Annotated in this window: 104 protein-coding genes, 3 tRNA genes and 1 other annotated feature (1 of these 108 running past the window's edge); of the genes, 73 read left to right on the forward strand and 34 right to left on the reverse strand. The window is 66.4% G+C overall.

Annotation, left to right across the window (positions count from 1 at the left end):
* The first annotated feature begins 205 nt into the window (after positions 1–205).
* The 4 genes from EJO69_RS11245 to EJO69_RS11260 all read left to right on the forward strand — a co-directional run bounded on the left by EJO69_RS11245 (position 206) and on the right by EJO69_RS11260 (position 6,657).
* A complete protein-coding gene (locus EJO69_RS11245) occupies positions 206–2,032 on the forward strand; it encodes an ABC transporter substrate-binding protein (protein ID WP_245993650.1) in 1,827 nt (608 codons plus the stop codon).
* Between the two features lie 305 nt (positions 2,033–2,337).
* Positions 2,338–3,825: an ABC transporter permease gene (locus EJO69_RS11250; protein ID WP_245993652.1), complete on the forward strand. Its 1,488-nt coding sequence runs from the start codon at positions 2,338–2,340 to the stop codon at positions 3,823–3,825.
* A gap of 37 nt (positions 3,826–3,862) precedes the next feature.
* Positions 3,863–4,882 carry an ABC transporter permease gene (locus EJO69_RS11255; RefSeq protein WP_126041882.1) on the forward strand — a complete coding sequence of 340 codons (1,020 nt, stop codon included), beginning with the start codon at positions 3,863–3,865 and terminating at the stop codon, positions 4,880–4,882.
* Positions 4,879–6,657 (forward strand): ABC transporter ATP-binding protein, encoded by a 1,779-nt coding sequence (locus tag EJO69_RS11260; protein ID WP_126041884.1) that lies wholly within the window; start codon positions 4,879–4,881, stop codon positions 6,655–6,657. Before EJO69_RS11255 ends, EJO69_RS11260 begins: the two co-directional genes overlap by 4 nt.
* A gap of 134 nt (positions 6,658–6,791) precedes the next feature.
* Here the strand turns inward: EJO69_RS11260 and EJO69_RS11265 are convergent, their stop codons facing one another.
* Positions 6,792–7,403, reverse strand: coding sequence for a hypothetical protein (locus EJO69_RS11265; RefSeq protein ID WP_126041886.1), 612 nt, complete (start codon positions 7,401–7,403; stop codon positions 6,792–6,794).
* 174 nt (positions 7,404–7,577) lie between these two features.
* Here EJO69_RS11265 and typA point away from each other — a divergent pair, with 174 nt between their 5' ends.
* The 5 genes from typA to dapC are packed head-to-tail and all read left to right on the forward strand — an operon-like array spanning position 7,578 to position 13,154.
* A complete protein-coding gene (typA, locus tag EJO69_RS11270; RefSeq protein ID WP_126041888.1) occupies positions 7,578–9,506 on the forward strand; it encodes a translational GTPase TypA in 1,929 nt (642 codons plus the stop codon).
* Positions 9,506–9,943, forward strand: a complete 438-nt coding sequence (locus EJO69_RS11275) for a hypothetical protein (RefSeq protein WP_126041890.1) — start codon at positions 9,506–9,508, stop codon at positions 9,941–9,943. Before typA ends, EJO69_RS11275 begins: the two co-directional genes overlap by 1 nt.
* A complete protein-coding gene (locus EJO69_RS11280) occupies positions 9,930–11,648 on the forward strand; it encodes a VanW family protein (RefSeq protein ID WP_126041892.1) in 1,719 nt (572 codons plus the stop codon). The genes EJO69_RS11275 and EJO69_RS11280 overlap by 14 nt, the downstream gene beginning before the upstream one ends.
* A gap of 52 nt (positions 11,649–11,700) precedes the next feature.
* The gene (fdxA, locus tag EJO69_RS11285) at positions 11,701–12,024 is read left to right on the forward strand and encodes a ferredoxin (protein ID WP_126041894.1); all 324 of its coding nucleotides are present in this window, start codon (positions 11,701–11,703) and stop codon (positions 12,022–12,024) included.
* Positions 12,024–13,154 (forward strand): succinyldiaminopimelate transaminase, encoded by a 1,131-nt coding sequence (gene dapC, locus EJO69_RS11290; RefSeq protein ID WP_126041896.1) that lies wholly within the window; start codon positions 12,024–12,026, stop codon positions 13,152–13,154. The genes fdxA and dapC overlap by 1 nt, the downstream gene beginning before the upstream one ends.
* A gap of 115 nt (positions 13,155–13,269) precedes the next feature.
* Here dapC and EJO69_RS11295 read toward each other — a convergent pair whose 3' ends face one another.
* From EJO69_RS11295 to EJO69_RS11305, 3 genes are read right to left on the reverse strand one after another with little or no spacing between them, the layout of a single operon-like run.
* Positions 13,270–14,109, reverse strand: coding sequence for an NUDIX domain-containing protein (locus EJO69_RS11295; protein ID WP_126041898.1), 840 nt, complete (start codon positions 14,107–14,109; stop codon positions 13,270–13,272).
* Positions 14,099–14,695: a Maf family protein gene (locus tag EJO69_RS11300; protein WP_126041900.1), complete on the reverse strand. Its 597-nt coding sequence runs from the start codon at positions 14,693–14,695 to the stop codon at positions 14,099–14,101. The genes EJO69_RS11295 and EJO69_RS11300 overlap by 11 nt, the downstream gene beginning before the upstream one ends.
* Positions 14,676–16,229: a DUF885 domain-containing protein gene (locus tag EJO69_RS11305; protein ID WP_126041902.1), complete on the reverse strand. Its 1,554-nt coding sequence runs from the start codon at positions 16,227–16,229 to the stop codon at positions 14,676–14,678. Before EJO69_RS11305 ends, EJO69_RS11300 begins: the two co-directional genes overlap by 20 nt.
* Positions 16,230–16,298: 69 nt before the next feature.
* On the opposite strand from EJO69_RS11305, the gene EJO69_RS11310 reads away from it, so the two are divergent.
* The 3 genes from EJO69_RS11310 to EJO69_RS11320 all read left to right on the forward strand — a co-directional run bounded on the left by EJO69_RS11310 (position 16,299) and on the right by EJO69_RS11320 (position 19,409).
* Entirely contained in the window at positions 16,299–17,330 is a 1,032-nt protein-coding gene (locus EJO69_RS11310) for an adenylate/guanylate cyclase domain-containing protein (protein ID WP_126041904.1), read from the forward strand.
* An 81-nt stretch (positions 17,331–17,411) separates the two neighbouring features.
* Positions 17,412–18,089: a response regulator transcription factor gene (locus tag EJO69_RS11315; protein WP_126041906.1), complete on the forward strand. Its 678-nt coding sequence runs from the start codon at positions 17,412–17,414 to the stop codon at positions 18,087–18,089.
* Positions 18,090–18,092: 3 nt separating this feature from the next.
* Positions 18,093–19,409: an ATP-binding protein gene (locus EJO69_RS11320; protein ID WP_126041908.1), complete on the forward strand. Its 1,317-nt coding sequence runs from the start codon at positions 18,093–18,095 to the stop codon at positions 19,407–19,409.
* Here EJO69_RS11320 and EJO69_RS11325 read toward each other — a convergent pair.
* Complete coding sequence (locus EJO69_RS11325) at positions 19,380–19,871, reverse strand: GtrA family protein (protein ID WP_126041910.1); 492 nt, start codon at positions 19,869–19,871, stop codon at positions 19,380–19,382. The two genes, EJO69_RS11320 and EJO69_RS11325, sit on opposite strands and share 30 nt — an antisense overlap.
* Positions 19,872–19,889: 18 nt before the next feature.
* On the opposite strand from EJO69_RS11325, the gene EJO69_RS11330 reads away from it, so the two are divergent.
* Together EJO69_RS11330 and purE are read left to right on the forward strand one after the other, a co-directional pair.
* The gene (locus EJO69_RS11330) at positions 19,890–21,017 is read left to right on the forward strand and encodes a 5-(carboxyamino)imidazole ribonucleotide synthase (protein WP_126041912.1); all 1,128 of its coding nucleotides are present in this window, start codon (positions 19,890–19,892) and stop codon (positions 21,015–21,017) included.
* 1 nt (position 21,018) lies between these two features.
* Positions 21,019–21,507: a 5-(carboxyamino)imidazole ribonucleotide mutase gene (gene purE, locus EJO69_RS11335; RefSeq protein ID WP_211331445.1), complete on the forward strand. Its 489-nt coding sequence runs from the start codon at positions 21,019–21,021 to the stop codon at positions 21,505–21,507.
* On the opposite strand, the gene EJO69_RS11340 is transcribed toward purE, so the two are convergent.
* Positions 21,473–22,720, reverse strand: coding sequence for an LCP family protein (locus EJO69_RS11340; protein ID WP_245993654.1), 1,248 nt, complete (start codon positions 22,718–22,720; stop codon positions 21,473–21,475). The genes purE and EJO69_RS11340 overlap by 35 nt on opposite strands.
* Positions 22,717–23,871, reverse strand: coding sequence for an LCP family protein (locus tag EJO69_RS11345; protein ID WP_126041916.1), 1,155 nt, complete (start codon positions 23,869–23,871; stop codon positions 22,717–22,719). Before EJO69_RS11345 ends, EJO69_RS11340 begins: the two co-directional genes overlap by 4 nt.
* 80 nt (positions 23,872–23,951) lie before the next feature.
* Here EJO69_RS11345 and EJO69_RS11350 point away from each other — a divergent pair, with 80 nt between their 5' ends.
* On the forward strand, positions 23,952–24,785 hold the full coding sequence (locus EJO69_RS11350; protein WP_126041918.1) for a glycosyltransferase family 2 protein: 834 nt from the start codon (positions 23,952–23,954) through the stop codon (positions 24,783–24,785).
* Position 24,786: 1 nt separating this feature from the next.
* Here the strand turns inward: EJO69_RS11350 and rfbB are convergent, their stop codons facing one another.
* Complete coding sequence (gene rfbB, locus EJO69_RS11355) at positions 24,787–25,776, reverse strand: dTDP-glucose 4,6-dehydratase (protein ID WP_126041920.1); 990 nt, start codon at positions 25,774–25,776, stop codon at positions 24,787–24,789.
* An 11-nt stretch (positions 25,777–25,787) separates the two neighbouring features.
* Positions 25,788–27,089 (reverse strand): UDP-glucose dehydrogenase family protein, encoded by a 1,302-nt coding sequence (locus EJO69_RS11360; RefSeq protein WP_126041922.1) that lies wholly within the window; start codon positions 27,087–27,089, stop codon positions 25,788–25,790.
* A 223-nt stretch (positions 27,090–27,312) separates the two neighbouring features.
* On the opposite strand from EJO69_RS11360, the gene EJO69_RS11365 reads away from it, so the two are divergent.
* Positions 27,313–29,262 carry a DUF6541 family protein gene (locus EJO69_RS11365; protein ID WP_126041924.1) on the forward strand — a complete coding sequence of 650 codons (1,950 nt, stop codon included), beginning with the start codon at positions 27,313–27,315 and terminating at the stop codon, positions 29,260–29,262.
* A gap of 133 nt (positions 29,263–29,395) precedes the next feature.
* The gene (locus EJO69_RS11370; protein ID WP_126041926.1) at positions 29,396–30,319 is read left to right on the forward strand and encodes an ATP-grasp fold amidoligase family protein; all 924 of its coding nucleotides are present in this window, start codon (positions 29,396–29,398) and stop codon (positions 30,317–30,319) included.
* Between the two features lie 15 nt (positions 30,320–30,334).
* Here EJO69_RS11370 and EJO69_RS11375 read toward each other — a convergent pair whose 3' ends face one another.
* Positions 30,335–30,769, reverse strand: a complete 435-nt coding sequence (locus EJO69_RS11375) for a DUF2304 domain-containing protein (RefSeq protein ID WP_126041927.1) — start codon at positions 30,767–30,769, stop codon at positions 30,335–30,337.
* Between the two features lie 26 nt (positions 30,770–30,795).
* The gene (locus tag EJO69_RS11380; RefSeq protein ID WP_126041929.1) at positions 30,796–31,488 is read right to left on the reverse strand and encodes a glycosyltransferase family 2 protein; all 693 of its coding nucleotides are present in this window, start codon (positions 31,486–31,488) and stop codon (positions 30,796–30,798) included.
* A gap of 132 nt (positions 31,489–31,620) precedes the next feature.
* Between EJO69_RS11380 and EJO69_RS11385 the strand changes: the two genes are divergently transcribed.
* From EJO69_RS11385 to EJO69_RS11395, 3 genes are read left to right on the forward strand one after another with little or no spacing between them, the layout of a single operon-like run.
* Entirely contained in the window at positions 31,621–32,217 is a 597-nt protein-coding gene (locus EJO69_RS11385; RefSeq protein ID WP_126041931.1) for an acyltransferase, read from the forward strand.
* Positions 32,217–33,329: a DegT/DnrJ/EryC1/StrS family aminotransferase gene (locus EJO69_RS11390; RefSeq protein WP_126041933.1), complete on the forward strand. Its 1,113-nt coding sequence runs from the start codon at positions 32,217–32,219 to the stop codon at positions 33,327–33,329. The genes EJO69_RS11385 and EJO69_RS11390 overlap by 1 nt, the downstream gene beginning before the upstream one ends.
* Positions 33,326–34,315 carry a Gfo/Idh/MocA family protein gene (locus EJO69_RS11395; protein WP_126041935.1) on the forward strand — a complete coding sequence of 330 codons (990 nt, stop codon included), beginning with the start codon at positions 33,326–33,328 and terminating at the stop codon, positions 34,313–34,315. Before EJO69_RS11390 ends, EJO69_RS11395 begins: the two co-directional genes overlap by 4 nt.
* Here the strand turns inward: EJO69_RS11395 and EJO69_RS12635 are convergent.
* Entirely contained in the window at positions 34,305–34,553 is a 249-nt protein-coding gene (locus EJO69_RS12635; RefSeq protein WP_245993878.1) for a hypothetical protein, read from the reverse strand. The genes EJO69_RS11395 and EJO69_RS12635 overlap by 11 nt on opposite strands.
* Here EJO69_RS12635 and EJO69_RS11400 point away from each other — a divergent pair.
* The 4 genes from EJO69_RS11400 to EJO69_RS11415 all read left to right on the forward strand — a co-directional run bounded on the left by EJO69_RS11400 (position 34,447) and on the right by EJO69_RS11415 (position 39,854).
* On the forward strand, positions 34,447–35,508 hold the full coding sequence (locus EJO69_RS11400) for a glycosyltransferase family 4 protein (protein ID WP_245993869.1): 1,062 nt from the start codon (positions 34,447–34,449) through the stop codon (positions 35,506–35,508). The genes EJO69_RS12635 and EJO69_RS11400 overlap by 107 nt on opposite strands.
* Positions 35,505–37,322 carry an ABC transporter ATP-binding protein gene (locus tag EJO69_RS11405; RefSeq protein WP_126041939.1) on the forward strand — a complete coding sequence of 606 codons (1,818 nt, stop codon included), beginning with the start codon at positions 35,505–35,507 and terminating at the stop codon, positions 37,320–37,322. The genes EJO69_RS11400 and EJO69_RS11405 overlap by 4 nt, the downstream gene beginning before the upstream one ends.
* A gap of 292 nt (positions 37,323–37,614) precedes the next feature.
* Positions 37,615–38,712 carry a glycosyltransferase family 4 protein gene (locus EJO69_RS11410; protein WP_342769210.1) on the forward strand — a complete coding sequence of 366 codons (1,098 nt, stop codon included), beginning with the start codon at positions 37,615–37,617 and terminating at the stop codon, positions 38,710–38,712.
* A gap of 68 nt (positions 38,713–38,780) precedes the next feature.
* Positions 38,781–39,854, forward strand: a complete 1,074-nt coding sequence (locus tag EJO69_RS11415; protein ID WP_126041943.1) for a glycosyltransferase family protein — start codon at positions 38,781–38,783, stop codon at positions 39,852–39,854.
* Here the strand turns inward: EJO69_RS11415 and wecB are convergent.
* A complete protein-coding gene (gene wecB / locus EJO69_RS11420; RefSeq protein WP_126041945.1) occupies positions 39,765–40,892 on the reverse strand; it encodes a non-hydrolyzing UDP-N-acetylglucosamine 2-epimerase in 1,128 nt (375 codons plus the stop codon). The genes EJO69_RS11415 and wecB overlap by 90 nt on opposite strands.
* Before the next feature lie 118 nt (positions 40,893–41,010).
* On the opposite strand from wecB, the gene EJO69_RS11425 reads away from it, so the two are divergent.
* The 6 genes from EJO69_RS11425 to EJO69_RS11450 all read left to right on the forward strand — a co-directional run bounded on the left by EJO69_RS11425 (position 41,011) and on the right by EJO69_RS11450 (position 49,401).
* Positions 41,011–42,048, forward strand: coding sequence for a glycosyltransferase family 4 protein (locus EJO69_RS11425; protein WP_245993657.1), 1,038 nt, complete (start codon positions 41,011–41,013; stop codon positions 42,046–42,048).
* A complete protein-coding gene (locus EJO69_RS11430; protein WP_126041949.1) occupies positions 42,045–43,109 on the forward strand; it encodes a glycosyltransferase family A protein in 1,065 nt (354 codons plus the stop codon). The genes EJO69_RS11425 and EJO69_RS11430 overlap by 4 nt, the downstream gene beginning before the upstream one ends.
* Positions 43,110–43,215: 106 nt before the next feature.
* Positions 43,216–44,517 carry a nucleotide sugar dehydrogenase gene (locus EJO69_RS11435; RefSeq protein ID WP_126041951.1) on the forward strand — a complete coding sequence of 434 codons (1,302 nt, stop codon included), beginning with the start codon at positions 43,216–43,218 and terminating at the stop codon, positions 44,515–44,517.
* A gap of 2 nt (positions 44,518–44,519) precedes the next feature.
* Entirely contained in the window at positions 44,520–46,472 is a 1,953-nt protein-coding gene (locus tag EJO69_RS11440) for a DUF6541 family protein (RefSeq protein ID WP_126041953.1), read from the forward strand.
* A gap of 17 nt (positions 46,473–46,489) precedes the next feature.
* Positions 46,490–47,509: a UDP-glucose 4-epimerase GalE gene (gene galE / locus EJO69_RS11445; RefSeq protein ID WP_126041955.1), complete on the forward strand. Its 1,020-nt coding sequence runs from the start codon at positions 46,490–46,492 to the stop codon at positions 47,507–47,509.
* Between the two features lie 245 nt (positions 47,510–47,754).
* The gene (locus EJO69_RS11450; protein WP_126041957.1) at positions 47,755–49,401 is read left to right on the forward strand and encodes an N-acetylmuramoyl-L-alanine amidase; all 1,647 of its coding nucleotides are present in this window, start codon (positions 47,755–47,757) and stop codon (positions 49,399–49,401) included.
* Between the two features lie 28 nt (positions 49,402–49,429).
* Here EJO69_RS11450 and EJO69_RS11455 read toward each other — a convergent pair.
* Positions 49,430–50,694, reverse strand: a protein-coding gene (locus EJO69_RS11455; RefSeq protein ID WP_126042319.1) for an IS3 family transposase whose coding sequence is annotated in 2 segments (ribosomal slippage) — positions 49,430–50,391 and positions 50,391–50,694 — 1,266 coding nt in all. Because the reading frame shifts where the segments join, the coding sequence is not laid out codon by codon here.
* Positions 50,261–50,395: a sequence feature (AL1L pseudoknot), on the reverse strand. Its footprint overlaps the gene before it by 135 nt.
* 213 nt (positions 50,695–50,907) lie before the next feature.
* Between EJO69_RS11455 and EJO69_RS12695 the strand changes: the two genes are divergently transcribed.
* The 4 genes from EJO69_RS12695 to EJO69_RS11470 all read left to right on the forward strand — a co-directional run bounded on the left by EJO69_RS12695 (position 50,908) and on the right by EJO69_RS11470 (position 54,630).
* A complete protein-coding gene (locus EJO69_RS12695) occupies positions 50,908–51,042 on the forward strand; it encodes a hypothetical protein (protein WP_281272843.1) in 135 nt (44 codons plus the stop codon).
* Between the two features lie 213 nt (positions 51,043–51,255).
* The gene (locus EJO69_RS11460; protein WP_245993659.1) at positions 51,256–52,089 is read left to right on the forward strand and encodes an ABC transporter permease; all 834 of its coding nucleotides are present in this window, start codon (positions 51,256–51,258) and stop codon (positions 52,087–52,089) included.
* Positions 52,089–53,291 carry an ABC transporter ATP-binding protein gene (locus tag EJO69_RS11465; protein WP_126041959.1) on the forward strand — a complete coding sequence of 401 codons (1,203 nt, stop codon included), beginning with the start codon at positions 52,089–52,091 and terminating at the stop codon, positions 53,289–53,291. The genes EJO69_RS11460 and EJO69_RS11465 overlap by 1 nt, the downstream gene beginning before the upstream one ends.
* 1 nt (position 53,292) lies before the next feature.
* On the forward strand, positions 53,293–54,630 hold the full coding sequence (locus EJO69_RS11470) for a glycosyltransferase family 4 protein (RefSeq protein WP_126041960.1): 1,338 nt from the start codon (positions 53,293–53,295) through the stop codon (positions 54,628–54,630).
* A 52-nt stretch (positions 54,631–54,682) separates the two neighbouring features.
* On the opposite strand, the gene EJO69_RS11475 is transcribed toward EJO69_RS11470, so the two are convergent.
* Positions 54,683–56,122, reverse strand: a complete 1,440-nt coding sequence (locus EJO69_RS11475) for a glycosyltransferase (RefSeq protein WP_126041962.1) — start codon at positions 56,120–56,122, stop codon at positions 54,683–54,685.
* A complete protein-coding gene (locus EJO69_RS11480) occupies positions 56,122–56,496 on the reverse strand; it encodes a hypothetical protein (protein ID WP_126041964.1) in 375 nt (124 codons plus the stop codon). Before EJO69_RS11480 ends, EJO69_RS11475 begins: the two co-directional genes overlap by 1 nt.
* 104 nt (positions 56,497–56,600) lie before the next feature.
* On the opposite strand from EJO69_RS11480, the gene EJO69_RS11485 reads away from it, so the two are divergent.
* Positions 56,601–59,039, forward strand: coding sequence for a glycosyltransferase (locus EJO69_RS11485; RefSeq protein ID WP_164519958.1), 2,439 nt, complete (start codon positions 56,601–56,603; stop codon positions 59,037–59,039).
* A gap of 41 nt (positions 59,040–59,080) precedes the next feature.
* On the opposite strand, the gene EJO69_RS11490 is transcribed toward EJO69_RS11485, so the two are convergent.
* Together EJO69_RS11490 and EJO69_RS11495 are read right to left on the reverse strand one after the other, a co-directional pair.
* On the reverse strand, positions 59,081–60,430 hold the full coding sequence (locus EJO69_RS11490) for a hypothetical protein (protein ID WP_126041968.1): 1,350 nt from the start codon (positions 60,428–60,430) through the stop codon (positions 59,081–59,083).
* Positions 60,427–61,806, reverse strand: coding sequence for a hypothetical protein (locus tag EJO69_RS11495; RefSeq protein WP_126041970.1), 1,380 nt, complete (start codon positions 61,804–61,806; stop codon positions 60,427–60,429). Before EJO69_RS11495 ends, EJO69_RS11490 begins: the two co-directional genes overlap by 4 nt.
* A gap of 107 nt (positions 61,807–61,913) precedes the next feature.
* Here EJO69_RS11495 and EJO69_RS11500 point away from each other — a divergent pair, with 107 nt between their 5' ends.
* From EJO69_RS11500 to EJO69_RS11555, 12 genes are all read left to right on the forward strand, one after another.
* Entirely contained in the window at positions 61,914–63,896 is a 1,983-nt protein-coding gene (locus tag EJO69_RS11500; protein WP_126041972.1) for a S9 family peptidase, read from the forward strand.
* A 38-nt stretch (positions 63,897–63,934) separates the two neighbouring features.
* Positions 63,935–65,674: a DUF2142 domain-containing protein gene (locus EJO69_RS11505; protein ID WP_126041974.1), complete on the forward strand. Its 1,740-nt coding sequence runs from the start codon at positions 63,935–63,937 to the stop codon at positions 65,672–65,674.
* A 191-nt stretch (positions 65,675–65,865) separates the two neighbouring features.
* Positions 65,866–66,939 carry a glycosyltransferase family 2 protein gene (locus EJO69_RS11510; protein ID WP_126041976.1) on the forward strand — a complete coding sequence of 358 codons (1,074 nt, stop codon included), beginning with the start codon at positions 65,866–65,868 and terminating at the stop codon, positions 66,937–66,939.
* Positions 66,936–68,102, forward strand: coding sequence for a glycosyltransferase family 4 protein (locus tag EJO69_RS11515; RefSeq protein ID WP_126041978.1), 1,167 nt, complete (start codon positions 66,936–66,938; stop codon positions 68,100–68,102). The genes EJO69_RS11510 and EJO69_RS11515 overlap by 4 nt, the downstream gene beginning before the upstream one ends.
* Positions 68,099–68,950, forward strand: coding sequence for an NAD-dependent epimerase/dehydratase family protein (locus EJO69_RS11520; RefSeq protein WP_126041980.1), 852 nt, complete (start codon positions 68,099–68,101; stop codon positions 68,948–68,950). Before EJO69_RS11515 ends, EJO69_RS11520 begins: the two co-directional genes overlap by 4 nt.
* Positions 68,947–70,029 (forward strand): glycosyltransferase, encoded by a 1,083-nt coding sequence (locus tag EJO69_RS11525; RefSeq protein ID WP_211331446.1) that lies wholly within the window; start codon positions 68,947–68,949, stop codon positions 70,027–70,029. The genes EJO69_RS11520 and EJO69_RS11525 overlap by 4 nt, the downstream gene beginning before the upstream one ends.
* The gene (locus EJO69_RS11530) at positions 70,026–70,955 is read left to right on the forward strand and encodes a lysylphosphatidylglycerol synthase domain-containing protein (RefSeq protein ID WP_126041982.1); all 930 of its coding nucleotides are present in this window, start codon (positions 70,026–70,028) and stop codon (positions 70,953–70,955) included. Before EJO69_RS11525 ends, EJO69_RS11530 begins: the two co-directional genes overlap by 4 nt.
* A complete protein-coding gene (locus tag EJO69_RS11535; protein ID WP_126041984.1) occupies positions 70,952–72,598 on the forward strand; it encodes a DUF2142 domain-containing protein in 1,647 nt (548 codons plus the stop codon). Before EJO69_RS11530 ends, EJO69_RS11535 begins: the two co-directional genes overlap by 4 nt.
* Positions 72,595–73,461: a glycosyltransferase family 2 protein gene (locus EJO69_RS11540; RefSeq protein ID WP_126041986.1), complete on the forward strand. Its 867-nt coding sequence runs from the start codon at positions 72,595–72,597 to the stop codon at positions 73,459–73,461. The genes EJO69_RS11535 and EJO69_RS11540 overlap by 4 nt, the downstream gene beginning before the upstream one ends.
* 2 nt (positions 73,462–73,463) lie before the next feature.
* Positions 73,464–75,131, forward strand: a complete 1,668-nt coding sequence (locus EJO69_RS11545; protein WP_126041988.1) for a DUF2142 domain-containing protein — start codon at positions 73,464–73,466, stop codon at positions 75,129–75,131.
* 299 nt (positions 75,132–75,430) lie between these two features.
* Positions 75,431–75,757: a helix-turn-helix domain containing protein gene (locus EJO69_RS11550; protein ID WP_164519830.1), complete on the forward strand. Its 327-nt coding sequence runs from the start codon at positions 75,431–75,433 to the stop codon at positions 75,755–75,757.
* A complete protein-coding gene (locus EJO69_RS11555) occupies positions 75,754–76,608 on the forward strand; it encodes an IS3 family transposase (protein WP_164519959.1) in 855 nt (284 codons plus the stop codon). The genes EJO69_RS11550 and EJO69_RS11555 overlap by 4 nt, the downstream gene beginning before the upstream one ends.
* A gap of 131 nt (positions 76,609–76,739) precedes the next feature.
* On the opposite strand, the gene EJO69_RS11560 is transcribed toward EJO69_RS11555, so the two are convergent.
* Positions 76,740–77,354: a dTDP-4-dehydrorhamnose 3,5-epimerase family protein gene (locus EJO69_RS11560; RefSeq protein ID WP_126041992.1), complete on the reverse strand. Its 615-nt coding sequence runs from the start codon at positions 77,352–77,354 to the stop codon at positions 76,740–76,742.
* Between the two features lie 113 nt (positions 77,355–77,467).
* Here EJO69_RS11560 and rfbD point away from each other — a divergent pair, with 113 nt between their 5' ends.
* Positions 77,468–78,319, forward strand: coding sequence for a dTDP-4-dehydrorhamnose reductase (gene rfbD / locus EJO69_RS11565; RefSeq protein ID WP_126041994.1), 852 nt, complete (start codon positions 77,468–77,470; stop codon positions 78,317–78,319).
* A gap of 114 nt (positions 78,320–78,433) precedes the next feature.
* Here the strand turns inward: rfbD and rfbA are convergent, their stop codons facing one another.
* The 3 genes from rfbA to EJO69_RS11580 all read right to left on the reverse strand — a co-directional run bounded on the left by rfbA (position 78,434) and on the right by EJO69_RS11580 (position 80,864).
* Entirely contained in the window at positions 78,434–79,303 is an 870-nt protein-coding gene (gene rfbA, locus EJO69_RS11570) for a glucose-1-phosphate thymidylyltransferase RfbA (RefSeq protein WP_126041996.1), read from the reverse strand.
* A 104-nt stretch (positions 79,304–79,407) separates the two neighbouring features.
* Complete coding sequence (locus tag EJO69_RS11575; protein WP_126041998.1) at positions 79,408–80,031, reverse strand: TIGR03089 family protein; 624 nt, start codon at positions 80,029–80,031, stop codon at positions 79,408–79,410.
* Positions 80,028–80,864, reverse strand: coding sequence for an inositol monophosphatase family protein (locus EJO69_RS11580; protein ID WP_126042000.1), 837 nt, complete (start codon positions 80,862–80,864; stop codon positions 80,028–80,030). The genes EJO69_RS11575 and EJO69_RS11580 overlap by 4 nt, the downstream gene beginning before the upstream one ends.
* A gap of 197 nt (positions 80,865–81,061) precedes the next feature.
* Here EJO69_RS11580 and EJO69_RS11585 point away from each other — a divergent pair, with 197 nt between their 5' ends.
* Genes EJO69_RS11585 through EJO69_RS11595 form a run of 3 tightly spaced genes read left to right on the forward strand, consistent with a single transcriptional unit; the run spans position 81,062 to position 85,700 of the window.
* Entirely contained in the window at positions 81,062–81,427 is a 366-nt protein-coding gene (locus tag EJO69_RS11585) for a WhiB family transcriptional regulator (protein WP_126042002.1), read from the forward strand.
* A gap of 5 nt (positions 81,428–81,432) precedes the next feature.
* A complete protein-coding gene (locus tag EJO69_RS11590) occupies positions 81,433–84,324 on the forward strand; it encodes a glycosyltransferase (protein ID WP_126042004.1) in 2,892 nt (963 codons plus the stop codon).
* Positions 84,321–85,700 (forward strand): DUF5719 family protein, encoded by a 1,380-nt coding sequence (locus EJO69_RS11595; RefSeq protein ID WP_126042006.1) that lies wholly within the window; start codon positions 84,321–84,323, stop codon positions 85,698–85,700. The genes EJO69_RS11590 and EJO69_RS11595 overlap by 4 nt, the downstream gene beginning before the upstream one ends.
* A 9-nt stretch (positions 85,701–85,709) precedes the next feature.
* Here the strand turns inward: EJO69_RS11595 and EJO69_RS11600 are convergent, their stop codons facing one another.
* Entirely contained in the window at positions 85,710–86,159 is a 450-nt protein-coding gene (locus EJO69_RS11600; protein ID WP_245993661.1) for a metallopeptidase family protein, read from the reverse strand.
* Here EJO69_RS11600 and EJO69_RS11605 point away from each other — a divergent pair.
* Both EJO69_RS11605 and EJO69_RS12395 read left to right on the forward strand, forming a co-directional pair.
* Complete coding sequence (locus tag EJO69_RS11605) at positions 86,142–86,573, forward strand: DUF3499 domain-containing protein (RefSeq protein ID WP_126042008.1); 432 nt, start codon at positions 86,142–86,144, stop codon at positions 86,571–86,573. The genes EJO69_RS11600 and EJO69_RS11605 overlap by 18 nt on opposite strands.
* Positions 86,566–86,733, forward strand: a complete 168-nt coding sequence (locus EJO69_RS12395; protein WP_164519960.1) for a hypothetical protein — start codon at positions 86,566–86,568, stop codon at positions 86,731–86,733. The genes EJO69_RS11605 and EJO69_RS12395 overlap by 8 nt, the downstream gene beginning before the upstream one ends.
* A gap of 139 nt (positions 86,734–86,872) precedes the next feature.
* Here EJO69_RS12395 and EJO69_RS11610 read toward each other — a convergent pair whose 3' ends face one another.
* Positions 86,873–87,769: an RDD family protein gene (locus EJO69_RS11610; RefSeq protein WP_164519961.1), complete on the reverse strand. Its 897-nt coding sequence runs from the start codon at positions 87,767–87,769 to the stop codon at positions 86,873–86,875.
* Positions 87,770–87,825: 56 nt separating this feature from the next.
* On the opposite strand from EJO69_RS11610, the gene EJO69_RS11615 reads away from it, so the two are divergent.
* Positions 87,826–88,818: a stage II sporulation protein M gene (locus EJO69_RS11615; protein ID WP_126042012.1), complete on the forward strand. Its 993-nt coding sequence runs from the start codon at positions 87,826–87,828 to the stop codon at positions 88,816–88,818.
* Positions 88,819–88,858: 40 nt separating this feature from the next.
* On the opposite strand, the gene EJO69_RS11620 is transcribed toward EJO69_RS11615, so the two are convergent.
* The 5 genes from EJO69_RS11620 to EJO69_RS11640 are packed head-to-tail and all read right to left on the reverse strand — an operon-like array spanning position 88,859 to position 93,992.
* A complete protein-coding gene (locus tag EJO69_RS11620; protein ID WP_126042014.1) occupies positions 88,859–90,142 on the reverse strand; it encodes a DUF58 domain-containing protein in 1,284 nt (427 codons plus the stop codon).
* Complete coding sequence (locus EJO69_RS11625; protein ID WP_126042016.1) at positions 90,142–91,125, reverse strand: AAA family ATPase; 984 nt, start codon at positions 91,123–91,125, stop codon at positions 90,142–90,144. The genes EJO69_RS11620 and EJO69_RS11625 overlap by 1 nt, the downstream gene beginning before the upstream one ends.
* Positions 91,118–92,218, reverse strand: coding sequence for a DUF4350 domain-containing protein (locus EJO69_RS11630; RefSeq protein WP_126042018.1), 1,101 nt, complete (start codon positions 92,216–92,218; stop codon positions 91,118–91,120). Before EJO69_RS11630 ends, EJO69_RS11625 begins: the two co-directional genes overlap by 8 nt.
* Entirely contained in the window at positions 92,215–92,829 is a 615-nt protein-coding gene (locus EJO69_RS11635) for a DUF4129 domain-containing protein (RefSeq protein WP_126042020.1), read from the reverse strand. The genes EJO69_RS11630 and EJO69_RS11635 overlap by 4 nt, the downstream gene beginning before the upstream one ends.
* Positions 92,829–93,992, reverse strand: coding sequence for a DUF7544 domain-containing protein (locus tag EJO69_RS11640; protein WP_126042022.1), 1,164 nt, complete (start codon positions 93,990–93,992; stop codon positions 92,829–92,831). The genes EJO69_RS11635 and EJO69_RS11640 overlap by 1 nt, the downstream gene beginning before the upstream one ends.
* 226 nt (positions 93,993–94,218) lie before the next feature.
* Here EJO69_RS11640 and mtrA point away from each other — a divergent pair, with 226 nt between their 5' ends.
* The 8 genes from mtrA (at position 94,219) to htpX (ending at position 103,182) form a co-directional block, all read left to right on the forward strand.
* Positions 94,219–94,899, forward strand: coding sequence for an MtrAB system response regulator MtrA (mtrA, locus tag EJO69_RS11645; protein WP_126042024.1), 681 nt, complete (start codon positions 94,219–94,221; stop codon positions 94,897–94,899).
* Positions 94,896–96,527 (forward strand): MtrAB system histidine kinase MtrB, encoded by a 1,632-nt coding sequence (gene mtrB, locus EJO69_RS11650; protein WP_126042026.1) that lies wholly within the window; start codon positions 94,896–94,898, stop codon positions 96,525–96,527. Before mtrA ends, mtrB begins: the two co-directional genes overlap by 4 nt.
* A complete protein-coding gene (locus EJO69_RS11655; protein WP_126042028.1) occupies positions 96,524–98,185 on the forward strand; it encodes an LpqB family beta-propeller domain-containing protein in 1,662 nt (553 codons plus the stop codon). Before mtrB ends, EJO69_RS11655 begins: the two co-directional genes overlap by 4 nt.
* A gap of 54 nt (positions 98,186–98,239) precedes the next feature.
* Positions 98,240–98,962 (forward strand): ComF family protein, encoded by a 723-nt coding sequence (locus EJO69_RS11660; protein ID WP_126042030.1) that lies wholly within the window; start codon positions 98,240–98,242, stop codon positions 98,960–98,962.
* A 118-nt stretch (positions 98,963–99,080) separates the two neighbouring features.
* On the forward strand, positions 99,081–99,722 hold the full coding sequence (gene hpf, locus EJO69_RS11665) for a ribosome hibernation-promoting factor, HPF/YfiA family (RefSeq protein WP_126042032.1): 642 nt from the start codon (positions 99,081–99,083) through the stop codon (positions 99,720–99,722).
* Between the two features lie 100 nt (positions 99,723–99,822).
* Positions 99,823–101,208: an FAD-dependent oxidoreductase gene (locus tag EJO69_RS11670; RefSeq protein WP_126042034.1), complete on the forward strand. Its 1,386-nt coding sequence runs from the start codon at positions 99,823–99,825 to the stop codon at positions 101,206–101,208.
* Positions 101,208–102,257: a lipoate-protein ligase LplAB gene (gene lplAB, locus EJO69_RS11675; protein ID WP_126042036.1), complete on the forward strand. Its 1,050-nt coding sequence runs from the start codon at positions 101,208–101,210 to the stop codon at positions 102,255–102,257. The genes EJO69_RS11670 and lplAB overlap by 1 nt, the downstream gene beginning before the upstream one ends.
* Positions 102,258–102,309: 52 nt before the next feature.
* Positions 102,310–103,182, forward strand: coding sequence for a zinc metalloprotease HtpX (gene htpX, locus EJO69_RS11680; RefSeq protein ID WP_126042038.1), 873 nt, complete (start codon positions 102,310–102,312; stop codon positions 103,180–103,182).
* A gap of 61 nt (positions 103,183–103,243) precedes the next feature.
* On the opposite strand, the gene EJO69_RS11685 is transcribed toward htpX, so the two are convergent.
* Entirely contained in the window at positions 103,244–103,738 is a 495-nt protein-coding gene (locus EJO69_RS11685) for a YajQ family cyclic di-GMP-binding protein (RefSeq protein ID WP_126042040.1), read from the reverse strand.
* A gap of 140 nt (positions 103,739–103,878) precedes the next feature.
* Between EJO69_RS11685 and EJO69_RS11690 the strand changes: the two genes are divergently transcribed.
* The 8 genes from EJO69_RS11690 to EJO69_RS11725 all read left to right on the forward strand — a co-directional run bounded on the left by EJO69_RS11690 (position 103,879) and on the right by EJO69_RS11725 (position 108,137).
* Positions 103,879–103,959: transfer RNA gene (locus EJO69_RS11690), tRNA-Tyr, on the forward strand.
* A 98-nt stretch (positions 103,960–104,057) separates the two neighbouring features.
* A tRNA-Thr gene (locus EJO69_RS11695) sits at positions 104,058–104,130 on the forward strand.
* Positions 104,131–104,162: 32 nt separating this feature from the next.
* Positions 104,163–104,236: transfer RNA gene (locus EJO69_RS11700), tRNA-Met, on the forward strand.
* A gap of 54 nt (positions 104,237–104,290) precedes the next feature.
* The gene (gene rpmG / locus EJO69_RS11705) at positions 104,291–104,461 is read left to right on the forward strand and encodes a 50S ribosomal protein L33 (RefSeq protein ID WP_054953237.1); all 171 of its coding nucleotides are present in this window, start codon (positions 104,291–104,293) and stop codon (positions 104,459–104,461) included.
* Positions 104,462–104,547: 86 nt separating this feature from the next.
* A complete protein-coding gene (locus tag EJO69_RS11710) occupies positions 104,548–105,396 on the forward strand; it encodes an aminoglycoside phosphotransferase/kinase family protein (RefSeq protein WP_126042042.1) in 849 nt (282 codons plus the stop codon).
* Between the two features lie 228 nt (positions 105,397–105,624).
* Positions 105,625–105,831 carry a cold-shock protein gene (locus EJO69_RS11715; protein ID WP_126042044.1) on the forward strand — a complete coding sequence of 69 codons (207 nt, stop codon included), beginning with the start codon at positions 105,625–105,627 and terminating at the stop codon, positions 105,829–105,831.
* 175 nt (positions 105,832–106,006) lie between these two features.
* Complete coding sequence (locus EJO69_RS11720; protein ID WP_126042046.1) at positions 106,007–107,026, forward strand: hypothetical protein; 1,020 nt, start codon at positions 106,007–106,009, stop codon at positions 107,024–107,026.
* A 124-nt stretch (positions 107,027–107,150) separates the two neighbouring features.
* Positions 107,151–108,137 (forward strand): IS481 family transposase, encoded by a 987-nt coding sequence (locus EJO69_RS11725; RefSeq protein WP_126037620.1) that lies wholly within the window; start codon positions 107,151–107,153, stop codon positions 108,135–108,137.
* Here EJO69_RS11725 and EJO69_RS11730 read toward each other — a convergent pair.
* Entirely contained in the window at positions 108,134–108,877 is a 744-nt protein-coding gene (locus tag EJO69_RS11730) for an META domain-containing protein (RefSeq protein WP_126042048.1), read from the reverse strand. The genes EJO69_RS11725 and EJO69_RS11730 overlap by 4 nt on opposite strands.
* 80 nt (positions 108,878–108,957) lie before the next feature.
* Between EJO69_RS11730 and EJO69_RS11735 the strand changes: the two genes are divergently transcribed.
* Positions 108,958–109,440 carry a SixA phosphatase family protein gene (locus tag EJO69_RS11735; protein WP_126042050.1) on the forward strand — a complete coding sequence of 161 codons (483 nt, stop codon included), beginning with the start codon at positions 108,958–108,960 and terminating at the stop codon, positions 109,438–109,440.
* Between the two features lie 34 nt (positions 109,441–109,474).
* Here EJO69_RS11735 and EJO69_RS11740 read toward each other — a convergent pair whose 3' ends face one another.
* A complete protein-coding gene (locus tag EJO69_RS11740) occupies positions 109,475–110,338 on the reverse strand; it encodes a macrolide 2'-phosphotransferase (protein ID WP_245993665.1) in 864 nt (287 codons plus the stop codon).
* On the opposite strand from EJO69_RS11740, the gene EJO69_RS11745 reads away from it, so the two are divergent.
* On the forward strand, positions 110,309–111,553 hold the full coding sequence (locus EJO69_RS11745; protein ID WP_245993666.1) for a UDP-N-acetylmuramate dehydrogenase: 1,245 nt from the start codon (positions 110,309–110,311) through the stop codon (positions 111,551–111,553). The genes EJO69_RS11740 and EJO69_RS11745 overlap by 30 nt on opposite strands.
* Positions 111,554–111,661: 108 nt before the next feature.
* On the opposite strand, the gene EJO69_RS11750 is transcribed toward EJO69_RS11745, so the two are convergent.
* Entirely contained in the window at positions 111,662–113,581 is a 1,920-nt protein-coding gene (locus EJO69_RS11750) for an oxidoreductase (protein ID WP_126042052.1), read from the reverse strand.
* A gap of 306 nt (positions 113,582–113,887) precedes the next feature.
* Here EJO69_RS11750 and EJO69_RS11755 point away from each other — a divergent pair, with 306 nt between their 5' ends.
* Positions 113,888–114,850 carry an IS481 family transposase gene (locus EJO69_RS11755; protein WP_126042053.1) on the forward strand — a complete coding sequence of 321 codons (963 nt, stop codon included), beginning with the start codon at positions 113,888–113,890 and terminating at the stop codon, positions 114,848–114,850.
* Here the strand turns inward: EJO69_RS11755 and EJO69_RS11760 are convergent.
* Positions 114,847–115,343: the 3' portion of an adenosine deaminase gene (locus EJO69_RS11760; protein WP_126042055.1), read on the reverse strand. Its footprint extends 523 nt past the window's final position; the window shows 497 of its 1,020 coding nt (coding positions 524–1,020); its start codon lies off the right edge, out of view — the gene reads right to left on this strand; it ends in the stop codon at positions 114,847–114,849. The genes EJO69_RS11755 and EJO69_RS11760 overlap by 4 nt on opposite strands.

The following is a 115,343-nucleotide window of genomic DNA, read 5'->3' on the forward strand; positions in this document are numbered from 1 at the left end:
CCGCCCAACAGGCCGTCGAGTATAACAACTTGATAAAACGGCCCGGTACGTGGGCGATGTGTTCGACAGCACCATGCGGTTATGTATACTGCAGTGACTTAAGACAACTGGGTCTCGACCCTGTTGGACAAGCCAACTCCGCGGCTTTCATCCCCCGGGATGGATGCCGCGAAGCAATTTCATTACACAGATCAAAGGTGACACAGTGAAGCGTAGAAAGACATATTCGCTTATCGCTGCGACGGCCGCTGCAGCATTGGTGCTCAGCGCATGTACCGCGGATAGCGATGACGCAGAAGAGACAACAGGTGGGACCGACACGGAGACCACCGACGGCGGCGACAACGGCGACGCCGCTGGCCCCGACGGCGTCGTGTCGTTCACGACGGGCGCCGATGAGTACAACGGCTACAACGGTTTCCTGTCGAGCACGTACTCGACCCACAACTCGGTCATCAACGAGCGCATGTCGACGGGCTTCGGCTTCTTCAATGCGAACGGCGAATGGCAGAACGGCACCGACCTCGGCTCGTACGAGATGATCTCGGATGACCCGCTGACCGTGGAATACACGATCAACGAGGAGGCCGTCTACCAGGGTGGCACCCCGATCACGTGCGAGGATTACTACATGGACTGGGTCTCCCAGAACCCGCAGTGGATCCTCGACGGCCAAGCAGAAGCCGGCAACACGAACGAGGACGGCAGCGGCGCCCCCCTGTTCGACCACGTCTCTGACTCCGGCACCTACGCGCTCCCCGTTGAGAACGGCCCCGAGTGCGAGACCGGCGACAAGTCGTTCACCGTCACCTACAACGCACCGAACCCCGACTGGGAGCTCGTGATCTCCTCGGCGCTTCCGTCACACGTCATGGCCGAGAAGGTCGGACTGTCGAAGGAAGAGCTGTTCGAGGCCTTCAAGAACGAGGACTTCGAGGTGGCCCAGCAGGTCGCCGACGCGTGGAACAACTGGTACTCCCCGAACCCGGGCGAGATCCAGCCCATCGAAGAGGTTCCCTCCTTCGGTCCCTTCACCTACATGGAGGGTGGCTGGCAGCCCGGCGAGTACATCACGCTCGTCCCGAACCCGGACTGGTGGGGCGAGGCCCCCGGCGTTGAAGAGCTCGTCTTCCGCTTCATCGCTCCCGAGGGTCAGCTCCAGGCACTCGAGAACCAGGACGTCAACGTCATCGAGCCGCAGGGCACCCAGGTCGCACTCGACTCGCTCGAGGCGATGGACGGCATCGAGATCCTCACGGGTCCGACCATGATCTGGGAGCACCTCGACTACAACTGGGCCGAAGGCTCCGTCTTCTCTGATGCGAACGGCGGCTTCGAGCTCCGTGAGGCATTCGCCTACTGTGCACCGCGCGAAGACATCGTCGAGCGTCTCGTCCGTCCCCTCGATGAGGAGACTGAGGTCATGAACCTCCGCGAGTACTTCCCGAGCGATGCCGACTACGACGAGGTCCTCGACGCAGCCTACGACGGCCGCTACGACACCGTTGACATCGAACGTGCGACCGAGCTCGTCGAGGCCTCCGGCGTCGAGAACCCGACCGTCCGCATCGGCTACTCCGCACCGAACCAGCGTCGCTCCGACACTGTCGCTCTGATCCAGTCCTCCTGTGCAGAGGCCGGCATCACCGTTGAGGACATCGGCTCCGCCGACTTCTTCGCACCGGGTGGCGCCCTCGACACCGGCAACTACGACATTGCGCTCTTCGCATGGTCCGGCTCCGGCCAGATCGTCTCGGGCCGCAACATCTACCACACCAATGGTCAGCAGAACTACCACGCGTGGTCGAACGAGACCGTCGACGCCGAGTGGGACAAGATCAATGGCAGCCTCGACGAGAACGTCTGGCTCGAGTCGAAGAAGATCATCGAGACTGAGCTCTGGAACGATCTCTTCAACCTGCCCATCTACGCCCATCCGGGCATCGTCGCCCACACCGAAGGCCTGCAGAACGTTGAGCGCAACCTCACGCAGACCGGCGTTGTGTGGAACGCTGAAGAGTGGACCTGGTAGGGTCTCCGAACTCTGAAAGTCCCAACTGAAAGCCGCGCAGCGGCGGGAACGGTATACAGCCTGCTTCCTGCCGCTGCGCGGCTTCACTTTGACTATGCGTCCACTCGCACGCAGGTCACGGGCGGAAATTAGATTTCGCACAGGGGGGAGCGTCCCCCTACAATGCGTACAGTGTGTTCCGAGGCCACCCTCACTCAACGTACTTGTCGCGGGCGGATCAGCTTCCGAAGAGCTTGGGACACAACTTCCAGAAAGAAGTACGAGACGTGTTCAAATTTGTATTGAAGAGAATCGGGATATCCCTGATGATTCTCTTTTTCGCATCGTTCCTGGTCTATGGCCTGACGGTCCACTCGGGCGACCCTCTTGCGGATCTTCGCGAACAGAACGATGCCAATCGACAGAACCGCATCGATCAGCGCGTCGCTCAGATGCGGCTGAACGACCCCTGGATAGTCCGCTACGGGGACTGGCTCCGAGGAATCCTCGGCTGCGTCCGCCTCCAGTGTGACTTCGGTGAGAACCGCTCCGGACAGGACGTCAACGCGCTGCTCGCCAATGCTGCCGAGTCGACGATTCGCCTCGTCCTGCTCGCGACGATCCTCGGCATCCTCGTCGGTGTCTTCTTCGGCGTCATGGCAGCGATCCGCCAGTACTCCGGCTTCGACTACAGCGTCACCTTCATCGCCTTTGTCTTCTACTCGCTGCCGGCATTCGTCTTCGCGGTGCTCCTCAAGGAGTTCGGCGCGATCCGATTCAACAACTGGTTGGCGGAACCAGCGTTCAACACAGTCTTCATTGTGTTGGTGGCGGGCATCTTCGCTGTCTTCGTCCAGGCGATCATCGCCGGACCGATGAAGAACCGGATCATCAGCGGGGCCGTCGCCTTCGCAGCCGCCGCCGCGGTCTTCGTCATTCTCGACGTGACCGACTGGGTCGACAACCCCATCGCAGGCCTGTGGATGCCGATCACGACGGGCATCGCAGCAGCTGTCATGTTCACAGCTCTGCTGTCCAGCATCACCAACCGACGCGCGATCTTCAGCGCGCTCGGCTCGGCCGGCGCGATGGTCCTGCTCGTCGTCATCTTCGCCGAGCGTCTCGAGCAGCCGACGTGGACGTTCCTCATCGTTCTCCTGCTCGCCGGCGTTGCCCTCGCAGTCGTCATCAGCCAGGTCTTCGGCGGATACGCGAAGCGCTCAATCACATGGGCGAGCATCTGGACTGTCGTCTCGGTCGGCTTCGCCGTCCTCGTCGACTACCTTGCGCGCAACTGGTCCGACTATGTCGAGCTGGTTCGGGGTCGCCCGATCTCAACGATCGGCTCGATGTCACCGAACTTCCGGGGTGCCGACGACTTCTGGCTGTCCCTTCTCGACACCTCGACGCACCTCATTCTCCCGACGCTGTCGCTCACCCTCATGTCGGTGGCCTCGTACACGCGATACACGCGGTCGTCGATGCTCGAGGTGCTCGGACAGGACTACGTCCGTACGGCCCGCGCCAAGGGACTCCCCGAGCACACGGTCATGACGCGCCATGCCTTCCGCAACGCTCTTCTTCCCATCACCACCATCGTCGCCTTCGACTTCGCCTCCCTCATCGGCGGCGCCGTCATCACAGAGAAGGTGTTCGGCTGGAAGGGCATGGGTGAGCTGTTCGAGACGGGCCTGAGGAATGTCGACCCGGACCCGGTCATGGCCTTCTTCATCGTGACGGGCGGTATCGCCGTGCTCATGAACATGCTGGCCGACATCATGTACGCGTACATCGACCCGAGGATCAGACGGTGAGTCGCATGGTCAATGGAATTCTGAGGAGTGACTCGTAATGGACAACACCGATCCGAAGGCCCACATGGCGGCTGTGGGAAATTTCAACGTCGCCGAACTCGATGACGAGGTTTTGGATTCGACGACGAATAAGTCGTACTCGCAGGGCCAGCTCGTCCTGCGGCGCTTCCTCCGCCACCGCGCGGCGATGATCTCGCTCGTGGTCTTCCTCTTCATCATCGTCCTCGCCTTCTCCTCGATCGGCTTCGGCCCCGTGCCGGGCTGGTGGAAGTACGGCTACGAGTCGACGCACCCGATCGTCAATGATCGTGCGCCCACCCTCGGCTGGTTCACGCTCGGTGAGCACCCGATGGGTCAGGACACGGCGGGCAAGGACTACTTCGCGCTCATCATGCGCGGTACGCAGCGCTCGATCATCATCGCCTTCATCGTCGGCATCGTCTCAACTCTTATCGGCACGATCATCGGCGCCCTGTCGGGTTACCTGCGCGGCTGGGTCGAGACGATCCTCATGCGCATGACCGATCTCTTCATCGTCATCCCGCTGCTCCTCCTCGCGGCCGTCGTCGGCCAGCTCGCCAGCGAGCGCCTCGGAGGCGGCATCATCATGCTCGCCCTCCTGCTCGGCTTCCTCTCGTGGACGTCCCTGGCCCGCCTCGTGCGCGGCGAGGTGCTGTCACTCCGTGAGCGCGAGTTCGTCTATGCGGCGCAGGCGCTGGGTGCTTCGACGCCCCGCATCATCATCAAGCACATCCTCCCGAACGCCCTCGGCACGATCATCGTCTCGGCGACGCTCGCCATCGCGGCCGCGATCCTCCTGGAGACGTCGCTGTCGTTCCTCGGCTTCGGCGTCAAGTCCCCCGACACGTCACTCGGCCTGCTGATCTCGCAGTACCAGCAGAAGTTCTCGAGCCAGCCGTGGCTGTTCTATTGGCCCGCGGGCTTCATCCTCGCGATCGCCCTGTCCGTCAACTTCATCGGCGACGGCCTGCGCGATGCGTTCGATCCCCGCCAGAAGGGCAAAGCCAAGCGATTCAAGAAGGTGGCCAAGGCATGATCTTCGGCAGCAGCAAAGCGAAGAAGGACCGCGAGGCCCACCGCCAGGCGGGCCGCAAGGACATCGTCAAGGTCCACGAGAAGACGGACCACCCGGTTCTGTCGTTCAGTGACCTCGACGTTCAGTTCGGCACGGAGTTCGGTCGTGTCCACGCCGTCCGCGGCGTCGACATCGACATCCATCCCGGTGAAGTGGTCGCCCTCGTGGGCGAGTCCGGCTCCGGCAAGTCCGTGACCTCGATGTCGGCCCTCGGCCTGCTTCCCGGCAACGCGGCCGTCGACGGTGAGATCACCGTGGCCGGACACGCGGTGCGGTCGATGTCGGCGAGGGGATGGCGTCGCCTGCGCGGCGTGGATATCGCCATGGTGTTCCAGGAGCCGATGACGGCCCTCAACCCGGTTCTCACGATCGGTACGCAGATCACCGAGGCTCTTGAGCTTCACGAGATCGCGTACGGCAGTGCGGCAGAGGCTCGCGCAGTCGAGCTGCTCCGCATGGTCGGCATCGACAACCCCGAGGGCCGCATCAAGCAGTACCCGCACGAGCTCTCGGGCGGTCAGCGCCAGCGCGTCGTCATCGCGATCGCGATCTCCTGCAATCCCGCAGTCATCGTTGCCGATGAGCCGACCACGGCTCTCGATGTGACGGTTCAGGCCGATATCCTCGACCTGCTGCGCTCCCTCAAGGACAAGCTCAACACCGGCATCCTCCTCATCACCCACTCGATGGGCGTCGTGGCGGATATGGCGGACCGTGTTCACGTCATGTTCCGCGGCAACATCGTCGAGTCCGGCAGCGTGACCGAGGTCCTCAACCATCCGAAGCACCCGTACACGCAGCGCCTCCTGCGGGCTGTCCCGCACCTCGGCCAGGGCCGCGCCCAGTTCGGTCTCAAGGAGCTGACGAAGGACTCGCTCGACCTGTCGAAGACCGTCCTTCAGGCGAAGGACCTCATCGTCGAGTACGACGTGTGGGGCAAAGAGCCGTTCCGGGCCGTCGACGAGGTGTCGTTCGATGTCGCCGAACGTGAGATCGTCGGTCTCGTCGGCGAGTCCGGCTCCGGCAAGTCGACCATCGGCAAGTGCATCCTCGGCCTCCAGCCCGCAGCCGGCGGCGAGGTCAAGCTGTTCGGCCAGAACATGATCGGCCGGAACAAGGAGGAGCAGAAGGCAGTCCGTAAGGATGTCGGCGTCATCTTCCAGGACCCGGCCGCCTCCCTCAACCCGCGCTTCCCCGTGGGTGACACGATCGCTGAGCCGCTCGTCGTCCACAGGGTCGGCACCAAGCAGGAGCAGCAGGACCGAGTCTACGAGCTGCTCGATGCCGTCCAGCTGCCGCGGTCGACCTTCAACAGGTTCCCGCACGAGCTGTCCGGCGGTCAGCGCCAGCGTGTGTCGATCGCCCGTGCGCTCGCCCTCAACCCGGCCCTCCTCATCGCTGATGAGCCGACCTCGGCTCTCGACGTGTCGGTCCAGGCCACGGTGCTCAAGATGCTGGCTGAACTGCAGGATGAGTTCGGCTTCGCCTGCCTCTTCATCTCCCACGATCTCGCAGTCGTCGACCTCATGGCCAACCGTGTCGTCGTCCTGCAGAACGGCAAGGTCGTCGAGCAGGGTCTGTGTGCGGACGTCCTCCACGATCCCAAGCAGGAGTACACCAAGCGTCTCATCGCCGCCGCTCCGGTTCCGGAGCCGCTCGAGCAGAAGCGCCGCCGCGAGGAGCGCCACAGGCTCCTGCGGGAGTTCGGCGAGGACATCTCCGAGCTCAAGATCTGACAGATCATCAGCAGTGGGGGTGCGGACCGTCCGGTCCGCACCCCCACTGTCATCTTCTCAGCGACGTCATCGCGCCGCGGCGTATTCGACGGTGCCGAGCGCTGGCGGCAGCCGGCACCCGATCCTGCGACCGTTCAGGCGACGATCTCCTGGACGCCGAGAACGATGAGGGCGAGGCCGATGATGACGGTGCCGATTCGCATCGGATTGACCGAGGTCGTCCTCGGCCGGTGGGGTGCCGTGCGACTGAACTCGCGGGCCATGCGGGAGATGAGGGAGCTCGCCTCCCTTATCGACGGCACGAGGGTGTGCTGGCCGGCGTCGTGGACCGGGATGTAGGTGTGCTTCGGCTCGCTCTTCGCGAGTGGGTTGCCGGGCCGAAGCTGTTCCCGGCCCCGGGTGAGCCCGCCCGATCCGGGGAAGGAGCTCACCGGGTCTGAGTTACCGGGCGAGAGGATCTGCATGCCGAATCGAGTATCGAGCGTGTCATAGTCCCGCCAGGAGACCCACCGGTCGACGAACCAGTTTTGGATGTGGAGGCCATCCCGGTCGAGGTGAAGGGCCGGCTGGTAGAAGAAGATGAAGACGATGAGGACCGCTCCGAGCGCGATGATGAGGGGCGGGAAGAAGCCCTCCGTTGCGGGATCGATGTAGAGCGAGGCGACGAACAGGGCGATGAAGACGAGGGAGACTCCGAAGCGGACATACTGGCCCGTCGATCGCAGCCGATAGATCGGTTCTGTCATGCCTCCATTGTCGCAGGTGGACGCCGGCGAACTGAGAAGGCGCCGAACGTGCACGTGTGGTGATCTGGCTCGCTCTGCATCGTCAGGGGACCCTGCGACGGCTACGATTTACCGGGGCCTTGTCTAAGGCCATCCGCATGCGCTTCGCGCCCAGAAAGGAACCGAGCTACGCCGGTGAAATCAACTCGCTCAGATATTCGTAACGTCGCCATCATCGCCCACGTCGATCATGGCAAGACAACCCTGGTCGATGCCATGCTGTGGCAGTCGGACGTCTTCGACTCCCACGCCTCCGTCGAATCCACGGGTGAGCGTGTCATGGACTCCGGTGACCTCGAGCGCGAGAAGGGCATCACGATCCTCGCGAAGAACACGGCGATCACGTACCGCGGCCCCGCGGCCGCGAAGCACGGTGCCCCCGACGGCGTGACGATCAACGTTGTCGACACCCCGGGTCACGCCGACTTCGGTGGTGAGGTCGAGCGTGCACTGTCCATGGTCGACGGTGTCGTCCTCCTCGTCGACGCGTCCGAGGGTCCGCTGCCCCAGACGCGCTTCGTCCTCCGCAAGGCTCTCGCCGGGCGCCTGCCCGTCATCGTCGTCGTCAACAAGGTTGACAGGCCCGACTCCCGGATCGATGAGGTCGTCTCCGAGACGACGGACCTCCTCCTCAACCTCGCCTCCGATCTTGAGGGCGACGTCGATGAGACGGTCGACGTCGATGCGATCCTCGACGTGCCGGTCATCTACGCCTCCGGCAAGGCCGGCCGGGCCTCGACCGTTCAGCCCGAGGATGGCACGCTGCCGGACTCGACGGACCTCGAGCCCCTCTTCGACGCGATTCTCGCGAACATCCCTGCGCCCACGTTCGACGATGAGGCGCCGGTCGCCGCACAGGTGACGAACCTCGACGCCTCGCCGTTCCTCGGCAGGCTCGCCCTCATCCGCGTCCACTCGGGCACGATCCGCAAGGGTCAGACGCTCGGCTGGCGCCAGCAGGACGGGACCATGAAGTCGGCGAGGATCTCCGAGCTGCTCCGCACCGTCGGACTCGACCGCGTCCCGGACACGGAGGCGGGCCCGGGCGACATCGTCGCCATCGCCGGCATCCCCGACATCACGATCGGCGACTCTCTTGTCGATGCGGACAACCCCGTCGACCTTCCCAAGATCCATGTCGATGAGCCGGCGATCTCGCTCACGATCGGGACGAACACGTCCCCGCTGGCCGGCAAGGTCAAGGGCCATAAGCTGACGGCGCGTCAGGTCAAGGACCGTCTCGACCGCGAGCTCGTCGGCAACGTCTCCCTGCGGGTGCTGCCCACCGAGCGTCCCGACGCGTGGGAGGTGCAGGGCAGGGGCGAGCTCGCGCTCGCCATCCTCGTCGAGCAGATGAGGAGAGAGGGCTTCGAGCTGACCGTCGGCAAGCCGCAGGTCGTGACGAAGCTCGACGAGAACGGCAAGGTCTTGGAGCCGTACGAGCACATGACGATCGACGTGCCCGAGGAGCATCTCGGTGCCGTCACGCAGCTGATGGCGGGCCGCAAGGGCCGGATGACGACGATGACGAACCACGGCACCGGCTGGGTCCGCATGGAGTACACCGTCCCGTCGCGCGGCCTCATCGGCTTCCGCACCTACTTCCTCACCGAGACCCGCGGCACCGGCATCGCCTCCTCGCTCTTCGCCGGCTACGACGAGTGGGCGGGCCAGATCGAATCCCGCATCACCGGCTCCCTCATCGCCGACCGTCAGGGCGCGGTCACCCCGTTCTCCCTCCTGCGCCTCGAGGACCGCGGCACCTTCTTCGTCGAACCCACCCAGGAGGTCTACGAGGGTATGGTCGTCGGCGAGAACCCGCGCGCCGAGGACATGGAGGTCAACGTGGTGAGGGAGAAGGAGCTGACGAACATGCGTGCCGCCTCGGCCGACGTGTTCGAATCGCTCGTCCCGCCGCGCAGGCTCACCCTCGAGGAGTCGCTCGAGTTCATCGAGGACGACGAGTGCGTCGAGGTCACGCCTGAGACGATCCGCATCCGCAAGCTCATCCTCGACTCGCACGAGCGGGCCCGCGCCAACCGCAAGCGGGCCCAGGGCCGGTAGTGGGCACGTTCCGGGGGCTCATGCGCGGCCCCGAGCAGTCGAGGCGCTCCCGGCGCCTCATCGCCCTCGCCGGGCTCGTGCTCGGCGGGTTCGCGGCCCTGCTCGGGACCGTCACGCACTCGGGCGGCATCGACGGTGGCATCACCGGTCTCGTCGTCGCACTCCTCAGTGTCACCCTCGGATCCGCCGTCTTCACCCTCTTCGCCGGCGCCCCCGGCTGGTTGGGCTTCGGTGCGGGTTTCCTTGCCACGCTCGCCTTGACGGCTATGCGCCCTGCGGGCGACGCGATCGGGGCGCTCTCGCCCGAGCTCAGCGCCTGGTGGTTCTACGGCGGCCCTGTCGCCATTCCCGCAGGTGGCCTGCTCGCGTGGCTCGGCTTTGCGGCCGTGAGCCGCGTTAGACTTGCCCCGGAAGGGGAGCCATATGACGTGGAATGACGAGTGGATCGTCGACGACGAGGGACCGGCAGAACGGGAGAGGCGGCTGTGGCCGTGGATCCTCGCAGGAGCAGCAGCCCTCCTCGCAGTTATCTATATCGTCGCCGCCTTCTGGTTCGCCGGTCGCATCCCGGGCAACACCACCGTCGCCGGCGTTGAGGTCGGCGGCATGTCAGAGGCTGATGCGGCCAGGACGATCGAGGCCGAGCTCGACGACGTCGTCCAGGAGCCTGTCCCCGTTACGATCGTGGGCACCGACATCACCGGCGAGATCGACCCAACCGGGACGGGCGTTGCCATCGACGGTGACGCGACCGTCGACGGCATCACCGGGCTGTCCTTCAACCCGGCGCACCTGTGCCGCCACCTGAGCGGATCGGCTGAGCTCGAACCCGTCGTCACCATCGACGAGAAGGCGCTCGCCGCCGAGATCGACCGACTCAACGAGCAGCTCGGCGCAGAGCCGTCGAACGCGACGATCTCTTTCGCAGGCTCGACGATCCAGACAGAGCCCCAGGTCGACGGCACCGGTATCGATGTCGACAGCGCCGTCGCGGTGCTCAGCAGCGGTTGGCTGTCGGCGACTCGGCCGATCGAGCTTGAGGCCGTCGACCTTGAGCCGACCATTACTGACGAGGATGTCGAGCGGGTCCGAGACGAGCAGGCGGAGCCGCTCGTCGCCGCGCCGCTCACGGTCACCGTCGGCGAGCGCGAGGTCGTCCTCAGGCCGATCGATCTTGCCGCAGCCGCGTCATTCGAGGAGGTCGAGGGCGAGCTGGCGATGATGCTCGACGAGCAGGAGCTGGTCGACCTCGTCGTCGAGGGTGCGGGTGACGACCTCAACGCACCGAGAGACGCTGAGATCCTCATCGAGGACCATGCCGTCGGCCCCGTTATCAAGCCCAGCGAGAAGGGCATGGTCATCGACCGGGAGGCGACCGGCGAGGCCATCGCCCAGGTCGCGACGACTGAGACCCGCACGGTCGCCGCGGTCGTGAGCGAGGAGGATCCTGAGTTCACGACGGCGGATGCTGAGGCACTCGGCATCAAAGAGGTTGTCTCGGAGATCTCGACACCGCTGACGAACGACCCTGTGCGCACGGAGAACCTCATCGTCGGCACCGCGAAGACGAATAACACACTCATCCGCCCCGGCGAGACCTTCTCGCTCCTCGAGCGGCTCGGACCGATCACGGAGGAGAACGGCTTCGTCTCCTCCGGGGTGGTCATGGACGGATTCAACTCGACCGCGCTCGGCGGCGGGCTCTCGCAGCTGTCGACCAATACGTTCAACATCGGTTACAGGGCCGGCATGGAGGACATCGCTCACCAGCCGCACTCGAAGTACTTCGACCGGTACCCGATGGGGGTGGAGGCCACCGTCTGGCAGCCCACAGTTGACATGAAGTGGCGCAATACCAGCCCGTACGGTGTGCTCGTCGAGACGTGGGTTGAGGGCGGCGAGGTTCGCTCCCGGCTCTGGTCGACGTCGTACTACAGCGTCGACATCACCGTCTCGGAGCCCTATAACTTCCGCCAGCCCACGACCGAGGTCAACACCTCACCGGACTGCGAGCCCTATGGGGCGGGCGGGCCCGGCTTCACGGTGGACGTGCGTCGCACCGTCACCCGGGAGGGTGAGATGATCTTCAACAACGCGTACTCGTGGACATATCAGCCGGTCCACGCCGCGGTCTGTGGTTAGACCCGGAAAAATGGGATACTTTCTGGACAGCTGGATGAGAGGACTGTGAATCGTGACTTACGTTATTGCGCTTCCCTGCGTCGATATCAAAGACCGGGCCTGCGTGGACGAGTGCCCCGTGGACTGCATCTACGAGGGCGAGCGAATGCTCTACATCCACCCCGATGAGTGCGTGGACTGCGGCGCCTGCGAGCCCGTCTGCCCTGTCGAGGCCATCTACTACGAGGACGACACTCCCGAGGAGTGGTCGGAGTACTACAAGGCGAACGTCGAATTCTTCGACAAGATCGGCTCGCCCGGTGGAGCCGCGAAGATGGGCGTCATCAACTACGACCATCCGATCGTCGCGGCCCTGCCCAAGGGAATCAACGACTGATGCCGCTCCTGGGGGAGGGCCTGCCCGACTTCCCGTGGGATACCCTTACACCCTTCAAGAAGGCCGCCTACGACTACCCGGGGATCACCGCTGACCTGTCGATCGGCACCCCGGTTGACCCCACCCCGCAGATCGCCATCGATGCCCTGCGGGCCTCCGAGCAGTCGCCGGGATATCCGCCGGCTCTCGGCACGCCCGAGCTTCGGGCTGCCATGGTCAACTGGTGGTCGCGCACCCGCGGTGCGAGTGTCCCCCTCGAGGGGGTCCTGCCGACGATCGGCAGCAAGGAGATGGTCGCGCTCCTGCCGTCGCTCCTCGGCATCATCGGGCACGTCCTCATCCCCGAGATCGCCTACCCGACCTACGACGTCGGGACGCGGCTGAGCGGGGCGACGCCCATCCCGATCGACACGGCGTCCGATCCGGCCACGTGGCCCGACGCCGAGCTCGTCTGGCTCAACTCCCCGAGCAACCCCCACGGGCACGTGCTCGACCGCGAGCAGCTGCGGAGGATCGTCGACTGGGGCCGGGCGACCGAGACGATCATCGCCTCCGACGAGTGCTACGCGGCGCTGCCGTGGGCGGAGCCGTATGTGACCGATGGCGTCCCCTCAATCCTCGCCGACGACATCGCGGGAGAGGATAAGACCGGCCTGCTCGCGCTCTACTCCTCCTCGAAGCAGTCGAACCTCGCCGGATACCGGGCCGCCATGATCGCCGGTGATCCGCGCATCCTCGCTCCCATCATCGAGGTCCGCAAGCACATGGGCTTCCTTATGCCCGGCCCCGTCCAGGCGGCCATGACGGCGATCCTCAGCGACGACACACACGTGGCGGAACAGCGTGAGATCTACCGCAGGCGGCGGGATGTGCTCCTTCGGGCCACCGCGGCAGCCGGTCTCACGGCGGATCCTGAGACGAAGGCCGGCCTCTACCTGTGGCTCGAGGACGAGAGCGGAACGCTCGACGCCTGGGGGATCGTCAAGGCCCTCTCCGAGCGCGGCATCCTCGTCGCGCCGGGAACGTTCTACGGCCAGATGAGCCGCATGAAGGTGCGAATGTCTCTCACGGCCACCGACGAGGCAGTCGATGCTGCCGCGGAGCGGCTCGCGTCCCAACCGCTCGTCTGACTTCCAGAACTCCACCACAACCGTGCTGGACTGACGGCTGTGGTGGAGTGTGCGAGCGTGGCCTCTGGGCCTCTGGGCCTCTGGGCCTCTGGGCCTCTGGGCCTCTGGGTATATGTCAGCGCAGCGTGCGCCGCATCTCCTCCAGCAGCGCCTCGAAGGCGAGCGGGTCGAGCGGGTGGCCGCCTGTGATGTCGAGCCCGAGTGTGAACACCGCTCTGTACTCAGTGACGTCGACGGCGTCCGTGCCGCTCCCGAGAAGTGACGGCGGGATGGCCCCGGTCGGGGATGTGGGTTGGATGGTCGGCTCTGCACCCTCGATGAGGATGTCGGGAAAGAGGGCGACCGTCCGTTCGAAGTTCTCATCCCTCGCGGCGGCCATGCCCGCGAGGATGGGGTCCTGGACCTCGGTCGGCAGGATCGTCGAGGGGATCCCCGAGGCGGCGAGATCGGCCACCGGTCGCTCCCAGTCCGCCGGTAGGCGGTCGGAGTCGACGACGAGCAGTGTGCGGCCCAGCAGGGCCTCAAGCAGGGGCATGCTCTCCTTGAAGGCCGGCATGAGGAGCCGCTCCTCGAGGTTCTTCCAGGGCACCCACTCCATCGCATCCGATTCGTGGTCGGTGGCGATGGCGCGCTGGCCGGCGGATGCTTCGGCGATGCCGCTGGTGTACGACCAGTCGGGGTGATGGAGGGTGGTCGCCGCCCACACGCGGGCTGGACCCAGGCCGGCCTCCTCGTGTGCCTCGCGGAGGCCGCCCTCGATCGGGCTCTCGCCGTAGCCGATCGCGCCTCCGGGGATTCCCCACGTGCCGCCTGACATCGACCACCCGGCGCGCAGCTGCATGATGACCTCGGGGTCGTGGGCGTCGCGCCACGCGAGGATCCCCGCGGCGCCCGCGTGGCCCCAATGGCGGTGCCCGCAGGCGCAGTAGACGATGCCGTCGGCGCTAGATCCCATCCCACAGCTCCGTCACGGAGAGGCCGGCCTGTGTGAGCAGTCGGCGCAGGAGGGGCAGGGAGAGCCCCGTGACGCCGTGAGGATCGCCCTCGAGGCGCTCGATGAAGGGACCGCCGTAGCCGTCGATCGTGAAGGAGCCCGCGACGTGGAGGGGTTCGCCCGTCGCGATGTAGGCCTCGATCTCCGCGTCCGTCATCGGGGCGACGTGAACGGTCGCGTCCGAGACCCCGCCGAATGCTCCCGAAGGGGCGATGAGCCAGTGCCCAGTGAAGAGTACTCCGGCGCGGCCCGCCATCGCCCTCAGGCGCGTCCGTGCCACGTCAGGCGTGTACGGCTTGCCGAGGATCTGGCCGTCCATGACGAACATCGAATCACATCCGATGACGAGGCTCCTGCCGTGGGAGGCGGCAACCGCCTCGGCCTTCGCCCGTGCGAGAGCGAGGACGATATCGGGGGCAGGCGCCTCGGGCATGCGGTCGAGGATCGCGTCCTCGTCCACATCGGAGACGATCACCTCGGGAGTGATCCCCGCCCCGGTGAGGACCGTGAACCGGCCGGGCGAGGCGCTAGCGAGACAGAGCTTCATGCAGCACGTCCAGGCCGAGCGTGCCGAGCGCCAGGGCTCGGGAGTGGAAGTCGCGGCGCGACTCGCCCCTGGCGAGCGCGGCATCGCGCTCCGCCTCCCACAGCCGCTGTCCGATCTTGTAGGACGGAGCCTGCCCGGGCCAACCCAGGTAGCGGTCGAGTTCGAAGGCGAGGAAGGAGCGGTCCATGGCGACGTTCTCGGTGAGGAAATCCCAGGCCTGCTCGGCCGTCCACCCCTTGACGTGGACGCCGATGTCGACGCGCACGCGGGCGGCACGCAGCCGCTGCGAGTCGAGCATGCCGAAGTAATCGGCCGGGTCATCGAGGAAGCCGAGATCCGCCATGAGGCGCTCCGCGTAGAGGGCCCAGCCCTCGCCGTGGCCCGACACCCACGCCGCAGCCCGGCGCCACATGTTGAGGTGCTCGGAGGCGACGGCCGTGCCGATCTGGAGGTGATGGCCGGGGACGCCCTCGTGGTAGACGGTCGTCTTCTCCAGCCACGTGTTGAACGTATCGACGCCCTCGGGGACGGACCACCACATCTGGCCCGGACGGGTCAGATCATCCGACGGCTGGGTGTAGTAGATGCCGCCGGTGCCCGGGTGGAGGACGCGGGCGTCGATCCGGCGGAGCGGCTGCGGGATGTCGAACTCGGAGAGCACGCCCTCGACCGCCTCATCGGCCGTCTTCTGCATCCATGCCCGCAGGTTCTCGCGCCCGTGGATCTGGCGCTCCGGATCGCTGTTGAGCCGGTCGATCGCCTCGGTGATCGTCGTTCCGGGTCCGAACAGGGTCGCGGCGGTCTCCTCCTGCTCGGAGATGATCGAGGCAAGCTCCTCCTCCGCCCAGTCGAACGTCTCGTCGATGTCGACCTTCGAGCCGAGGAAGTAGGCGAGATGGCCCTCGTAGCGCTCCCGGCCGACGGCATCGACGTCGGTGGTCGGCAGGGTCCCGAGGAATTCGGCGAGGCTGGCGAAGGCCGCGCGGGCGGGATGGGTATCGATGTCGTGGTCCTCCAGCTCGGCGAGGACACCGCCCGTCGCGATCTGCTGCGCCTGCGCGATGCAGGCGCGCACCTGGCGTGCGGGGAAGGGCGCGCCCTTGTCGTGGCGCCACGAGAGGCCCTCGCGGTACTGGCGGAGCGCCGTGGGGATCGCGGCCGCCCGCTCACGGATGAGCTCCCAGTCCTCCTCGGTCTCGCGCTCCATGAGATCGAAGGAATCGCGGATGTCCTGGATGGGGGAGGCGATGACGTTGAGGCTGCCGATGTCGTCCTTCGAGATCGCGAGCCACGACTCGAGGCGCTCTGTCATCGCCGCCTTCGTCACCCACTCATCGTCCGTCTGCGGCTCCATCGACGCCAGCTCGGCCAGCGTCGAGGTGTCGAGATCGATCGCCTCCTGGATGCCGTCTGGGGAGAAATCATCGAGCGCTCCGGTCTTCGCCAGGCCCGCGGACGAGGCGAAGAGCGGCGAGATGGCGCAGAAGGAGTCGACATAGGAGTCGGCGAAGGAATCGATGCTCTGTTCACTCATGGGTCCAGCCTACGGCACAGCAAACTCAGCGAGTTGGGGTGGGGGTGAACAGCTGATAAACTATAGCATGTGACCCGCGACACAGATCTTGAGAGAACTCGCCTGACCGTTGAGGCGCGAGCGAACTCTCTCCTCAACGGACAGCCGCAGTTCACTCTCGTCGAGGCAGCCGAACGGCTTGCCGTCGAGCCCCGCATCGTTCGCCGCTTCTGGACGGCCATGGGCTTCCCCGCCATTGAGGACGAGGAGAACGACCGGATCTTCACCGGATTCGACATCGAGATGATGAGGCGACATTTCGACAAGCTGTCCGCCGGCCAGCTCGACGCGACGACCCTCAATTCGCTCGTCCTCGCCCAGGGACACATGGCCGACAGGCTCGCGCTGTGGCAGCACGAGGCCCTTGTTGAGTTTGCGCAGACGACTTTCGAGATCGATGACATCGCGGCCCGCTACTGGGTCATCGACCATATCGATGACTACCTCCAACTCCTCGAGGATCAGATGCGATACGTCTGGCGGCGTCACATGGCCGCCTTCCTGCGCCGCTCCGACCTGGAGCTGCGTCGGCGAGGCCCCGAGAAGGACACCCCGGATCTCATGCCGCTCCAGCGGGCGGTCGGCTTCATCGACCTCGTTGCCTTCACGAGCAAGTCCCGCGAGCTCGGCAGCGACCAGCTCGTCACCTTCATCCGCGACTTCGAGTTCACGTGCCGAGAGATCATCACCGAGAACGGCGCCCGCCTCGTCAAGACTCTGGGCGACGCCGTCATCTTCATCGCCGATGATGTTAAAATCGGCGCCAAGGTCGTCACGGAGTTGGTCCACCAGCTCGGCAGGATTGAGGGGATGCTGCCGGTGCGGGCCTCCCTCCTGTGGGGCAGGGTCGTCTCCTCCTTCGGGGATATCTTCGGGCCCACGGTCAATCTCGCGAGCCGGCTCGTCGACATCGCCGATGAGGGCACCATTCTCATCGATCGGGCGACGTACACGGCGCTTGGCGATGCGGGCCGGAGCACGTACATGGTCCTGCCGTACGGCCAGCAGGAGCTCGGCGGCACCGGCAAGGTCGAGATCTTCGAACTCAAGAGGTTCCGCTAGCACGAGGTCAGTGCTCGGTCAATGTTCAACCCGCTTCCGGGAACGAGACCACATGATTGGTTATGCATCTATACTCGAAGCGTGACTACCGTATTACTTGTTGAAGATGATCTCGCAATCTCAGATCCTCTGGTCCGCGCGCTGGGGCGCGAGGGGTATGAGGTGCGCCCGCACACCACGGGGCGCAGCGCACTCGATGAGCTTCAGAACGGAGCCGACCTCATCATCCTCGACCTCGGCCTGCCGGACATGGACGGACTCGATGTCGCCCGCACCATCAGAAGCCACGGGTCCACGGTCCCGATCCTCATCCTCACCGCGCGTGCGGATGAGGTCGACATGGTGGTCGGGCTCGATGCGGGTGCCGACGATTATGTGACCAAGCCGTTCCGCCTTGCTGAGCTCATGGCGCGAGTCCGCGCCCTGCTTCGCCGGGGTTCAGGCGAAGAGGGGGAGCTCGACATCCTCTCGGCCCAGGACGTCAAGGTCGATGTTGCCGCCCACCGGGCCTGGGTGAGCGGCAAGGAGCTTCACCTGACAGGCAAGGAGTTCGATCTCCTCACCGTCCTCATGCGTGACGCGGGCTCTGTTGTGTCCCGCGAGGAGCTCATGGAGCAGGTGTGGGGCTCGGAGACCGCGTCGTCCACGAAGAAGCTGGACATGCACGTCTCGTGGCTGCGCCGCAAGCTCGGCGACGACGCCGCCGAGCCGACGTACATCTCCACTGTTCGCGGCATGGGTTTCCGGTTCGAGAACTAGACCATGCGTCGCCGTGCGCTGAGGATGACTCTGCTGGCGGTCGCGCTCGCAGTGCTCCTGCTCGGCCTGCCGATGGCGATCTTTGGTTCCACCATGCTGTGGAATCAGGAGATCTCCAGCATGCGCGACCATGCGTCTTCGCTGTCGTCGATCATCGACCGCCGCATCGACCGCGGCGACGCCGTCACCCCTGAGCTGGTGAGCGGCTGGGGCAGCCAGTCGGGGCAGACGCTGCGCGTCACGGTCTTCATGCCCGGTGGGGAGCGGATCGAGACGGGGGAGCCGATCTCCGATCCCATCACCGTCGTCGAGCGCGGCGTGACGGGCGCCGTCGTCCAGGTCCAGACCGACCGTGTCCACATCTACCGCTCGATCGCCGGCTTCATCATACTCGTCTCGATCGCCTCGATCTTCGCGCTTCTTGCTGGTGCCCTCATGGCGGCTCGCCAGTCGCGCAAGCTCTCCGCGCCCCTCATCTACCTCGCGGCGTCGGCCGAGCAGCTCGGCTCGGGCACGGTCCGGCCCCACCTGCGCAGGTCCGGCATCGAGGAGATCGATCTCGTCAACGAGGAGCTCATCCGCACCGCCGATCGGATGGCGGGCAGGCTCGCCGCCGAACGTCAGTTCGCCGCCGATGCCTCGCACCAGCTCCGCACGCCCCTGACGGCGCTGTCGATGCGCCTCGATGAGATCGAGATGATCACGAAGGACGACGAGGTCCTGACCGAGGTCCGCGCCTGCCAGGACCAGGTTGAGCGCCTCACGGGCGTCGTCGCGGAGCTGCTCAAGACATCCCGCTCGGATTCGGGAGGGACGACCGAGGTCGTCAACCTCGACCGGGTCTTCGATCAGCAGTGGCAGGAGTGGCGCAAGGTCTACTCGAAGGCGAAGCGGGAGTTGAGCTTCGAGGGCGAGGAGGATATGACCGTCCTCGCGACTCCGGGGTCTCTCTCCCAGATCATCGCCACCCTCATCGAGAACTCCGTCAAGTACGGGGCGGGGAAGACGACGGTCGCCGCTCGTCGCACCGCCAACCGCAAGGGTGTTGTCATCACCGTCACCGACGAGGGGGAGGGAGTTCCTGATGAGATCGGGGACGATATCTTCAAGCAGGGTGTCTCAACCGGCGGGTCGACCGGGCTTGGATTGCCGCTCGCGCTCAACCTCGCCCGCGCCGACGGCGGCAAGCTCGAGCTGGCTCAGAACAGCCCGCCGATCTTCTCGCTCACCCTCAATGCCGTCCCCACCTCGCTCGACCCCGACAAGGTCCTCCCGCAGGGGGCCCTCATCTCAATGGGGTCGAGACGACGACGCCGATAGCGGGATCGGCGCGAAGACGACGTATCGGTAGAGCACGTACCTGAAGGCCGTGCCGAGGACGAGGCCGACGACGTTGGCCGCGATGTTATCCGCGAACTGGGAGTCGAAGCCGAGGACGAAGCGCGAGACGGCGAGGCACGCGAGCGCGACAGCCATGCCACCGATGTTGACAAGAACGAACATGGCGAACTCGCGTCCGCGCGAGCTCTGCTCCTGGGTGCGGAAGGTCCACAGTCTGTTGCCGACCCACGCGACCACGATCGAGATCGAGACGGAGATCGTCTTCGCCGTCATCGACTGGTCGAAGGGCAGGTCGATTGACCAGTGGTAGGCGAGCAGATTGAAAAGGCCGACGTCGACGATATATGCGCCGAGACCGACGGTGCAGAATCGGAGAAATTCGATCAGCCATTCCTTTAGGGTCTGGCCGCGGAGCAGCCGCCTAACGAAACGCGAGAACACTCGATTAGCATAGAGGACATGGGACAGAAAGTAGTCGGGACAGGCGCTCGAGCGGGCGCACCGGTTGTGTGCGTCATCGGGGGAGGCCAGCTGGCGAGGATGATGCAGGAGGCCGCCATCGCCCTCGGCATCGAGCTGCGGGCGCTCGTCGAGGCCGATGATGGGTCGGCGGCCCAGGCGATCCGCTACAGCGAGGTCGGCAGCGCGGATGACCGCGACGCGATCGTCGCCTTCACCGCGGGACAGCCCGTCACCGTCGAGCACGAGCACATCCCCAGCCCGATCCTCCGGGAGATCGGATCGCGGCCCTCGGCCGACGCCCTCATCTTCGCCCAGGACAAGCTCATCATGCGGTCCCAGCTCGACGCCCCGCACCCGCGCTGGCACAGGGCGGAGAGCCGCGCCGAGATCGATGCCGCCATCGCCCAGCTCGGCGGGACCGCGGTCGCGAAGACCCCGCGCGGCGGCTACGACGGCAAGGGAGTCGCCATCATCTCCTCCGCCACCGACATCCCCTGGACCTACACCGACGGGGACCAGATCCTCCTCGAGGAGAAGGTCCCGTTCGATAGGGAGGTGTCCCAGCTCGTCGCACGCCGCCCCTCGGGCGAGATCCAAGCATGGCCGCTCGTCACCTCCGTCCAGCGGGATGGGATCTGTTTCGAGGTGACTGCCCCCGCACCCGTGCCGCGTGCTCTCCACGAGAAGGCCGAGGCGATCGCGCGGCGGATCGCAGAACAGACGGGCGTCGTCGGCGTCCTCGCGGTTGAAATGTTCGCGGTCGGGGAGGATCTGGTCGTCAACGAGTTGGCGATGAGACCCCACAACACCGGACACTGGACGATCGAGGGTGCGGTCACGAGCCAGTTCGAGCAGCACCTGCGGGCCGTCCTCGACCTGCCGCTCGGGGACACCGCCCCGCTGGCACCCTGGTCCGTCATGGTCAACCTGCTCGGGTCTGAGCTGGACGACCCGCGGGAGGCCCTCGGCGCCGTTTGGGAGGCCGATCCCGGGGTCAAGATCCACATGTACGGCAAGGAGGTCCGGCCCGAGCGCAAGATCGGGCATGTGACCGTGACGGGCGATGATCTCGAGCAGGTGCGGGCACGAGCCCGTGCCGCCATCGCCATCCTCGAAGGGAGATAGCATGCGCGTCGGCGTTGTCATGGGGTCCGATTCGGATTGGCCGGTCATGGAGGCGGCGACAGCCGCCCTTGATGAGTTCGGCATCGAATGGGAGGCCGATGTCGTCTCCGCACACCGGATGCCGCAGGAGATGATCGACTACGGAAAGACGGCCGCCTCCCGCGGGGTCGGCGTCATCATCGCCGGGGCGGGCGGTGCCGCCCACCTGCCGGGCATGCTCGCCTCCGTTACGACCCTGCCCGTCATCGGCGTCCCCGTCCCGCTCACGCACCTCGACGGGATGGATTCACTCCTGTCGATCGTCCAGATGCCGGCGGGGGTGCCCGTCGCGACCGTGTCGATCGGCGGGGCGCGGAATGCGGGCCTGCTCGCTGCCCGGATCCTCGGCGTCACCGACGAGGGGATCGCGCAGCAGATGGCGCGGTTCCAGGAGGACCTGGCGGAGACCGCCAGGGCTAAGGGAGCATCGCTTCGACGTCGGCTTGACTGATCGACCCGTCGGCAACCTTCCGGAAGAACTCGTCGGTTCCCTGCGGGTCGAGAAGCACGGTCGATCCGACTCCGCCCGGCTGGTAGTTGACATCGACGATCGGGGGAGTGCCGACGACGCCGTTCGGTCCCATGATCGTCCTCATCGGCCACCCGATCATGCCCAGATCGAGCAGGCTCGTGTCCGGGTCGGTTGTCAGCACGGACGCCGTCGATCCGACGAGCCGGTACTGGCGGACGGGGTTGATGAGGGTCGCGGGGCTCACGGCCTCATCCATGATGGTGGCGATGACCTGGCGCTGGCGGGCCGTGCGGCCGATGTCGCCGAGCGGGTCTGAGTATCGCATGCGGGTGAAGGCGAGGGCCGTCGTCCCGTCCGCCTCGTGGCACCCGGCCTCCCAGACGAGCCCCGACATCGTGTCGTTGACGTCATAGTCGAGGCAGAGCTCGACACCGCCGACCGCGTCAACAAGAGACGAGATCCCGTCCATACCGACCTCGACATAGTGGTCGATCGTCAGCCCGGACAGGCCCTCGACCGTCTCGACGAGCAGATCGGGCCCACCGACGGAATAGGCGGCATTGAGCTTCGCATTCCCGTAGCGCGGGATCGACACGTACGTGTCGCGCGGGAGGGAGATGAGGGAGGGATTACCGGACTCGGGGATGTGGACGAGCATGATCGAATCCGACCGCTGGCCCTCGACACCGTCGTTGATGCCGTCCTCGGAGCGCCGATCCGTCCCCGCGAAGAGCACCGTCCGTCCCGGCGTGTCAGGGGCGCCGGACAGGGCCTCGACGTGGGACAGCTTCGAGTCCCCATAGAAGTAGAGGAACACCGGCCAGGCGATGAGAGCGACGAGGAGAAGAAGGACCAGGGGTCCGAGGCGGCGCCGGCGTCGCCGGGGCGGGGCGGACTGCCGGGGCGGTGCAGGCGGGGGAGCGGTCGGAGATGCTGGGGGGCGCGTCGCGGGACGCTCGTCGATCGGCAGTCCGAGGGCACGCTGCGGGCGCGGGGCGGCCTGGCCTTTCGGCGGGAAGGTGGGCGGCGGAGTGTCCCCGCGAGAACTGACACGGTCGGCCGTTGGGCGCGGGGCCGACTCTCCGGCGGAGGGGGTCGACATGCGCTGCGTGCGGCCGCGCACAACCGCGGCGCCCGTGGCGGACGGGCGCTTGGCGGGATTCTTCGGCGGATAGGACGGTGCGCCGGTCACTCAGCCTCCTGGGTCTGGTCCACGGTTGCCGTCGCCGTCTCGGTTGGGACGTCGGTCGGCATGACCTCGCCATTGTCGTCGAAGATCGTCGACAGTGCGATGTCATCCCGCAGAGCCTCCCAGAGGATCTCGGACTCCGCGGCCGGCAGGACGCGGGCACCCGCCGGATCCCAGGGCATCGTCATGAGGAAGATGTCCTCCGTCGACACGCCGCGGATCGAGTTCGCGAGCGAGGCGAGCGTGTCGATGTTGCCGAGCTGGGCGTCGGTGACGATCGACTGGGACACCGCATCGACGAGCCGGTAAAGAGACGGGAGGTCGGTGAGGATGTTGCGGCTGAGGGCGTCTTCCGCGATCGCGAGGACGAGCTCCTGCTGCCTCTGCATGCGACCGATATCGGAGCCGTCGCCGATGCCCTTGCGGGCGCGTGCGAAGGCGAGCGCCTGCTCGCCATCGAGCGTCTGACATCCGGCGGAGATGTCGAGGCCGGCCATGGAGTCCGCCAGATCCTCCTCGAAGCACATCTCGACCCCGCCGAGGGCGTCGACGAACTGCTGGAAGGAGGCGAAGTCGACGACGACGAAGCCGTCGATGAAGAGCCCGGACATGCCCTCGACGGTGCGGATCGTACAGGCCGCGGCTGCTCCCACGTCGTCCGTCTGACCGCCGATGGAGAAGGCCGAGTTGAAGATGGCGGAGGTCTGCGGCGCCGTCCACGTGCCGTCCGGCAGGCGGCAGGAGGGGATGTCAACGAGGGTGTCGCGCGGGATGGAGACGATCTCCACACGAGAGCGATCGGCGGAGATGTGGGCCAGCATCGTCGTGTCCGACCTCATGCCGACGACATCGCCGGACTCGCCTGCGCCGTCGATGTCGGCCTCCCCTTCGCGCACGTCGGATCCGAGGATGAGGAAGTTGATGTCATCGCCGGGCTTGTAGGGCTCGAGCGGTGTCTCGGTCTCGCGGTCGAGGTAGATTTCGATATCCTGCGACTGGATGTTGCCGTCGAGTCGCGTGTAGGCGAAGTAGATCGCCGATCCGACGAAGAGGATGATGGCGAGCAGGACGCTCACCACTGGAACCGCCCACGGATACTGCCGGCCGACTGCGGCGTGGCTGGCCAGGCGTGACGTGGAGGAGAACGGACTCACGCTTTGATACTAGTGGCCAAGGCGGGGGTCTAGCGAAAATTGCCCTAGTCTGTCTGTGTAGATCACACTGAGGAGAAGAAGTGACCGGACCAGAGATCCATGTCGTCACGGTCGCCTATAACCCGGGCGAAGAGCTCGAGCGGATGCTCGCGTCACTCGATGGCGCATGCCCCGGCCTGCGATACACCGTCGACATCGTCGACAACGGCACCGAGACCGCGATCGTCAACCGCGTCGCCGCCGACTGGGGTGCGCGCGTCCTGCGCCCCGGCGAGAACCTCGGATACGGGACGGCTGCCGACCTCGCGCTGCTCGACTCGGGGGCCGACTGGTTCCTCCTCGTCAACCCCGACACGATCTTCACCCCCGGTGCGATCACCGAGCTCGTCGAGGCGGCGGGGCGATGGCCGGAGGGCGGCGTCTTCGGCCCTCGGCTCGCGAACATGGACGGCTCGATCTACCCCTCCGCGCGCGAGCTGCCCTCCGTCTCCACCGGCATCGGCCACGCACTCTTCACGACCTTCTGGAAGAGCAACCCGTGGACGGCGAAGTACCACGGACTCACCGACCGTGAGCACACGTGCGGCTGGCTGTCCGGAGCCTGCCTGCTCATGAGGCCGGAGGCGTTCCGCGAGGTGGGCGGGTTCGACCCCGGGTATTTCATGTTCTTCGAGGACGTCGACCTCGGACGCCGCATGGCGGAGGCGGGATGGCAGTCCGTCTACATTCCCACCGCGACCGTCATCCACGACCAGGGCATGTCGTGGCGCGACAGGCCAGCGGCGATGATCCGCGCCCACCATGAGTCCGCGATGCGCTACATCAGCCACGCATACCCGGGGACGATGATCGCCCCGCTGCGCGGGGCGATCATCACGGGATTGAAGCTGCGGTCACGCTGGATGACCCGCTAGCCTACTGACCGGTCTTGGCGTACTTCGCCTCGACCTCGGCCTTCTGGGGCCGCCACCAGTCCTCGTTGGACCGGTACCAGGCGATCGTGTCGGCGAGGCCGGACTTGAAGTCCTTGAACTCCGGCTCCCAGCCGAGCTCGAGCAGGGTCGTGTTGTCGATCGCGTACCGCAGATCATGCCCGGGACGGTCGTTGACGTGGACGAAGTCGTCCCTGTCGTAGCCGAACTCCTCGAGGATCATCTGGACGACCTCGAGGTTGTTCTTCTCGCCGTCGGCGCCGATGAGGTACGTCTCGCCGATCGTGCCGCGCTCGATGATCGCCCACACCGCCGTATTGTGATCGCGGACGTGGATCCAGTCGCGGACGTTGAGGCCGGCCCCGTAGAGTCGGGGCTTGACGCCGTCGATGAGGTTCGTCACCGTCCGGGGGATGAACTTCTCGATGTGCTGGTACGGGCCGTAGTTGTTCGAGCAGTTCGATAGTGTCGCCTCAACGCCGAATGACCGCACCCAGGCCCGGACCAGGTGATCGGAGGCAGCCTTGGAGGACGAGTACGGGGAGGACGGCATGTACGGGGTGCTCGGCGTGAACTTCGCCGGATCGTCGAGTTCGAGGTCGCCGTACACCTCGTCGGTGGAGATGTGGTGGAACCGGACGCCGTGGCGGCGGACCGCCTCGAGCAGCGTAAACGTGCCGACGATGTTCGTCGTGATGAAGGGGGAGGGGTCGTTGAGCGAATTGTCGTTGTGCGACTCGGCGGCGAAGTGGACGACGAGGTCCGTGTCCCTCACGAGCGGATCGACTGTGTCGGCGTCGGCGATGTCGCCCTCGATGAGGGTGACGCGGTCGAGGCCGGCGAGCGAGGCCGCATTGCCCGCATAGGTGAGCTTGTCGAGGACGACGACCTCGACATCGGGCTTCTCTTCAACAGTCGTGCGGACGAAGTTGGCGCCGATGAAACCGGCACCACCGGTGACGAGGATCTTCATGTGTTTCTCTCCTAGGAGCGGCCCATGCCGTAGTAGGTCCAGCCTGCTTGCTTCCATGTCGTGGGATCGATGGCGTTGCGGCCGTCGATGATGATCTTCTGCGCCGGGTTGAGCGTGGCCGGGTCGAGCGACTTGAACTCGTCCCACTCGGTCAGCAGCAGCGTGATCGCGGAATCCTTGACCGCCTCGTGGGCATCGGCCGCGATCGGTGCCGCGGAGTCGCGCGCGGCGAGGACCGGGCCGGCCGCGGGGTCGGTGATGACCACGTCGGCGCCGAGCTTCTCCAGGCGGCGGGCGATGTCGAGGGCGGGCGATTCGCGGGTGTCGTCGGTGTTCGGCTTGAACGCGGCACCGAGGATGGCAATGCGCCTGCCGGTCACGTCCCCGCCGAGTTCGTCGACCGCGAGGTCAACAACACGCTGGCGCCTGCGCTCATTGATCGCATTGACGTCGGTGAGGAAGTCGAGGGAATTGAGACCGAGCTCCTCGGTGCGGGCCTGGAAGGCGAGCGTGTCCTTCGGCAGGCAGCCGCCGCCGTAGCCGATTCCGGCCCGGAGGAACTTCCGTCCGATCCGGTCATCGAGGCCAATCGCCTCGGCCAGCTTCGTCACGTCCGCTCCGGTCGCGTCACAGATCTCGGCCATGGCGTTGATGAAGGAGATCTTCATCGCGAGGAAGGAGTTCGCCGAGACCTTGACCAGCTCGGCGGTGGGGAAGTCCATGATGAGGCGCGGTGTGCCGGCCTCGATGATGTCGGCGTAGACCTCATCGAGCACCGCCAGCGCCTGCTCGGCACGGTCGGAGTCCTTCGACAGGCCGTAGACGAGCCGGTCCGGACGCAGGGTGTCCTGGACGGCGAACGACTCGCGCAGGAACTCCGGGTTCCAGATGAGGATGCCGCCGGCACCGGTGACCAGTGGCTCGAGGCTGTCCGCCGTGCCGACCGGCACGGTGGACTTGCCGACGACGACAGCCTGGTCGGCCAGGTGGGGGAGGAGCGAGTCGACGGCGGATTCGACGTAGCGCATATCTGCGCCCCGGCCATCGGCCCTCTGGGGCGTGCCGACGCCGATGAAATGAACGGTCGCATCGGCGACCTGAGCGAAGTCGGTCGTGAACGACAGGCGGCCCGAGGCGACGCCCCGCGCGAGCAGGTCATCGAAGTCGGGCTCGTGGAACGGCGCCCGGCCCGCGGCGAGCAGGTCGACCTTCTCCTGATCGACGTCGACGCCGATGACTTCGTGGCCCAGTTCGGCCATGCAGGCAGCATGGACTGCGCCCAGATAGCCACAGCCGATAACAGAAATCTTCATGGTTACCACGTTATCGCAAAGCGTGCCGCTCCCCGCGCTGCTCGCGGGTCCGCACGGCGCCGTCCGGTGAGAGTCCCGTCGCAGTACACAGCGGTGAGGCGCGAATCCGCGACGGGTGGCGTTCGGCGTGAGGCGCGTCAATCTGCCGGTCGGGGGCGAGGCCCGTCACGTAAGGTGTGCTGGGAAGCGTCAGCAGGGGGCTGACGTGCGAATGAGGGGTGCTATGACGTGGGCTGACCTGGCGCTGAGTGTAGGCGCCCTCGCCCTCATGCTCATGGCGCCCGGCTATGCACTCGCCCGCGCCTTCCGAGTCTCCGTCTGGCCGTCTCTCGCGGTGAGCCCGGTCCTCGGCCTCGGCCTCGTTGCCATCGTCGCCCACCTCTTCCGGCCACTCGGCATCGCCTGGAGTCCCGTGAGCTGGGCCGCCGCGGCGGCCATCATCACCCTCATCGGGGCCGGAACGGCCGTGCTCCGAGGAGAGGTTCGACGCCCCGCCTGGCGGGAATCCGCACCGGGTTTCGCTCTAGTCGTTGGCACCGTCGTCTCGGCCGCGATCCAGGGGTGGACGCTGCTGCGGGCCCTCGTCGTTCCGAACGCCGTGCCGGTGGGCTGGGATGGCATCTACCACCTGTCCGGCATCCGCGCCGTCATCGAGACCGGGAATGCCTCGATCTCCGCGATGTCGCGGCTCTACCAGGACGCGACAGTGTCCTACCCCTCCGGCTTCCACGCGCTTGGCGCCCTCGTTCCGTGGCTCGGGGCCGACGCCGCCGCCAACGCCGTCATCATCCTCTCGCTCTGCCTCATCCTGCCGCTCGGGATCGCGGGCCTTGCGCTCGCGGCATTCCCCGAGCACCCGACTGTTGCCCTTCTCGCGCCGATCACCGGCGCCTGGCTCATCACCCTCCCGGCGGTCCTCTTCGGCTACCGGACGGCCCTGCCCGCCGCGCTCGGAGCAGCGCTCGTGCCTGCCTTCCTCTGTCTTGTCTGGGTGGCCGTCTACCCGAGGATCCGGTGGTCGCTCCTCATTCCGCTCGGCATCGCCACCCTCGGCCTCGCCTACGCCCAGCCCGCCACCGTTGTCGGTGCGGGCCTCATGGCCCTGCCGGCCATCGTCTCGGCCGCCATCGGGCCGCTCGCATCCGTCGCCCGCTCGAGGAGGTGGAAGACGGCCTTCGCTATCGGGGTCGGCGCGGGGCTTGTCGCCAGTCTCATCGCCGCCGTCCTCGCCCACCCCCGCGTCCAGGCAGTCGCGAACTACCCGAGAGGCACGACGGGAGCGGATGATTGGGAGCGGTTCACGTTCGTGCTCACCGACGAATCCACGCTCGTGGGTGCGGGATGGGAGCCGTGGATCCTTCCCATGCTCCTCATCATCGGCGCCGTGTTCGCCCTTGTGCAGCGGTCCTCCCGGGCCGTCCTCGGCGCGTGGATCGTCGCGGCGACCCTCACGGTGGGGGCGATGAAGGTCGAGTGGTGGGGGAGCGTGTTCACGGGCTTCTTCTACAACGACTTCCCCCGCATCCTCGCTCTCGTCGCCGGTCCCATGGGGGTTCTCTCGGGTGCCGGAGTCGCCCTCATCGGGCTCGCCATCCATCGCATCGTCCAGCGACGGCTCAAAGCACCCGCCCTCGTCAGCACCGCGGCGGGGCTGCTTGCTGTGTCGCTTGTTGTCTACTGGGCATGGGACGCCACCGGCCAGTTCCGGGACGAGCAGAAGAAGGCCGGGCTCGAATACAAGTACTTCACGCCCAACAGCGGGTGGATGCGGACGGTCGTCTCCTCGTGGGACGAGATCGAGTTCATCCGCGAGACCTCTGCGGCACTGCCCGATGATGCCGTCATCGTCGGCAACCCGCTCTCAGGCACGACTTTCTTCTATGCCTTGGGCGGTGTCGATGCCTACCCGAAGGCGATCAATACGTACCGCGCAGGCACCGCCGAGCACTCCCTCGTCCGTAACTTCCACGACTATCTCGAGGATCCGGCCGTGTGCGACGCGGTGCGAGAGCTCGGCGCCACCCATGTCTATCTCAAGCCGGTCGACTACGCGGAGGGGATCAACTCGGATCAGGGCAGGCCGGGTTTCTTCGATGTGCCACGCGATGGGCTCACGCCGTATGCGATGTACAGCGACGAGGTCGGGCTCTGGACAATCGACGCCTGCGACTGAGCGGATTATGTGCGAATGGTGCATTTGGTTCACTTTTCGCGTCGTTCGCATTGTTGATCATCATCCTGACGATAGGGTCGTAGGTGTCTGACGGCTCAAAAGGTGAGTCGTCGCTCGGCGGAGTGGAGTTTCAATGGCTTTGACCTTTCGTGGCATGACGCTACAACGGATTGCCTTTCTCGAATGGCGCAAGATGCGCCGGAGAATGACAGAGCGAAAGAACAAAGTGACACGTCCGAACTTCGGACCCTCCTTTTATCAATCTCTTCAGTATCGCCGTGCCTATTGGTCGGAGCTGGTCGCCAGGCACGGAATGGAGGACGAGCTTTACCCGGAGAATTCCAAACTCAGCTGCCGGGCCATCGCGCATGCCGCCGACGTGCGAATGCCGGCTCTCCTCGACGGGCCCGTGTCAGCCAGTGAGCTTCGACCACTCGATTACGGCGAACAGTTCGTGATCAAACCCGACTGGGGAGCCTCGTCACGAGGCGTGATGGTGCTCAGAAAGCAGAAAGATGGGTCGTTCGTCGAACTCATCAGTGGTGATCGGCTCGACCATGACGAGATTGCGGCGGAAGCAGAACAGCGAGTTGTGACGAGCAGGCGTGGAAGCGTCAATCGTCTGATCGTCGAAGAATCCGTGGCGGATGGCGATACTCGACCAATGGAGTGGAAGATCTTCTCATTCCATGGAGAAGTCGGGCTGGTCCAGCAAATGGCGCGAGGGGCCGGCGATACCGAAATGAGGCTCTATCGACCGGACGGGACGAGCGCGGGCCGTCTGCGCAAGGACGTCGTCATCAACCAAGACCTGCCAGAACCAGGCAATCTGTCCGAGCTTTTGGATATCGCCCGGCGAGTGTCGCTCGAAATCAACTCGGGCTTCGTCAGGGTCGATCTCTTCGAGAGGATCAATGGAGAGATCATATTCGGAGAACTGAGCCTCATCCCTGGTGGCGATCTCTACTTCGGCAGAGACTGGGACCGTCACCTTGGACAGATGTGGTTCGACGCAGAGGTTCGAATCCTCGAGAAGGGGGTCCCAATCATTCCCTGATCGTTGCCGACTCCGTCAGCTCTCCTCAGCCGTGTTGCCCGCCTCGATGCTGCCGGAGCCGTTGTTCTTGTCGGGGCTCTTCGGAGCGGGAATCGAACCGCCCGGTGCCTCGAACTGGCTGCCCTGAGGGTGGGAGCGGGCGATCGCGAGTTCCCGTGCGAGGTCGGTGATGCGGTTCTCGAAGATGTTCATCCTCCGATAGCTCACCACCGCATAGGAGAGGAAGGCAATGACGAGAAGGTAGAGGATGAGGTCGGCGCCGCGGCCGACGCCGACCCACTGGGCGACCGTCGTTGTTGTGTCCGGGAACAGGATCGAGCCGAGTGCCAGGAGGACGAAGACAACGAGGAGGAGCCTGCGCAGGGCAACGTTCTTCGTGTTGCTGGTCGACTTGATCAAGAAGTAGGCGATGACGAGCACCGCCACGATGAGGACAATTTTGATTACCACGACTCAGTCTTTCCTTGTTCTATCTTCTAGCCGAACAGCATCTCGGTCACGATGTTCACTCCGTTGAGGAGGCTCTGTCCCTTCGACCGAGAATAGTCGGTGTAATCGATCGTCACGGACTCCTCCGCCCAGGGCAGTCCGGTCGCGGCGAGCTGGTGGACGATCTCGGAGGCGTGCGCCATCCGATTCTGCCTGAGCCGAATCTGCTCAAGAGCATCCCTGCGCAGCACCCGCAGACCATTGTGCGCATCGGTCATGTCCATGCCCGTCCGCATCTTCGTCGCCCTCGCGGCTGTCCGCAGGACGAACTTCTTCAGCGTGCCGGCCTGGTGGGTTTCCGAGAGGAACCGCGAGCCGAGCACGAAGCCGAGATCCTCGTCCTCGGCGCGTTCGACCATCCGCAGGGCGTCACTCGTTCGATGCTGACCATCGGCATCGAAGGTGATGACGTACTTCGCGTCCGTGTAGGTGAGGACCCAGTCGAAGCCGGTCTGCAGGGCTGCGCCCTGACCGAGATTGATCGGATGCTGGGCGACCTCGGCACCGGCCGCATGGGCGAGTGACGCTGAGCCATCCGAGGATCCGTCATCGACGCAGAGGATGTTGGGGAAGGTCTCGAGGGTGTGAGCGATGACGTCGTGGATGACCGTCGCCTCGTTGTACAGAGGCACGACCAGCCACGTATTGCGAACGAGGTGGGGGTACTCTGTCATGCTCATTGCTCAAGTATCGCATGATAGCCTTTGGCGTAGCCGAATCCACCGGCCCGCATGCGAGCACGCCACCCCGAGCGGCACATCGCCCATGCCAGAGACGAACGTAAGCCGCTGAGGCTCGTGCGAGGAGCGTAGATGACGATACGCATTGTCGATACTGCTGATGTTTCCGAAGAAGCCACAATCGGCGAAGGGTCGAGCGTGTGGCACCTGGCCCAGATTCGAGAACACGCCGTTCTCGGCAGGAACTGCATCATCGGTCGCGGCGCCTACATCGGCGAAGGCGTTGAGATGGGCGACAACTGCAAGATCCAGAACTATGCGCTTGTCTATGAGCCGGCCAGGCTCGCCGACGGCGTCTTCATCGGCCCCGCCGCAGTTCTGACGAATGACCTCTACCCCCGCGCGATCAATCCGGACGGCACCCAGAAGTCGGCCTCCGACTGGGACCATGTCGGCGTCACCCTCGAGAGGGGTTCCTCGGTGGGTGCCCGGGCCGTCTGTGTCGCACCCGTGACGATCGGGGAGTGGGCGACGGTGGCAGCAGGTGCGGTCGTGACGAAGGATGTTCCGCCCCACGCGCTGGTCGCGGGCGTACCTGCCCGCCGGATCGGCTGGGTCGGTTTCGCGGGAGCGAAGCTCGAGGACATCGGCGATGGGCGCTGGAGGTGCCCGATGACCGACGACGTTTTTGAAGAATGTGATTCGACAATTCGAAAGGTTGATGCCTGATGGCAAAATCCATGATCCCCGCGGCCAAGCCGATCGTGGGCGATGAAGAGCGGGCGGCAGTTGACGCGGTCCTCGCCTCGGGCATGCTCGCCCAGGGCGCCGAAGTCGCCTCCTTCGAGGAGGAGTTCTCAGCCGAGCTGACCCCGGGTGCGACGTCGATCGCCGTGAACTCGGGAACCTCCGCTCTTCACCTTGGACTTCTCGCCGCCGGCATCGGCCCGGGTGACGAGGTCATCGTGCCGTCGTTCACGTTCGCCGCGACCGGCAACTCGGTCGCGATCACGGGTGCCACCCCGGTGTTCGCCGACATCGAGCTCGACACGTTCTGCCTGGACCCGGATTCGGTTCGCGCTTCGGTGACTGAGCGGACGAAGGCGATCATGCCCGTCCATCTCTACGGCCATCCCGCGAACATGGATGAGCTGTCGAAGATCGCGGATGAGCACGGGCTCATGATCTTCGAGGACGCCGCGCAGGCACACGGTGCATCGCTGCACGGTAAGAAGGTCGGCACGTTCGGCACGTTCGGTGCGTTCTCGCTGTACCCGACGAAGAACATGACAGCCGGCGAGGGCGGCATGGTGACGGCCTCAGATCCTGAGTTCGTGCGCCAGGTCCAGCTGCTCCGCAATCAGGGCATGCTCACCCAGTACCAGAACGAGGTTGTCGGCCTCAACAACAGGATGACGAACATCCACGCCGCCATCGGCCGCGTCCAGCTGCGCAAGCTCGCAGGATGGACGGCGAGCCGCCAGCAGAACGCTGCGTTCCTCGACGCGAACCTTGAGGGCGTCATCACCCCGCCAGTTGTCGATGGCGCCGTCCACGTCTACCACCAGTACACGATCAGGATCGACGGCTCGGACGGTGCGGAGCGGGATCGCTTCGCGACCGCGCTGCGCGAGGAGTACATGGTCGGCTGCGGGGTCTACTACCCGATCCCGAACCACCGCCTTCCCTCGCTCGCCCCGTACGCCCCGGGCCTTGAGCTTCCCGTGACGGAGACGGCGGCGAAGGAAGTCCTCTCCCTGCCGGTCCATCCCTCCCTGTCGCAGGACGATCTCGAGCGGATCGTCGAGGCAGTCAACCAGACCGCGAAGGCAGGTGCATGATGCTGCGTGCAGGACTCATCGGCATCGGCTCCATGGGCCGCCACCACGCCCGGGTGATCCGCGAGACCGAGGGCATGGAGCTCGTCGCGATCGCTGATCCCGGCGGCGACAAGTTCGGTGTGGCCAAGGGCCTCGAGGTGCTCCCGGACGTTGACGCCCTCATCGCCGCCGGCATTGACACCGCCATGGTGGCCGTGCCGACCGTCTACCACGAGGACGTCGCGATCAAGCTGGCCGAGGCCGGCATCCATACGATGGTCGAGAAGCCGATCGCCCACGATGTCGAGGCGGGCAGGCGAGTGGCCGAGGCCTTCGACAAGCCCGATCTCATCGGCGCCGTCGGCTACGTCGAGCGCTGCAACCCCGCGATCATGGCGCTTCGCGAGAAGCTCGCCGAGGGCATCCTCGGTGAGATCTACCAGATCCAGACTAGGCGGCAGGGACCATTCCCGGCCCGGATCTCCGATGTCGGCGTGGTCAAGGACCTCGCGACCCACGACATCGACCTCACCGCGTACGTTGCCCAGTCCGAGTACGAGAATGTGGCCGCTCAGACCTCGCACCGCTCGGGTCGCGAGTTCGAGGACATGGTCCTTGTCACCGGGCGCCTGAAGAACGGCATCATCGTCAACCACGTCGTCAACTGGCTCTCGCCCTTCAAGGAGAGGCTCACCCTCGTCACCGGCGAGCGCGGCGCACTCCTCGCCGACACTCTCAACAACGATCTGACCTTCTTCGAGAACGGAACCATTCGGACGCAGTGGGATGCTGTGGCTCAGTTCCGTGGCGTCTCCGAGGGTGCGATCACCCGTTTCGCCATTGAGAAGCGCGAGCCTCTCAAGGTCGAGCAGGAGCGCTTCCGCGATGCCGTCAACGGCGTCGGGAGCGAGATCGTGACGATGGTTGAGGGCGTCAAGACCCTCGAGGTTATCCAGGCGATCCTGGACTCGTCCAGGACCGGTCAGTCGGTGAGCCTCACTTCGTGAGCCACAGGAGCAGGGGAGGAGACCGCGCGCCGCGCGTGACGATCTCCTCCCGGATCTGGGAGCCGGAACGGGCAGCGGCTGCGTTCCGGCTCCGATCCTTGGCGGCCGCCCTCGTCGAGAGCGGCGCCCGCGTGCGCGTCCACACATCGAAGCCGCCGCGGCAGCTGACCGAAGAAGCCGCCAGCGCAGACCAGCAGGCCCCTTTCTCCGTCGATCGGCACAGGGTGCTGAGGGGCAAGGATGGATACCTTCGCGGATACCTTCAATACTTGAGCTTCGATCTGCCGCTGCTCTGGCACCTTTTGACGGACGCGAAGCCTGATGTCTATGTCTGCGAGCCGCCGCCGACGACTGGCCTCATAACGCGAACAGTGGCGGCCATCCGCAGACGGCCCTACGTGTACTACGCCGCCGACATCTGGTCCGATGCATCCGAGAGCGCGAACGTGCCGTCCTTCGTCGTCAGCGCGCTGAGGGCCGTTGAACGGTGGGTGCTCACGGGCGCAGCCGATGTCATCGCAGTCAATGCCGCTGTTGCGGAACGCGCGAGGCAGCTGGGCGCCACCAATGTGACCACCGTGCAGAACGGTGTCGACACGACGATCTTCACCCCCGACGGCGACCGGTCACCGCTCGCCGGCACGCAGTACTTCGTCTACGCGGGCACAATGTCCGAGTGGCAGGGGAGTGACATTTTCGTCAGGGCGCTTGCCCAAATCCATGCAGACTTCCCGGACCTGAAGCTCGTCTTCGTCGGCCAGGGCAATGCGGTCGCCGAACTCCGGCAGGTTGCCGAAGACTTAGGGGTCGGTGATGCAGTGCAGATTCTGCCGGCGGTGTCTCCCGAAGTCGCCGCCGCCTTTCAGCGAGATGCCATCGCCGCGCTTGTTTCCATACGACCTGGCATCGGCTATGACATGGCATTCCCTACGAAGACGATGGCGGCCTGGGCTTGCGGGACACCAGTGATCTATGCCGGAGCGGGGATTGCGAGGGAGCTGATCGAGGCGAACGACCTCGGTTGGTCCTGCGCGTATGATGTCGCAGGTGTTGCTCAGGCAATGCGCTCGTCTGCGGCATCGATCTCTGATCATCGTCCAATTGCCCGGTGGGCTCTCGACAATGTCAGCCTCGGAGCAGCGGCCAAGAATGCGGCCACAGCTATCTTGAGAACCGTGAAGGGACCGAGATGAAGAAACTCCTCAACCTAGTGAAGCAGCTCCTGCTTGCGCTGCCAGCAGGCTCACGACGCTTTATCCGAGTCTTCGCTGCTGCGCTCTCAGCGCTTGCTCTCCTCGACATTGCGGCGCTCGGCATCCTCGCTCTCCTGCTCGGACCTCTTATTTCGGGCACCTCAGTCACCGTGCCGGTAATTGGAATCACCCTGTCAGAGCCGAGCGATTTTGGCGTCGCTCTTGGAATCGTCTGTGGCCTTATCCTGCTCAAAGGATTCCTCGGCATAGTAGTCCAGAGGCTCTCAACCCGGCGTTTCGCAAGGTTCGAGCAGGCTCTGGGCGCGAAGCTCCTCGATTCTTTCTTCTTTGCCCCGTGGCTCGATCGGCTATCGAGGAACTCGTCGGATCTGGTCAGGTCGACTGACGTGGGCGTTTCCTCAACCGTTTCCGGCATTCTCATCCCATACACACAGTTGATGGGTGAGATCGCTACCTTCGTCGCTGTCATCACTGTCCTACTCATCGCAACTCCAGCCATGGCGATCGGTGCCGTCGTCTACTTTGCTGCGGTGGGCTTCTTCCTGTCCCGCTGGGTGCTGGCCCGGGCTGTGAAGGCAGGTCGGGACAATAGAGACTATTCAACGAGGTCCGTGAGGCTCATCTCCGAGATGGTTCAGTCACTGAAAGAGGTGACTCTGCGCAACAAGGGTGACGAGATTCAGAATGTCGTTCTCGATGTCCGACAGAAGGCGTCGACGGCCAGGGCGAACCAAGTGTTCCTGGGCTCGGTTCCTCGATACGTGCTGGAGATGGCACTTATCGGGGGTCTGGCAATTGCTGCCGCTTACGGATACTCCGAATCGGGAATGGAGGGGGCGGTCGCGCAACTCGCTCTCTTCGGCGTTGCAGGTTTCAGGCTGGTGCCCGCGGTGACGAGGTTCCAGACCATCATGGCGCAGACGGCTGCGGCGATGCCCTACGCTGAGCGTGTTCTCGACGAGATCGAGATCGGCCGACAGAACCGCGAATCGTATGCCGTTAAGCAGAGCGGCCGCACGTTGGATTCGGAAGTGCGAAACCTCCGTCTCGATAACGTCAGTTTCAGGTACCCAAATGCATCCTCACTCGCCGTCGACGGAGTCTCCTTCGACATTCCGTTCGGCTCGTCCCTAGCGCTTGTCGGCGAGTCGGGTTCAGGCAAGTCAACGTTGGTCGACATCATGCTGGGACTGCTCGAGCCCACCGACGGCGCTCTATTCATTGATGACGTACCGATGTCAGAGGCGATGGCCTCCTGGCAGTCGCGAGTCGGCTACGTCCCCCAGCATGTCGCCATCTTTGATTCGACGGTCGCCCACAATGTCGCGCTGACATGGGAGGACAGCCTGATCGACGACGACAGAGTGCGGCGTGCTCTGGAGCGCGCGCAGCTGCTTGATGTCATCGAGGCGAGGCCGGAGGGCATCCATGGCAAGGTCGGAGAAGGCGGAATCAGCCTGTCGGGCGGACAGCGACAGAGACTGGGCATTGCGCGAGCTCTCTACTCGGATCCGATTGTGCTCGTCATGGACGAGGCGACATCGGCGCTGGACACGGCGACTGAAGCCGCAGTTACGGATGCCGTTCGCGCCCTTGCTGGCGACGTAACGACCATTGTTGTCGCACACAGACTCGCGACCATCCGACACTCGGATCAGGTCTGTTTCATGAAAGATGGCAAAGTTGCCGCTCGTGGCACATTCGATGAGGTTGTCAGGGACGAGCCGGAGTTCGCCAGACAGGCGCTTCTCGCGGGCCTGACGCCAGATGGGAATCTGAAGAACTATGGCTAGTGACTCGCCGGCAAGCTGGAGCTCGACCACACTCACGAAAGGCTCGCGGCCCGCTCGAATTGCGCAGCTGGTCGCCCATGAAGTCTTTAGGGACGCGCGCGTGCTGAAGGAGGCAGGTTCGGCCACTTCTGCGGGTGCCGACGTGAAGATCTTCAGTCGTGCTCTGCAGGGCGCTCCAACGAAGGAAAAGCACATCGTTGTCGACGGGCGCGCAGTGCTCAGAGTCCCGGGTATCTCTGCCTATTCCGTTGTCCCTAAACGACTCTTGCACTCATTGCGACGCGGATCAGGAATGAGTGTTGACGCGGCAGGTCACATTTCGGCGGAGCCAGATACCCTCAACTCTTCTTTGTTGCAGCCCTTGACTGCGAAGCAAAGGGCCGTCAAGAAGTTGAAAGACGCAGGTTACAGAGTTGCGAACACCATCGACTCCCCGCTCGGGCTGGCTTCCTGGTGGATGAGAATGGTCGCGGAGCTCAAGGCGTTCGAACCCGACCTCATCCACTGCAATGATGGCAACACTCTCGTCCCAGGTTATCTCGCAGCCAGGGCTCTAAAAGTTCCATTTGTATACGATTCTCACGAACTCTGGCTGCACAGGGCGACAAAGAAAAACCGCATCATGGCGCCACACGTCGAGGCTCTCTACGAGAGGGTGACCGTGCCCGCCGCGGCTGGGGTTATTACCGTCTCTGACTCCATTGCACGCTGGTTGAAGGACAAGTACAGGCTTAGGACCCTGCCTACTGTCGTGCGCAATGCTCCAGATCCGATCGACGACGTTCCGGGTCGCCTCCGCGAGCTCGCGGGACTCCCTCCAGAGGCCCGCATCATTTCTTTCTCTGGCGGATTGAACCCCACTCGAGGTGTTGACATCGTCGTGAGGGCGTTGCCGTTGCTACCGGACGACGTACATTTCGTCATGCTCGGGTTCGGTTCTCAGGACTACCTGCTCGAATTGCGGAGTCTCGCGGCCAGTCTCGGCGTAGCGGATCGGATCCACGTCGTGGGCCCAGTTCCCTCAGGTGAGGTGCCGGGGACTTTGTCAGACTCTGATGTTGCCTACGTATTCTTGAGGCCCGATTGTCTCAATCACGAGTTCGCGCTTCCAAACAAACTGTTTGAAGCGATCTCGGCCGGGCTTCCGGTCGTGGCATCAGAGCTCCCGGAAGTGTCACGACTAGTCTCGGAGGAAGGCGTCGGGCGGGTCTTCAGTGGAGAGGATCCTCGTGAGCTTGCGAAGGCAGTAGCGTCCGTGCTGGATGATGGTGACGGCTTTCGGCAAGCATCGGAGACTGCTCGTGTGAAGATCACATGGGACGCAGAAGCAGCCGGGCTAATCCGTCTGTACCAGAACGTTCTGTCGCGAGACGGCCTCAGCAAAGCGTGACGATGCGTCCTACCCTGTTGATCCTCTCCTTCTCACCAATTGCTGCCGACGCCCGGGTATTGAAACAGGTGAGACTCTGCTCGGAGACGTACGACGTGACGACCTGCGGTTACGGTCCCGCGCCAGAGGGAGTCGTCGAGCATATCCGCATTCCCGATGAGCTGATCTACTGGCGCAAGGATCGGAAGCTCCTCATCACGAAGCAGTATCGGGCAGTCCTCGAGAAGCAGGAGGTTAACGCCTACCTGCGCCCGATACTCTCGGACAGGATCTTTGACGTCATCCTCGCGGACGACATCGACCCAGTCCCGCTCGCACTCGAACTGGCGCCGCGTGGCGGCGTCCATGCCGACCTCCACGAGTACTCTCCGGGCCAGAAGCAGGACGATTGGAAGTGGCGTGCCTTCGTCGGGCCTTACATCTCGTGGCTCGTGCGGACCTTTGTTACCCGCGCCGATCGCGTCACCACTGTCTGCGACGGGATTGCGGACGAGTACGGGCGACGTTTCGGCCTCGAAGCGAGTGTCGTCATGAACGCGACGCCGCTGCACGAGCTTGCTCCTCGGCCGACGGAAGAACCGGTCCGGCTCGTCCACTCGGGAGCGTGCCTCCGCAACCGCAATCTCCAGGTCATGATCGATGCGATGAACGAGGTGGAGCCCGGGCGTTTCATTCTCGATTTCTACCTGACGCCCAACGACCCGGGCTACCTCGCTGAGCTCAAGGAGCAGGCGGAGCAGACCCCCGGAGTGACGATCCACGATCCAGTCGAGTACGACAGGCTCGTCGCCCTGCTCAACGAGTACGACCTTGGCGTCTTTCTTCTGCCGCCGGTCAACTTCAACTACCGGTTTGCGCTGCCGAACAAGTTCTTCGACTTCATTCAGGCCCGCCTCGGCATCATCATCGGACCGAGTCCGGAGATGGAGAAGATTCTCAATCGCGAAGGCCTCGGTGCCGTCTCAGGAGACTTCACGGCCTCCGCGCTCGCGGAGACGCTCAACTCCGTGACACGGGACGATATCGAGCGCTGGAAGATGAACTCCCACGAATCAGCGGAAGCTTTCTCGGCTGAGCGGCAGTCCCAGGGGTGGATCGAGTCGGTCGCCGCTCTTGCCGGTCGCGCGATCGCGAAGGACTGAAACGACGCGGTCGGCGGCCTGCCCGTCGCCGTACGGAGTCTCGTCAGTCTCAGCTGGGCGGGGGCGCGTCGCAGCGGCGACGAGCCCGCTCGGCTCGACGAGGACATTCCACCCGAGTTCGACGGTCTCCACCCATTCAGTCTGGGGTCTGACGGTCGTGCATGGCGTGCGCAGGAGGAATGCCTCCTTCTGTAGACCGCCGGAGTCCGTGATGATCCCGCGGGCTGATCTGGCCGACGCCAGGAGCTGCGGGTAGGGGAGCGACTCGAGGACATGCAGGGAGCCGCCCTCGAGTGTGATGCCGTGCTGGCCCGCCTTGGCCACGAGGCGAGGGTGGGCGAGGATGACGACCGGGTGATCCACGCTCTGCAGGGAGTCGATGATCGTCTTGAGCCTCTCGGGCGAATCGGTGTTCTCGGCCCGGTGGATAGTAGCGAGAGAATAGCTGTCCGGCTCGAAGCCCAGCTTCTCCGTGATCGGTGAGGCGTCATCGTCGAGGGCCGCGACTTCGTTCATGAGCACATCGGTCATGACGTCCCCGACGACGACAGTGCGGTCGGCAAGCCCCTCTGCTGCGAGGTGGTCTGCCGCGACATCGGTGGGTGCGAGGAGCAGGTCGGCCGCGTGGTCCGTGAGGACGCGGTTGATCTCCTCGGGCATGGCGCGGTTGAAGGACCGGAGCCCGGCCTCGAGGTGTGCCAGTGGGTAGTGAAGTTTGACGGCGCTCACGGCGGCGGCGAGTGTCGAGTTGGTATCCCCATAGACGAGCACCCAGTCGGGATCATGCGCTGTGATGACGTCATCAAGCCTGCCCATCATGTCGCCCGTCTGCTTGCCGTGCGAGCCGGACCCGACCCCGAGATGCTCATCAGGAGCAGGAATCTTGAGGTCCTCGAAGAATACGTCCGAGAGAAGCGGGTCATAGTGCTGGCCCGTGTGGACGATGATGTGCTCAATTCCCGCGCGCTCGCACGCGTGGGCGATCGGGGAGAGCTTGACGAACTGGGGGCGGGCACCGACGACGCTGAGTATCTTCACGCCCTCAGGATAGGTCATAGCAGGAAACGGGTAGTGTTGACCTATGCGAGTTGTAGCGGTCAGTACCTGGTTCCCAACGAAGAGAGCCCCGTCTTCCGGCGCATTTGTCGTCAAAGACGTGGTGGCCATCGAAGACGCCGGGAATGAGGTGAAGCTCGTTCACCTCGTGCCGCCCCATCAGGATGACGGGACGCGCCACGTTGTCCACGAGGGCATTACAGTCCTCAGGCTGCCCTTCGATCCGAAGAGCCCGATGGACATGGCCGCCGTGGTGCGGCAACTCCCCTCGGTGCTCGAGGGAGCCGACCTCGTCCATTCGATGGCGGTCTCGTCGCTCGGTCCGCTCACACTGCTCAAGGCTGCTGGCAGGCTCACGATCCCGTGGGTCCACACGGAGCACTGGTCGGGTCTCACCAACCCGGAGACGCTCACGCCGTTCCTGTGGGCATCGCGCCCCGTGGTCGGCCGTGCGCTCTCAGCACCCGACACGGTAACGGCCGTATGTGAGTACCTCGCTGATCCGATCCGCGAATATCGCGGGGACCGGCCCGTCGAGATCGTTCCCTGCATCGTCCCCGGAGCGGAGGAGATCATCGAACCGCCCTCGATCGACGACGTCGGCGAGCTTCGGATGGTGACCGTCGGCGGCCTCATCGAACGGAAGAACCCGATGATGGCACTCGATGTGACCGAGGAGCTTCTAAGCCGTGGCATCAACTCCCGCATGATCTTCGTCGGCGATGGTTCGCTCCGCGCGGCCATCGAGGAGCGGGCGGCAGAGGAGCCGCTGCGCGGCCACGTCACCCTCACGGGAAACCTGGACCGCGCCGGGGTCGTCCAGGCGCTCAACGACTCCCACGTGTTCCTCGGCCCGACGAACGGCGACAACTTCTTCGTCTCCTGCGCGGAGGCGATCGCCCAGGGCCGCCCCGTTGTTGTGTCCGATAAGGGCGGCCAGGGCGAGTACGTGAAGCCGATTGCCGGTCGTGTCCTCTCCAATGCGTCGGCTGCCGAGTACGCGGATGCGGTCCTCGCGGTCGTCGGCCGGGCCAGCGCCCAGGAGATCGCCGACTCGATCGGCACCGACTTCCACCCGGACTCGGTCGGCCACGGCTACCGCGACGTCTACGACAACGTCTTGGCGGGCCGCCGGTGAGCCACCGCGTCGACGTCATCATCGCCTGCCATTCGCCGTCGCGGCCTGTCGGTCGCGCGGTCGCCTCGGTCCTGGATGGGAATCGAGAAGACGTCCGACTCACTGTCGTCTGCCACAACGTGGCGGTTGACAAGATTCGGGACGTGATCGCCGAGCGGCACCTCTCTGACGTGACGTTCCTGCACCTGGAAGACGGAATCCGTTCGGCGAGCGGACCGTTCGAACACGGCACGGCCCATGCGACCGGCGAGTTCGTGTCGATCCTCGGCTCGGATGACACGCTCCAGCCGGGTGCGGTGCGGGAGTGGCTGGACCTGGCTCAGGATACAGGCGCCGAGGTTGTCATCACCCGGCTCCTTCTCGAGGGCAGGGTCGTGCATACCCCGCCTGCCCGTCCGTTCCACCGAGGCCTGGCGGATCCGGTCAGGGACCGTCTGAGCTACCGAAGCGCACCTCTTGGCCTCGTCTCCCGGGCCGCTCGGGAGCGGACGGGCGCACGCCTGGTCGCAGGTGCCCAGGTCGGCGGTGACGTCCCCTATGTCACCGAGCTGTGGTTCGGAGCGAAGACTGCGGTCCAGCGATCGGGGCCCGGCTACAACATCGGGGAGTCGGCGACCGATCGAGTTACGTACAACCCGCGCCCTATCGCCGACGAGTTCTCTTTCATTCACACGCTCCTTGATGCGGATTGGTATCGACAGCTCGCGGCAGATCAACGCGTGGCGATCGCGGCGAAGCTGCTGCGGATCCATGTCTTCGGCGTCATCACCAACCGGCCGGGCCCGAGCTGGTGGACGGAGGAGCAGCGCGGCGCACTTGCACGGGCCGCTGGCCGAGTCGTCGATTCTGCACCTGGGGTGCTGGACAGACTGTCGATCGCCGATAACAGGGTTGTCGAGGCTATCCGCAATCAGGATGTTCCCGCCGAGACTCTGATCGAGCTCGCTCATGCTCGGCGCCGACACGGTATGCCGCTCACTCTCGTCCCGCGAAGTCTACGGATGCTGTTCGCGCGGGAGGCTCCGCTGCGGTTCATGGCGGCGTCTCTTCTGACAAGGTGACTGCGCTCTCAGCCCATCGCCCCCGCGAGGCATATAGTCCCTGGAGTAGGATCACTGAAGGCGCGAACGGCGTAATAGGCAGCGTTGAGATGATTGAGGAGCTTGCATGCGCATTGCAGTAGTCGCATTGGGAAAGATCGGATTGCCGCTTGCGGCCCAGTTCGCGGATGCGGGGCACGAGGTGATCGGCGTCGATGTATCCCAGAGGGTCGTCGACTCCGTCAACGCCGCCACGGAGCCCTTCCCGGGCGAGGCCCACCTCCAGGAGTACCTCGAGAGGCTCGTGCCCTCTGGCCAGCTCCGTGCGACCACCGACTACGCCGAGGCGATTCCCGGCGCGGACGCGATCGTCCTCGTCGTGCCGCTGTTCGTCAACGACGAGACGTGGGAACCCGACTTCGGGTGGATGGATGCGGCGACGAAGTCGCTCGCCGAGCACCTCACCCCCGGCACCGTCATCTCCTACGAGACCACCCTCCCCGTCGGGACGACGCGGGGCCGCTGGAAGCCGATGATCGAAGAGATCTCCGGCCTCGTCGAGGGCACGGACTTCCACCTCGTCTTCTCTCCCGAGCGGGTACTGACCGGCCGCGTATTCGAGGACCTGCGCCGCTACCCGAAGCTCGTCGGCGGGCTCAACGCCGAGGGTGCACAGAAGGCCGTCGAGTTCTACGAGGCTGTCCTCACGTTCGATGAGCGCCCTGACCTTGCCGAGCCGAACGGCGTGTGGGATATGGGGAGTGCCGAGGCGGCCGAGATGGCGAAGCTGGCTGAAACCACGTACCGCGACGTCAACATCGGGCTCGCCAACCAGTTCGCGGTCTACGCGGACAAGGAGGGCATCGACGTCAACCGTGTCATCGACGCCTGCAACTCCCAGCCCTACTCCCATATCCACCGCCCCGGCATCGCCGTCGGCGGGCACTGCATCCCGGTCTACCCCAGGCTCTACCTCTCGACCGACCCGGACGCATCGATTGTCCGCACTGCTCGATCCTTCAACGCGGGTATGCCCTCCTACGTCGTCGGTCGCGTCGAGGAGCTCATCGGCAGCCTCGACGGCCTCCGAGTCGTCGTCCTCGGCGCCTCCTACCGGGGCAAGGTGAAGGAGACCGCCTTCTCGGGAGTCTTCGCCACGGTCGAGGAGCTGACAAAGCGCGGCGCATCGGTCGCAGTCCATGACCCGATGTACTCGGACGAAGAGATCGCCGGCTTCGGTTGGGAGCCGTACCACCTCGGTGAGGATGTCGATGTCGCGATCGTCCAAGCCGACCATGAGGAGTACAAGACGCTCAAGGCGGACGACCTGCCCGGTGTCCGACTGCTCGCCGACGGCCGCCGCGTCACCGACCCCGCTCTGTGGTCCGGTGTCGTCCGAGTTGTCATCGGTGATTCCCTCAGCAGCTGACGGTGGATGCGCCAGCCTCGCTGCTCGTCGCAGGGACACTCGTAGGACTGCTCCTACCTGGATACCTGCTGCTGCGTGGGCTGCGCATCCCGCCCATCGTCGCCCTCGGGGCTGGCCCGGCCATGCTTGCCGGGGCTCTCACACCCCTGACGATCCGCCTCACGGGCTCCCTCGCCACGGGGGATGGGTGGGCGGTGACCGCGTGGGCCGTTGCGGGCGTCATGGCGCTTGTCGGCCTCATCCTGTGGGCCCTGTCGCCTCGGCTCGCCGCCGCTGAGAGGGAGCCATCCCGGCTCCTCCTGGGAGTCGCCCTTGGTGCGCTGGTTCTCAGCTGCGTGATCACCACCTACCAGGTGCTGGACGGCATGGGCGCGCTCGATGTCCCGCTGCAGCGGCGCGACTCGGTCTCCCACTACAACGCGATCGCCGGGATCTTCAACGAGTGGGGCACCGTCCACCCGCTCGAGACCCGCGGTTGGATGGTCGGAGCGACCGGCTCCGTCTCCTTCTATCCATCGACCTTCCATGCGCTCGCGGCCGCCATCCCCGTCTCTCAGGCCGTCGTTGCCGGCAACGTCCTCGCCATCGTCACCACGCTCGTGTGGATCATCGGACTGACGAGCCTCGCCCGGGTGCTCTTCCCCGGGCACCCCGGCGCGTGGATCGCCGCCCCTCTCCTCACGCTCGCCACGCTGTCCTTCCCCTTCATCCCCATGTTCCGCCAGGGGCAGTGGCCGTTCGGACTGGCGCTCGCGCTGACGCCCGGGCTGCTCGCCCTGCTCGTCCATTCGGTGCGGTCGAGGTCGATTCCCGGCGGACTGGCGGTTATCCTCGGCCTCGCGGGCATTATCAGCGCCCACCCGAGCGGGGCTGCCGTATTCGCGGCCGTGGTCTTTGCCGCGGCCCTCGTCGAACTGATCGAGCGTGCGGCCGCTCGCAGTGGCCGTGTGCGGAGGCAACCGGTCATGCCCCTCGCCGTCGCGCTGCTCATCTTTGTGGGAGGCTTAGCGGGCTCGGTCATCGCCTCTCGAGTGCCGTCTGTCATCAGTATGGGCAGCTATTCCCGGCCGCAGACTCCCGCGCTCGAGCTGACGGGCTCCATGGTGTCGTTCGGCCACTTCAGTGTGAACGAACCCTTCCCAATCGCCCCCGCCGTCGGACTCATGGTCCTCCTCATCATCGGGTCCGCCGTCGCCGTCCGGCACCCGTCGCGGGCATTCTTCCTCGCGGGCCTCATCTTCTTCGTCTTCCTCCTCCTCACCCCGTTGGAGGCGACAATCGCCGATGTCACCGGCGCCTTCTGGTACGGAGATCCGGAACGGATTCTCGCGGTGCTATCGATGTTCACAATCCTGGCTGCCGCGCTCGGGGCCGGATGGCTCGCGGAGCGGATTGCGCCGCGCGTGTCGGGGGACCGGGAGATCGTCCGAGGCGGCGTCAGCCTCCTCATCGTCGCGCTCGCCCTGTCGATCACATGGCTCGATCGGCACCACGCCCGCGCGGATGTCATCGTGCGCGGCAACTACCAGGCGAGCTTCACCTCCCCATACTTCGTCGGCGGACCCGCGTGGAATGAAGGAGATGGTGAGTTCTGGGAGACGGCCGCGGGCATGGTCGGCGACGAGGCGGTCATGACCGACTCGGCATCGGGTGGGGTCCTCCTGCCCGCGATGGTCAATGTGCGAGCGGTCCCGGCGGTCACGACGTTCTCGTCGATGCCGCCGCACGGCCAGGAGGCGGCATGGATGCTGCGAGACCCGGACCCGCTGCCCGCCGATTCCGCTGCCTGCGTCTTTCTCCACGAGAACGACATACGCTGGATCTATCTCCAGCATGCTCGTGACACGAGGTTCGCCGCGTCCCACTTCCGGTCAACCCTCGTGGCTCCACACGGCGAGCTGGTGAAGAAGGACGGCCCGCGGGAGCTGTGGCGCATCGACGACTGCTGGAATTAGGCGACAGAGGAGAGAAGTTGCGAGTACTCATCACAGGTGGAGCCGGCTACATCGGTTCGCACACAGCGGTTCAGCTGGTCGAGGCCGGGCACGAGCCCATCATCGTCGACAGCTACATCAACTCCACACCTGGCGTGCTCGCCCGGATCGAGAAGGTGACCGGCCGGGCGGTGCCCGCCCACGAATTGGACCTCGTCGATGAGGAGGGGACGCGGGCGCTCTTCGAGGATGTTCGGCCCGATGCGGTCATTCACTTCGCCGGCCTCAAGGCCGTCGGCGAGTCGGTGGAGAAGCCCTACGACTACTACCGCAACAACCTGCAGTCGGCCCTCTCCGTCGTCGGCGGGATGATGGCAACAGGCTGCCGCACCATGATCTTCTCCTCCTCGGCCACTGTCTATGGCGAGGGCTCTGTCCCGCTCACGGAGGAGCAGTCCGACTTATCCTCGAGCAACCCCTACGGTTGGACGAAGGTGATGATCGAGCAGGTTCTCACCGACATCGCCACAGCCTCAGATCTCCGCGTGGCGCTGCTGCGGTACTTCAACCCGGTCGGCGCGCACCCGTCCGGCCTCATGGGGGAGGACCCGACGGGGATCCCCAACAACCTCATGCCCTACGTCGCCCAGGTCGCGGGCGGAAAGCGCGAGAAGCTGACGGTGTTCGGAGGCGACTATCCGACTGACGACGGCACGTGCCTACGCGACTACCTCCACGTCCTCGACCTCGCCGACGGCCACATCGCCGCCCTCGAGAAGATCTCCGCGGAGGACATCTCCGTCCGTGCCTGGAACCTCGGCCGCGGCACTCCCGTGTCCGTCCTCGAGCTCGTTCACGCCTTCGAGCAGGCCTCGGGACAGAAGGTCGCCTACGAGATCGGGCCGCGCCGAGCGGGGGACCTCACGGCGGTCTGGGCGGACACGACGCGGGCCCGCGAGGAGCTGGGCTGGTCGGCCGAGCGCACAGTGGAGGACATGTGCGCGGACACGTGGCGCTGGCAGAGGCTCAATCCCGACGGCTACCGCACCGCCCTGTAGGGGAGCCGCGTCCACGCTCATCGCGCGCACGAAAATGCTCAACGCGCCGCAACTCACCATGACTCGCGGCTATTCATGCAGGTCAGCGCTTTGCGGGCGGGTATGACGTAAATCACAATCGGCATTTCTTGGCGGGAATTCCCAGTGTTTGCCCGGTTGGCGTTCAGGACCATTCCTGAAACCGGGTTGTCACATCGTTATCATCTGTCACACTGCTTTATGTACGCTACATAAGGGAGTTCCGTATGAGAGTCCGCGCAGCGGTCCTTGGCTCTGCCCTGATCCTGGCGCCGACGGCAGCGATCGCAGAACCAGCAGAGGGCACCGCAGTCATCAGCCTGCTCGACGCAGGCGCCACCGAACCATTGGCCGACTCTCCCTCCGAGAGCGCCGGCTATCAGCTTCTCACCGAGCCGCTCGCGGCCGATGAATTCTTCGTCGCGGGGGTCACCTGGGAGGGGGCCGCCCCGCACTCCGTCGAGATCCGCGCCCTCGAGCAGGACGAATGGGGGGACTGGTACGCCCTGGAGATCGAGGCCGACGATGAGGGTCGGGATGGAACCGAGCCCTACATCGCAGGCGGCGCCTTCGGCATCCAGGTCCGCGTCAGCGGCGAGGTCCTCCCCGAGGCCCTCGATCTCGCTCTGTCGAATGGCAGGGGCGGTGACTCCCCGAGCACGGAGATCCCCGATGAGGCGGCCGTTGCCCCTCAGCCGGGCAGCGAGATGGAGGAGGCGATCAACGCCGACGAGGTGGCTCCAGAGCCGCTCCTCGACGCCCACACCGCCACCACCTCCTCCTTCACCGCTGGGGATGCCGTTCAGGCTGTCCCGGCCTCCCTCGCGCTTCCGATGAGTCCGTCGACGCTGACGGTGCCGGCGCCCCGCGTCGTCACCCGCGCTCAGTGGGGCGAGACACGGGTCCCGCCGCTCTGGCGCCCGTCCTACGCGAACCTCGGTGGCGCCGTTATCCACCACACAGCCGGTTCGAACAGTTACACGGCAGCCCAGGCCCCGTCCGTCGTCCAGAGCGTCCACGACTACCACACGTACAGCTGGGGTCGCGGCTGGGACGACATCGGCTACAACTTCCTCATCGACCGGTTCGGCACGATCTACGAGGGCAGGTACGGCACCCTCTCGTCGACCGCGGGGAAGATGGTCGTCGGCGGCCACGCGGCGCCAGCGAACACCGGGTCGGTCGGCATCTCCGTCATGGGCACGTACACGGGCACCGTCCAGCCGTCCGCGTCGTCGATGACGGCGATCGAGGACATCGTCGCCTGGCAGTTCTCCCGGGCCGGTGTCGACCCGCGGGGTACATGGACGTTCTACAACAGCAGGCTCGGCCGCAACTCGACCGTCCCCGCTGTCCTCGGACACCGCGACGTCTCCTCGACTGTCTGCCCCGGCAACATCTACCCGCTTCTCTCCTCGGTGCGGGCGAATGCCGCCCTGAAGATCGAGAGCGCACGCAAGCCGCAGCGCGGGGACAACGACATCGCCATCTACAAGACGAACGACTTCAGCCCGACCGCCAACGAGTACCAGTACTTCGGTAAGTCGGGCGACGAGGTGTACGTCGGCAACGTCCTCGGCAACGGCGACCTGCCCTTCATCCGTCGCGGCAACACCTTCATCTTCGCCGAGGGGCCGACCTCGCCGACGACGACCCGCACCCACGTCCTCGGGACCGCCGGCCAGGAGGTCTACACCGGCGATATCGATGGCACAGGCAGGGAGGCGGTCATCCTCCGCTCCGGCAACAGGTTCGACATCTACCAGAACCCCGCCTCCAACCGACCGACGAAGTCGATCAACTATGGTCGCGCGGGCGACGAGGTGTTCGTCTTCGACTGGGATGGCGATGGGATGGACGAGATCGCGGTCTGAATCGCTCTGGGTTTGATGGAGGCTCTTTTTATTTGATTCCGATCAGCACGTTGGGGGTGCTGGTAGCAGTGTAGTGGGTGTTCTCGAACTCGATCGGTGGTACGTCTCCGAGGTAGCCGTGAAGGCGTTCAGTGTTGTGCCAGTGGACCCAGCCCAGGGTGGCCAGTTCTAGATCCTCGATCGTCTTCCACGGACCCGGATGTGCCGGCCCGCGCACGAGCTCGGTCTTGTAGTATCCGTTAACCGTCTCAGCCAGAGCGTTGTCGTAGCTATCGCCAACAGTACCGATCGAGGGAACAGCGCCGATCTCCGCTAGTCTCTCGCCGTAGCGAATGGACGTAAATTGACTGCCTGCATCGCTGTGACACCGAAGCCCGGGCAGGTGAGTCCCGCGCGACCAGCGGGCCATCTCGATCGCATCGAGGACCATGGGTGTGCGCATATGCGAGGCGACTCGCCAGCCGACGATCATGCGGGAGTAGACGTCGATGATGAAGCACACATACGCGATCCCGGCCCAGGTGGCAACGAATGTCAGATCGGTGACCCACAGCTGATTCGGGCCTGTGGCGGTGAAATCACGGTCGACCAAGTCAGGATGCCGAGGGACAGTCGCATCACGGTGAGTGGTTCGGACTTTCTTGGTCCGTCGTGCCCCTTCGATCCCTGCTGCTCGCATAAGACGGGCGGTCTGATCGCGGCCGATATCGATTCCCGCACGGCGTGCAGCCTTCCACAGCTTCCGCACTCCATAGACGCTGTAGTTCGCTTCCCACAGCTCAAACAGCTGGGGAATCAGCTCCGCGTCCCGGATCGCACGAGCAGAGGGGCCACGTTTCTTCGCGGCGTAGTACGTGCTTGGAGCCACCTGCAATACCCTGCAGATGGACTCGACTCCAAGACGGCGCCCGGCCACAATATCGTCCCTATTTAAGTCGATGAAGGCCACTATTTCTTGTGTTGGCGGTCGAGTTCCGCCCCGAAGAAAGACGCTGCGCGTTTGAGGATCTCGTTGGCCCGGCGCAGCTCGCGGTTCTCCTGCTCAAGCTCGAGCAGACGGCGGGCCTCATCAGTGCTCACACCAGGGAGGTGGCCATCGTCGATATCGGCCTGACGCACCCAGGTGCGTACCGATTCTGGGCCGTATCCGAGCTGATCGGCAACTCTTTTGACCGTGCCGTTCTTCGTGCCCAGCTCTTTACGTAAGGCGCGCACCATGCGCACCGCTGCCGCCTTTTCCTCTGGTGAATACCGCCGCTGCGAGGCGCGTCCGGGATTGTTCATAACTGACATTATTCCATCCTTGTTTCCAAGCTCAGGAATCTCCATCAAACCCAGAGCGATTCAGTCCGCCGTGGGAACACCTTCTACCTCAAGTGGACCGTCAACTCCGGCAACGCCGATCGCGAGATCAATTACGGCCGGCCTGGCGATGAGGTCTATGTCGGCCGCTGGTCGTCGACCGCGAACGAGACGATCACCGTCCGCCGCGGCATCCGCTACTACATGAGCTACTCCAATGTCTCAGGGAACGCGGACAGGGAGTTCGACTACGGCCGGGCCACCGACCAGGTCGTCGTCGGCGACTGGAACCGCAATGGCAGGGATGGTCTCGGCGTCGTCCGCGACCTCACGAAATAGTCGCTGATTCGCAGCCGATCCAGGAGAGTCGTGCGCCGCAGGGCGCACGACCCTCGTGGTTTGAGCGGGCGGCGAGCTGCTTCTGCTACCGGCCGCGGGAGCTCGGTAGTGACGGGAATGACGCTCGGTGGCGCCTCCGAGGATCGTGTGACAGGCGAGGCTCGCTAGAATGAGCGGAGGCTGAGACCAGCCGGCGAACGATAGGGGAGGACCTTGTCAATATTCTCCGACCTCAAGGGGTCGCGCGAGCTTCTTGAGAACCTCACAATGAGAGAGGTCAAGGGCAAGTACAAGCGGACCGCGCTCGGCCAGCTCTGGTCGCTGGCGAACCCGATCGCCCTCATGATCGTCTACTCGTTCGTGTTCGCGATCGTCATCCGCGTCCAGCCTGCGCCCGGCGACCCCTCGGGCCTCGACCTCTTCGTCCTGTGGCTCATGTGCGCCCTGCTGCCGTGGATCTTCTTCTCCGGTGTCATCACCGGCTCGATGGCGACCGTGGTCGGCAACGAGAACCTCATCAAGAAGGTCTACTTCCCCCGCTCGATCCTCGTCTTCGCGAACACGCTGTCGGCGCTCTACCAGCACGTGTGGGAGATGGTCATCCTCGTCATCGTCATCCTCCTGCTCGGCAGCAACATCCTCATCTACATCCCGCTCGTCGCGGTGACGATGATCCTGCTCGCCCTCTTCGCGACAGGGCTCGGGCTCATCTTCTCGATTGCGAATGTCTACTTCCGCGACGTCCAGCACTTCGCCGGAATCCTGTTCCAGCTCTGGTTCTACGCGAGCCCGATCGTCTACCCGGCCGAGCTCGTCCGCGAGCAGTCCGACAGCTTCGGCCCGATCATCGGCTCCATCACCATCGAGAACCTCTACTACCTCAACCCGTTCATCCACTTCGCCGAGATCTTCCGGAACCTCCTCTACGACGCGAGGTGGCCGGACTGGGGCCAGTTCGGCCTTGTCGCCGCCGGGTCGATCGCGATCTTCTTCATCGGGTGGAAGATCTTCGACCGCCACCAGGATCATCTCGCGGAGGTGCTGTGATGAACGAGATCGCTGTCTCTGTCCAGAACGTGTCGAAGAGCTTCAAGATCTACAAGGAGCTCAACAGGACACTGAAGTCCGCGATCATCCGCCGGCGCCGCTCCGTCGCCGAGGACTTCCAGGCGCTCAACGATGTGAGCTTCGAGATCGAGAAGGGCTCGACCTTCGCCCTCGTCGGCGACAACGGCTCCGGCAAGTCGACCCTGCTCAAGTGCATGGCGAAGATCCTCGTCCCCAACAGCGGAACGATCGTGGCCGATGGCCGATTGGCGGCGATGCTCGAGGTGGGCTCCGGCTTCCATCCTGAGCTGTCGGGCCGGGAGAACGTCTACCTCAACGGGTCGATCCTGGGCATGTCCCGCGCCGAGCTCGATGCCCGCTTCGACGAGATCGTCGACTTCTCGGGCGTCGAGGAGTTCATCGATCAGCCGGTGAAGAACTATTCGTCCGGCATGTACGTGCGGCTCGGCTTCTCGGTCGCCATCCACACCCGTCCCGACATCCTCCTTGTCGATGAGATCCTCGCGGTCGGCGATGCGGCCTTCCAGGACAAGTGCACGAAGAAATTCGCCGACCTGCGCAACGATGGCAAGACCGTCGTCGTCGTCTCCCACTCGATCCCGCAGCTGCGGGCGATGGCGGACCATGCGGCGTGGCTGCAGGATGGTGACCTCGTCGAGGTCGGCTCCGCCCGCACCGTCATCGAGCGCTACGGCGACTCGACGAAGAAGGGCGTCCGCATTGACTCCGATGGGCGGGTCCGGTGGGGCTCCGGCGAGGCGCTCGTCGAGCGCGTCGAGGTGCTCGACTCGGAGGGCCAGCCCGCCGACTACCTCGTTGCTACGGGCGACCGGCTCACGCTGCGGCTCCACTACAACGCCAGCCAGCGGATCGAGCGGCCGGTCTTCGGATTCAGCATGGAGGCGCTCGACGGAACCTATCTTTGGGGGAACAACACCCGCGACCTCGAGTTCCATATCGACCATATCGAGGGCCGGGGCGCCATCGACCTCACGATCCCCCGCCTCTACCTCCAGCCCGGCCAGTACGTCTTCCACGGTTCCATCGTCAACACGACGACCGAGCATGTGTATGACTATGTCCGGGAGGCCGCCGCCATCGGCGTCAAGCGCGGCACCCCCTTCGAATCGGGTGGCTTCGTCATTCTTGATGGCCGCTGGTCGACACCGGCGGGAGCCTGACATGGGAGAGCGCATGAAGATCGCCATCGTCACCCTCGACACGTTCTCGACGAAGATGGCGGGCCCCGCCATCCGCGTGTGGGAGATGGCGGGGATGCTCGCGCGCGAGCACGAGGTCACGGTCCTCACCTTCGCCGCCGCCGACCGCACCTCACCCCACTTCGCCATCCGGGGCACGCGGGTCGCCGACTTCGAGAAGGACCTCGGCACGCCCGACATCGTCATCATCCAGGGCTACCTCGTCCACACCTTCCCGTGGCTGGGGGAGCGGGAGTTCCGGCTCGTCGTCGACCTGTACGACCCGTTCCACCTCGAATCGCTTGGGGTGGAGAAGCATCGGCCGATGCCCGACCGGGATCGCGCCCTCCAGCACGCCATCGGCGAGCTGTCGGCACAGATCCGGATCGGCGACTTCTTCCTCTGCGCAAGCGAGAGTCAGCGCAGCCTGTGGATCGGGCACCTCGCCGCACTGGGCCGGGTGAACCCCCGCACGTACGACGCCGACGGGTCGCTCCGCAGCCTCATCGACCTCGCGCCATTCGGGATCGCCGGCCCCACCCCGGTCCAGGAGCGACGCGCCATCAAGGGTGCGATCCCCGGGATCTCCGAGAGCGACCACCTCCTCATCTGGGGCGGCGGGATCTACAACTGGTTCGACCCCCTCACCGTCATCAGCGCCGTCGGCATCGCCGCGCAGACGGACCCCACGATCAGGCTCCTCTTCCTCGGCGCGAAGCACCCGAACCCCGACGTGCCGCAGATGGCGATGGCGGTCGAGGCTCGCCGCCGGGCCGACGAGCTCGGTCTGACCGACACCCATGTTTTCTTCCTCGACGACTGGGTTGAGTACGGGGACCGCCACAACTATCTGCTCGATGCCGACATCGGTATCACCGCCCACTTCGCCGACATCGAGACTCACTTCAGCTTCCGCACGAGAGTGCTCGACTACCTGTGGACGGGCCTGCCGATCATCACCTCCGCAGGGGACTTCTTCGGTGATCTTGTCGAGGCCCGCGGCCTCGGCCGCACCGTCCCCGTCGAGGACGAGGCCGCCATGGCCACCGCGATCCTCGATGTTCTCGAGCGGGCCGAGGAGATCGCGCCCCGCGTGCTCGAGGCCGCGGAGGACTTCTCGTGGGAGACAACCCTCGCACCGCTCCTCGCATACTGCCGGGACCCGCACTACGCCGCCGACCGGCTCGATCGGACCGCGCCGGTCGAGGTGGCCGCGCCGCGGCCGACGCTCCGCTCCCTCACGTCGAAGACGTGGGAGTCGGTGCGGCGTGCCGGCCTCCGGCATACGGCCGCCAGGGCTGTTCGCTACCTGCGGCGCTGAGAGGCGATAACGCGGCACGCTCCGGGCGATGAGCCGCAGTTTGCCCGGAGCGTCAGGACCAGGCGTACCAGTACGGGTCGTCCTGGACCTCGCCGCGCCAGAGCTGCATGGCACCCTTCTCGTCCTCGGTGAGCGCGGGAACCCGGCTCGTCGACTCTCGATGGAGGAGGGTGACGGGATTGCACGAGACCGAGACGAGCCCCGCGGCCTTGAGCTTGAGACACAGGTCGACGTCGTTGTAGTTGAGGGGCAGGCGCAGCGAGAATCCGCCGACGGATTCGAAGTCCTCCCGGGAGACGAGCAGGCACGCACCCGTGACGGCAAGATACTCCGAGCAGGCGCTCGCGGACGGGTCGGTCACAGTGTCGGGGGCCGCGCGGTAGTAGAGATGGTTCGGCTCGCACGTGTCGGGTCGGACCGTGATTCCACAGTGTTGGATGCGGCCGTCGGGGAACAGCAGGCGAGCCCCGACAGCGCCGACACGGGGACGCAGAGCCATCCTCATCATGAGGGCGAGCCAGTCGTCGGTCACGACCTCGACATCGTCGTTGAGGAACAGAATGTGGGAGGCGGTGGCGTGCGCGGCCCCCAGATTGCACGAGGCGGAGAAGCTGAACTCGCCGTCGATGTCGACGACCACGAGCAGATCACCGGCGATGTCGCGGGCGCTGTCGATGACGTGCTGGGGCATGCGGGGGCCGGCGACGACGATGATCTCCCGAAGAAGGGCTGTGTCCCGGGCGAGGATCGACTCGAGGCAGGGGAGGAGCGCCGGTCGGTCATCTTCGCCGAAGCTCGCGGCCGTCCCGATCGAGGGGATGACGATGCTGACCGACTCCTGCGAGATCGGCGCGCCGGGGAGGATGTGCCGACCATCGCCCGAGAGGATCGCTGCCGGATCGTGCGGGGAGAGGATCGCCGCCCTCTCAGCGGTCGAGAGGGGCGGGTCGCCGCGCCCCGAGTCGAGGACGACAGGGATGTGATCGACGGTCTGTGCGGAATCGATGAGCGCCATGACCGCGGCGTGCCACTCGGTGGGTGCTCCCTGGGCGATGATCTCCTGGGCGAGAGCGCCGCTGATGACGAGCGAGTCGCCGATGGCACCGGTCGACAGCATGCGGATCCGGCCGAAGCGGGGCCGAGTCGTGAGGACCCCACCCTCATCGACCGAGTCCCCGTACAGCACGTCGGCCGGGCGTTGGGACAGCCACTGCTCGATCGCCGCGAGTGAGCCGGTCTCTGGCGCCCGCCCCTCCCGCAGGAGCCACGCCACGTCGCTCTCCGCCGCGAGGCGGAGAGCCTCGGGGATCAAGGGTCCCTCAACAGTCGAGACTGTGATTCCAGGAGCGCTCATCGACGAGATGACATCCGTGCCCGCCTCGGGCGGCAGAAGGATCGTCAGGGTCCAGGATGAGGCGCGCTGGGCCTCCCAGGCGCCCTGGACGCGCGCCGCGTCATTCGCCGTCCGACAGAGGGCGACCGCCCGTCTCATCAGGCCCGCCCGAGCAGGCGGAGGACGGCGTGCTTCCCGCCGCGCAGCACCCGCGCCCCGCCATAGGCGGCGCGGCGGACCGGGGCCGGCGAGCGGTCCGCCGCGGCCTTGGCTGCGTTCTTGACCGAGGAGGGAGAGAGGGGAGCCGCCCGGCGAGCCCGCCGGAGTTCGTCCGTGAGTTCGGCGATGCGGGCGGACTGGCTGCGGATGATCGCGTCCCGCAGCGAGTTCCCCTCGGCCGCGGCGACGAGCCGGGCCTGCATCTCGACCATCGAGAGCTCACCCACATGGTCGGCACTCACGGGGGCAATGGAGGCGCGGAACGTCTCGTCACGCTCGGCGAGGGCCTGGAGCCAATCAGCGGCAGTCGTCATGCCGCCATCATAGAGCCGAACACGATTCTTGGTAGTGTAGCGCCATGCGGATCGTGCAGGTTTCGGCTCACTTCCCACCCGACTTCGTCTCCGGTGGAACGCTGATGCCCCAGCGGTGCGCGGAGGCGATGGCGGCGCTTGGCCACGAGTCCTCTGTCTTCGCGGGCGATCTCCATTCCCTCGAGCCGCTCGAGGAGAAGGACACGGTCGAGAACGGCATCCCCGTCCACTGGATCGGGATCTCCCCGTACCTCAGCTGGGCCGACACGAAGAACTTCAACAATCCGGCCGTGGCCCGCGCCTTCGCCCGCCACCTGGCCGCCGTCAAGCCCGACATCGTCCACATCCATTCCCTGCAGACACTCGGCGGCGGCCTCATCGACGCCGCCCGTGCGGTGGGAGCGAAGATCGTCGTGACAATGCACGACTTCTGGTGGATCTGCTCGCGCCAATTCCTCGTCGATACGGAGTTCCGGCCCTGCTCGATCGTCCGGGACTGCGGCGAGTGCCAGTGCTCGGTGAGCGCCGAGTGGCTGACCGCCCGCAACGAGTGGCTCGCCCAGCGTCTGGCCCACGCCGATCTCATCCTCGTCCCCTCGGCGGCGATGGGGCAGGCGATCATCGCCAACGGTGTCCCCGCCAAGCTCGTCCGCGTCAATGAGAACGGGGTCGACCTGGCCGGTGTCGCCGACAGGCGCCGCTCGGACGGAGCGGTCCGGTTCCTCTACGCCGGCGGCGGTGACCGACTCAAGGGCTTTCACGTCCTTGCCGACGCGGTCACGGGCGCACGCGTGGCTCCCGGCACGTCCCTCAGTGTCTACGGTGCTGACCTTGCCGGTCCGGACTGGGTCTCGAGCCGCCCGGCCTTCGATCCCGCCGAGCTGGCCGGGGTCCTCGCCGAGCACGACGTCCTCATCCTCCCGTCGCTCGCACGAGAATCCCATTCCATCCTCACCCGCGAGGCCCTTGGGGCGGGGCTCGCCGTCATCACCTCGAACACCCCCGGACCCTCCGAGGCCGTGCACGACGGCGTCAACGGGCGGGTCATCGCCACCGGGTCTGCCGAGCAGCTGCGGTCCGCCATTGAAGAGCTGTCCGATCCGGCCGCAGCGGCCGCCCTCATGGGACACGGATCTGCCGTGCGGACCGTGACCCCGAATGAGCAGATGTCAGAACTCGAGAGCTTCTACCGAAGTCTTGTCGGTGGTCAGAATGTCAGCCTCGGTGCCGCGGGCGAGGCGATTGAGCAGCTGATCAGGGACGTCGTCTTCATCACCGGCATCCAGGGCGCCCCCGGCCGGTACCGGGCGCACCTGCCCGCCGAGGCGCTCGCGACTCGGGGCATCAGCGCCACCATCCACACCTATCGCGACCCGGCCCTGCCCGAGCGGGTGGCGCAGGCAGATGCGGTGGTCTTCTACCGAGTACCCGCCACCCCTCAGATCCTCGAGCTCATCGAATCGATCCGCTCCTCCGAGCGGACTATCCCGATCCTCGGCGATGTCGACGACCTCATCTTCGATCCGGAGATCGAGCCGCTGCTCGATAATCTCGCGACACTGACGCCCGAGGAGCGCGACCTGTGGCGGGAGGGGATTCACCGGTACCGGACCACCCTTGAGAACTGCGACTATTTCATCGGCTCCACGCAGACCGTCAGCAGTGAGGCCGCACGCCTCATCGGCATCCCCGCCCACACGTACCACAACGGCGTCTCGGCGCTGCTCGCCCGCGCCTCGGAGCGGGAGCTCACCCGCGAGCGGGCCGACGGCCCGCTGCGGATCGGCTTCTTCTCCGGCACGAAAACCCACGACGCGGACTGGGCCTCAATCGAGCCCGCCATCGCCCGCGTCCTCGAGCAGCGGGATGTCGAGCTGTGGCTCGGCGGCCTCGTCGTCCCCACCGGGATCCTTGACCGTTTCGCCGACCGGATCGTCCGCCTGCCGCTCGTCCCCTGGCAGGAGCTTCCCGCCTACTTGAGAGATGTCGATGTCTGCCTCGCCCCGTTGACCGGCGGATCGATCTTCAACGAGGCCAAGTCCGCGATCAAGTGGCTCGAGGCCGCGCTGGTCGAGACACCGACCGTGGCTACTCCAACCCAGCCGTTCCGCGAGGTCATCCGCAACGGCGAGACCGGCTACCTCGCCTCGACTGAGGATGAGTGGGTCGAGCACATCCTCACCCTCCTCGATGATCCCGCCCTGCGAAGCAGGATCGGATCCACCGCCCGCCAGGAGGCCCTCCTCACGAGGTCACCTGCGGTTCAGGGCGAAGAGGCCGAGGCGATTCTCCGAGAGGCGTGGGCGCACGTCGGCAAGCACGGCCACCACACCGGCTCGCAGTTCCCGCCGGTGACCAGGGACGAACCGTTCACACCGTTGGCCGTCGATATCGAGCCGTACGAGCTGGAGCCCGGTACGTCACGGCCAGCCGCACAGGCAACGCGCCTCCTGCGGAAGGTCGGCGCCTCGATCCGCCACGACGGGTTGAAGGTCACCGTGAATAAGGCGGGGACGCGACTGCGCTCGCGGCTGTCCCGGTGAGGCCCTGGGGCTGATGTTCGCGGGGGAACGGTACGCCGTTCTCAGACGGTGAAGATCCCGTTGATCGAGCCGAGAGCGAGGAGCATCGACAGTCCCGCGAGTGACCAGACTGCGGCCTGCCCCCAGGATCTGCGTGAGGCGAGGATCGCGATGATGGCGATGGCGAGTGGGATGAGGGAGATCGAGTAGCGGGTCGCCACGTTCGCGAAGTATTCATCCCTCGTCAGAATCTCTCGCACCTGGATGAGGACGGGAACCGTGAGCATGCCAGCGAGGAGTGACAGGCCGAGAATGAAGTCGCGGCTCTTCGGGTTGGAGAGCCACATGATGATGAAGGGTGCCGCCACGATGAGGAGTGCCATGAGGCGGGAGAAGGCCGCCCACTCAGGCGAGTTCAGCTCGCTCGGCATCCAGTACGGATTGACGATGCCGAGACCGGTGGCGAAGGTCTGCGCGACCGGCTGGAGCGGGCTGCCGACCATCTCGAGTGTCGACAGCCCGGCGGCCGGGTTGGGGACGGTTGGCGCACCGGCCGATCTCGTGACGAGGGTCGCCCCGATGTAGGCGACAGCCGTTCCGACGAGCGCACCGCCGAACGGTCCCGCCCACTGCCGGAACTCCCTACCGCGCATGGTCTTCACGTGGGGGAGGGAGTAGAGCAGACCGACCGTGACGACGGAGAGGATCGCGACGATCGAGAGCAGCTTCGTGCTCGCCACGAGGAGCGTGAGCACCGCGGTCATGAGAAACGCCCGCCTGCCATCCGCCATCCGCCCCGCGATCGCGATGGCCGCCGCACCGGCGAGCGGGGCGGCCGCGTCGGGGCTGATGGTGAATCCGAACAGGGTGACCGCTGGCAGCGAGACGAGCAGGAGGGCCGCACCGAGGGCGAGTGTCGGGCGCTCGATCCACCGGCGCAGCACGAGGTAGAAGGCGGAGATGCCCGCGGCGAGCCACAGGCTCGACATGATCCGCATCGCGTCGAACAGGTCGAGGTCGACAACCGGGCTGGCGGCGGCGGTCAGAGCCTGCGCGCCCCAGCCCGTGACGGCGTAATAGAGGAGCGGGTGGAACCCGTTGTAGTTGACCCCATCGACCGGGAACTCGTACCGGGTCGCGGTGCCATCCTCAGCGCGCTCGCACAGGTCGGAGGAGTCCTCGACCCACTCGCTGTCCCGGCAGGCCCACGCCTTAAGGGAGTCGCCGGCCAACGGCTCGACCGACTTTGGGATCGAGTGCTCGACCGTCAGCTTGTAGGCGTAGTCGAAGTGGGTGATCTCGTCGTAGAGGGAGACCCCGTCGTAGCGGAAGACGGCGGGGATGCAGAGCAGGAGGGTGTAGAGAAAGATGATGGCGACGGCGGCGCCGTCGTTCAGTCGCAGGGCGGTCATAGCGTCAGCACTCCCAGCGTCGACCCCAGGGCAATCGCCGTCGTGATACCGGCGAATATCCAGGCGGCCACTGTGCCCCAGCGGCGCTGGACGAGCACGAGGCCGGCACAGGCGAAGGCGAGCGGGATGATCGTGATCGCGTAGCGGGCGGCGACACCCGCGAAGTAGTCGTTGTTGACGAGCAGCTGCCGGATCTGGATGACGATCGGCACCGACAGGGCGCCTGCCGCCGTCGACAGCGCGAGGAGGAACCTCGGGTCGTTGCTGCGGTGGGCCGCAAGGAGGATCCCGACGGCGGCGATGAGGAGGAGGCCGGTCACCCGCGCCATCATTCCCCACAGCGTGGAATCGAGTTGGGCCGGCAGCCAGTACATACTCACCAGGTCGGCGTTGATGGCGAGCGTGTCGACGAGGGGCCGGGTGAACGGGCCGGTCAGCTCGGCCGTCGACAGACCGATGATGGGATTGTCCTGCGTCGGGGGCCCGGCAAGGCGGGTCAGCAGTTCGGAGATGAGATGAGAGAGCCCGGTGCCGAGCAGGGCCCCGCCGAATGGCGCGGCCCATGCCAGCGTCGTCTGCCGGTTCTCTTTCCTCATGCGGATAAGGGCTCGCAGCAGCGCGACCGTGACGACCGAGAAGATCGCGACGACCGCGAGGAGCTTCGTCGATGCGACGAGGAGGGCGAGGATGGCGGCGGCCGCGAAGGAGGGCCGTCCGTGGAAGATGCGGTGGGCGAGATAGACGGCGGCAGCCCCGGCGAGGACCGCCGTTGCATCCGGGTTCACCTGCATACCGAACGACGCAATCGCGGGCGTCGTGCCGAGGGCGAGGGTGATCGCGAGGCTGAGCGAGCGGCGCGTGAGCCACATCCTCATCGTCCCGTAGAAGGCGATGAGTCCGGCCGACAGCCAGATCATCGACATGACCCGCATGGCGACGACGAGGGAGAGATCGGTGAGAGGGCTGGTCAGTGCGAGGAGGGCCCGGGCGCCGACGCCTGTCAGTGCGTAATAGAGCGGCGGGTGGAAGCCGTTGTAGTTCGCGCCATCCGCCGGGAACTCCTCCGGCTCGGCCCGGCCGGCCTCCGCGAGGTCGCACAGCTCCTCGTCCGGGTTCCAGGTCGACGGACGGCACGCCCACTCCTCGAGCACGGTGTCGGAGAGCGGCTCCACGGCACGCGGGACGCGCTGCTCATACGCGATCCTGTACGCGTAGTCGACGTGCGTCATCTCGTCATAGAGGGAGACCCCGCTGAAGCGGGCGATGCCGGGCAGACAGATGAGTGCGGTGACCGCGGCGATGAGAAGAGCCGCCAGAACATCTGGCAGGTGGGGGCGGAGCCGCTGCCGGAGTGGGAGCGCTGTCTGGGCTGGCACATAGCCAATATAGACGAGAACGCCTGCCGCCCACTGGTCCCCGGTCCCGCCGTCAAACCTCGGCACGCTCTCCGCGCCCGAATCGCGGACGCCGGTACGATGGTGCCATGAGCGAAACCACAGCACAGATCTACACCTCTCTCGACGACTTCGTCTCCACCCCGAGGATTTCGGGGATGGCGACGCGTCACGGCCGCACAGTCGCGACCGTTGCGACGATCTCCGACAAGCTCGACTCCTACACCTCACGCCTCGTCGAGGTCGGGCAGGCACCGCTCGCGCTGACGCGGGCGAAGAAGGGCGAGTCGCTCTCCGCGATCGGCGAGCGCGGCGAAATCTACTTCACGTCGAAGAGGGAGGATGATCGGGCCGAGGATGACGGCGTCGAGGCACTCTGGATGCTGCCCCCACATGGGGAGGCCCGCGTCGTCCTGCGCAGACCGGACGGCGTCGACGACGTCGTCGCCGCGGGCGGACGCCTCTTCATCACCGCCTCCGCTCTTGAGAGCACCACGACCGAGGGTGAGCACGCCGAGGTGAGCAAGAAGCGGAAGGATCGCGGCGTCAGCGCGATCCTCCACGAGAGCTTCCCCGTCCGCTACTGGGATCACGACCACGGCCCCGCCTACCCTCGGCTCTACGTCGCCGACGCCCCCTCGCTCGACGGCGATGACGAGATCGAGCTGACGCCGATCGAGGTCCCCGCTGGACGGCTCCAGGGCGTTGAGGTGTCGGACGACGGCTCGGCGATCCTCGTGACGATCGAGCAGACGACCGTTGGCACCGTCCAGAGGCAGTCCGTCCACCTCATTCGCGACGGCCGGACCACGCCCGTCGTCATCGCACCCGCGATCTCGGGGGAGGAGGGCGACAGGCTCGCCGACTACAACGCGGGAGCGTTCTCGCCGTCCGGCAGCCTCGCGATGATCTGGGTCGAGACCGGCAACCGCGATGGTCACCCCCTGCGGAACTCGATTGAGATCGCCGATCTGGCGACGGGCGACCGTCGCCCGCTCAGCCCCACCTTCGACGACTGGCCGAACGAGGCCGTGTGGCTCGACGAGTCGACGATCATCCTCGCCGCTGACCGGCAGGGCCGCGGCTCCCTCTACCGGGTCGATGTCGAGGGCGGGGAGTGGTCGCTGCTGACGGAGGACGACTGCGCCTACCATGACATCGGCATCCGCGATGGTCTGGTCTATGCCCTTCAGTCCGCGATCGACCAGCCGTCGACACCCGTCACCGTCGATCCCGCCACCGGATCGGTGACGGCGCTCCCGCGCCTCACCCCGGAGATCGCGAAGGTCGGGAGGCTGACCGAGGTGACGGCCGCGGGCGCGGACGGCACGGAGGTCCGGGCCTGGCTGGCTCTGCCTGACTCGGATGAGCCGGCCCCGCTCGCCGTGTTCGTCCACGGCGGCCCCTGGGGGTCGTGGAACGACTGGACGTGGCGCTGGAACCCGGGGCCGTTCGTCGCCCGCGGCTACGCGGTGCTCCTGCCCGACCCGGCGATCTCAACCGGCTACGGCCAGGCGATGATCGACCGCGGCAACGACGAGCTCGGTGGCGCCCCCTACACCGACATCCTCGCCCTTGTCGACGCGGCCGAGGCCCGCGAGGACATCAGCGGCGAGAACACGGCGCTGCTGGGTGGGTCCTACGGCGGTTACATGGCGAACTGGATGGCAGGCCACACGGGTGACCGGTTCTCCTGCATCGTCACCCACGCCTCTCTGTGGAATGTCGACATGATGGGCAGGACGACCGACAACGGCGAATGGCACGAATGGATGGCGCCGACCCAGGCAGGGACCTACTCTCCCCACGCCTTCGCCGAGCAGATCGAGGTCCCCATGCTCGTCATCCACGGTGACAAGGACTACCGGGTGCCCATCTCCCAGAGTCACGCGCTGTGGCATGCGCTGCTGCGGTACTCGAAGGCCGAGGGCCACAGGTTCCTCTACTACCCGGACGAGAACCACTGGATCCTCAAGCCGTCGAACTCGGTCGTCTGGTACGAGACCGTCCTCGCCTTCCTCGACACCCACGTCCGTGGGGCGGACTGGAGGCGCCCCGACCTGCTCGGCTGAGGCTGGTAATCTGTCGTCCGACGAGGGGAGGGCGCGGGATGCAGCGGAGACTGTTCATCGGCGCAGGCGCGCTGCTGACCGCTATCTACCTCGTCCTCCTCATCGCCTGGGCCTACGCGTCGCCAACCTTCCGCACGCCCGACGCGCCCATGCACTACAACTCAGTCATGAGGCTCGCGAACGGCGGCGGGTGGCCGGCCCCGGGCGAGGCCACCCTCGACCCCGACGTCCTCACCGTTGCCATCGAGGGCGGGCTCGTCCCACCGGGGGCCCCCGACGTCGGCATCTCCCACTTCTACCGCCTCGATGGCGGCCTCATCTACGGCAACGGGACCCGCCTCGCCGACGTTGATCCATTACCGGAGCATGAGCGGACCGTGCCCCGGTTCGCGGGGGAGGGGTCGGTCGGCGTCGACCAGATGACCCAGCATCCGCCCCTCTACTACGGGCTCGCCGCCGGCTATCTCACTGTCCTCGGCGCGGACACGTGGCAGTGGGATGGCCAACTGCTCGCACTGCGGATCCTCTCTGCGCTCATGGTCGTCTGGGTCGTCCCGACCGCGATCGCCACGGCCCGCCTGCTCGGACTGGACAGGCGGCTCGCGCTCGCGGCGGGCGCCGCAGTCTTCGCCATCCCCCAGCTCGCCCACATCGGCTCGGCCGTGTCGAACGACTCCCTCTACATTCTCGCCGGAGCCCTGCTCACCGTCGTGTGTGCAAAGGTCGCCACGACTGCCCCGAGAAAGCGCGACATTCTCCTCGTCGGAGCCCTGCTCGGGCTCGGCCTGTGGACGAAGGCGACCTTCTTCCCCTTCGGCCTCATCGCGGGCCTCGCCTTCCTTGTCTCTCCCGGGCCCATGTCGAGGGCACGGAAGCTCGTCTACGGAGTTCTGGCCGGTCTGACCGGTCTCCTCATCGGTGGGTACTGGTGGGCGCGCAACCTCGTCCTCTACGGCACGCTCCAGCCCGCCGGATTCCCCAATGAGGCCACCGACTGGGCAGGGCGCGAGCCCGATCCCCTCGCCTTCCTCCGGACTGCCCTCGGCGACCTCGCTGGATCCTTCTGGGGCAAGTTCGGCTGGCTCGAGCTGCCGATGCCGGCCACGCTTCTCGTGGGCCTGACGGCGATCGCGGTGGCCCTAGCCGCCGCGGGCTTCGCCGCAGCGCGCGGCCGTCGCGCTGCACTCGTGACCCTCACCCTCGTCGTACCGGTCATCGTCGTCATTCTTCTTGTCCAGGCCTGGCTCAATCACCTCCACACGGGCAACGTGGCGGGGATGCAGGGCAGGTACCTGTTCCCGGCGGTGCCGGCGCTCGCGGCGCTCGCCGCCTGGGGCATCGCTTCGCTCCGCCGCGTCGGGCGCTGGGCCGCCCGTGCGGGCGGCGCGCTCCTGTCGATCGCCGCGCCCCTCCTCGGCCTCTACGGGCTCTGGCTCATGCTTCGGGCGGCCTACCCCGCCGAGTCCCTTCTCGGCATCTCATGGATCCGCTGGGATGCGTGGTCGATCGCAGCAGGTTCGACACTCAAGATCTGGGTCGGCCTCGCCGTCCTCGGCAGTGCGGTGATCATGGTGGCGGGCGTCGCCCTCGCTGCGGGAAGGCGCGGTGACATGTCGGCGGTGCCCTCCCGCCAGTTACCCTTCCGCCAGGTGCCCCTCCGCGGTCGGCAGGCCGCCGTTCCTTCGGAACGCGCGGGGGAGATGAGTCCAGGCTCGCCGCGCGAGGTGCAGGAGGAGCGCCCGTCGGGCCAATCCGACACTCCATCCGAGGGCGCGTGAGCTGTCCTGCGCCTCTTACGGGCCAGTGCTATGGGAGCTCTCCCTTGCCTACCGGGCAGCACGTGCGCGGCGCGGTACGCTGAAGGATGGCGCGGCCGCTGTTCAATCGCTTACAAACCGAGGCGCCGGGTGCCGATCCGACGGAGCGGTACATAGAATCTGGATAGCATACGGCCCGGATAGGAAGTCTGATGAAAGTATTTGTGCAGGTCCCATGCCTGAATGAGGAGACCACCCTGCCCCTCGTGCTCGAGTCGATCCCCCGGGAGATCCCGGGAGTGGATGAGGTCGAGATCCTCATCATCGACGACGGGTCGACCGACCGGACCGTCGAGGTCGCCAAGGAGCACGGGGTCAAGCACTTCGTCCTCCACTCGCGGAACATGGGGCTGGCGAGGTCCTTCCGCGACGGCGTCGACTACGCCCTGTCCCACGGCGCCGACATCGTCGTCAACACGGACGGCGACAACCAGTACCCGCAGGACCGAATCGCTGACCTCGTCACCCCGATCGTCGAGGGCCGCGCCGACATCGTCATCGCGGACCGCCAGACGTCGCAGATCGCGCACTTCTCCCACTTCAAGAAGCTCATGCAGAACGTCGGGTCGAAGGTCGTCAACCTCGCCGCGGAGACGAAGCTCCCCGACGCGGCGTCGGGCTTCCGCGCCTACTCGAAGGCGGCCCTCTACCGTCTCAATATCGTCACCCAGTTCTCGTACTGCATGGAGACGATCATTCAGGCGGGTAATAAGCGCCTGCGGATCGAGTCGATCCCGGTGACGACCAACCCGAAGACACGCGAGTCCCGCCTGTTCAAGAACATCTGGCAGCACATGTTCAAGTCCGGTCTCGCGATCACCCGCTCGTTCCTCATGTTCAAGCCCTATGTCATCCTCGGCTGGCTGGGCGGGCTCATGATGCTGGCCGGGCTCATCCCGTTCATCCGATTCTTCATCTTCTGGCTCCAGGGCGAGGGCGCCGGCAACATCCAGTCGCTCATCTTCGGATCGGCGATGCTCGTCGGCGGCCTCCTCAGCCTGGCCCTCCTCGTCATCGCCGACCTGCTGAGAACGAACAGGGTCCTCATCGAGGATCAGCTCGAGCGGATCAAGGAGATCCAGTACGGGCTCGACCCGATGACCGATGATCCGAAGGCCCGCACACCGGAGGGCCTCATGGAGCAGAGGCGCGCGCTCGAGGCTCATCGCACCGAGACGGATCCTCTGGGGCTCGCCCACAATCGGCAGACCGAAGGACATTCGTGACAGAGCGCCGACGGCGGGTGCTCCTGCTGGCGTCGACCTTCCCCGCCCGCCCGGGGGACGGGACGCCTGAGTTCGTCAGCGATCTCGCAGTCGAGCTGGCGAAGAGTATGGACGTCCGGGTTCTTGTGCCCGCTGTGCCCGGGGCCCCGCTCCGCACCTCCCACCGGGGAGTCGACATCCACCGGTTCCGCTTCTTCCCCCGCAAGTGGGAGGACCTCGCCGAAGGCGCCATCCTCGAAAATCTCCGCGGCAAGAAGCTGCGGGCCCTGCAGATCGCCCCGTTCTTCATCTCCGAAATCATCCACATCGCCCGCGCGATCCGCTCCTTCAGGCCGGATGTCATCCACGCCTTCTGGATCATCCCGCAGGGCCTGTCCGCCTACATCGCCAACCGGCGGATCCCCGTCCTCCTCACGACCCTCGGTGGGGACCTCTACGCCCTCATCGACACCCCCATTCGGACGGTCGTCAAGAGGATCGTCTCGAGAGCCGAGCACACGACGGTCATGAACGACCAGATGAAGGCGCAGCTCGAGCGACTCGGCGTGACCGAGGTGAGCGTCGAGCCCATGGGCGCCGATCTCACCGGCATCATCCCCCACGAGGTCCGTGACATCGACACGGCCGAGCTTCTCTTCGTCGGCCGCCTCGTCGAGAAAAAGGGCCTGCGCCACCTCATCGCCGCACTCCGCCACACGCGGGTCGATTGGCACCTCACGGTCATCGGCGATGGTCCCCTCGAGGGTGAGCTGAGGGCGCTGGCGGCAGGTCTGCCCATCGACTTCGTTGGGGCGAAGCCCAAGCGTGAGCTGCGCGAGCACTACTCCCGCGCCGACATCATCATCCTCCCCTCCGTGCGGGCCGTCTCGGGCGACCAGGACGGCCTGCCGGTCGTCCTCCTCGAGTCGCTGGCCTCCGGGCTGCCCGCGATCGCCTCGAACCTGCCCGGTATCGACACCGTTATCGAGGACGGGACGACCGGCCTGCTCGTCGAGCCGGGGGATGAGGCGGGGCTCGCCCGCGCCATCGACCGCCTCACCGCCGATCGGGGTCTGCGGGAGAGAATCTCCGCTGCCGGCGCCCAGCGCGCCGAACGACACAGCGTCGAGGCCGTCGGCAGGCGCTACGCGGCCCTCCTCGAGTCGATTGCGAGGCGGCCATGAGAGTCGGAGTCATCGGGGCACGCGGGTTCATCGGCACCGCCCTCACCGCCGCCCTCGAATCCGCCGGACACGAGGCGGTCCCCTTCACGCAGGAGCACCCGATCACGAGCCCCGAGGGTCGGAAGGCCGCCAACGGTCTCGACGGGGCGGTCTGGGTCGCGTCGAGCAGCACGCCCGCGAGCGTCGGCCAGCACCCGGAGACCGCCGACGCCGAGCTCGACCTGTTCCGTGAGTCGCTGGCTGCCATGGCCGATCTCGACATCGCCCGGTTCATCCTCGTCTCCTCGGGCGGCACCGTCTACGGCAGCGCCCCGGCCCCATCGAGCGAAGAGGATGAGCTGGCCCCCGTCAACGCCTACGGCAGGCTCAAGGCGCAGATGGAGGGGATCGCGCGCGAGCAGCGTCCCGACTCGACCATCCTCCGGCTGTCCAACGTCTATGGTCCCGGCCAGCTCGCCAAGGGCGGGCAGGGCGTGCTCGGGCATTGGCTCGACGCCATTATCAACGGGCGCCGGCCGGTCATCTTCGGCGATCCCGCCGTCGCCCGCGACTACGTCTTCGTCGGGGACTGCGCGGACGCCATCATCGCCGCTCTTGCAACCGACCGCTCCATCGGTGCCACGATCAACATCGGCTCCGGCGAGCCGACCTCACTGTGCAGTCTCCTCGACATTGTCGCGCAGGTGACCGGCCGGCAGATCGACCCGATCATCGATGAGGGGCGCCCCTTCGACAACTCGTCGACCTGGCTCCGCATCGACCGGGCCCGCGACCTGCTCGGCTGGCGGCCGTCGACGAGCCTCGTCGATGGCGTGAGAGCCATGTGGGATTGGAAGGTGGGGCGATGAGAATCCTCGGCTTCGGCACGTACAACATCGCCGCCCATCCCCGCGTCGGCATCCTGCTCGAGGGCCTGCGCGACCGCGGACACACCGTCGATGAGCTCAACGAGCCGCTGCGGGTGAGCACCGAGGGCCGCGTGGCCGCACTCTCCTCGCCCTCGGCGGCCCTCACCTTCTTCGGCCGTCTGGCGAAGAACTGGATCCGCCTCATCGCGGGCACCAGGAGGCACCGGGGGTCCCGGCGGCCCGACGCGATCCTCGTCGGCTACCTCGGTCACTTCGATGTCCTGCTCGCCAGGATCCTCTACCCACGAACGACGATCATTCTCGACCACCTCATCTATGCGGCCGACACGGCCGCCGACCGGGGCGCAAAGGGCGGCGTCCTCAACCGCATCCTCACCGGACTCGACAGGCTTGCGATCACGGCGGCCGACATCGTCGTCTACGACACGACCGCCCACGCCGATCTCGCGCCCGCCCCGCTTCAGCACAAGGGGGTCGTCGTCCCCGTCGGCGCACCGGACGCATGGTTCGAGGCCCGGCAGGAGTACCCGATCAGCGGCGTCGTCTTCTACGGGCTCTACACCCCGCTCCAGGGCACTCCGACCATTGCCCGCGCGCTGCGGATCCTCGCGGACAGCGGTGACCTTCCGCCGGTGACGATGATCGGCACGGGCCAGGACTACGAAGAGGTGCGGGAGATCGTCGGCGACGCCGACATTACGTGGATCGACTGGGCTGAGTCGACGGAGCTGCCCGCCATCGTCGCCTCCCACGCGATCGGGCTCGGCATCTTCGGCACGACCGACAAGGCCCAGCGGGTCGTCCCCAACAAGGTGTACCAGTCGATGGCGGCGGGATGCGCGACGATCACGTCCGACACCGCGCCCCAGCGGGCGATGCTGGGGAACGCGGCGACCTACGTGCCGGCCGGTGACCCGGCGGCGCTCGCTGATGCGATCCGCACTCTCGTGAACGACGATGCTCGGCGGGAGGAGATGCGGGGGCGGGCCTTTGACCTCGCGTCCCGCTCCTTCACCCACAGCGCAGTCATCACCCCACTCGAGGAGCGTCTCTCGTGAAGACAGTCATCGGCGCGCTCCGCTCGCCCGCCTTCCGGTCGTTCTTCATGGTCGCCGCAGTCGCGGCGGCCGTGTGGGCCGTCGTCGGGAACTGGGAGGAGGTCTCGGACGCCCTCGGTCGGCTGTCCTGGTGGGTCGTCCTCCTCGCGCTCGTCATCTCCTTTGCCTTCGTGTGGCTGACTATGCTCGCGTGGCGGACCATCCTCAATGACGCGGGCGACCCCGTCAAGGCCGGTCCGGCGAGGCGGATCTTCTTCGTCTCGCAGGTCGCGAAGTACCTGCCCGGCGGGGTCTGGAACTTCGTCGCGGCGGCGGAGATGGGGACGGACTACGACATCTCCCGGCGCCGCTCCGTCACCGTTCTCCTCATGTCGATGCTCGTCTCGGTCCTCACGGGCCTCGGGCTCGCATCGATCGCACTCGTCTTCGGACCCTCTGGCCTCATCGATACCTACTGGTGGGTGCTGCTCGTCATCCCCGTGCTCCTCATCATCCTGTACCCGCCCGTGCTCAACGTCTTCGTCAACCGGGGACTGACCCTGCTCAAGCGGGACGGCATCGAGAAGCCGTTCTCCGGGCGGGCCATTTGGGTGGCCGCGCTGTGGGCGGCGGCGAGCTGGGCGGTGGCCGGCCTTCAGGTGTGGCTCATCCTCACCGGTCTCGGCAACGATCCCGCGCTCCAGACCTATCTCCTCACCCTGGGCGGCTACGCCCTCGCGTGGGTGGTCGGATTCCTCGTCTTCTTCGTCCCAGCCGGTGTCGGTGTGCGCGAGGTTGTCCTCGGAGCATCCCTGGCCGGGCTGGTGCCAGCCGGTGATGTCGTTGTCGTCGTCCTCCTCAGCCGGATCCTCTTCACCATCGCCGACCTCATCCTCGGCCTCTCCTCGTCCCTGTCCATCCGGAGATCCGCAAGGAGCGTGCAGTGAGCCGCAAGGCATTCATCCGGACCGGTGTCCTCATCACCTTCCTCACCGTCCTCATCCAGGCGGTCTGGGCGCTGACGATGCCGGCGTTCCGCGGGCCGGACGAGCCCCATCACGTCAACTCGATCATGCGACTCGCGAGCGGCGGGGGATGGCCGGAGCCGGGCCAGGCGATGATCGACCCTGCGATCTCCGAGGCGGGTAGGCAGGCCGGCCTCATCCTTTCGGCCGATGTGCCGTTCACCGGCGAGCACCGGACGAAGCTGCTCCACGGATTGAGCATCGGTGCGAAGTTCGCCGACACCCCGGTCACCCCGCACCGGCTCCGTTCCGTGATCTACCCGGTCGCGGCACAGCACCCCGAGTCTGTCGAGGTCGACCAGATGACGCAGCACCCGCCGCTCTATTATGCGGGCGGGGCGGCGCTCGTCAAGGCGCTCGATCTGGAGGATGCTCCGTGGGATCGGCTCGTCCAGGCGCTGCGCCTCTACGGCATCGCCCTCACCATCCCCCTCGTCCCCGCGACGATCTACACCGCCCGCAGGCTCGGCGCGAACAGGCACTGGTCGCTTGCCGCAGGCCTCATCCCCCTCGCCATCCCGCAGATCTTCGGCATCACCGCGGTCGTCACGAATGACACGCTCGCGATCGGGGCGGGCGCCCTCGTCGTCGCCGCCCTCGTCAAGGCGGGCACGGAGCGGATCAGCCCGACAACGGTCGCCCTCGTCGGCGGCTCCCTCGGCTTCGCCCTGTGGAGCAAGGGCCTGCTCCTCGCCTTCGGGCTGCCGCTCATCCTCGTCTTCATGCTCGCGGACGGCGAGCGGTGGCGGACAAGGATCGCAGCGACACTCGTCTCGGGGTCGATGGCACTGCTCATCGGCTGGTGGTGGATCCTCAACATCGTCCGTTACGGAGTGCTCCAGCCGGCCGGGTATTCGAGGCCGGTCCCAGCCGAGTGGGATCCTGCCGCCGCCGACTTCGGGCACTACGCAACGATCGCGTTCAGGACATTCACGAAGTCCTTCTTCTCCTCCTACGGATGGCTCGAGGCGGACTTCCCCGCGTGGCTGACCTGGGTCCTCCTCACGATCCTCGTCGGCGGAGCGGTGCTCGCCATCGTCGTCGCGGGCCGATCCCGGAAGACCCTCCTCATCCTCATGTCCCCGTTCGCGGGACTCATCGTCCTCCTGTACGCGCAGGGCTGGCTCAACTACCTCTCGACATCGGTCGTCGCCGGCGTCCAGGGCCGCTATCTCTATCCCACCCTCGCCGCCTTCGGCGGGGTCGTCCTCGGCCTCACGGCCCTCGGGCGGTGGGGATACCGGGTGTTCATCCTCTTCACGGTCGGCGTCGGCCTCTTCGGCTATGCCTGGCTGCTGCGCAGCGCCTACCCGGGGCCCGCCTGGTTCGATATCGAACGCGCCGCCCACGTCATCGGAGTGCCCGTCCCGGTCCTCGTCATCATGCTCTCCGTCTATCTCGCCGTGAACGCCATCATTGTCCTCCTCATGCTGGCGAAGACGCGGGGTGCTGACCTGCCGGCCGAACCCCAGGCGGCAGCCGCTGCGCAGGAGACCGGCCACGAACCGGCCGCGGGCCACGAGCCGGCGGCGGACTTGAGTGCGTGGGACGAGGGGCGCCCGTGAAGGTCCACGCGATCGTCGTCACCCACCGCCCCGAGTCGATCCGCCGGCTCCTCGACGCGCTCGTCGACCAATGCACGCGCGTGACCGTCGTCGACAATACTCCGGGCGGCGATGAGGGGCTCGCGCGGGACTGCGCGGACGCCGGTGCGGAGCTCATCGCGCTCGGCGACAACGTGGGGATCGCAGCCGCCCAGAACATCGGGATCAGCGCCGCCCTCGAGGGCGGCGCCGATGCTGTCCTGCTCTCCGACCAGGACTCGATCATCCCTGCCGGTATGGTCGACACCCTCATCGGCCACCTCGACCACGGTGTGGGGGCGGTCGGACCTGTGCCGATTGAGGGCACCGACGTGCTCGTCTACACGGATCACCGATGGGGCCCGAAGCGGGCCCCGCTCCCGAGCGGGGCCCGGGAGGTCGAGGTGTCCTTCCTCCTCGCATCCGGCTGCCTCATCCCGCGCCGAGTCCTCGAGGACGTCGGGCTCATGAACGCGGCCCTCTTCATCGACCACGTCGATCTTGAGTGGGGGATGAGGGCGAGGCGGGCCGGGTACCGGCTCGTCGCCGTGCCTACGACAGTGCTCGAGCACAGCCTGGGCGATAGCGTCGTCACGGTGCCCGGGCGGTCGCAGGTCGTCCATATCCACAGCCCGATCCGGAACTACTACCTCATCCGCAACACCCTCGCCCTCATCAGGACCGACCTCCTGCCGGGGCCCTGGCGCGTCCGCTACCTCTACTGGATCATCCGGTTCGCGGTCTTCAACCTCCTCATCGACCCCGACCGTCGGGTCCGTGCGCGGTACGTCGCGCGGGGCTTCCTCGACGGACTGCGCGGCCGCATGGGACGGTACGGCGGGTAGGCATGGGGAAGCGGGCCTTTGTCGCGTCAGCAGCGCTGCTGACCCTCCTCGTCCTCGTCGTCCAGGCCGTCTGGGCGGTGTCCCTGCCGGGCTTCCGGGGCCCAGATGAGCCCCACCACGTCAACTCGATTCTACGCCTCGCCTCGGGTGGGGGATGGCCGTCGCCGGGTCATGCGAGGGTCGGCAGCTCCGTCATCGAGGCCGCCCGAGAATCGGGCACCATCACGTCGAGCGCCGAGGGCTTCTCCGGGCTCGCCCGCACGAAGCTCGGCAACGACCGGGCCGAGCCCCGCACCGAGCCGCCCTTCCCCACCTACTTCCGCAACCGGCAGGTCACCCCGCACGAGGAGCGCTCCGCCACCGGCAGCGTCCCGAGATTGGACCCGTCGAGCAGCGAGATCGACCAGATGAGCCAACACCCGCCCGTCTACTACGCCGGCGGGGCGCTTGTCACCGATCTGTTCAACCTCGACCAGCAGCCGTGGGATCGGATGCTGCTCGGCCTGCGGCTCTACGGGATCGTCCTCACGCTCCCGCTCATCCCCTCCCTCATCTACACGGCGCGGAAACTTGGCGCGCGGCGCACGTGGGCGCTCGCCGCCGGTTTCCTTCCCTTCGGCATTCCCCAGTACTTCGCGATCACGGCGGGGGTGACGAACGATGCGCTGGCGATCGGTGCGGGCGCCCTTGTCGTCGCCGCCCTCGTCAAGGCGGGCACGGAGAGGATCCGGCCGGCAACCGTCGCACTCGTTGCGCTCTCCCTCGGCCTCGCCCTGTGGAGTAAGGGCCTGCTCCTTGCCTTCGGACTCGCCCTCATCCTCGTCTTCGCCCTTAAGAGGGACGAGACCTGGCGGGCGAGGATCGCCGCAATCGCCGCATCCGGCGTCGGCGCTCTTGTCATCGGCTGGTGGTGGATCCACAACATCATCCGCTTCGGCGTCATCCAGCCCTCGGGTTTCCCTCGCGAGGTCCCGGACGGCTGGGATCCGTCGATGGCGGAGTTCCCCACGTTCCTCGGCGTTGCCTGGCGATCGATCACAACATCGTTCTTCTCAGCGTTCGGGTGGCTGGAATCGGATTTCCACCCGGTTCTCACCACCGCCCTTATGCTCGCCCTCATTGGCCTCCTCGTGTGGGCGGGTATCAATGCGGGCGAGCACCGCCGCACGTTCCTGGCGATTGTGTCACCGGCGCTCGGGACGGTGCCGCTCCTGCTCGCGGAGTCGTGGAGCGCCTACACCTCCTATGGCACGATCGCCGGCGTCCAGGGCCGCTACTTCTATCCCTTCCTCGCCGTGCTCGGCGCCATCGTGCTCGGCCTGAGGCCGCTGCGGGGCCGGGCGATCGTCGTCGTCGCCGCGGTCAACCTCGCGATCGGCGCCTACGGCTTCATCTTCCTCCTCAACAGCGCATACCCCGGCTATCCATGGATCGACTTCCCCCGGTACGCCCTCGTGGCGGGGGTCAGCGAGGCAGTGCTCACGATCATCCTCGAGATCCTCGTCGCCGCCTATGTCGCTGCCTTCGTTCTCGCCGCTTATGTCGGCGTGAAGGAATCCGGACTCACGCTCTCAGCCGAGGACCGTGCGCTGCCATGGTCAGGGTTCGCCCGGCGTCGCAGGCCCGCGAGCGACAGCGTGACTATCCCGGAGGACAGCGGGCGCGGGTAGCATCTCGAACGAGAGATCGCATAAGGGTTCGGGCGCGCATGCGGGCACGCAGAGAACTGTGGAGGGGGCGAGCATCAGTGAAGTGCTCCCCGGAAGTTGGACTGTAGAAGTCAGTTCCGATTTCCGGGGAGTATTTCATGTATTTGAGGTCTTTGTTATCGCCACAGCAGCGTGAAGAGGCTGTTGGCTTGTTCGAACGGGGCTACGGCGCATGGTTTGTTGCGACTCGGCTGTGCGTGCCTGAAGGTCGCGTGGCGCGGCTCTATGACCGGTGGCGGATCCATGGCAGATTGTGCCTCATGAACAAGCCAACCAGGACTCAGCACTCGTATGAGAAGAAGAAGGTCGTCGTAGAGCGTGTCCTGGCCGGGGAGTCGAAACCAGCCCTGGCTCAGGAGTTCCAGCTGTCCTCTCCTAAGCTCATCGATGCATGGGTGCGTCGCTATCGAGATGAGGGTGAGGCCGGCCTTCGACCCAAGCCCAAAGGCCGTCCACGTAAAGACGATGATGCTCCGCCGCGCCAGCTCAGTGAGCTCGAGCAGGTCCAGCGGGAGAACGAGCGGTTGCGGGCGGAGAACGCGTACCTGAAAAAATTGCGGGACTTGAGGGATCAGGGGCACAGGTGAGAACCCTCGCTGTCGCCACCCTCAAGTCGGACTACAATCTGGCGGTGCTGCTGGAGATCGCATGCCTGCCCAGGTCCACGTTCTACTACCATCTGCGCGCATTGAACCGTCCCGACCGCCACGCTGCAGTCAAAGCCTTGATCACGGAGATCTTCTCCAGCAGGCAGGGCAGGTACGGGCACCGACGCATTCGTCTGGAACTTCACCGCCGCGGCATGCAGATATCGCAGAAGACGGTATGGAAACTGATGCGCGAGCTCGGGTTGAAGTGCAAGACCCGATCACGGAAACGGTATGTCAGCTATCGCGGACAGGTCGGCACCATCGCGGACAATGTCCTCAATCGGGACTTCACCGCCACCGAGCCGAACCAGAAATGGGTCACCGATGTCACCGAGTTCCGCATCGGAGCCGACAAGCTGTATCTGTCACCGATCATGGATCTCTTCGACCGCTCGGTGCTGTCCTACTCGATCGGTCCCAGCCCGACAGTGGAGTTCACCCTGACCCCGCTTAAAGCCGCGCTCAGCGCCCTGCCTCCAGGAGCGACTGTGCTTGTCCATTCAGACCAGGGATTCCAGTACCAGCATGGAGCCTGGCGCGCTGCCTTGGCCAACGCAGGGGCACGGCAATCGATGTCACGCAAGGGCAACTGCCTGGACAACGCGGTGATGGAGAACTTCTTCGGACACGTCAAGGAAGAGATGTTCCACCACGACACCCACGACGACATCGCCGCTCTCGAATCAGCCCTGCACACCTATATCGCCTGGTACAACACCCAGCGACTATCCCTAACGCTCAAGGGCATGAGCCCGATCGAATACCGGACCCACGCCCTCGCAGCCTAGGTGTTTAATTAACTTGTCCAACAAATGGGGAACAGTTCACAGCTCGCCCCCTCCACAGTTCTTCTTGTCAGTCACAGCCGACCCAGTCTGCGCGGTCACCGCCGAGCCCCTGCCCAGCTTCGGACTGTCGACTACTTCTGGCGGCTGACGAAGCCCTCGGCGAGGGCGAGCGTCGGCAGGAGACCCTGCTCCGCTGCCTTCATGAGGCCGGGGGCGTCCCTGTCCTTGTCGGAGAGGAGCGGCTCGATTGGGTTGCCGTGGCGGTCCTCGGTCGGCCAGTCGATGCCGATGGTCCTACACAGCGGGTTGATGCCGTGCTCACGGGTGGGCGAGTAGGTAGTCGAGCAGAGATAGGTCGCGACCGAATCATCCTCGAGGGACATGAAGGCGTGGCCGAGACCCTCGGAGATGAAGATCGCGTTGCGATCCTTGTCGTCGAGCAGCACCGCATCGTACTGCCCGAATGTGGGCGAGTCGATGCGGATGTCGATGACGAAATCGAGGATCGCGCCCTTCGTGCAGAACACGTACTTGGCCTGGGAGGGCGGGACGTCGGCGAAATGGATGCCGCGGATCGCGCCGGCCGCTGAGACAGAGGTGTTGACCTGGGCGACATGGAGGGACCGGCCGGTGGCCTCGACGAAGGTCGGCTGCTTGAACGCCTCAAGGAACGTGCCCCGGCTGTCCGGGAACTGGCGGGGCGTGATCCGCCAGGCGCCGCTGATTGCAAGGGGCGTGATATTCAACTGTGCCTCCAGAAGCCGGTTTCCAAATTGTGCCTCAAGGTTAACACCTGGCCTGTTTCCGCGGACCGGCACGCTAGTCTTGGACCATCATGTTGAGGACGAAAGGACTGCCGATGAGGTGGATGGTTGTGGGCGCGAAAGGCATGCTGGGCACTGACCTCGTGTCGAAGCTCGTCGAGACCGGGCACGATGTGCTCGCCATGGACAAGGACGAGCTCGACATCACCAACGAAGGCTCGGTCGACCATGCTGTCGATGGCGTCGACGTCGTCGTCAACGTCGCGGCGTACACGGCAGTCGACCAGGCCGAAGAAGAGGAGGCGGCCGCCTTCCTCGTCAACGCCGTTGGCCCCCAGCACCTGGCCCGCAGGTGCAGAAAGATCGGCGCACGTCTCGTCCACATCTCGACCGACTACGTCTTCAACGGCTCCAGCTCCTCGCCCTACCAGGAGAACGGCGTCGTCGCCCCGGCGGGCGCCTACGGCCGGACGAAGGCGGCGGGCGAATGGGCGGTCAAGGCCAACACCGACGACTACGTCATCGTCCGCACCGCCTGGCTCTACGGCGCCCACGGCGCCTGCTTCCCGAAGACAATGGCGGCGCTGTCGGAGAGGCACGAGACCCTCTCCGTCGTCACTGATGAGGTTGGTCAGCCGACATGGACCGCCGACCTGGCCGACCTCATCGTTCGCCTCGTCGAGGCCGAGGTGCCGTCCGGCATCTACCACGGCACCTCATCTGGCCGGACGAACTGGCACTCCTTCGCGCAGGCGATCATGACCTCGCTCGGGAAGGATCCCGCCATCGTCACAGAGACGACAGCGGCCGCCTTCAACCGCCCCGCACCGCGACCCTCCTTCTCGGTCCTCAGCCATAACCAGCTCGTCGCCGCCGGTGTCGAGCCGATCGGCAACTGGCTCGAGCGCTGGAACGTGGCCGCCGAGTCGGTGCTCGCGGACAGCTGAGCAGCCCCGGCCGTCAGCTGAACTGGATAGAGAGACCTGCCCGAGCGTCAATGCTCGGGCAGGTCTCTCTTGCTGTCTACCTGTGGCAACCCGCTGGAGGCTGCCTGCTGGCCGCTACCTGCCGCGCTCGATGAGGGAGAGCAGGTACTCGCCGTAGCCGGACTTGACGAGGGGCTGGGCGCGCTCGGCGAGCTCCTCATCGGTGAGGAAGCCCATCCGCCATGCGACCTCCTCGGGGGCTCCGACCTTGAGGCCCTGGCGGGCCTCAACCGTGCGGACGTAGCTCGTTGCGTCGGCCAGTGAGTCGAACGTGCCGGTATCGAGCCACGCGGTGCCGCGGGGGAGGACCTCGACCGACAGCCTGCCCTCGCGGAGGTAGTGCGCGTTGACATCCGTGATCTCGTACTCGCCGCGGGCTGAGGGCTCGAGGGCCTTCGCGATCTCGACGACATCGTTGTCGTAGAAGTACAGGCCGGGGACGGCGTAGTTCGACTTGGGCTTGGCGGGCTTCTCCTCGATGGAGATCGCCTTCCTGTTCTCGTCGAACTCGACGACGCCATACCGCTCAGGATCGTTGACGTGATAGGCGAACACGGCGCCGCCGTCGGGGTTGACGTGCCTGCGCAGCTTCGTGCCCATGCCCTGGCCGTAGAAGATGTTGTCGCCGAGCACGAGGGCGGCCGCCTCGGAGCCGATGAACTGCTCGCCGAGGACGAAGGCCTGTGCCAGGCCGTTCGGCACCTCCTGGACGGTGTAGGAGAGGTTGACGCCGAGCTGTGAGCCGTCGCCGAGCAGGCGATGGAAGGATTCTGCGTCGTGCGGGGTGGTGATGATGAGGATGTCCTGGATGCCGGCGAGCATGAGCGTCGACATCGGGTAGTAGATCATCGGCTTGTCGTAGACAGGGACGAGCTGCTTCGAGACGCCGAGTGTGATCGGGTGGAGCCTGGTGCCTGAACCGCCGGCCAGAATAATGCCGCGCATCGCTAACCTTCCGTGTGGAGACTTCTTCCCGCCATTATTGCCCGGATCCCCACCGCGTGCATGCATCTGACCTCGGATGGTCGAACCCGGGGTCGTCCGCCGCGTCAGTCCGCGTACGCGATCGGCGCCGCACCCTCGGCCGCGGCAGCCTTCTCCGCATGGGCGGAGTCGGCCACGACGAGCGTGAGGCCCGCCCCGATCGCGGCGAGGAAGGCGTCGATGAACTCCTCGGGGCTCGGATCGACGATGAGGGCCCGGCCCTGGGACCGCAGCGGGCGCGGGGATACGGGGGCGGCGGAGGACTCGTCGAGGAGGATATCGGCCTGGCCGAGGGCCTCAGCATTGCCGTCGATCACCCCGGCCGGCAGGTCGCCCGGATAGGACATGTCGAGGGCGCCGAGGGAGACGACGATGACGTCATCGCCGTCGGCGTCGGGATTCGTTGTCACGACCGTGTCGCCCTCGGTCGTCGACAGCTGCGCCCCGGCGAGGAGACCGCCGAGCGCCCAGGTGATGAGTCGCCAGTGGGCCGGCAGATCGAGCCTGATCGTCGACCCGGGGTCGATCATGAGATCGTCCGCGAGCAGGTTCGCGGCCTTCGCTGCGTGGTTCGCGACCACTCTGCCCGACAGGTCCAGGCGCGGGGCCCCGGCGGAGGGGCCATACAGCGTGAGTGCGGGCGCGGCGCCCCGATCGACGAGAGCGCGGTAGATCGCGAGGGCGGTCACAGGCCCATCGCCGTTCGGCTCACCTGCAGGCATGCCTGCGACGCGGCGGCAATGTACTCCGGACCATCCCACACGGGCTCGGTGGGGATGGAATCGGTGTACGACTCGTAGATGGCGCCGGCCTTCTGGAGGATGTGGATGCCCGCCGCGACGTCCCATGGGTTCGTACCCGTTGAGAATGAGGCGATCCCCGACCCGTCGGCAACGAAGCACAGGTCGAGCGCGGTCGAGCCGGTCCTCCTCATCGAGCGGAACTGCGCCGCGGCGTCACGCCAGCGGACGAGTGCGCTGTCGTCGCGGGCGACACGGACCGACGGGTACTCGGTCATACACAGGCCGTCCCGCGGGACCACGGTCGTATCGACCTGAAGGATCCGGGTGGGGCGGCTCGGCTCGTCGAGGTAGGCGCCGTTGTCATCGGCCGACCATGTGCGGCCCGTGAGCGGCTGGTGGACGGCCGAGGCGCGCAGCTCGCCCCCGCGGACGGCGGCGATGGAGATGCACCAGTAATCCCATCCAGCCGCGAAGTTCGATGTGCCGTCGATCGGGTCGACCAGCCAGTAGAGGTCATCGTCGCCCGGGCCATCGGACGGTCCGTCGACCGTGGACCAGCCGGACTCCTCCCCGAGGAAGTGGGAATCGGGGAACCGCGTGAGGATCGCGTCGCGGATCTTTGCCTCCGTCGCCTCGTCGTGGACCGTGACGACATCGTGGAAGCTCGACTTCGCGGTCAGGTCACCGCGCTCGCGGCTCGCGGCGAGCAGGCCGGGGCCGAGTTCGGCGACGAGGTCAAGGAGGAAGGATCGGATCTCGGGGGAAGGCGTTTCAGACACGTGTCAATGCTGACACGCCGTGTCGCAACACGCCAATCAGGCGTGTGAGGTGAATCTATTGCAAACGGGGAGATATCGGCGTGTCTATCCTCCCAACGTCCTCCGCGCCGAGATAATTTGTCTTTTTCACCTTGACCTTTCGGGGCTTACATGGTTGTAATTTACCAAGTGACCGATTGAGAAGGGGGTTCGATCAGATGTGGAATCTGACCGGCAACCAGGCGCCCGACGGGCGTCCTGACGACCGGGGAGCGACCGTAACATCCCTCCCCACCAGCACTCCAACGCTGTTTCACGAGCTGTGGGGGCTGGGGTACGACGACGGTGAACTCGGCTGGCTCGATCGCGCGCTGTGCGCCGAAACCGATCCCGACATCTTCTTCCCCGAGAAGGGCGGTTCGACCGCCCCGGCCACAAGCGTCTGCCAGAACTGCGAGGTTCGCGGCGAGTGCCTGGAGTACGCGCTGACCAATGATATCCGTCACGGAATCTGGGGCGGCATGTCCGACAATGATCGTCGGCGTGCCTCCCGTCAGCGCAGGCGAGCAGTCGGAGAGCGCTGACACTGATGACGAGCCCCACGGCCGGCGGCATCCTCGCGGTTGTCGTCGGCCCTTCCACGTCCGAACACCTCTCCCGCACCCTGCGCGCGGTCGCCGATGGCACGCGCGCACCCGATCGGCTCAACCTCGTCCTCCTCGACGACGGCGACGTCGACACGCGCGCCCTCGAGGCGCGCGGTATCGACACGACGATCATCCGGCCACAGGCCCAGACATCCGGCGAGGCCTACACAGCTGGGCTTGCGGATTCCGAGTGGACCTGGCTGCTCCACGCCGACTCCGCCCCCGCACCCGACTGTCTCGCCGACCTGCACAGGGTCTGCGAGTCGTCGAAGATGATCGCCGCAGCCGGCCCCAAGCAGGTTGGGTGGGACGATCCGACCGAGCTTCTCGAGGTCGGCATCCGCGCCACCCGCTCCGGCCGGCGCGTGCCCGAACTCGATCCGGGTGAGAGGGACCAGGGCCAGTTCGACACCCGCGACGATGTGCTCGCCGTCGGGACGGCGGGAATGCTCTTGCGCACGGCGGCGCTCACCGACGCCGGGGGCTTCGACCCCGCCCTCGGTCCATTTGGGGATGGCCTCGAGCTGTCGCGGCGGCTGCGGGCCGGCGGCCATCGCGTCGTCGTCGTGCCGAGCGCGGCCGTCCGCCACGCCCGAGCGTCGTTCGCGGACACGCCTCATTCCTTCGGGCGCCGCCGCGGATCGCAGATGTACACGGCGCTCCAGCGCGCACCCCTCCCGGTTGCCCCGCTCCTCTTCCTCATCTACATGATCCTCAGCCCGCTCCGGGCGCTCGCCCGGCTCGCCATCAAGGACACGGTCCGTGCCCGGGGTGAGCTGTGGGCGGCTCTCGAGCTGCTCCGGCGGTCTCGGGCTCTGCTCGCGGCCCGGCGGCGGCTCGCCCGCGCGACCGTCACCCGCTCCTACCGGAGCCTCGAGGCCACCCATAAGGATGTCGTCGAGAACCGCTCCGACATCCGCAAAGCGCGCAAAGAGGCGGCACAGCTGCGGAGTCTGCCGCCCGCGCACGTGCGGCGCGAGGCCGCCGAGCGGCGTGCCCGGACGCGGGCCAGCGCGACAGCACTCGCCCTCCTCGGGCTCGCCCTCGGCCTCGCGGGCTTCGCCCCGCACCTGTCGGCCTTCGGGCTGAGCGGCGGCGGCCTCCTGCCCGACGATTCGAGTGCCGGTGATCTGTTGAGGGCCGCGACGAGCAGCTGGACGCCGGCGGGCGACGGGCACCCGGGCCACCTCGAGCCGATCTGGATCCTGGCCGTCCCCCTCACGTGGCTCGCCGGCTACGGGGGAGGCGCCCTCACCGAGGCGATCTATCTCTTCTTCATGGCCGCCCCCATGCTCGCGGGCCTGGCCGCGTTCCGCGCCTCCGGCATGATCGCCTCCTCGCCGGTCCTCCGCTTCATCCTCGGGGCGGTGTGGGCGGCGGCCCCGCCGCTGCTCTCGTCCCTGGCGGCAGGCTCGGCGGGCGCAGTCCTCCTCCACATCGTGCTCCCGCTGCTCGTGGCGAGCCTCGCCCGGGCGGTGCGCTCACGGGCCTCTTCCCATCTGGGCTCGGCCGCCTGGTGGACGCTTGCCGCAGGGGCCGCCTACCCGGCGGCACTCCTGGGGATCGCGGTCTTCGCCGTCGGCGCTGCGATCGTCCAGCGCCGCGCGGCCTGGCTCTGGGTCGTCATCCCGGGCACAGCCTTCTCGGGTCCCGCCCTGTGGTCGCTCGCCAAGGACCTTCCCGAGTCCCTCGTGCGCCTGCCGGGCGCAGTCTTCACCTGGGACCGCGGGTCGCGCTGGGAGATCCTCGCCGGATGGCCGAGGGGCCTCGACGTCGCCGGGCCGATCCTGCTCGGTGCAGCCGCGATCGTCGCGGTCGCCGCGATGCTCGCCCTCTTGCGGGTCCGCCGGGCGCGGGCCGTTCGGATCGGCTGGATCCTCGTCGGTCTCGGCGGGGCGCTGACCGCCGTCGCGCTCACGCAGAGTGTCGGCATCGACCAGTCCGCACTCGTCGAGGGTGCTGCATGGCCGGGACCGGGGCTCAGCCTCCTGTGGCTCGGACTCCTGGTGGCGGTCGCCGGCGGCGCGCACGGTCTGCGCGCCGACCTCTCGACATCGGGGCTTTCGCTCCGTCACCTCCTCGTCGGTGCCTGCGCGATCGGCGTTCTGGCGACGCCGATCGCCGGAAGCGCAGGATGGCTCGTGTCCGTCCACGGGGAGGGCAGCACGCTGGTGGGCGACGCTCCGGGGACGAGGATCCCCGCGGTCGCCGCCAAGAACGCCTCCGATCCCACGCGGGGCCGCACGCTGGAGCTCAGCCCCACCGATGGTGGATACCGTGCCGAGCTGTGGCGCGGCGACGGGCCGCAGCTCACCGCCCGAGGGCAGGTGGGCGGCGAGGAGCTCGCCGCCACACTCGCGCGGCTGGGCGAGGACGACTTCGCGGAGCGGGCGGCGCAGCACGCCATCACCGTCATCGTCGTCCCCGGCGAGGGCAGTGACGTCGAGGATCTCGGCATCCTCCTCGACGGGACCGACTCGGTCACCCGCGTGACGACCTCGGAGATCGGCACGTTCTGGCGTGTCGACGTGCCCTCGGGGCGGGTCATGCAGGGCGATGCCGTGCTTCCCTCCGGGACGGTCGACGCGCGAGTCGACGCGGAGCCGGGCGTACTCACGCTCGCGGAGCGGGACGATCCGCGGTGGACCGCCGTCCAAGACGGAGTCGAGCTCGCCCGGGCCGAGGACCCGTGGCGGGCGGCCTGGCAGGTCGAGAGGCCCGGAACGGTCGAGATCACCCACGAGGGCGGCTTCGGCCAGTGGTGGGTCACTCTCCTGCGCGTCCTCCTCATCGCCGGAAATATCACTGTCAGCCTGCCGTGGAGGGCACGATGAAAGCTTCCCGCATCGCATCCGCGCTCGCCGCACTCGCCCTCGGCGGGGCCGGCCTGGCGCTGGCCGCCATCGCCCCCGCCGTCGAGGTGGCGGACGCGGAACCCGTCCGGGTGGACGGCACCGCCCGCTCGGTCTCACTTGCGTGCCCACCCGATTTCGAGAAGACGATGGGGGCGATGACCGCGGGGATTGGGGGAGAGGACTCGGAGACCCTCCTGCGCACGCGCGCGATCATCTCCGGCGGCGGGGATGCCGTCCTCGGCTCAGCCGATCTCGGTACGGGCGGCCTGCGCACCTTCTTCGAGGCGGGGGCCTTCCCGGGTGAGCTCACCGTCGAACCCGGCGAGGATCCGGTCCTCGCGGCCGCGACGACCCAGCGGGCCCAGGAGCTCGGCGATCTCGCCGGCCTGTCGCTGACGCCGTGCGTCTCCCCGGTTACCACCCAGCACCTCGTCGGCGGCTCGACCGCCGCCTCATCCTCGGCCCAACTCGTCCTCACCAATGTCTCGGGAACTCCGGCGACGGTCGCCGTCACCGCCCACACGTCGACGGGCACGGCTGGCCCCTCCGTCATCTCCACCACGACGGTCGATGCCCACTCATCGCAGACGATCCTCGTCGAGGCGGGTGTGCGCGACCCGCGTCTCGCCTTCGAGGTGTCCTCAACCGGCGGCCAGATCGCCGCCCATCTGCTGCTCCACGAGGTCGACGGGATCTCGGGGGCCGGCACGGAATCCGTGACCGCGGGCGCTGAAGCGGCAACGACGGTCGTCGTCCCCGGTGCGGACCTGTCCGGTGCGACCGGCACTGTTGATCTTCGGGTCGCGAACCCGGGGGAGGAGCGCGCCACGATCTCGATCGTCTCCGTCACCGCGGAGGGGCGCGAGGAGGTCCCGGGGGCGCAGGAGGTCGTCCTCGCCCCCGGAACGGTGCTCGATCTGTCGATGGGCGGCCTTGCCGGCGATTGGTCCGCCCTCATCGTCGAATCCGACCAACCGGTCCTTGCGGGGGCACGGGTCGATGTCGACGGGGACTACGCCTGGCTCGCCTCGAGCGAGCCGGCCGAGCGCAGTGCCGCATCGATTCCCGACTCGCGTTCGCAGGTGACGCTGTACGCCGAGGAGCCGACGCGGGCCACGGCCACGTTCTACGACCACACGGGGGCAGTGGTCGATGAGGTCGATGTGACGATCGATGGCATCGGCACCCTCGCGAGCCCCGACGCAGCATCCTTCGTCCTCATCGAGGCCGATGACCCGGTCCACGCGGGGATCCTCTCGGTCCGGGAGCTCGGCTCCCTCACCGGCATCGCCGGTCTGAGCCCGACTCAGCCGCCGCCGGCCTCCGGCGACCTCCTCATCGACGTCATCGGCTGAGACTGCGCCTCAGCCGTGGTTGTGGTAGTCGATCTCCTCGGGTGAGCGGCCGAGGAAGGATGCGAGCTGCTGGGTGATGACCATGTGGATGAGCACGGCGAGGGTGCCTGCCGTCGGTGCCATCTGCTCCATCGGACGCCGGTAGAGGACGATGCGGCCCTCGAGGCCCGTGCTTCGGTCGAGGGGGAAGAAGCGGGCCTGGGGAATGCCGTCCTCCCACGGAGTCGGGTCGGACTCGGGCACGTCGAGCACGGCATAGTCGAGCCGATCGACAACGTCCCCGAGGTGCCTGCGGTAGGTCGCGACCTCGAGGGACACGATGTCATCGAAGCGCTCCGCGCGCGTCCGCCAGGCGGGCACGGTCGGCGGCATGATCGGGCCCCGCAGGCCCCGCCCATGGCGGTCCCTGCGCAGCGACCGGGACGGCTTGGGGAACTTGTCATGGGGGAAGGCACTCACCCAACCAGCGTACCGTGCGTGCTACGGTTGGGAGTTGTGGTGAGGCAATGCTCGAGGACACGGTGCGCACAGCGCGCCGTCGTCACAATGACGTATGACTATGGTGAGGCGACCGCGGTTGTCGGCCCGCTCTCGCCCGTCGCCCAGAAGGGCGCGCTCGACCTGTGTGAGGATCACGCGCAGTCGGTCACGGTCCCGCGGGGATGGACGATGGTCAGACTCGTCACAGAATACGAGCCCGCGCCGCCCTCCGATAACGACCTCATGGCACTCGCCAACGCGATCAAAGAGGCGAGCCGCCGCCGCGCACCCGAGCCGAAGCCGGCCGAGCGCCAGGTGCGCCGCCGGTCCGACGTGCCCAGCCCAGCGCCTGCCCTCAGGGCAGTGCCCAACCCAGGAGAGAGCGATGACTGACTGGATCCGCGGCGCGCTGCGCTGCCCGAAGACCGGTACCGAGCTGCGACGCGAGGGCGACTGGTACATCTCCTCCTCGACCCCCGCGTGGCGCTACAGGATCGAGAACGAGGTTCCCATCCTCCTGCCGACAGAGGCCGAGCAGGTTCCCGCCTCCTGAGAATCGCTGGAGCGGAGCTGTGCCGCTCCGGTGACCGAAGGTCCGTGAGCGCCATCAGCGCCCGGTGGCGCGACCGCCAACGCCCGGCCCGCGAGGCCATATCCCGCTGTCGCACCGGATTTCCCCGCTGACGCACTGACTATCCCTGACGCACCGACTGTCCCTGGTGCTCCACCGAATAGGGGAGGGCGGCGAGCCGCTCCTCCGTCCTCATCTGCCTCCTCATCGTGTCCGATGCCGCGCGGTAATCGGCGGCCTCCCGCAGTGACAGGACGGTGAGGATGAAGGCATCCGGATCCGTTCCCCGCGGCGGTGCCGGTGCCGTGAAGGGCTCGAGTGCGGCGGCGAGGTCGCGAGCGCGCTCGAATCGCCGCTCGGGTGTCATCGCCTTCGCGGTGCGAAGGTAGTCGCGTGCCGCGATCGACAGCGGCCCCGGCACGGGGCTGATCATCGCGATTCTGGCCCACCGGTCGAGGAGCGGGTGGACGGCGAGCAGCTGGGGTCCGCGGTAGCGGCGCGGCCACGTGACGACGATCGTGCCGGCCAGCATGTCGCCCGTGCGCTGGCTGCGGGCGGTCGAGGCGATGACGACGGAGCCGAGCGCGCCGAGCGTGAGATGGATGTCGAAGAGCCCTGCCACGGCGCGCGTGAGCGCGTGCCTCATCGTGATCGTCCCGCCGTCATATCGGACCGTGCGGGTGCTCGTGAGCAGCCGCCCGAGCGACGAGCCGCGGGTCAGCCACTGGACGAGGAACGGCAGGCCGACGGCCCACACCATGAGCGTCGTCGTGATCCACGTGGCCGCCTGAGCCATGTTCTCGGGCTCCCACACGCGCTGGAGCCCGTACCAGGCGAGTCCGCCGATGAGGAGGTAGAGGGTGTAGTCGATGAGGGCGGAGATGATCCTTGTGCCGAGCGCGACTGTCGGCAGGACCAGGCCCACGCCCTCGCCGGTGATGATGTCGGTCCGCTCATCCACCGGCGCGGCTGCGCTGCCCGCCGCCTGGTAGCGGATGTCGGCTCCCTCAGTCGTCATGGCACCACAGTAGCGACAATCGCGCCGACCGTGCCGGGGCATGCGAGACTGGTGCGATGGACGCCAATGCCTTCGCACTCGCCCACCAACACGAATGGGACAGACTCCGAGAGCTGACGAAGCGCCGCACACTGAGCGGGCCCGAGGCCGACGAGTTCGTCCGCCTCTACCAGCGCACCGCCACTCATCTCGCAACGATCAGGACATCGAGTCCGGACCCGAACCTCGTGCTGCGCCTGTCGCAGGTCCTCTCCGCGGCGCGGGCGGAGCTCAGCGGCGAACGGGTCCTCACCCGTACGGCCGTCGCCACCTTCTTCCGCATCACCCTCCCGCTGGCGTTCTACAGCGTCCGGTGGTGGACGGTCGGGGTCATGGCGGCCTTCCTCCTCATCGCGACGACGACCGCCATCTATACCGCGACGAATCCGCCGGTGCTCGAGTCCCTCGGCACTGAGCAGCAGCTGAGCCAGTACGCGAACGAGGCCTTCGCCGCCTACTACTCCGAATATCCATCGGCCGACTTCGCTGGCCAGGTGTGGGCGAACAATGCCCGCATTGCCGTCCAATCGATCGCCGGCGGCATCACCGGTATCGTCCCCGCCTTCGTCCTCTACCAGAACGCGGCCGCCATCGGCTCCTCCGCGGCGATCATGCACAGCCAGGACGGCCTCGATGTCTTCTTCCAGCTCATCCTTCCCCACGGCCAGCTCGAGCTCACCGCGATCTTCATCGCCGCCGGGGCGGGACTGAGCCTGTTCTGGGCCTGGGTATCACCAGGGTGGCGCACCCGCGCCCAGGCGATTGCCCAGGAGGGCCGGACCACCGTCATCGTTGCCCTCGGCCTTGTCCTCGTCCTCGCACTGTCCGGCGTCATCGAAGGCTTCGTCACCCCCTCCGACCTGCCGTGGCTCGTCAAGATCCTCATCGGCACCGCCGCGCTCGCGGCGTATTGGGTCTACACGATCTGGGGTGGTCGCTGGGCGCTGGCGCGCGGTGGCTCGGCCGATCTCGCGGAGGAGGAGGCGGGCTGGTCCGTCCCCGTCGCCTGAGTCGCCCCGACGAAGGCCCGTTCCCAACTCATCGGTCGGGTCAGAGCCTGCCCGCCTCCTTGAGATCGAGGTACGCATCGGCGACCTTCGCGGGCAGAGCCTCCGGCGTGGCGAACACGACGTGGGCGCCGAGCCGGGCGAGATGCTCGGCGAGGGCCTTCTCCTCGAGGAGGGCGCGGTGCGCGGCGGCGGCCTCGTAGGCGGATGCTGAGGTGCCGTCGATCTCCGTCATCGCCTGCAGCGTCGGATCCTCTGCAACGGCGATGAGGACGGTGTGGCGGCGCAGGAGCGGGATCGCCTCGAGAAGACCACCCGGGACGACGCCGGAGTCGAGTGCAGTCGTGATGACGACGAGCGCGCGGTTCGACACGGTCCTGCGGACGGCGCCCGCGGCGCCGATCCAGTCCGTCTGGGCGAGGCTCGGGTGGATGTCGGCGAGGGCGGCTGCGAGCGCGTGGGTTGTCTGTCGTCGCCCCGGGTCGACCCGCACCCGGAGGCGGTCGTCGTGGGCGAGGACGTGGAGCCGGTCGCCCGATCGCTCCGCGAGCGCGGCCAGGAGCAGGGTTGTTTCGATCCCGGAGTCGATCCTCGGCTCGTCGCCGATCCTCATCGACGCCGACCGGCCGCAGTCGAGGAGTGCGATGATGCGGCGGTCCCGCTCGGGCCGCCACGTCTTGACGAGGGTCTGCCCGCGGCGTGCACTCGAGCGCCAGTCGATGGCGCGCACGTCGTCCCCGCGGACGTAGTCGCGCAGGGAATCGAATTCGGTGCCCTCGCCCGAGACGAGGAGGAGGCTGCGTCCCTCCATCTCCCGCAGGCGCGCGATCCTGCTCGGCAGGTAGCGGCGGGAGCGGAACTCCGGCAGGACGGTGAGTTGCGCCTCGTCGTACCGGCTCGTCTGCCGACCTGCGAGGCCGAAGGGGCCGCGGGTGCGGATGACGAGGGGGCCGGAGGTGATCGTCCCGCGGCGGGTCGGTGTGAGGAGTGCGGAATGGGTCGTCGAGGCGCCCGGCTCGAGGGCGTACTCGAACGTCGGCGGCGTGACCCTGACCGAGGGCGGCCAGCCGTGCCGGACCGCCCCTGCCAGGGGCCGCCGGCCCCTGTTCGTGATCGTCGCGCGTGAGGGGTGGGAGGTGCCGAGCCTCATCGTCACGGGAGGACGCTCCGAGGAGATGTTCGCCGCGGAGCCCGCGAGGACCCAGTCGAGCCCGCTGAGGATGGCGACGACGGCGATGATGATGGCCGGCCACAGCCAGCCGCCCTCGATCATCCCTGCCGGCACTGCGAGGGCGGCGAGGATCGTCGAGCGGGTCGTGAGGAACATCAGCGGGGCACCGGCACCTGGGTGAGGACGTGGTCGATGACGCGTTCGGTCGACATTCCGTCGAGCTCCGCCTCGGGACGAAGGCGCACCCGGTGGGTGAGGGCGGCCAGCGCCATCGCCTTCACATCATCCGGCGTCGCATAGGCCCGCTCCGACAGCCATGCCCATGACTGCGCGGTGCGCAGCAGGGCCGTGGCGCCGCGCGGGGAGACGCCGATCTCGACGGCGGGTGCGCTGCGGGTCGCCCGGACGAGGTCGACGATGTAGGCCTGGATGGCGGGGTGGACCTCGACGCGGGCGATCTCCCGTCGCGCGGCGATGATCTCGGCCGCGCCGGCGGCCGGGTTGATCGCGCCGAGATCGTTCGGGTCGAAGCCGGCCGCATGGCGGCGGACGACCTCGAGCTCAGCGTCCCGCCCCGGCAGCGGCACTGTGATCTTGAGGAGGAACCGGTCGAGCTGCGCCTCCGGTAGGGGATACGTGCCCTCGTATTCGATGGGGTTCTGGGTGGCGATGACCATGAACGGGTCGGGCAGGTCCCGCGGCTCGCCGTCGACCGTCACCCGATGCTCCGCCATCGCCTCGAGCAGGGCCGCCTGGGTCTTCGGCGGTGTCCTGTTGATCTCATCGGCGAGCAGGAGCTGGGTGAAGACGGGCCCGGGCCGGAAGTCGAACTCGCCTGAGCGGTAGATGAGCGAACCGGTCAGATCGCCCGGCATGAGGTCGGGCGTGAACTGGACCCGCTTCTCATCGAGATCGAGGCCCGCCGCGAGCGCCCGGACGAGCAGGGTCTTCGCGGTGCCGGGCACGCCCTCGAGGAGGACGTGCCCGCCGGAGAGGAGCCCGACGACGAGGCCCGCCATCGCCTCCTCCTGGCCGATGACGGCCTTGCGGATCTCGCCCGCGAGAGCGCCGAAGGCCTGCTGGGCGGGACTCGCGCCCTCGGTGGTGGGCAGTGCGAGACGGGGGCGATGGTCAGTCATCGGTGAGCTCCTTCGAGAGGGTGGCGAGGCTGGTGGCGAGGCCGGTCAGCTCGGAGTCGGTGGCGGGTGGTGGCCCGTAGAGGAGGTGGCGCACAGAGTCAGGAGTCCGGCCGCTGGCGGCCGCGACTCTGCCGATCACCATATCGGGGGAGGAATCCGGTGGCAGTCCGAGCCTGCCCGCGTGGTGGGAGATGAGGCCCGCCCGCAGGGCGGCGCCCGCGTGCGCCGCGTCCGCGCCCCGCTCGTAGAGGCGCGCCCTTCCGAGTGCGGACTCGGCGGAGGGGACGACGACGGGGAGCTGCTCGGGGATGAGGGGACCGAAGGGACGGCGGACAAGGATGCCGTGCCAGAGGGCGACGAGGACGAGGCCGATGAGGGCGCCGGTCAGCGCCGGTGGGACGGTGTCGGGCTGGTCGATCGATGCCGCCATCGGCATGAGCCACGCGACCGAATCAGACTGGCCGAGGGCCCGGATCGCAACCGCCGCGTTGTCGGCCTTCGCGAGATTCTCGTTGACAAAGAGCTCCGGGGAGGCGAAGAAGAGGACGCTGCCCTGCGTGAGGAGGTGGGCGCCGCCGCCGATCGGGAAACAGTCCCCGCCGCCGACTCCGACGGTCACGCCCTGAGTGCCCGTGATCCCGTCGAGCCAGACCGCCCCGCAGGAGGGCGGGACGACGGTGTCGGGTGACCCGTCGAACGTCCCCAGCGTCTCGCCGAACCAGCGATACGTGTCCCTGCCGTTGTCGGAGACGATGACGACCCGGCCGGGCGAGTCGAGAAGCCGCTCCCGATCGGATGCGGTGAGGATCCGCTGCGGGTCCCAGACGAGGATCGTCTCGTGATCGAGTGCGTCGCTCGCCGAGTGGACGACTGTGGTGGACACGCCGTTATCGGAGAGGATGGCGCCGAGCGCCCCGGCGCCATCGGGGGAGACCGAGCCGGGGTGCATGGTCTGCTGGTTGCTGCGGCCGGACAGGGAGGAGATGGCAACGGCGAGAACGGCGATGAGGAGCAGGGCGAGAGCGCCGAGGATGAGGCGCGCCCACAGGGGGCGGGTCCGTGTCCGGGGTGCGAAGCGGGCATCCGTGCTCATGCGGGAACTCCCGCCCGGCACCGGTCGACCAGACCCGCCATCATCTCCGCCTCCGCCGCACTGGCGTCCGCCCCGCCGTAGAGGACGGCGTCGAAGATCCTGGCACCCGGGCCGAGTGGCAGGCCGGTCGCGGCCTCGCCGAGCACGGCGGATTCGCGGGCGGTCATGCCCGGGCTGGCCGCGAGGAGGCCGCGGGAGTCGAGGATGCGGATGCAGGCGCGGTAGTAATCGACACACGCGGTGGCGAAGTCACCGGCTCCGTGTGCGCGCCCGGCGTCGCGCAGAAGCTGCGCGATGCTCCGATCGTCGTCGAGGATGACACCGCTGCCGGCTCCGGCGGCACGGCCGCCGGACCTCAGGCGTCCGTAGACGATCGCCGACGCGGCGAGGATGGCGACGAGGAGGACGACGGCGATCGACCCCGTCCATGTCGCGTCCCCGCCGAATGAGAGATTGAGGCGCTCGAGCAGGTCGAGGATCCACAGGCCGAGCCGCTCGATGAGCGACGGGCCCGGATCGGAATATTTGGCCTGCCGCAGCTCATCCTCGGCCCAGCGGCGCGCCTCATCCCCGTCGGGGCTGAGTGCAGCCCACAGGGCGCGGCCGAACATCAGTGATTGCGGACATCGTAGTGGAAGTTCTCCCGGATCATCCGAAGGTTGATGTAGATGACGTTGGTGACAGCCTGGGTGATCGCGACGACGATCGCGGAGATGAGGGCACCGGTGATCGTCGTGTAGATGATCGTGCCCGTCGTCGTGCCGAGGCCGAGGAACGAGAAGATCGCGACGATGATCGACAGGACGATCGAGATGACGATGATGAGGATGAAGGTGGCGGCGAGCGTGGCGAAGATCGACCAGAACCGGCCGCGCGTCAGCTGGAAGGAGCGGACGATCGAATCGATCGGGCCGCGCTGCTCGGCGACGAGGACCGGCACGACGCAGGAGAGTCGGATTGCGAAGTAGATCGCGCCGATGAAGACGAGGAGGAGGAAGAGGGCGATGGCGCCGCCGCCGGCGTCGGCGAGCGGGAAGATGAGGAGGGTGAGCAGCGTCGCGACCAGGAGCATGAAGATCGAATAGAGGATGTAGGCGACCGCGAGCCGACCGGCATCCCCTGTCGACATCGACATCGCCTGACCCATGGAGATCTTCCTGCCGTACACCGCGCTCATCGCCGCGTTGACCGCGGTCGTGTAGATGAAGAGGGCGGCGATGAAGGAGATGAGGCCCGTGATGATGCTGACAACGGCGAAGCCGGCCGACAGCGAGGCCGAGTCGATCTCGAGTGGGTCGATCGTGGAGAACGACGTCTCACCCGAGACGAGGACGACGACCGTCGAGAGCAGGCCGGCGACGAGGTAGACGATGAGGGGTAGAAGGACGAGGACCTTCGGGTTGTAACGCACGAGGCGGATCGCCGCGTCGATCTGCTCAAGAGGAGTGAGCGGGTGGAGTGGGAAGGGGGAGCGGTCATAGCCGCCGTACGGAGCGGACTGGTAGTCGCCCGACGCCTGACCGAACTGTCCATAGGACGCGTACTCGCCGTACGCGGGCTGGTCTGCCGGCCGGTTGAAGTAGCCGAAGGTCGGCTGGTTGCCCGGGCCGCCCTGGTTCCAGGACTGACCGTTTCCCTGCGAACCCTGACTGTTCCAGGCGTCGCCACCCTGGTTCCAGCCCTGCTCGCTCGGCTGCTGGCCCCAGCCGCCGCTGTCGCGGGAACCGCCCTCGCCCTCGTTCTCCGGATGCCAGCGCTTGTCGTCATTCGACATGGTCTTCTCCTTCGTGTCGCACCACACCCATCTTGGCACAGGCCGATCAGCGTTGATACGGGTGGCGCGCGTCTCCGAGAGTCGGTGCAGTCCTGCCGGTGCATGTCCGACAGCCGGGCGTGTTCACCACGCCGCACCCGGGGCTTCTCCATCTGTCATCGGACGCACATCGGCCCAGGTGGCGAGTGTGTCGAAAAAAACTTCTCGTTCATGGGAAACTGGTGCCATGAGTTCCCGCATTCTTGTCGTCGATGATGATCCGTCGATCTCGGAGATGGTCGCCATCCTCCTCGAGTCCGAGGGCTATGAGGTGACCGTCTGTGCCGACGGACTGTCTGTCCTGCCCCTGTACCGCGCCGAACGGCCCGACCTCGTCCTCCTCGATGTCATGCTCCCAGGCCTCAACGGCGTGCAGGTGTGCACCGCCCTGCGGGAGGAATCTGACGTGCCGATCATCATGATGAGCGCGCTCACCGACTCGGTCGACGTCATCGCCGGTCTCGAGGCCGGTGCGGATGACTACGTGACGAAGCCCTTCGAGAACTCGGTCCTCATGGCCCGCATCAAGGCCCGCATGCGCCGGCAGGAGCTCGAGCCCGAGATCCTCCGGGTCGCCGACCTCACGATCGATATCACCGGCCACAGCGTCATGCGCGGCGACCAGACGCTCGCCCTCACCCCGCTCGAGTTCGACCTCCTCGTGGCCCTCGCCCGCAAGCCCCGTCAGGTGTTCTCCCGCGAGGAGCTTCTCGAGCTCGTCTGGGGCTACCGTCACAGCGCGGACACGCGCCTCGTCAATGTTCACGTCCAGCGGCTGCGCGCCAAGGTTGAGAAGGACCCCGATAATCCGGAGGTTGTCCTCACCGTCCGCGGCGTCGGCTACCGGGCGGGTGCGGCGCGCGAGTGACCGATCAGGCGACTGAGGAGCGCACCGAGCCCAGCAGGGGCCGGCTCCTTGCCGACCGGGTCGGGGAGCTGTGGCACTTCATCAGCCAGCGCCTCCAGGTCCGCGTCATCGGCATCCTCATCACCATCGTCGCCGTCTCGGTGTCCCTCACCTTCGGGATCGCCCTGTGGCGCATCCGCGACCAGGTCTACGAAGATCGCATCGACTCGATCGTCGAAGAGTTCGGGGCTGATGCCCGCGCGGCCGAGCAGCGCTTCACCGCGACGATCGGCACGAATCCGGGCAACGTCCAGGAGACCGTCAAGACGATCGTCAACTCGATGTACGACCCGTCCTCCTCGGTCGTCGGTGTCATGCTCATGAGGAGCGCCGACCAGCCGGCCAGCAGCATTCAGATCCTTGAGCCGAGCAACGGTCCGACCGTCCTCCGAGAGATCATCACGGACGAGATGCGGGCCCAGACCGCGAACTCGGAGGCGCTGCATTGGCAGCCGATCGCCATTCCCGACGGGGCGGGGGGAACCACACCGGGCATCGTCATCGGCATAGCCGTCACCGTGCCGGGGGCAGGGGACTACGAGCTCTACTCCTTCTATTCGCTCGCGAGCGAACAGCGGCTCCTCAGCCTCGTCACCGCCGTCCAGGTGTCGGCGGCCGGCCTGCTCCTCGCCCTGCTGATCGCGCTCGCGGTCGTCCTCGTCCGCATGGTTCTCGTTCCCATCCGAGAGGCCTCGCGCAATGCTCGACGGATCGCCGACGGTGCGTTCGAGGTGCGGATGGACGTCCGGGGCGATGATGAGCTGGCTCAGCTCGCCCAATCCTTCAACCAGATGGCGTCCTCGCTCGATGAGCAGTTCACTCGCCTGCAGAAGCTGTCGAAGGTCCAGCAGGACTTCGTCTCCGCCGTGTCCCACGAGCTGCGGTCCCCGGTCACGACGATCCGCATGGCGGGCCAACTCATCTACGACAAGCGAGCTGACCTGCCGCCCTCGCTCCAGCGTTCGGCCGAGCTCATGCAGCGCCAGCTCGTCAATCTCGACGCGATGCTCGCCGACCTGCTCGAGATCTCCCGCTTCGATGCCGGGGCGATGGCGCTCAATGCCGAGAATGTCGACCTCGCGGAGGTCGTCGAGAGTGTTGTCGACATGGCGGCCCCGCTTGCCCGCGAGGATCAGGTCCGGGTGACGATCCACGCCGATGGGGACACGTACGCCGTCGTCGAGCAGCGACGTATCGAGCGCATCGTCCGCAACCTCGTCGTCAACGCCATCGAGCACGCCGATGATGGGGCGGTCCGCGTTGACGTGGTCGGCAACGACACCGCGGTCGGCGTGCGCGTCGTCGACAATGGCATCGGCATGAGCCAGGAGCAGGCCGATCATGTCTTCGACAGGTTCTGGCGTGCGGATGCCGCGCGGGTGCGCAAGGCCGGCGGCACCGGCCTCGGCCTGACGATCGCGCGCGAGGATGCGATCCTCCACGGCGGCGAGATCCGCGTGTGGGGAGTCCTCGGCGAGGGGGCAAGCTTTCTCCTCATCCTGCCCCGTGAGCCGGGTGCCCCGTACACTGCTCCGCTCGACGTTGAAGTGGAATTCGACGCGCTCGCCCTCGAAGGGGATCTGACATGAGACGGCTGTTCACGCTCCTTCTCGCCCTGATGCTCCTCGCGGCCTGCACCTCGCTGCCCACGGAGGGTCCGGTCAACGCCACTCGCGCGCCCACCGGCACGAACCAGACGGTCGGCTTCCACGCCGCAGGCCCGCGGGAGGGATCGACTCCGGAGGAGATCGTTCAGGGCTTCCTCACCGCCTCCGCAGCGGGACTGTCGGACGACTTCGAGGTCGCCCGTCAATACCTCTCACCCCGGGCCTCAGAGCTGTGGCGCCCGCTCGAGGTGGTGCGGATCTATTCTGACTCGCGGCCGCCCGTCACGACCCGCACGGACACCGAGGCGGTCAGGCTCAACCTCGGATCCGAGGGCTCTCTTCTGCAGAACGGGCGGTTCGAGGCATCCCGGCCCGACGCGGTCATCACGACCGAGTTCTCGCTCGCGCGCAACGCCGACGGAGAATGGCGGATCATCGACCTCGACAACGGCCTGCTCATGTCGTCCACGCTCTTCGAATCCCAGTACTCGCAGGCGGTCCTCCACTTCCTCACCTCCGACTCGCAGTACCTCGTTCCAGATCTGCGGTGGTTCCCGCAGAACACGTACGCGACCTTCGCGGCGAGAGAGCTCTTCCTCGGCCCATCGCCGTGGCTGGCCGACGCGGTGCGGACGGCGATCCCGCCGGGCACGGCCCTCGGCAGCCGCGGCATCACCATCAGCGGCGGGACCGCCGCCGTGTCGCTCAACGACGAGGTGCTGTCCGTCACCGGCTACCAGCGAGCGCTCTTCAGTACTCAGGTCGAGGAGACCCTCACGCTTCTGCCGAATGTCCAGAACGTCGAACTCCTCGTCGAGGGCACGCCCTGGGAGGTCGGTCAGACGGCCGACCTGTCGCCCTACCCGCTGGGTGATCCGCGCCTCATCGTCAACGTCGGCGGCCGTCCCTCCCTCTACCGAGATGGCTCGGCCGTGTCACTGCGTATGAGCGACGTGCCGGAGGATGTCGAATCCCTCGCCGTCGGCTATGGCGACGACTCGTCGATCGTCGGGATCTCGGGAGACTCTCTCATCACGCTGCCGAACAGCGGGGCGGCCCCGGTCACGCTCCTTCAGGGCCCCGGCGTCGTCCGACCCTCCGTCGACATCTACGACTGGGTCTGGTCCGGAACCGCGGACCGTCCCGGCGTCCTCACCGCCTTCAAAGACGGTGAGCGGGTCGACCTGGCGGTACTGCTCCCGCGGGGTGGGGGCACCATCGACTCCGTCCACGTCTCCCGCGAGGGTGCCCGGGCGATCATCGTCTGGCGGTCGGAGACGGCCGTCTACATGTCGGCCGTCGCCATCATCCGCGGTGGCGACGGCGCTCCGGCCGCGATCGGGGAGCCGATCGAGATCGGTGCGGGCCTCGAGCAGATCCTCGACGTCGCGTGGATCGACGAGACGACAGTCGCCGCGCTCGCGACACTGCCGGGCGGCACGAGCCCCGGGATCTACTCCGTCCCGATCGGCGGCTCGATCACGGCGATCACCGAGGTCAACGGCGCAGTCTCGATCACCGCCGGGGCGGGGGAGAGGTCGCTCATCCTCGCCACCGAGAACGGCCAGGTCCTCGAGCGCTCGGGCGGGGGATGGCGGCTGCTGCTGACCGATGGCAGCTCGCCCGCACTGTCCGGCTGAGTCCCCATCCACAGCCCGGGCGGGACTTCGCCCGGGTGAGGCGACAATGCGGGCATGAGCCTGCTCGACCTCATCTTTCCCGTCCAGTGCCCCGGCTGCGGGCAGTGGGATACGCCCGCGTGCGATGCCTGCCTCGAACGTCTCTGCGGTCTCGTCGATGTCTCCCACCGGCTTCCCCAGCTGTCGAGGATCGACCCGGACGGCACCGACAGCCCGCTGTTCCCCGTGTGGGCGATGTCCTCCTATGAGGAGACGGGGCGCCTCCTCCAGGCCTGGAAGAGAAGCCCGTCGGCGGACCTGGACCGGCTGATGGGTGAGCGCGCGGCGCTCGCGGCCCTGCAGCTCCCGGACCTTGTGAGCCATGGGGTCATTGCCATCGACTTCGTTCCCGCCCCCTCTCATCCGGGACGCTACCGGGACGACACGTATGTCGCAGGCACACTGGCTGACAGCGTTGCGAGGGGCTTTGCCTCGACCGTCGACTGGCCGTGCACGGTGACTTCCAGGACGTTGTTCGCACCCCGATCCGGCCGCCAGCGCGGCCGGACGAGGCGGGGCCGACGGATGAGGGCGCCGGTGCGGCTCCTCGCCGACATCGAGCCTCGGACGATCGTTCTCGTCGATGATGTCGCGACCACCGGGGCCACGCTCGAAGCGTGCTGGCGGGCGGCTCGCGGGTCCCACACGATCCTCGGTGCCGTCTGTGCGGCGGCTGTTATTCCCCCGGCTGAATTCCTCAGGCCTGGGTCCGCCGACGGTCAGTGTGACGTAAAGTGAGGTAAGCGATATCCACGTGGAATCGCGAACTCGAAGGGGGTGGTTCTGAACGGTCGCCACTTCGGCGAGTCTGCTATTTCAATGGGCTCAGTCCCAGATATTTCATGAGGAGACAATCGTGGAAATCATCGTACAAGGACGTAATGCAGAGATTTCGGATCGGTTCAAGGACTATGTTGCCGACAAGCTCTCCAAGGTGGAACAGTTCGCCCCGCGCGCGCAGCGCGTCGAGGTGGAGGTCACCCACGAACCACACCTGGCACAGCCGGAGGTGACGGAGAAGATCGAGATCACTGTCATTGACAAGGGCCCCGTGATCAGGGCGGAGGCATTCGCCTCGGATCGCGGAGCGGCGCTTGACCTTGCCACCACCAAGCTGATCGAGAGGCTGCGGCGTGCACACGACCGCAAGAAGGACCACCGCCGCCGAGCACCCGGCGACAAGAGCCCGGCCGATCTCAACATCGACCTGAACGAGCTCAATGGTGAGCTCAAGCAGGAGCGGAGCGTCGAGCAGTCCGTGCCGAGCACACCCGGTCAGGCAGTCGAGCAGCAGCTCGGCGACTCCCCGGTCATCGTGCGCCAGAAGCTGCACGAGGCCGAGCCGATGAGCGTGGACCAGGCCCTGTATGAGATGGAGCTGGTGGGTCACCCCTTCTTCCTGTTCATCGATGAAGACACGAAGCAGCCGTGCGTTGTCTACCACCGCCATGGCTGGACCTACGGCGTCATCCGACTCGACACCACGGTCGCCGACTGACCCCATGAGCCGAAAACCCGCGAGATCCTCGCGGGTTTTCGCTTTGCCGGGCCGACGGTAAGATAAGAGAGGTTTATCCGCTGTGAATATCGAGGTGCACGTGAGCGATCGTCCCCTGTCAGTTGCTGTCATCGGCGCGGGGCCTGCCGGCATCTATGCTGCCGACATCCTGTCGAAGTCCGACATCAAAGCGTCGATCGACCTCTACGAGAGGCTGCCGGCCCCCTTCGGGCTCGTCCGCTACGGGGTCGCTCCCGACCATCCGCGGATCAAGCAGATCATCGTCGCCCTCTATAAGATCCTCCAGCGCGGCGACATCCGCCTCATCGGCAATGTCACCGTCGGTGAGGACATCACGATCGAGGAGATGCAGGAGCATTACGACGCGATCATCATCGCAACCGGTGCTGACCGGGACGCTCCTCTCGACATCCCCGGCGTCGATCTCGAGGGCTGCTACGGCGCGGCCGACTTCGTCTTCTGGTACGACGGGCACCCGGACTACCCGAGGGAGTGGCCGCTCGACGCGACGGAGGTCGCCGTCATCGGCGCCGGCAACGTCGCGCTCGACGTGGCCCGTATGCTCGCGAAGCACCCGGATGACCTGCTCGTCACTGAGATCCCCGAGAATGTCGAGAAGGGCCTGCGGGAGAGCCGGGTGACCGATGTGCACGTGTTCGCGCGCCGCGGCCCCGCCCAGGTCAAGTTCACTCCGCTCGAGCTGCGCGAGCTCGGCAAGGTCCCCGATGTCGACGTCATCGTCTACGAGGAGGACTTCGACTTCGACGACGGTTCGCAGGAGGCGATCAACACCTCCAATCAGACGAAGCAGATCGTCACGACCCTCACCGACTGGGTCATGAGGGAGGAGGAGTTCACTGCCTCCCGGCGGATTCACCTGCACATGATGCAGGCCCCGGTCGAGATCCTCGGCACCGACAGGGTCGAGGGCGTCCGGATGGAGCGGACAGAGCTGACCGGCGACGGTTCCGTGCGTGGCACCGGGAACTACATCGACTACCCGGTCCAGGCCGTCTACCGTGCCGTCGGCTACTTCTCATCTCCCATCACCGGCCTGCCGTTCGATGACGTTCGCGGCGTCGTCCCCAATGTCGAGGGCCGCGTCATCGTACCCGGCGGTGACCACCTGCCGGGTGTCTATGCGACCGGCTGGATCAAGCGCGGGCCCGTCGGCCTCATCGGCTCGACGAAGTCCGACGCGAGGGAGACGATCACCCACCTGGTCGACGATGCGAAGGCGGGCAAGCTCGAGCGGGCAGACGACTTCGCGACAGGCGGCGAGGCGATGATGGCGCTGCTCGACGACCGCGGCGTCAGGTACACGACCTGGGAGGGCTGGGAGGTCCTCGAGCAGTTCGAGAAGACCCTCGGCGAGACTCAGGGGCGCGAGCGGATCAAGGTTGTCGAGCGCGACACGATGACCGCGGTCTCCCGCGGCGAAGAGCACGACGGGAAGCTGTACTGATGCACGGTGAATACAAGGAGCCGGGCCACAAGCTCGTCGTCGTCGACCTCGAGGTCGAGGGCGACAGGCTGACCGACGTCCAGATCGCAGGGGACTTCTTCCTCGAGCCCGACAGTGCGCTGGTGCGGATCACCGAGGCCATCGAGGGTCTGCCCGCCGACTCCCACGCGGCCGACATCGCCCAGGCCATCACCGACGCCCTCAAGCCGAGCGATGAGCTGCTGGGCCTCAGCCCCCAGGGAATCGCCACCGCCGTGCGTCGCGCCCTCGGGCATTCGATCGACTGGGATGACATCGAGTTCGAGGTCATCCACGGTCCGGTCGTCTCGCCGATGGTCAACGTCGCGATGGACGAGACGCTCGTCGAGGATGTCGCCGCGGGGCGGCGGAAACCCTTCATGAGGATCTGGGAGTGGGACTCGCCCTGCGTCGTCATCGGCTCGTTCCAGTCGGTTGCGAACGAGATCGACTGGGATGGCATGAATCGGCACGGAGTCACGCTCTGCCGCCGTGTGACGGGCGGCGGCGCCATGTTCATGGAGGCCGGCAACTGCATCACCTACTCCCTCGTCGTGCCCACGGCCCTCGTCGACGGCATGAGCTTCAAGGACTCCTACCCCTTCCTCGATGAGTGGGTGATGGAAGCCCTCGAGAAGGTCGGCGTCAAAGCTCACTACGTGCCGCTCAACGACATCACCTCCGAAAAGGGCAAGATCGGTGGCGCAGCGCAGAAGCACTTCGCGAGCGGGGTCATGGTCCACCACGTGACGATGTCGTACGACATCGACGCCCAGAAGATGCTCGAGTGCATCCGCATCGGCAAGGAGAAGGTCCGCGACAAGGGCCTGCGATCCGCGGTCAAGCGAGTCGACCCGATGAAGTCGCAGACGGGCATGGCTCGCGAGGAGATCATCGACGTCTTCCTCGATCACTTCGCCGCCAAGTATGGTGCGAGCAGGGGCGAGATCACCGAGGCCGATATCGAGAACGCCGTGGAGCGGTGCGCGACGAAGTTCGACACCGAGGAATGGACGATGCGCCTGCCCTAGGGAATGAAACATCGCCCGGCGCCGTTTCAACGAGGAGAATCGAAAGGACACCATGAATCGCTCGACACTCAACGGGGTCAAGACAGCGGCGCTCATCGGCGTGCTGTGGGCGATCCTTCTCGCCATCGGCGGCATGCTCGCCTACGGCTCGGGCAACTCCAGCTTCATCATCATCTTCGCCCTCATCGGTGTCGCCAGCACCGCCTACTCGTACTGGAACTCGGACAAGCTCGCGATCAGGGCGATGAACGCTCAGCAGGTGTCCGAGGCGCAGTTCCCCTGGTATCACCAGACGGTGCGTGAGCTCGCGCAGAAGGCAGGGCAGCCGATGCCGCGCCTCTACGTCGCGCCCTCGCCCTCGCCGAACGCGTTCGCGACCGGGCGCAACCCCGATAACGCCGCGGTCTGTGTGACCGACGGAATCCTCGACCTGCTCGACAAGCGGGAGCTCCGAGCGGTCCTCGGCCACGAGCTCATGCACGTCTACAACAGGGACATCCTCACCTCGTCGATTGCTGCAGGGCTTGCCGGCATCATCTCCTCGATCGCGCAGTTCTTCCTGTTCTTCGGGATGAGGGGGAGGAACGACAACAACCCAATCGCCCTCATCGGCGTTCTCGTCACTGCGCTTCTCGCACCCCTGGCCGCCAGCCTCATTCAGCTCGCCGTGTCCCGCACGCGCGAGTACGACGCCGACCACGATGGTGCGGAGCTGACCGGGGACCCGCTGGCGCTCGCCTCCGCGCTCAACAAGATCTCGGGCGGCACGGCACGGACGCCGATGCGGGAGACACCGACGATGGACAGCGTGTCGCACATGATGATCGCGAATCCGTTTGCCGGTAAGGGCAGGGCACTGTTCTCCACCCACCCGCCGATGGAGGACCGGATCCGCCGCCTCGAGGAGATGGCCGGCTACCGGTAGACATCGGCTCACAGAGTATGGGAAAGGGCGGACCGTGAGGTCCGCCCTTTCCCATGGCAGGTCAGCGGTAGTTCTGGAAGGACACCGCGAAGTCGAAGTCGGCCTCCTTGAGGAGCGCGATCGTCGACTGCAGATCGTCGCGGGACTTCGAGGTGACGCGGACCTCGTCACCCTGGATCTGGGTCTTGACCGACTTCGGGCCCTCGTCGCGGATCAGTTTCGTGATCTTCTTGGCATTCTCCTGGGAGATGCCCTCCTTGAGGGCTCCGACGAGGCGGTACTCTTTGCCCGACTGGGCTGGAACGCCTTCGCCCACATCGACGGACTTGAGCGAGACGCCGCGGCGGACGAGCTTCGTCTGGAGCACGTCGTAGACGGCCAGGCAGCGCTCCTCAGAGTTCGCCTTCATGATGATCGTGTCGCCCTTGAGCTCAATGGACGCATCCACGCCCTTGAAGTCGTAGCGCTGGTTGATCTCCTTGACGGTCTGGTTGACGGCGTTGTCGACCTCCTGCCGGTCGAATGTGGACACGACATCGAACGACGAGTCAGCCATGGTCCCTTCCTTTCGTGAAAGTGCCCCACATCGGGGCGGGAGAATGCCCCGAATGAGAGGTCGAGCACTGGTACGCCTACCAGTTTGACACGACCCTGCTGTCACTTGGTAATCTCCATTTGCACCCTTACGGAGTGCGAGGCGGGTTGACCGAGCGGCCAATGGTATCTGACTGTAAATCAGACGCGAGAGCTACGGGGGTTCGAATCCCTCACCCGCCACAGCATGATTCGTCGTGCAGCGCGTGAGTATGGTCACCGCACCTCAGGCCCCAGCATTTTGGTTGGCAGCCCAGGGCGCTGGTAAAGTCGTTCGCGTCGCCCCGATAGCTCAGACGGCAGAGCGTCTCCATGGTAAGGAGAAGGTCCAGGGTTCAATTCCCTGTCGGGGCTCGATTTTGCGGAGTGAGTCCGTAGGATGTTGCGGCGGGGTAGCTCAGCTGGTCAGAGCGCACGACTCATAATCGTGAGGTCGCGGGTTCAAGCCCCGCCCCCGCTACAGAGAAGAGAGATTGCGGAACCGCCCGATCTCGCAGAACGAAGTGAGGACACCGTGGCATCGAAGTCTGCCGACGTACGCCCCAAGATCACCCTCGCCTGCGAGGTGTGCAAGGAGCGCAACTACATCACGAAGAAGAACCGTCGCAATAACCCCGACCGTCTTGAGATGAAGAAGTACTGCGCTCGTTGCAACGCATCGACGACGCACCGCGAGACCCGCTAGTTTCACTGCGAGACAGCGAGAACCCGCCTGGTCCAGCCAGGCGGGTTTTTTCGTACCCGCCTCCGAGCGGCATCTAGAGTTGAGCCATGGAGCGACTCCCGGGATTGACGCAGCGCCAGGCCGAGCTGGTCCGTGAGTGGTTTCCTCGCGCCGAGCTCATCGCCGATCTCTCCTGGGGGCTTACGGAGTCGACCGTGCTCCAGATGTCGACGGGGGCCCAGAATGTCGTCATTAAGGCCGGCGGCCACCACAACAGCCATATCGCCCGCGAGATTCGAGCCTACGAGACGGTCGTGCACAGCCTGGCCGAGCGCGGTGCAGCGCCGACGATGCTCCGCGCGGACCGGGAGCAGCGGCTCCTCGCCCTCACCCACATCCCCGGTGTCCTCGTCGACGGGGGGCCGCTCGAGAGCGATCCGGTCACTCTCAGGGCCGCAGGTGAGCTCCTGGGGGAGTTGCACGGGATGGGGAGCAGTGTCGACCAGGCCATCGAGGCCAACCTGGTCCGAGCCGCACTTCGGTGGTTCGACAGGCCGCACCGCATCCCGGCGGCCGCGGCGGCCCGAGCGCGCCGCGCGCTCGAAGACTATGAGCCCCGGCCCGCCGTGGTCGTCCCGAGCCACGGGGATTACAGCGGCCGCAACTGGATCGCCGCGGATCAGCTGGTCGTCATCGACTTCGGGCGGTTCGGTCACCGGCCGGCACGCCAGGATCTGCTGCGGATGCACTTTCGGCGATGGCACGATCACCCCGAGGAGCGGGTGGCTTTCTTCAGCGGCTATGGCGACATCGCCGACGCCGATGGGCACCGCTGGTGGCTCGACGTGCTGCGCGAGGCTGTGGCGACGGCGGGCTGGGCCCACAAGGTCGGCGACGAGGCGTTCGAGGTGCTGGGACTGCGTTTCATCGACGTCGCCCTTGACGAGATCGGCTGACATTCGACCCGCACAGCGACTGTCCGAATTTCACTGTGAGCATCATCGCCATTCGATCGGTGGCGCAACTGCCCCCGATGCGCGTAAGGTCAGTCTCGACCGCACAGAAGGTGTTGTACGGTATTCACGACAGATCCTCGGAACTTTGTTCCTTCTGCAATGAGTGACGAACTAGCACCACCAGGGGGATCGACAGTCGTTCTCCCTAAGCCAGAAGGGACAAGTTTTATGGCTACAGGTATTGTCAAATGGTTCAACGGCGACAAGGGCTTCGGCTTCATCGAGGCTGACGATCAGTCCGCCGATGTTTTCGTCCACTACTCCGCAATCCAGTCGAAGGGTTTCCGTACCCTTGATGAGGGTGCGAAGGTCGAGTACGACGTCGAGCAGGGCCCCAAGGGCCCGCAGGCCACCAATCTCACAGTGATCGGCTGATTCTCCGATCCGAGAAGGGCCGCTGTCTTCGGACAGCGGCCCTTCCGCATATGCCGACGGTTTCCGTGGGCTATGCGTGAACAACAGCGGTTGGGCCGGGTGACACACCCCGCTAGAGTCGTCTGGGAAGTTGGCTGCGGGCGTGGTCGCAGTGCTGAGAGTAAGGACAGAGTTGATGAGCGGCGGGTTCAAGGTCGATGTGGTGGCGGACCATGGCCCTCCCGAACGGACCGTCGCGAAGATCCTCAATGAGCAGAGACTCGAGGGAGTTCGGCAGGTATACAGACAGCTGCCCCTCAAGCCCAACGGTGAGCTCGATCTCGACGGTGTCATGCAGTGGGCGGCGGACGACAGGGCCGACCTGCTCATCGTCGTCACCGAGACGCCGCGTAGAACCGGCCCCCGCCCGAAGATCGCGGGCATCTATGTCGACGAGGGTCTCGTCATCATCTCCCTGCCCGCCCTCGGCCTCGTCAACATTCAGCACAAGCTGGAGAAGGTCATTGAGACGGCGATCGGCATCTGCCGGGATGGCAGGCTGACCGGCGCCCACAAGTCTGCCCTGTGGCCCTACCGTGTCGGGTACGGCAGATCGCGGAGCGAGACGAGAGTCTTCGTCCACGCCCCGCGCGTCCTGCCGGGCAGGATCGTCCTCGTCCTCGGCATGGTGAAGATGAACGAGCCGCTCAAGACCCTGCCGAAGCTCACCAGTGCCCTGGCCGCCGCGGCCGCGACGAGCGCGTTCGGCATCTTCTATGGCTCGATCTGGCAGATGGCAGCCGCGCTGCCGACGATCCGCCTCGCAGCCATCGCACTCACCGTCATCGTTCTCATGGCGGGATGGCTCATCAGCTCCAATCGCCTCTGGAACCGGGGGCGGCGCTACGGAAGCATCGCAGAGGGCGCCATGTACAACGCGGCTGTCGTCGTCACGCTCCTCATGGCGGTGTCCCTTCTCTATGCCACACTCTTCGTCGGCGTTCTTCTGGCCGGGCTCATCATCATCGAGGCGGGCTACCTCTCCGAGGTCCTCGGCGAGGAGGCGAGCTTCAGGCACTACCTCGACATCGCGTGGCTGGCCGCGTCGATGGGCACCGTCGCCGGTGCGCTCGGCTCGAACTTCGACAGCGACGAGGATCTCAAGCGGCTCACGCACGGCCGGCGTGAGGCGCTGCGCATGGAGGAGCGGGGCTAGCTGTACTGACCGGACAGGTTGGTTGAGGCAGTGCGATGACACGCGCTGACTTGTGACGTGAAGAGAGGGCCTTCCGCGATTGAGTGGGAGTTGCGAAACCAGCACTCCGAGGAAGGCCCTCCGTATGTCCCACGCTAATGCAGCCCTGACCCCTCGCGCCCGTTTGACCGTCGCCCGGCTCGTCGTCGACCAGCAGGTGCCGATTGCCGAGGTCGCGGCTCGGTTCCAATGCTCCTGGCCGACGGTCAAACGCTGGGCCGACCGCTACAGGTCTGGTGAGTCCATGCAGGACCGTTCCTCTCGCCCGAAGACCTCGCCCCACCAGACCCCGTTGAAGATCAGAAGACGAATCGTGAGCCTGCGGCTGCGGCTACGGGAAGGACCGGTCCAGCTGGCCGTCCGGGTCGGGCTGGCACCCTCGACCGTTCATCAGATCCTGCGCCACTGCCGACTGAACAGACTCGCTCACGTAGACCGCGCCACCGGGGAGCCGGTGCGCCGCTATGAACACCCCCACCCCGGCTCGATGATTCACGTCGATGTGAAAAAGCTCGGCAACATCCCCGACGGCGGCGGCTGGCGCTTCGTCGGTCGCCAACAGGGAGGCCGCAACCGCATAGCAACGCCGGACAAGGCCCGCAACCACCACCACAACCCGAAGATGGGCCACGCCTTCGTCCACACCGTCATCGATGACTACTCTCGCGTCGCCTACGCCGAAGTCCACAATGATGAAACCGCTCTCACTGCCGTCGGGGTGTTGGAGCGGGCCACAGCCTGGTTCAACACCCGAGGCGTCACCGTCGAAAGAGTGCTCTCCGACAACGGTCCGGCCTACCGCTCGATATTATGGCGCGAAACCTGCGCCAGGCTGAAGATCACAGCAAAACGGACCCGCCCGTACCGACCCCAGACCAACGGGAAGATCGAGCGCTTCCACCGCACCCTGGCAGACGGGTGGGGCTACGCCCGCTGCTACACCTCAGAAACCGAGCGACGAGACGCCCTACCAGGATGGCTGCATCACTATAATCATCACCGACCCCACACAGCCTGCGACAGGCTCGCCCCAATCACCCGCTTAACCAACCTCCCCGGACAGTACAGCTAGCGCCTCGACAGTTCGAGCACGATGGTGCCCGACTCGTTCCAGATCGTCATCGTCCGCCCCTCGACCCGGTATCGCGCCGCGGTTCGCAGCGCCTCCGCCACGGCCGACTCCTGCTCCATGACGCCGACGGGCTCCGAACAGTACACATCAGTCGTCGTGAGCTCGCCGACGGCCAGGGACCCGCGTTCCGCCTCGTAGGCGCCGTCCACCGTGTTGCAGCCGGCACTCGCCCACAGTCGGCTGCCGTCGAAGGAGACGGATGACTGGGGGTCGGGAAGGACCGAGACGCGCCCGGGATCGTCAAGGTAGCTGACGATCTCCCACGACGTCTGGGTGAGATCCTGGCTGACTGCGCTGAAGGCGACGAGAATCTGTCCATCCTCGCTCGTCAGTTCGAGCGAGGACTCCGTCATCGCGAAGCCCGTCGCGGATTCGAGTGCGCGCAGGTAGCGCTGCTCCAGATCCATCGTCCCCTCATCGCAGGCCATGAGAGTCGACATGATCGGCTCCGTGAGGGCGAAGCGAGTCCCCGAGATTTCGTAGCCGGCCCCGTAGAGATTGCATCCGGACCTGCCGCCCATCCGACCATCCTCGAAGATGGCCGTGACCTCGGCGTCGCCGACGTCCTGGCCTGCGACCTGCGAAGCGGTCCACACCGTCCCATCGACCATGTCGTCCTCCACACTGCGGCAACCCGCCAACAGAACCGCGAGGATCGCCGCTGCCACGAAGCGCCGCATAGAACCACCCCCTGCTGTGGCTCGAGACTACACCGGGCCACGCCCGGCCGGGCAGGTCTTCTGGCCGGTAGGCTGAGCCCATGCCCACCCTGCTCGTCATGAGGCACGCGAAGTCCTCCTGGAGCACCGGCCTCGCCGACCACGAGAGGCCGCTGAACGGACGTGGGCGTCGCCAGGCAGTGGCCGCCGGTGAGTGGCTCGCCGAGCATCATCCGACGATCGACAGAGTGCTCTGCTCATCATCAAGCCGCACACGCGAGACCCTGGAACGAGTCCGCGACGGCGGCGTGCAGATCGGCACGGTCACGTTCCACCGGGATCTGTATGAGTCCACGCCGACTGAGGCTCTGGGACTTCTGCGTGGTCTGGACGGCGAGCAGACGGTTCTGCTGCTGGGCCACTACCCCGGCGCCCCGATGCTGGTCGAGATGCTCGACCCGGCCAGTCCCGAGCTCGATTTCGTCACAAGCGCGATCGCCGCGCTCGACATCGACGGCCCCTGGGCAGCGGTGGGGCGGGGGAGCGGCAGGCTCACGTCGTTTGTCGCACCGGGACGGGAGTGAGGCGGGCGGTGTCCAGCACCCCGAGCCGACCCCATCACCCCGCCAGGCCGGCCTGCGCGGCGGCTCGATGGTCGGGGTCGCCTGTCTGCAGCGCATACAGCGCGTAGCTGAGCGGGGCGGTCGACATGAGCTCGATACAGTGCTCCTCAAGGCGCGGCCAGACCTCACCGCCGCGCGTGACGTACCGGTCGGCCATGGCGCGAAATGCGGCGGGTGGTGCGATGGAGTGATAGATCGCGAAATCTCGGGCAGGGTCGCCCACCTCGGCGGTGGTCCAGTCGAGCACCGCCGTAATCCGCTCACCGTCAATGAGGGTGTGAGCCGGATAGATCTCGCCATGGGTCAGCACCGACTGCCCGGGCCAGTACGAGTCATCGTCCAGCCACGCCCGCCACCGGTCGATAAGGGCGTCAGCGATTGTGAAGTCGCCGGCGACCTGCTCGATGGTCGTCGCCCAGTGGGCACGGACCTCCTCCGGCGAGCGGACGGGCACCCCGGTGGTCGCAGCATGGTCCGTATTGACGGCATGCAGCTCATACAGCAGGTCGCCCATCGACTCCGCGTAGACGAGCGACGCTATGTCGATGTGGAAGATGGGCTCGCCGGACTCGATCGTGAGACCCGGCGACCCCGGTAGCAGCGGGTAGGCGATGAGCTCGGGTGTGTGGATCCGCCAGTCAGGGACCGGCACAGAGAGGGCTGGCGCCACGAGCTCGAGCACCCTCCGCTCGACCATCGACGGCGCATGGAGCCCGGGCCGCCGGGGAATCCGCAGCACCCACCCCTGGCCCTCCGCGCAGCCGATGACGACCCGATAGTCGAGGCCCATGTCGTTGGACGTGAGGGAAGCGGGGTCAAGGTCGAGGCCGTGCCGGCGTGCGAGATCGATGTCATCCACACAGACAGCCTGAAGCAGGTCCGGCCGCACTTCAAGTGCATCGCCTCCCACCTGCTCGTCAGCGCCGCCATGGTGTACGGGTCTAAGCTTGGCGGTATGAGCTGTTCCATCATCGAACCGAATGAATCCGTCGAGGTCGGACCGAGCGTCCCGTCGACCCGCCGCACGGGCGAGCGGGCCTTCGCCGATCTGACGACGATCGCCACCGGCGGCCCGGTGGGCGAGCTTGTCCGCGCCACGAGCGAGGAGGAGATCGTTGAGGCCGTCCGAGACGCGGACGAGAACGGCATGGAGGTGCTCCTGCTCGGCGGCGGCTCGAACCTCCTTGTCTCGGACGAGGGCTTCTCAGGCAGGGTCATCATCGACACGCGCAACAGCATCGAGCAGGTCCATCTCTCAGGATGTGGGGGAGCGATCCTCCGCGGCACGGCGGGAACGCCGTGGGATGAATTCGTCACCATTGCAATCTCCCAGGGATGGAACGGAATCGAGGCGCTCTCCGGCATCCCCGGCTCGCTCGGTGCCTCGCCGGTCCAGAACGTCGGCGCGTACGGTCAGGAGATCTCCGACACGCTCTACTCGGTCCGCGTCTACGACAGGCAGACGAAGAGGCGCACCGACCTCGCCCCGGCCGAGCTCGGCCTGTCCTACCGCAGCTCGAAGCTCAAGGAGTCGACGACCGAGTGGGGCGCGACGGGCCGCTGGATCGTCCTGTCCGTCACCTTACAGCTCGGCCTGGCCACGAATTCCACGCCGATCGCCTACAGCCAGCTCGCCGCCGCCCTCGACGTCGAGGTCGGCGCACGCGTGCCCGCGACCCGCCTGCGTAAGGCGGTGCTCGAGCTGCGACGCTCGAAGGGTATGGTCCTTGATGACGCCGACCGGGACACGTATTCGCTCGGCTCCTTCTTCACGAACCCGATCGTCCCCGCGTCAGAGATCCCCGAGGGGGCGCCCAGGTACCCCTACGGGGATCGTTTCAAGACCTCCGCCGCCTGGCTCATCGACAATGCAGGCTGCCGAAAGGGCTACGGTGCCGACCTGACCGGCGGCAGGGCCTCGCTCTCCACCAGGCACACGCTCGCCATCACCAACAGGGGAGGCGCGACGACCGCCGACGTTCTCACCGTCGCTCGCAGCGTGCGCTCGCGGGTGGAGGAGGCCTTCGGCGTCACCCTCGTCAATGAGCCCTTCCTCCTCGGAACCGACCTGTAGCGGAGGCCATTCACACAGCGTGTGGCGCTGGCTTCTGGACGCAGGTCGTTGGGGGCAGAACTGGTGAGGGGCACCGTTCCGATGGAACGGTGCCCCTCACCAGTTGCCTCAGATGGTGAAGGCCAACTCGTAGGCGTCGTTGACGGCGTCGCCCACCTTCCGCGGCTGGACGCAGTCGCCCACGGTGAGGACCTGAGCACCGAGAGCCTCGCCGAGCTCGGTTGCGGGCCGCAGACCGAAGGCGGTGATGACGGTGTCAGCCTGGATCATCTGCGTGCCCGTGGGGCCGTCGGCGAGGACCCCCTCGGGGACGATCTCGGTGACGGTCGTCTGGGTGAGGATCGTGACGCCGTGGCGGTCGAGCTCCCGCTGGAGGGAGACGCGGTTGAGCATGAGCATGTCGCGGGCGATCTCCTCCTCCATCTCGACGATCGTCACCTCGTGGCCCTCTTCGGCGAGTTCGAGAGCCGCGTCGGCGCCGGATAGGCCGCCGCCGCACACGACGACACGCCTGCCGATCTCTGCGCCCTCGTGGAAGGCGAGCACGTCGACCGCATGTTCGGCCCCGATGATCGACTGGGGGACGAACGGGTGTGAGCCTGCCGCGACGACGATGACATCAGCCCCGTCGAGCGCCTCATCACCTGGCGTGATCTCACGGCCGAGGTGGATGGTGACCGTGTCGATCTGGGTGAGCTGGTGCTCCCACCACTCGATCATGCGGAACAGCTCCCGCTTGAAGTCGGGCGTGGCTGCCGGAAGGAGAACGCCTCCGACGCGGTCCGCGCGGTCGTACACATCGACCGTGTGGCCCTTGAGGCCCGCGACGCGGGCGAACTCGAGACCGGCCGGGCCGGCGCCGATGACGGTGATCCGCTTCGGACTGTCCGTCTGGGTGATGATCCGCTCCGCCTCGTAGCCCACTTCGGGGTTGACGGCGCATCCGATCGCCTTGCCGAAGAAGGCGTTGCCGGTGCAGAGCTGATTGCAGCGGATGCAGGGACGGATGTCCTCGGGGCGGCCTTCCCTGAGCTTGGTGACGATGTCGGGGTCGGCGATGAGTCCGCGGCCGATGACGATGAGGTCTGCCTCGCCCCGGGCGAGGATCTCCTCGCCCGATTCGGGCGTGATGTTGCCGCAGGCGCCGACGGGGATGGAGACGGCGCTCTTAACCGCCTTCGCCGCGGACACCATGCAGTCGTCGCCGAGGTAGTAGGGCGGGAACACGTAATCCATCGCCTCGTAGGAGCCGTTGTCGCACAGGATCATGTCGAGGCCGCCCGCCTCGAGGGCCTTGACGATCCCCTCCGTCTCCTCCCAGGTCCGGCCACCCTCGAAGAGATGATCGACCGAGATGCGGAAGGAGACGACGACGCCGGGCGCGTTCGCCTTGATCGCCTGGATGCACTCGACTGCGAAGCGTGCCCGGTTCTCGGCGCTGCCGCCGTACCTGTCGGTGCGCCGGTTCCAGACCGACGACATGAACTGGTCGACGAGGTAGCCGGTATGGCCGTGCAGGTCGATGACATCGAATCCCGCCTCGTAGGCGCGCCGCGCGGCCTCGCCGGTGCGCTGAACGATGAGATCGATCTCATGGGTCTCAAGCGGTCGACAGATCCGCGTCGGATCGAAGAAATACGGGTTGTCGGACGACGAGACGGGCTCCATACCCATCGCGTCGTAGTACTGGTTGTTGCGGCCCAGGCCCGGGGTCAGCTGAAGCCCGGCAAGGCCGCCACCCGCGTGGATCGCGTCGGCGATCCCCTTGAGTCCCGCCGTGTGCTCATCGGTGTCTGCGCGGGCGAGTCCGGGCGAAATCGGTTCGAAGTCGGACTGGACGAAGTTGATGCCGGTGATGACGAGCCCGGTGCCGCCTCGGCTGCGTGCGCCGTAGTAGGCGGCCTCCCGGGGCGTGGACCTGCCGTCCTCGAGCCCCATCTCCGTGCCCATCGGCGCCAGCACGACCCTGTTCGGCAGGGTAAGTGGCCCGATCGTGAGCGGTGAGAGAATGCGGTCATATGTGGTCATGGTGACTCTCCTCAGGTGACGTGGCCTGACTCAATCCTTACCCAAGTGAGGTCGAAGAGTCCGGGACGGAAGTCCGTTCTGTCTGATTTACGGAAGTCCGTTCTGTCTGATTTGAGGAGTGGGAGCGGCACGCCGGACACACTCCGGCGGGCAGCAGTGCGGCGCCGCGACCGAGCAGGGTCGTGGCAGGGCTGGGCGCGTCCGGGCTAGGTGTAGTTCCTCGGGAGGTTGTGAACGCTCGAGTTAGATGAAGACCTCCGGCAGGATGTGGGTTACCACACTCGCATCCAGTAACCGGAGGTCTTCATGTCCCACGCTAACGCACCATTGACCCCTGTGGGCAGGCAGCGTCTGGCTTCTCTGATCGTCGATCAGGGATGGTCGATCAGACGCGCAGCGGAGCGATTCCAAGTCTCACCGGCAACCGCATCGAAATGGGCGTCCCGCTACCGCGCGGGCGAACCTCTCGCGGACCGGTCCTCTCGACCGCACCACTCACCTGCGAGGCTTGCCATGCGGCGCGAGCACCGCATCATCAGCCTGCGGTTCACCCGCCGGTGGGGACCGCACCGGATCAGCCACCACCTGGGCATCCCGCGATCCACGGTCGAACGCGTCCTTACCCGGTACCGGATGCCTCTGCTGGCACATCTGGATCAGACAACCGGACTGCCGGTCCGTAAGCCTCGCCCTGTGCGCTACGAGAAACAGCGTCCGGGTGAGCTTGTGCATGTCGACATCAAGAAGCTCGGCCGTATCCCTGACGGTGGTGGACATCGCATGCTCGGACGCGCCAACGGCAGGCGTAACCGTCGCCATGGCGTCGGGTACGCGTTTCTGCACCACGCGGTCGATGACTACTCACGCCTGGCCTACTCCGAGATCCTTGCCGACGAGAAGAAGGAAACCGCCGCCGAGTTCTGGAATCGAGCCCGTACATTTTTCGCCCAGGCCGGAGTGACCATCACGGCGGTGATGACCGATAACGGGTCTTGTTACCGCTCTCGAACGTTCGCAGCCGCGCTCGGACCACAAGTGAAACATCGTCGAACTCGTCCGTATCGGCCCCAGACCAACGGCAAGGTTGAACGTTTCAACCGCACCCTCGCCACCGAGTGGGCCTACGCCCAGATGTACGAAAGCGACGGAGCCAGGGCCGCAACGTACAGCACCTGGCTCCACCACTACAATCATCACCGACCCCACACCGGAATCGGAGGACAGACTCCCTCAGACCGTGTTCACAACCTCACTGGGAACTACAGCTAGGGCGTGTCCGCGAGCCAGTCGTCGACCTCGCGGCGCCACTGTCTCTTCTTCGACTCCGAGGCGAGCGAGGCATCAATGGAGGAGACTGCCATCTGTGCGAGCTGGCGGTCGCTCGCCCCGAGGTCGCGGGCGATCTGGTACTGGTCGGTGAGCCGTGACAGGAAGAGGAGCGGGTCATCGGCGGAGAGGGCGATCTGGGCGCCGGAGGCGAACAGCTGCTGGAGCGGCACGGCCGACTCGTCTGGGTAAACGCCGAGGGCGACGTTCGAGGCGGGGCACACCTCGAGGGCGATGCCGGCATCGACGATCCTCTTGAGCAGGTCGGGGTCCTCGGACGAGCGGACCCCGTGGCCGATCCTGGTCGGCTTGAGGTGGGCAACGACCTCACGCAGGTGGTCGGGGCCGAGCAGCTCGCCGCCGTGCGGCACCGCGGCCAGGCCTCCTCTGCGGGCGATGTTGAAGGCGGCCGCCCACTCGGAGGTGGTGCCGCGCC

Origin of the sequence: Flaviflexus salsibiostraticola, from assembly GCF_003952265.1 — a bacterium.
GTDB lineage: Bacteria > Actinomycetota > Actinomycetes > Actinomycetales > Actinomycetaceae > Flaviflexus > Flaviflexus salsibiostraticola.

Bases quoted from the DNA above. Each gene is read 5' to 3' on its own strand.
- EJO69_RS11520 (WP_126041980.1), top strand. From the start codon at position 68,099: ATGAGAGTCGGAGTCATCGGGGCACGCGGGTTCATCGGCACCGCCCTC.
- EJO69_RS11635 (WP_126042020.1), bottom strand. From the start codon at position 92,829: ATGTTCGGCCGCGCCCTGTGGGCTGCACTCAGCCCCGACGGGGATGAG.
- EJO69_RS11435 (WP_126041951.1), top strand. From the start codon at position 43,216: ATGCGCATTGCAGTAGTCGCATTGGGAAAGATCGGATTGCCGCTTGCG.
- EJO69_RS11475 (WP_126041962.1), bottom strand. From the start codon at position 56,122: ATGAGACGGGCGGTCGCCCTCTGTCGGACGGCGAATGACGCGGCGCGC.
- dapC (WP_126041896.1), top strand. From the start codon at position 12,024: ATGCCGCTCCTGGGGGAGGGCCTGCCCGACTTCCCGTGGGATACCCTT.
- EJO69_RS11320 (WP_126041908.1), top strand. From the start codon at position 18,093: ATGCGTCGCCGTGCGCTGAGGATGACTCTGCTGGCGGTCGCGCTCGCA.
- htpX (WP_126042038.1), top strand. From the start codon at position 102,310: ATGAATCGCTCGACACTCAACGGGGTCAAGACAGCGGCGCTCATCGGC.
- EJO69_RS11735 (WP_126042050.1), top strand. From the start codon at position 108,958: ATGCCCACCCTGCTCGTCATGAGGCACGCGAAGTCCTCCTGGAGCACC.
- EJO69_RS11710 (WP_126042042.1), top strand. From the start codon at position 104,548: ATGGAGCGACTCCCGGGATTGACGCAGCGCCAGGCCGAGCTGGTCCGT.
- lplAB (WP_126042036.1), top strand. From the start codon at position 101,208: ATGCACGGTGAATACAAGGAGCCGGGCCACAAGCTCGTCGTCGTCGAC.
- EJO69_RS11630 (WP_126042018.1), bottom strand. From the start codon at position 92,218: ATGAGCACGGATGCCCGCTTCGCACCCCGGACACGGACCCGCCCCCTG.
- EJO69_RS11610 (WP_164519961.1), bottom strand. From the start codon at position 87,769: ATGACGACTGAGGGAGCCGACATCCGCTACCAGGCGGCGGGCAGCGCA.
- EJO69_RS11605 (WP_126042008.1), top strand. From the start codon at position 86,142: ATGGGGGAAGGCACTCACCCAACCAGCGTACCGTGCGTGCTACGGTTG.
- EJO69_RS11500 (WP_126041972.1), top strand. From the start codon at position 61,914: ATGAGCGAAACCACAGCACAGATCTACACCTCTCTCGACGACTTCGTC.
- EJO69_RS11750 (WP_126042052.1), bottom strand. From the start codon at position 113,581: ATGACCACATATGACCGCATTCTCTCACCGCTCACGATCGGGCCACTT.
- rfbA (WP_126041996.1), bottom strand. From the start codon at position 79,303: ATGCGCGGCATTATTCTGGCCGGCGGTTCAGGCACCAGGCTCCACCCG.
- EJO69_RS11385 (WP_126041931.1), top strand. From the start codon at position 31,621: ATGACGATACGCATTGTCGATACTGCTGATGTTTCCGAAGAAGCCACA.
- EJO69_RS11660 (WP_126042030.1), top strand. From the start codon at position 98,240: ATGAGCCTGCTCGACCTCATCTTTCCCGTCCAGTGCCCCGGCTGCGGG.
- EJO69_RS11365 (WP_126041924.1), top strand. From the start codon at position 27,313: ATGACGTGGGCTGACCTGGCGCTGAGTGTAGGCGCCCTCGCCCTCATG.
- purE (WP_211331445.1), top strand. From the start codon at position 21,019: ATGCGCGTCGGCGTTGTCATGGGGTCCGATTCGGATTGGCCGGTCATG.
- mtrA (WP_126042024.1), top strand. From the start codon at position 94,219: ATGAGTTCCCGCATTCTTGTCGTCGATGATGATCCGTCGATCTCGGAG.
- EJO69_RS11265 (WP_126041886.1), bottom strand. From the start codon at position 7,403: ATGACAGAACCGATCTATCGGCTGCGATCGACGGGCCAGTATGTCCGC.
- EJO69_RS11395 (WP_126041935.1), top strand. From the start codon at position 33,326: ATGATGCTGCGTGCAGGACTCATCGGCATCGGCTCCATGGGCCGCCAC.
- EJO69_RS11755 (WP_126042053.1), top strand. From the start codon at position 113,888: ATGTCCCACGCTAACGCACCATTGACCCCTGTGGGCAGGCAGCGTCTG.
- EJO69_RS11545 (WP_126041988.1), top strand. From the start codon at position 73,464: ATGGGGAAGCGGGCCTTTGTCGCGTCAGCAGCGCTGCTGACCCTCCTC.
- EJO69_RS11300 (WP_126041900.1), bottom strand. From the start codon at position 14,695: ATGAAGCTCTGTCTCGCTAGCGCCTCGCCCGGCCGGTTCACGGTCCTC.
- EJO69_RS11550 (WP_164519830.1), top strand. From the start codon at position 75,431: ATGAACAAGCCAACCAGGACTCAGCACTCGTATGAGAAGAAGAAGGTC.
- EJO69_RS11390 (WP_126041933.1), top strand. From the start codon at position 32,217: ATGGCAAAATCCATGATCCCCGCGGCCAAGCCGATCGTGGGCGATGAA.
- EJO69_RS11480 (WP_126041964.1), bottom strand. From the start codon at position 56,496: ATGACGACTGCCGCTGATTGGCTCCAGGCCCTCGCCGAGCGTGACGAG.
- EJO69_RS12395 (WP_164519960.1), top strand. From the start codon at position 86,566: ATGACTGACTGGATCCGCGGCGCGCTGCGCTGCCCGAAGACCGGTACC.
- EJO69_RS11615 (WP_126042012.1), top strand. From the start codon at position 87,826: ATGGACGCCAATGCCTTCGCACTCGCCCACCAACACGAATGGGACAGA.
- EJO69_RS11450 (WP_126041957.1), top strand. From the start codon at position 47,755: ATGAGAGTCCGCGCAGCGGTCCTTGGCTCTGCCCTGATCCTGGCGCCG.
- EJO69_RS11370 (WP_126041926.1), top strand. From the start codon at position 29,396: ATGGCTTTGACCTTTCGTGGCATGACGCTACAACGGATTGCCTTTCTC.
- EJO69_RS11595 (WP_126042006.1), top strand. From the start codon at position 84,321: ATGAAAGCTTCCCGCATCGCATCCGCGCTCGCCGCACTCGCCCTCGGC.
- EJO69_RS11305 (WP_126041902.1), bottom strand. From the start codon at position 16,229: ATGAGTGAACAGAGCATCGATTCCTTCGCCGACTCCTATGTCGACTCC.
- rfbB (WP_126041920.1), bottom strand. From the start codon at position 25,776: ATGAAGATCCTCGTCACCGGTGGTGCCGGTTTCATCGGCGCCAACTTC.
- EJO69_RS11380 (WP_126041929.1), bottom strand. From the start codon at position 31,488: ATGAGCATGACAGAGTACCCCCACCTCGTTCGCAATACGTGGCTGGTC.
- EJO69_RS11590 (WP_126042004.1), top strand. From the start codon at position 81,433: ATGACGAGCCCCACGGCCGGCGGCATCCTCGCGGTTGTCGTCGGCCCT.
- EJO69_RS11470 (WP_126041960.1), top strand. From the start codon at position 53,293: ATGGGAGAGCGCATGAAGATCGCCATCGTCACCCTCGACACGTTCTCG.
- EJO69_RS11640 (WP_126042022.1), bottom strand. From the start codon at position 93,992: ATGTCGAATGACGACAAGCGCTGGCATCCGGAGAACGAGGGCGAGGGC.
- EJO69_RS11625 (WP_126042016.1), bottom strand. From the start codon at position 91,125: ATGACTGACCATCGCCCCCGTCTCGCACTGCCCACCACCGAGGGCGCG.
- EJO69_RS11730 (WP_126042048.1), bottom strand. From the start codon at position 108,877: ATGCGGCGCTTCGTGGCAGCGGCGATCCTCGCGGTTCTGTTGGCGGGT.
- EJO69_RS11410 (WP_342769210.1), top strand. From the start codon at position 37,615: ATGAGTGTTGACGCGGCAGGTCACATTTCGGCGGAGCCAGATACCCTC.
- EJO69_RS11655 (WP_126042028.1), top strand. From the start codon at position 96,524: ATGAGACGGCTGTTCACGCTCCTTCTCGCCCTGATGCTCCTCGCGGCC.
- EJO69_RS11505 (WP_126041974.1), top strand. From the start codon at position 63,935: ATGCAGCGGAGACTGTTCATCGGCGCAGGCGCGCTGCTGACCGCTATC.
- EJO69_RS11720 (WP_126042046.1), top strand. From the start codon at position 106,007: ATGAGCGGCGGGTTCAAGGTCGATGTGGTGGCGGACCATGGCCCTCCC.
- EJO69_RS11715 (WP_126042044.1), top strand. From the start codon at position 105,625: ATGGCTACAGGTATTGTCAAATGGTTCAACGGCGACAAGGGCTTCGGC.
- EJO69_RS11725 (WP_126037620.1), top strand. From the start codon at position 107,151: ATGTCCCACGCTAATGCAGCCCTGACCCCTCGCGCCCGTTTGACCGTC.
- EJO69_RS11295 (WP_126041898.1), bottom strand. From the start codon at position 14,109: ATGGGATCTAGCGCCGACGGCATCGTCTACTGCGCCTGCGGGCACCGC.
- EJO69_RS11255 (WP_126041882.1), top strand. From the start codon at position 3,863: ATGGACAACACCGATCCGAAGGCCCACATGGCGGCTGTGGGAAATTTC.
- EJO69_RS11405 (WP_126041939.1), top strand. From the start codon at position 35,505: ATGAAGAAACTCCTCAACCTAGTGAAGCAGCTCCTGCTTGCGCTGCCA.
- EJO69_RS11260 (WP_126041884.1), top strand. From the start codon at position 4,879: ATGATCTTCGGCAGCAGCAAAGCGAAGAAGGACCGCGAGGCCCACCGC.
- EJO69_RS11685 (WP_126042040.1), bottom strand. From the start codon at position 103,738: ATGGCTGACTCGTCGTTCGATGTCGTGTCCACATTCGACCGGCAGGAG.
- EJO69_RS11360 (WP_126041922.1), bottom strand. From the start codon at position 27,089: ATGAAGATTTCTGTTATCGGCTGTGGCTATCTGGGCGCAGTCCATGCT.
- EJO69_RS11280 (WP_126041892.1), top strand. From the start codon at position 9,930: ATGACGTGGAATGACGAGTGGATCGTCGACGACGAGGGACCGGCAGAA.
- EJO69_RS11525 (WP_211331446.1), top strand. From the start codon at position 68,947: ATGAGAATCCTCGGCTTCGGCACGTACAACATCGCCGCCCATCCCCGC.
- EJO69_RS11485 (WP_164519958.1), top strand. From the start codon at position 56,601: ATGCCCCAGCGGTGCGCGGAGGCGATGGCGGCGCTTGGCCACGAGTCC.
- EJO69_RS11250 (WP_245993652.1), top strand. From the start codon at position 2,338: ATGATTCTCTTTTTCGCATCGTTCCTGGTCTATGGCCTGACGGTCCAC.
- EJO69_RS11620 (WP_126042014.1), bottom strand. From the start codon at position 90,142: ATGTTCCTCACGACCCGCTCGACGATCCTCGCCGCCCTCGCAGTGCCG.
- EJO69_RS11465 (WP_126041959.1), top strand. From the start codon at position 52,089: ATGAACGAGATCGCTGTCTCTGTCCAGAACGTGTCGAAGAGCTTCAAG.
- EJO69_RS11585 (WP_126042002.1), top strand. From the start codon at position 81,062: ATGTGGAATCTGACCGGCAACCAGGCGCCCGACGGGCGTCCTGACGAC.
- EJO69_RS12695 (WP_281272843.1), top strand. From the start codon at position 50,908: ATGAGCTACTCCAATGTCTCAGGGAACGCGGACAGGGAGTTCGACTAC.
- rfbD (WP_126041994.1), top strand. From the start codon at position 77,468: ATGAGGTGGATGGTTGTGGGCGCGAAAGGCATGCTGGGCACTGACCTC.
- EJO69_RS11330 (WP_126041912.1), top strand. From the start codon at position 19,890: ATGGGACAGAAAGTAGTCGGGACAGGCGCTCGAGCGGGCGCACCGGTT.
- EJO69_RS11510 (WP_126041976.1), top strand. From the start codon at position 65,866: ATGAAAGTATTTGTGCAGGTCCCATGCCTGAATGAGGAGACCACCCTG.
- EJO69_RS11490 (WP_126041968.1), bottom strand. From the start codon at position 60,430: ATGACCGCCCTGCGACTGAACGACGGCGCCGCCGTCGCCATCATCTTT.